This window comes from Bradyrhizobium sp. AZCC 1719 (genome assembly GCF_036924525.1).
Lineage (GTDB): Bacteria > Pseudomonadota > Alphaproteobacteria > Rhizobiales > Xanthobacteraceae > Bradyrhizobium.
Genome location: NZ_JAZHRU010000001.1, coordinates 566,330 through 679,220 on the forward strand (window position 1 = coordinate 566,330; position 112,891 = coordinate 679,220).

The 112,891-nt window shown below is 63.1% G+C and carries 112 protein-coding genes and 1 pseudogene (2 of these 113 cut by a window edge); 49 read left to right on the forward strand and 64 right to left on the reverse strand.

From position 1 onward, the window contains the following. The 6 genes from lpxK to V1292_RS02820 form a co-directional block, all read right to left on the reverse strand. A protein-coding gene (gene lpxK, locus V1292_RS02795; RefSeq protein ID WP_334370214.1) for a tetraacyldisaccharide 4'-kinase crosses the window boundary here: on the reverse strand, positions 1-479 show its 5' end (the start). Its footprint begins 520 nt before the window's first position; only the first 479 of its 999 coding nucleotides appear in the window; the start codon lies at positions 477-479; the stop codon falls past the left edge of the window. Beyond that, positions 472-1,758, reverse strand: coding sequence for a 3-deoxy-D-manno-octulosonic acid transferase (locus V1292_RS02800; protein ID WP_334376917.1), 1,287 nt, complete (start codon positions 1,756-1,758; stop codon positions 472-474). Before V1292_RS02800 ends, lpxK begins: the two co-directional genes overlap by 8 nt. 10 nt (positions 1,759-1,768) lie before the next feature. Further along, the gene (locus V1292_RS02805; RefSeq protein ID WP_334370215.1) at positions 1,769-2,482 is read right to left on the reverse strand and encodes a lysophospholipid acyltransferase family protein; all 714 of its coding nucleotides are present in this window, start codon (positions 2,480-2,482) and stop codon (positions 1,769-1,771) included. After that, positions 2,479-2,727: a DUF4170 domain-containing protein gene (locus V1292_RS02810; RefSeq protein ID WP_334370216.1), complete on the reverse strand. Its 249-nt coding sequence runs from the start codon at positions 2,725-2,727 to the stop codon at positions 2,479-2,481. The genes V1292_RS02805 and V1292_RS02810 overlap by 4 nt, the downstream gene beginning before the upstream one ends. A gap of 93 nt (positions 2,728-2,820) precedes the next feature. Then, entirely contained in the window at positions 2,821-3,630 is an 810-nt protein-coding gene (locus tag V1292_RS02815; protein WP_334370217.1) for an inositol monophosphatase family protein, read from the reverse strand. Beyond that, complete coding sequence (locus tag V1292_RS02820) at positions 3,617-5,017, reverse strand: TldD/PmbA family protein (RefSeq protein ID WP_334370218.1); 1,401 nt, start codon at positions 5,015-5,017, stop codon at positions 3,617-3,619. The genes V1292_RS02815 and V1292_RS02820 overlap by 14 nt, the downstream gene beginning before the upstream one ends. A gap of 273 nt (positions 5,018-5,290) precedes the next feature. On the opposite strand from V1292_RS02820, the gene V1292_RS02825 reads away from it, so the two are divergent. Continuing rightward, positions 5,291-5,815, forward strand: a complete 525-nt coding sequence (locus V1292_RS02825; RefSeq protein ID WP_334376918.1) for a DUF6101 family protein — start codon at positions 5,291-5,293, stop codon at positions 5,813-5,815. A gap of 159 nt (positions 5,816-5,974) precedes the next feature. On the opposite strand, the gene ubiA is transcribed toward V1292_RS02825, so the two are convergent. The 3 genes from ubiA to V1292_RS02840 form a co-directional block, all read right to left on the reverse strand. Further along, positions 5,975-6,910: a 4-hydroxybenzoate octaprenyltransferase gene (ubiA, locus tag V1292_RS02830; protein WP_334370219.1), complete on the reverse strand. Its 936-nt coding sequence runs from the start codon at positions 6,908-6,910 to the stop codon at positions 5,975-5,977. A gap of 10 nt (positions 6,911-6,920) precedes the next feature. After that, positions 6,921-7,574, reverse strand: a complete 654-nt coding sequence (locus V1292_RS02835) for a hypothetical protein (RefSeq protein ID WP_334370220.1) — start codon at positions 7,572-7,574, stop codon at positions 6,921-6,923. A gap of 255 nt (positions 7,575-7,829) precedes the next feature. After that, positions 7,830-8,399, reverse strand: a complete 570-nt coding sequence (locus V1292_RS02840; protein WP_334370221.1) for a hypothetical protein — start codon at positions 8,397-8,399, stop codon at positions 7,830-7,832. A 192-nt stretch (positions 8,400-8,591) separates the two neighbouring features. Here V1292_RS02840 and V1292_RS02845 point away from each other — a divergent pair, with 192 nt between their 5' ends. Beyond that, positions 8,592-9,338, forward strand: coding sequence for a 16S rRNA (uracil(1498)-N(3))-methyltransferase (locus V1292_RS02845; RefSeq protein WP_334370222.1), 747 nt, complete (start codon positions 8,592-8,594; stop codon positions 9,336-9,338). A gap of 18 nt (positions 9,339-9,356) precedes the next feature. Here the strand turns inward: V1292_RS02845 and V1292_RS02850 are convergent, their stop codons facing one another. After that, positions 9,357-9,650: a type II toxin-antitoxin system RelE/ParE family toxin gene (locus tag V1292_RS02850; protein WP_334370223.1), complete on the reverse strand. Its 294-nt coding sequence runs from the start codon at positions 9,648-9,650 to the stop codon at positions 9,357-9,359. Position 9,651: 1 nt separating this feature from the next. Next, positions 9,652-9,903, reverse strand: coding sequence for a type II toxin-antitoxin system ParD family antitoxin (locus V1292_RS02855; RefSeq protein WP_334370224.1), 252 nt, complete (start codon positions 9,901-9,903; stop codon positions 9,652-9,654). Between the two features lie 245 nt (positions 9,904-10,148). Between V1292_RS02855 and V1292_RS02860 the strand changes: the two genes are divergently transcribed. From V1292_RS02860 to V1292_RS02880, 5 genes are all read left to right on the forward strand, one after another. Continuing rightward, positions 10,149-11,315 carry an ATP phosphoribosyltransferase regulatory subunit gene (locus tag V1292_RS02860; protein ID WP_334370225.1) on the forward strand — a complete coding sequence of 389 codons (1,167 nt, stop codon included), beginning with the start codon at positions 10,149-10,151 and terminating at the stop codon, positions 11,313-11,315. After that, complete coding sequence (hisG, locus tag V1292_RS02865) at positions 11,312-12,289, forward strand: ATP phosphoribosyltransferase (protein WP_334370226.1); 978 nt, start codon at positions 11,312-11,314, stop codon at positions 12,287-12,289. Before V1292_RS02860 ends, hisG begins: the two co-directional genes overlap by 4 nt. Before the next feature lie 75 nt (positions 12,290-12,364). After that, on the forward strand, positions 12,365-13,411 hold the full coding sequence (locus tag V1292_RS02870) for a glycosyltransferase family 2 protein (RefSeq protein WP_334370227.1): 1,047 nt from the start codon (positions 12,365-12,367) through the stop codon (positions 13,409-13,411). After that, positions 13,408-14,253: a ChbG/HpnK family deacetylase gene (locus V1292_RS02875; protein WP_334370228.1), complete on the forward strand. Its 846-nt coding sequence runs from the start codon at positions 13,408-13,410 to the stop codon at positions 14,251-14,253. Before V1292_RS02870 ends, V1292_RS02875 begins: the two co-directional genes overlap by 4 nt. Positions 14,254-14,385: 132 nt before the next feature. Next, positions 14,386-15,195 (forward strand): DUF2076 domain-containing protein, encoded by an 810-nt coding sequence (locus V1292_RS02880; protein ID WP_334370229.1) that lies wholly within the window; start codon positions 14,386-14,388, stop codon positions 15,193-15,195. A 250-nt stretch (positions 15,196-15,445) separates the two neighbouring features. Here the strand turns inward: V1292_RS02880 and V1292_RS02885 are convergent, their stop codons facing one another. After that, positions 15,446-16,240: a L,D-transpeptidase gene (locus tag V1292_RS02885; RefSeq protein WP_334370230.1), complete on the reverse strand. Its 795-nt coding sequence runs from the start codon at positions 16,238-16,240 to the stop codon at positions 15,446-15,448. A 312-nt stretch (positions 16,241-16,552) separates the two neighbouring features. Here V1292_RS02885 and V1292_RS02890 point away from each other — a divergent pair, with 312 nt between their 5' ends. Further along, complete coding sequence (locus V1292_RS02890; RefSeq protein WP_334370231.1) at positions 16,553-17,329, forward strand: protein phosphatase CheZ; 777 nt, start codon at positions 16,553-16,555, stop codon at positions 17,327-17,329. A gap of 190 nt (positions 17,330-17,519) precedes the next feature. Here V1292_RS02890 and V1292_RS02895 read toward each other — a convergent pair whose 3' ends face one another. Next, positions 17,520-18,029 (reverse strand): hypothetical protein, encoded by a 510-nt coding sequence (locus V1292_RS02895; protein WP_334370232.1) that lies wholly within the window; start codon positions 18,027-18,029, stop codon positions 17,520-17,522. Positions 18,030-18,370: 341 nt separating this feature from the next. On the opposite strand from V1292_RS02895, the gene V1292_RS02900 reads away from it, so the two are divergent. From V1292_RS02900 to V1292_RS02910, 3 genes are all read left to right on the forward strand, one after another. Further along, the gene (locus V1292_RS02900) at positions 18,371-18,667 is read left to right on the forward strand and encodes a co-chaperone GroES (protein ID WP_057842295.1); all 297 of its coding nucleotides are present in this window, start codon (positions 18,371-18,373) and stop codon (positions 18,665-18,667) included. 130 nt (positions 18,668-18,797) lie between these two features. After that, entirely contained in the window at positions 18,798-20,444 is a 1,647-nt protein-coding gene (gene groL / locus V1292_RS02905) for a chaperonin GroEL (protein ID WP_028351510.1), read from the forward strand. Positions 20,445-20,961: 517 nt separating this feature from the next. Next, complete coding sequence (locus V1292_RS02910) at positions 20,962-22,161, forward strand: hypothetical protein (protein ID WP_334370233.1); 1,200 nt, start codon at positions 20,962-20,964, stop codon at positions 22,159-22,161. 113 nt (positions 22,162-22,274) lie between these two features. Here the strand turns inward: V1292_RS02910 and V1292_RS02915 are convergent, their stop codons facing one another. Continuing rightward, entirely contained in the window at positions 22,275-22,745 is a 471-nt protein-coding gene (locus V1292_RS02915) for an SgcJ/EcaC family oxidoreductase (RefSeq protein WP_334370234.1), read from the reverse strand. Positions 22,746-22,813: 68 nt separating this feature from the next. Next, positions 22,814-23,272: a cupin domain-containing protein gene (locus V1292_RS02920; protein WP_334370235.1), complete on the reverse strand. Its 459-nt coding sequence runs from the start codon at positions 23,270-23,272 to the stop codon at positions 22,814-22,816. Between the two features lie 342 nt (positions 23,273-23,614). Between V1292_RS02920 and V1292_RS02925 the strand changes: the two genes are divergently transcribed. Then, positions 23,615-24,304: a hypothetical protein gene (locus V1292_RS02925; RefSeq protein ID WP_334370236.1), complete on the forward strand. Its 690-nt coding sequence runs from the start codon at positions 23,615-23,617 to the stop codon at positions 24,302-24,304. A gap of 13 nt (positions 24,305-24,317) precedes the next feature. Here the strand turns inward: V1292_RS02925 and V1292_RS02930 are convergent, their stop codons facing one another. Continuing rightward, complete coding sequence (locus tag V1292_RS02930) at positions 24,318-24,734, reverse strand: META domain-containing protein (RefSeq protein WP_334370237.1); 417 nt, start codon at positions 24,732-24,734, stop codon at positions 24,318-24,320. 490 nt (positions 24,735-25,224) lie between these two features. Here V1292_RS02930 and V1292_RS02935 point away from each other — a divergent pair, with 490 nt between their 5' ends. Then, a complete protein-coding gene (locus V1292_RS02935; protein ID WP_334370238.1) occupies positions 25,225-26,967 on the forward strand; it encodes an ABC transporter ATP-binding protein/permease in 1,743 nt (580 codons plus the stop codon). Between the two features lie 16 nt (positions 26,968-26,983). Here V1292_RS02935 and V1292_RS02940 read toward each other — a convergent pair whose 3' ends face one another. The 6 genes from V1292_RS02940 to V1292_RS02965 all read right to left on the reverse strand — a co-directional run bounded on the left by V1292_RS02940 (position 26,984) and on the right by V1292_RS02965 (position 33,941). Next, positions 26,984-27,496, reverse strand: coding sequence for an HPP family protein (locus tag V1292_RS02940; RefSeq protein ID WP_334370239.1), 513 nt, complete (start codon positions 27,494-27,496; stop codon positions 26,984-26,986). A gap of 67 nt (positions 27,497-27,563) precedes the next feature. Then, positions 27,564-28,553, reverse strand: a complete 990-nt coding sequence (locus V1292_RS02945) for a TorF family putative porin (RefSeq protein WP_334370240.1) — start codon at positions 28,551-28,553, stop codon at positions 27,564-27,566. A gap of 400 nt (positions 28,554-28,953) precedes the next feature. Then, complete coding sequence (locus tag V1292_RS02950; protein WP_057841639.1) at positions 28,954-29,313, reverse strand: hypothetical protein; 360 nt, start codon at positions 29,311-29,313, stop codon at positions 28,954-28,956. 218 nt (positions 29,314-29,531) lie between these two features. Then, entirely contained in the window at positions 29,532-30,842 is a 1,311-nt protein-coding gene (gene glcF / locus V1292_RS02955) for a glycolate oxidase subunit GlcF (protein ID WP_334370241.1), read from the reverse strand. Continuing rightward, on the reverse strand, positions 30,839-32,077 hold the full coding sequence (locus V1292_RS02960; RefSeq protein ID WP_334370242.1) for an FAD-binding protein: 1,239 nt from the start codon (positions 32,075-32,077) through the stop codon (positions 30,839-30,841). The genes glcF and V1292_RS02960 overlap by 4 nt, the downstream gene beginning before the upstream one ends. A gap of 370 nt (positions 32,078-32,447) precedes the next feature. Next, positions 32,448-33,941 (reverse strand): FAD-linked oxidase C-terminal domain-containing protein, encoded by a 1,494-nt coding sequence (locus tag V1292_RS02965; protein ID WP_334370243.1) that lies wholly within the window; start codon positions 33,939-33,941, stop codon positions 32,448-32,450. A gap of 225 nt (positions 33,942-34,166) precedes the next feature. On the opposite strand from V1292_RS02965, the gene cycA reads away from it, so the two are divergent. Beyond that, positions 34,167-34,559: a cytochrome c-550 CycA gene (cycA, locus tag V1292_RS02970; RefSeq protein WP_334370244.1), complete on the forward strand. Its 393-nt coding sequence runs from the start codon at positions 34,167-34,169 to the stop codon at positions 34,557-34,559. A 214-nt stretch (positions 34,560-34,773) separates the two neighbouring features. Here cycA and V1292_RS02975 read toward each other — a convergent pair whose 3' ends face one another. Together V1292_RS02975 and V1292_RS02980 are read right to left on the reverse strand one after the other, a co-directional pair. Beyond that, complete coding sequence (locus tag V1292_RS02975; protein WP_057841446.1) at positions 34,774-35,067, reverse strand: antibiotic biosynthesis monooxygenase; 294 nt, start codon at positions 35,065-35,067, stop codon at positions 34,774-34,776. A gap of 127 nt (positions 35,068-35,194) precedes the next feature. After that, a complete protein-coding gene (locus V1292_RS02980; protein WP_334370245.1) occupies positions 35,195-36,160 on the reverse strand; it encodes an alpha/beta fold hydrolase in 966 nt (321 codons plus the stop codon). Between the two features lie 263 nt (positions 36,161-36,423). Here V1292_RS02980 and V1292_RS02985 point away from each other — a divergent pair, with 263 nt between their 5' ends. Then, on the forward strand, positions 36,424-36,603 hold the full coding sequence (locus V1292_RS02985; protein WP_028351545.1) for a hypothetical protein: 180 nt from the start codon (positions 36,424-36,426) through the stop codon (positions 36,601-36,603). 221 nt (positions 36,604-36,824) lie between these two features. On the opposite strand, the gene V1292_RS02990 is transcribed toward V1292_RS02985, so the two are convergent. From V1292_RS02990 to V1292_RS03005, 4 genes are all read right to left on the reverse strand, one after another. Beyond that, complete coding sequence (locus V1292_RS02990; RefSeq protein WP_442895594.1) at positions 36,825-37,424, reverse strand: tetratricopeptide repeat protein; 600 nt, start codon at positions 37,422-37,424, stop codon at positions 36,825-36,827. A 162-nt stretch (positions 37,425-37,586) separates the two neighbouring features. Beyond that, positions 37,587-37,712, reverse strand: a complete 126-nt coding sequence (gene ykgO, locus V1292_RS02995; protein ID WP_002718645.1) for a type B 50S ribosomal protein L36 — start codon at positions 37,710-37,712, stop codon at positions 37,587-37,589. A 255-nt stretch (positions 37,713-37,967) separates the two neighbouring features. Then, positions 37,968-38,417: a MaoC family dehydratase gene (locus V1292_RS03000; protein ID WP_334370247.1), complete on the reverse strand. Its 450-nt coding sequence runs from the start codon at positions 38,415-38,417 to the stop codon at positions 37,968-37,970. A gap of 14 nt (positions 38,418-38,431) precedes the next feature. After that, positions 38,432-38,908 carry a MaoC family dehydratase gene (locus V1292_RS03005; protein ID WP_334370248.1) on the reverse strand — a complete coding sequence of 159 codons (477 nt, stop codon included), beginning with the start codon at positions 38,906-38,908 and terminating at the stop codon, positions 38,432-38,434. 106 nt (positions 38,909-39,014) lie between these two features. Here V1292_RS03005 and V1292_RS03010 point away from each other — a divergent pair, with 106 nt between their 5' ends. Genes V1292_RS03010 through V1292_RS03025 form a run of 4 tightly spaced genes read left to right on the forward strand, consistent with a single transcriptional unit; the run spans position 39,015 to position 42,005 of the window. Next, on the forward strand, positions 39,015-39,899 hold the full coding sequence (locus V1292_RS03010) for an amidohydrolase family protein (RefSeq protein ID WP_057838072.1): 885 nt from the start codon (positions 39,015-39,017) through the stop codon (positions 39,897-39,899). Between the two features lie 35 nt (positions 39,900-39,934). Then, a complete protein-coding gene (locus V1292_RS03015; protein ID WP_334370249.1) occupies positions 39,935-40,771 on the forward strand; it encodes a dienelactone hydrolase family protein in 837 nt (278 codons plus the stop codon). Beyond that, on the forward strand, positions 40,768-41,514 hold the full coding sequence (locus V1292_RS03020) for a haloacid dehalogenase type II (protein ID WP_334370250.1): 747 nt from the start codon (positions 40,768-40,770) through the stop codon (positions 41,512-41,514). The genes V1292_RS03015 and V1292_RS03020 overlap by 4 nt, the downstream gene beginning before the upstream one ends. A gap of 5 nt (positions 41,515-41,519) precedes the next feature. Further along, positions 41,520-42,005: a YbaK/EbsC family protein gene (locus V1292_RS03025; RefSeq protein WP_334370251.1), complete on the forward strand. Its 486-nt coding sequence runs from the start codon at positions 41,520-41,522 to the stop codon at positions 42,003-42,005. On the opposite strand, the gene V1292_RS03030 is transcribed toward V1292_RS03025, so the two are convergent. From V1292_RS03030 to V1292_RS03045, 4 genes and pseudogenes are all read right to left on the reverse strand, one after another. Then, a complete protein-coding gene (locus tag V1292_RS03030; protein WP_334370252.1) occupies positions 42,002-42,373 on the reverse strand; it encodes a hypothetical protein in 372 nt (123 codons plus the stop codon). The two genes, V1292_RS03025 and V1292_RS03030, sit on opposite strands and share 4 nt — an antisense overlap. 122 nt (positions 42,374-42,495) lie before the next feature. Continuing rightward, entirely contained in the window at positions 42,496-43,485 is a 990-nt protein-coding gene (locus tag V1292_RS03035; RefSeq protein ID WP_334370253.1) for a tripartite tricarboxylate transporter substrate binding protein, read from the reverse strand. A 252-nt stretch (positions 43,486-43,737) separates the two neighbouring features. Continuing rightward, positions 43,738-44,853, reverse strand: a pseudogene (locus V1292_RS03040) (IS481 family transposase); the annotation flags it as partial. Positions 44,854-45,131: 278 nt separating this feature from the next. Then, the gene (locus tag V1292_RS03045) at positions 45,132-46,049 is read right to left on the reverse strand and encodes a LysR family transcriptional regulator (RefSeq protein ID WP_334370254.1); all 918 of its coding nucleotides are present in this window, start codon (positions 46,047-46,049) and stop codon (positions 45,132-45,134) included. A 119-nt stretch (positions 46,050-46,168) separates the two neighbouring features. Between V1292_RS03045 and V1292_RS03050 the strand changes: the two genes are divergently transcribed. The 3 genes from V1292_RS03050 (at position 46,169) to V1292_RS03060 (ending at position 48,777) form a co-directional block, all read left to right on the forward strand. After that, positions 46,169-46,867, forward strand: a complete 699-nt coding sequence (locus V1292_RS03050) for a pirin family protein (RefSeq protein ID WP_334370255.1) — start codon at positions 46,169-46,171, stop codon at positions 46,865-46,867. Between the two features lie 215 nt (positions 46,868-47,082). Next, positions 47,083-47,682, forward strand: a complete 600-nt coding sequence (gene wrbA, locus V1292_RS03055; RefSeq protein ID WP_334370256.1) for an NAD(P)H:quinone oxidoreductase — start codon at positions 47,083-47,085, stop codon at positions 47,680-47,682. 147 nt (positions 47,683-47,829) lie between these two features. Then, positions 47,830-48,777 (forward strand): DUF5996 family protein, encoded by a 948-nt coding sequence (locus tag V1292_RS03060; RefSeq protein ID WP_334370257.1) that lies wholly within the window; start codon positions 47,830-47,832, stop codon positions 48,775-48,777. Positions 48,778-48,942: 165 nt separating this feature from the next. Here the strand turns inward: V1292_RS03060 and V1292_RS03065 are convergent, their stop codons facing one another. From V1292_RS03065 to V1292_RS03075, 3 genes are all read right to left on the reverse strand, one after another. After that, on the reverse strand, positions 48,943-49,134 hold the full coding sequence (locus tag V1292_RS03065) for a hypothetical protein (RefSeq protein ID WP_334370258.1): 192 nt from the start codon (positions 49,132-49,134) through the stop codon (positions 48,943-48,945). A 169-nt stretch (positions 49,135-49,303) separates the two neighbouring features. Then, complete coding sequence (locus tag V1292_RS03070) at positions 49,304-50,491, reverse strand: GNAT family N-acetyltransferase (protein ID WP_334370259.1); 1,188 nt, start codon at positions 50,489-50,491, stop codon at positions 49,304-49,306. A gap of 12 nt (positions 50,492-50,503) precedes the next feature. Beyond that, positions 50,504-51,436: a cupin-like domain-containing protein gene (locus V1292_RS03075; protein ID WP_334370260.1), complete on the reverse strand. Its 933-nt coding sequence runs from the start codon at positions 51,434-51,436 to the stop codon at positions 50,504-50,506. A gap of 230 nt (positions 51,437-51,666) precedes the next feature. Here V1292_RS03075 and V1292_RS03080 point away from each other — a divergent pair, with 230 nt between their 5' ends. Next, positions 51,667-52,758, forward strand: coding sequence for a glycosyltransferase (locus tag V1292_RS03080; protein ID WP_334370261.1), 1,092 nt, complete (start codon positions 51,667-51,669; stop codon positions 52,756-52,758). A 23-nt stretch (positions 52,759-52,781) separates the two neighbouring features. On the opposite strand, the gene V1292_RS03085 is transcribed toward V1292_RS03080, so the two are convergent. The 4 genes from V1292_RS03085 to V1292_RS03100 form a co-directional block, all read right to left on the reverse strand. Further along, on the reverse strand, positions 52,782-54,095 hold the full coding sequence (locus V1292_RS03085; protein ID WP_334370262.1) for an O-antigen ligase family protein: 1,314 nt from the start codon (positions 54,093-54,095) through the stop codon (positions 52,782-52,784). Beyond that, entirely contained in the window at positions 54,092-55,093 is a 1,002-nt protein-coding gene (locus tag V1292_RS03090) for a glycosyltransferase family 2 protein (RefSeq protein WP_334376919.1), read from the reverse strand. Before V1292_RS03090 ends, V1292_RS03085 begins: the two co-directional genes overlap by 4 nt. 261 nt (positions 55,094-55,354) lie before the next feature. After that, positions 55,355-56,341: a glycoside hydrolase family 26 protein gene (locus tag V1292_RS03095; protein WP_334370263.1), complete on the reverse strand. Its 987-nt coding sequence runs from the start codon at positions 56,339-56,341 to the stop codon at positions 55,355-55,357. Positions 56,342-56,385: 44 nt separating this feature from the next. Beyond that, complete coding sequence (locus tag V1292_RS03100) at positions 56,386-56,709, reverse strand: hypothetical protein (RefSeq protein WP_334370264.1); 324 nt, start codon at positions 56,707-56,709, stop codon at positions 56,386-56,388. A 200-nt stretch (positions 56,710-56,909) separates the two neighbouring features. Between V1292_RS03100 and V1292_RS03105 the strand changes: the two genes are divergently transcribed. The 7 genes from V1292_RS03105 (at position 56,910) to galE (ending at position 65,489) form a co-directional block, all read left to right on the forward strand. Further along, positions 56,910-58,424, forward strand: coding sequence for a lipopolysaccharide biosynthesis protein (locus V1292_RS03105; RefSeq protein WP_334370265.1), 1,515 nt, complete (start codon positions 56,910-56,912; stop codon positions 58,422-58,424). Continuing rightward, positions 58,421-59,632 (forward strand): hypothetical protein, encoded by a 1,212-nt coding sequence (locus V1292_RS03110; protein ID WP_334370266.1) that lies wholly within the window; start codon positions 58,421-58,423, stop codon positions 59,630-59,632. The genes V1292_RS03105 and V1292_RS03110 overlap by 4 nt, the downstream gene beginning before the upstream one ends. 40 nt (positions 59,633-59,672) lie before the next feature. Further along, entirely contained in the window at positions 59,673-60,470 is a 798-nt protein-coding gene (locus tag V1292_RS03115; RefSeq protein WP_442895595.1) for a class I SAM-dependent methyltransferase, read from the forward strand. Between the two features lie 3 nt (positions 60,471-60,473). Next, complete coding sequence (locus V1292_RS03120; RefSeq protein ID WP_334370268.1) at positions 60,474-61,226, forward strand: polysaccharide deacetylase family protein; 753 nt, start codon at positions 60,474-60,476, stop codon at positions 61,224-61,226. A gap of 147 nt (positions 61,227-61,373) precedes the next feature. Continuing rightward, the gene (locus V1292_RS03125) at positions 61,374-63,665 is read left to right on the forward strand and encodes an exopolysaccharide transport family protein (protein ID WP_334370269.1); all 2,292 of its coding nucleotides are present in this window, start codon (positions 61,374-61,376) and stop codon (positions 63,663-63,665) included. Beyond that, positions 63,658-64,482, forward strand: coding sequence for a WecB/TagA/CpsF family glycosyltransferase (locus tag V1292_RS03130; protein ID WP_334370270.1), 825 nt, complete (start codon positions 63,658-63,660; stop codon positions 64,480-64,482). The genes V1292_RS03125 and V1292_RS03130 overlap by 8 nt, the downstream gene beginning before the upstream one ends. Beyond that, positions 64,479-65,489, forward strand: coding sequence for a UDP-glucose 4-epimerase GalE (gene galE / locus V1292_RS03135; protein WP_334370271.1), 1,011 nt, complete (start codon positions 64,479-64,481; stop codon positions 65,487-65,489). Before V1292_RS03130 ends, galE begins: the two co-directional genes overlap by 4 nt. Positions 65,490-65,675: 186 nt before the next feature. On the opposite strand, the gene V1292_RS03140 is transcribed toward galE, so the two are convergent. Further along, positions 65,676-66,278: a 3-keto-disaccharide hydrolase gene (locus tag V1292_RS03140; RefSeq protein WP_334370272.1), complete on the reverse strand. Its 603-nt coding sequence runs from the start codon at positions 66,276-66,278 to the stop codon at positions 65,676-65,678. A 217-nt stretch (positions 66,279-66,495) separates the two neighbouring features. On the opposite strand from V1292_RS03140, the gene V1292_RS03145 reads away from it, so the two are divergent. From V1292_RS03145 to V1292_RS03155, 3 genes are all read left to right on the forward strand, one after another. Continuing rightward, positions 66,496-66,963, forward strand: coding sequence for a cupin domain-containing protein (locus V1292_RS03145; protein WP_334370273.1), 468 nt, complete (start codon positions 66,496-66,498; stop codon positions 66,961-66,963). 86 nt (positions 66,964-67,049) lie between these two features. After that, positions 67,050-67,289: a DUF2171 domain-containing protein gene (locus V1292_RS03150; protein ID WP_057841461.1), complete on the forward strand. Its 240-nt coding sequence runs from the start codon at positions 67,050-67,052 to the stop codon at positions 67,287-67,289. A gap of 60 nt (positions 67,290-67,349) precedes the next feature. Continuing rightward, a complete protein-coding gene (locus tag V1292_RS03155; protein WP_334376920.1) occupies positions 67,350-67,703 on the forward strand; it encodes a hypothetical protein in 354 nt (117 codons plus the stop codon). On the opposite strand, the gene V1292_RS03160 is transcribed toward V1292_RS03155, so the two are convergent. Then, positions 67,677-71,765, reverse strand: coding sequence for a bifunctional diguanylate cyclase/phosphodiesterase (locus tag V1292_RS03160; protein ID WP_334370274.1), 4,089 nt, complete (start codon positions 71,763-71,765; stop codon positions 67,677-67,679). The two genes, V1292_RS03155 and V1292_RS03160, sit on opposite strands and share 27 nt — an antisense overlap. A 379-nt stretch (positions 71,766-72,144) precedes the next feature. Here V1292_RS03160 and V1292_RS03165 point away from each other — a divergent pair, with 379 nt between their 5' ends. The 4 genes from V1292_RS03165 (at position 72,145) to iaaH (ending at position 77,077) form a co-directional block, all read left to right on the forward strand. Then, positions 72,145-73,197, forward strand: coding sequence for an Ldh family oxidoreductase (locus V1292_RS03165; protein ID WP_334370275.1), 1,053 nt, complete (start codon positions 72,145-72,147; stop codon positions 73,195-73,197). 31 nt (positions 73,198-73,228) lie between these two features. Further along, positions 73,229-74,596 carry an LLM class flavin-dependent oxidoreductase gene (locus tag V1292_RS03170; protein ID WP_334370276.1) on the forward strand — a complete coding sequence of 456 codons (1,368 nt, stop codon included), beginning with the start codon at positions 73,229-73,231 and terminating at the stop codon, positions 74,594-74,596. A 14-nt stretch (positions 74,597-74,610) separates the two neighbouring features. Further along, positions 74,611-75,396, forward strand: coding sequence for a fumarylacetoacetate hydrolase family protein (locus V1292_RS03175; protein ID WP_334370277.1), 786 nt, complete (start codon positions 74,611-74,613; stop codon positions 75,394-75,396). 253 nt (positions 75,397-75,649) lie between these two features. Next, entirely contained in the window at positions 75,650-77,077 is a 1,428-nt protein-coding gene (gene iaaH / locus V1292_RS03180; RefSeq protein ID WP_334376921.1) for an indoleacetamide hydrolase, read from the forward strand. 13 nt (positions 77,078-77,090) lie between these two features. Here the strand turns inward: iaaH and V1292_RS03185 are convergent, their stop codons facing one another. The 8 genes from V1292_RS03185 to V1292_RS03220 all read right to left on the reverse strand — a co-directional run bounded on the left by V1292_RS03185 (position 77,091) and on the right by V1292_RS03220 (position 84,308). Next, positions 77,091-77,825 carry a helix-turn-helix transcriptional regulator gene (locus V1292_RS03185; protein WP_334370278.1) on the reverse strand — a complete coding sequence of 245 codons (735 nt, stop codon included), beginning with the start codon at positions 77,823-77,825 and terminating at the stop codon, positions 77,091-77,093. 58 nt (positions 77,826-77,883) lie between these two features. Further along, positions 77,884-78,864: a tripartite tricarboxylate transporter substrate binding protein gene (locus V1292_RS03190; RefSeq protein ID WP_334370279.1), complete on the reverse strand. Its 981-nt coding sequence runs from the start codon at positions 78,862-78,864 to the stop codon at positions 77,884-77,886. A gap of 115 nt (positions 78,865-78,979) precedes the next feature. Continuing rightward, positions 78,980-79,837, reverse strand: a complete 858-nt coding sequence (locus V1292_RS03195) for a D-amino-acid transaminase (protein ID WP_334370280.1) — start codon at positions 79,835-79,837, stop codon at positions 78,980-78,982. 207 nt (positions 79,838-80,044) lie between these two features. After that, a complete protein-coding gene (locus V1292_RS03200; RefSeq protein WP_334370281.1) occupies positions 80,045-80,776 on the reverse strand; it encodes an amino acid ABC transporter ATP-binding protein in 732 nt (243 codons plus the stop codon). Between the two features lie 6 nt (positions 80,777-80,782). Further along, on the reverse strand, positions 80,783-81,475 hold the full coding sequence (locus V1292_RS03205) for an amino acid ABC transporter permease (RefSeq protein ID WP_065743678.1): 693 nt from the start codon (positions 81,473-81,475) through the stop codon (positions 80,783-80,785). Between the two features lie 2 nt (positions 81,476-81,477). After that, complete coding sequence (locus V1292_RS03210; protein ID WP_057841470.1) at positions 81,478-82,209, reverse strand: amino acid ABC transporter permease; 732 nt, start codon at positions 82,207-82,209, stop codon at positions 81,478-81,480. 163 nt (positions 82,210-82,372) lie between these two features. Beyond that, on the reverse strand, positions 82,373-83,284 hold the full coding sequence (locus V1292_RS03215; protein ID WP_442895487.1) for an amino acid ABC transporter substrate-binding protein: 912 nt from the start codon (positions 83,282-83,284) through the stop codon (positions 82,373-82,375). Between the two features lie 34 nt (positions 83,285-83,318). After that, positions 83,319-84,308, reverse strand: coding sequence for a LysR family transcriptional regulator (locus V1292_RS03220; RefSeq protein WP_334370282.1), 990 nt, complete (start codon positions 84,306-84,308; stop codon positions 83,319-83,321). A 419-nt stretch (positions 84,309-84,727) separates the two neighbouring features. On the opposite strand from V1292_RS03220, the gene V1292_RS03225 reads away from it, so the two are divergent. The 4 genes from V1292_RS03225 to V1292_RS03240 all read left to right on the forward strand — a co-directional run bounded on the left by V1292_RS03225 (position 84,728) and on the right by V1292_RS03240 (position 90,017). Beyond that, complete coding sequence (locus V1292_RS03225; RefSeq protein WP_334370283.1) at positions 84,728-85,987, forward strand: FAD-dependent oxidoreductase; 1,260 nt, start codon at positions 84,728-84,730, stop codon at positions 85,985-85,987. Positions 85,988-86,927: 940 nt separating this feature from the next. Beyond that, positions 86,928-87,854 (forward strand): tripartite tricarboxylate transporter substrate binding protein, encoded by a 927-nt coding sequence (locus V1292_RS03230; RefSeq protein ID WP_442895596.1) that lies wholly within the window; start codon positions 86,928-86,930, stop codon positions 87,852-87,854. A 161-nt stretch (positions 87,855-88,015) separates the two neighbouring features. Further along, positions 88,016-88,501, forward strand: coding sequence for a tripartite tricarboxylate transporter TctB family protein (locus tag V1292_RS03235; protein WP_334370285.1), 486 nt, complete (start codon positions 88,016-88,018; stop codon positions 88,499-88,501). A 7-nt stretch (positions 88,502-88,508) separates the two neighbouring features. Further along, positions 88,509-90,017: a tripartite tricarboxylate transporter permease gene (locus tag V1292_RS03240; RefSeq protein ID WP_334370286.1), complete on the forward strand. Its 1,509-nt coding sequence runs from the start codon at positions 88,509-88,511 to the stop codon at positions 90,015-90,017. Between the two features lie 36 nt (positions 90,018-90,053). Here the strand turns inward: V1292_RS03240 and V1292_RS03245 are convergent, their stop codons facing one another. Both V1292_RS03245 and V1292_RS03250 read right to left on the reverse strand, forming a co-directional pair. Continuing rightward, positions 90,054-90,917: a protein-L-isoaspartate O-methyltransferase family protein gene (locus V1292_RS03245; protein ID WP_334370287.1), complete on the reverse strand. Its 864-nt coding sequence runs from the start codon at positions 90,915-90,917 to the stop codon at positions 90,054-90,056. A gap of 215 nt (positions 90,918-91,132) precedes the next feature. Beyond that, entirely contained in the window at positions 91,133-92,518 is a 1,386-nt protein-coding gene (locus tag V1292_RS03250) for a M20 family metallopeptidase (protein ID WP_334370288.1), read from the reverse strand. Positions 92,519-92,702: 184 nt separating this feature from the next. Here V1292_RS03250 and V1292_RS03255 point away from each other — a divergent pair, with 184 nt between their 5' ends. After that, entirely contained in the window at positions 92,703-94,076 is a 1,374-nt protein-coding gene (locus V1292_RS03255) for an LLM class flavin-dependent oxidoreductase (protein ID WP_334370289.1), read from the forward strand. 105 nt (positions 94,077-94,181) lie between these two features. Here the strand turns inward: V1292_RS03255 and V1292_RS03260 are convergent, their stop codons facing one another. Next, positions 94,182-95,846 carry a thiamine pyrophosphate-binding protein gene (locus V1292_RS03260; protein ID WP_334370290.1) on the reverse strand — a complete coding sequence of 555 codons (1,665 nt, stop codon included), beginning with the start codon at positions 95,844-95,846 and terminating at the stop codon, positions 94,182-94,184. 461 nt (positions 95,847-96,307) lie between these two features. Between V1292_RS03260 and V1292_RS03265 the strand changes: the two genes are divergently transcribed. The 4 genes from V1292_RS03265 (at position 96,308) to V1292_RS03280 (ending at position 99,292) form a co-directional block, all read left to right on the forward strand. Next, positions 96,308-96,787: a hypothetical protein gene (locus V1292_RS03265; RefSeq protein WP_334370291.1), complete on the forward strand. Its 480-nt coding sequence runs from the start codon at positions 96,308-96,310 to the stop codon at positions 96,785-96,787. Positions 96,788-96,898: 111 nt separating this feature from the next. Then, positions 96,899-97,618, forward strand: coding sequence for a hypothetical protein (locus V1292_RS03270; protein WP_334370292.1), 720 nt, complete (start codon positions 96,899-96,901; stop codon positions 97,616-97,618). A gap of 341 nt (positions 97,619-97,959) precedes the next feature. Beyond that, the gene (locus V1292_RS03275; RefSeq protein WP_334370293.1) at positions 97,960-98,439 is read left to right on the forward strand and encodes a DUF5680 domain-containing protein; all 480 of its coding nucleotides are present in this window, start codon (positions 97,960-97,962) and stop codon (positions 98,437-98,439) included. 208 nt (positions 98,440-98,647) lie between these two features. Beyond that, entirely contained in the window at positions 98,648-99,292 is a 645-nt protein-coding gene (locus V1292_RS03280) for a LysE family translocator (protein WP_334370294.1), read from the forward strand. Positions 99,293-99,552: 260 nt separating this feature from the next. On the opposite strand, the gene V1292_RS03285 is transcribed toward V1292_RS03280, so the two are convergent. The 3 genes from V1292_RS03285 to V1292_RS03295 form a co-directional block, all read right to left on the reverse strand. Beyond that, positions 99,553-100,065, reverse strand: a complete 513-nt coding sequence (locus V1292_RS03285; RefSeq protein WP_334370295.1) for a GFA family protein — start codon at positions 100,063-100,065, stop codon at positions 99,553-99,555. A gap of 142 nt (positions 100,066-100,207) precedes the next feature. Beyond that, complete coding sequence (locus V1292_RS03290; RefSeq protein ID WP_334370296.1) at positions 100,208-101,332, reverse strand: alkene reductase; 1,125 nt, start codon at positions 101,330-101,332, stop codon at positions 100,208-100,210. 411 nt (positions 101,333-101,743) lie between these two features. Further along, entirely contained in the window at positions 101,744-103,240 is a 1,497-nt protein-coding gene (locus V1292_RS03295) for an aldehyde dehydrogenase family protein (protein ID WP_334370297.1), read from the reverse strand. 191 nt (positions 103,241-103,431) lie between these two features. On the opposite strand from V1292_RS03295, the gene V1292_RS03300 reads away from it, so the two are divergent. After that, positions 103,432-104,283: an SDR family NAD(P)-dependent oxidoreductase gene (locus tag V1292_RS03300; RefSeq protein ID WP_334370298.1), complete on the forward strand. Its 852-nt coding sequence runs from the start codon at positions 103,432-103,434 to the stop codon at positions 104,281-104,283. Between the two features lie 274 nt (positions 104,284-104,557). On the opposite strand, the gene V1292_RS03305 is transcribed toward V1292_RS03300, so the two are convergent. The 6 genes from V1292_RS03305 to V1292_RS03330 form a co-directional block, all read right to left on the reverse strand. After that, a complete protein-coding gene (locus tag V1292_RS03305) occupies positions 104,558-104,764 on the reverse strand; it encodes a hypothetical protein (RefSeq protein ID WP_334370299.1) in 207 nt (68 codons plus the stop codon). A 94-nt stretch (positions 104,765-104,858) separates the two neighbouring features. Continuing rightward, positions 104,859-106,058 (reverse strand): hypothetical protein, encoded by a 1,200-nt coding sequence (locus V1292_RS03310; RefSeq protein ID WP_334376923.1) that lies wholly within the window; start codon positions 106,056-106,058, stop codon positions 104,859-104,861. Positions 106,059-106,069: 11 nt separating this feature from the next. Continuing rightward, positions 106,070-107,110: a hypothetical protein gene (locus V1292_RS03315; protein WP_442895488.1), complete on the reverse strand. Its 1,041-nt coding sequence runs from the start codon at positions 107,108-107,110 to the stop codon at positions 106,070-106,072. 345 nt (positions 107,111-107,455) lie between these two features. Beyond that, positions 107,456-107,818, reverse strand: coding sequence for a hypothetical protein (locus tag V1292_RS03320; protein ID WP_334370300.1), 363 nt, complete (start codon positions 107,816-107,818; stop codon positions 107,456-107,458). A gap of 189 nt (positions 107,819-108,007) precedes the next feature. Then, the gene (locus tag V1292_RS03325; RefSeq protein WP_057841492.1) at positions 108,008-108,283 is read right to left on the reverse strand and encodes a YiaA/YiaB family inner membrane protein; all 276 of its coding nucleotides are present in this window, start codon (positions 108,281-108,283) and stop codon (positions 108,008-108,010) included. Between the two features lie 44 nt (positions 108,284-108,327). Further along, on the reverse strand, positions 108,328-109,023 hold the full coding sequence (locus tag V1292_RS03330) for a PspA/IM30 family protein (protein WP_334370301.1): 696 nt from the start codon (positions 109,021-109,023) through the stop codon (positions 108,328-108,330). 101 nt (positions 109,024-109,124) lie between these two features. Between V1292_RS03330 and V1292_RS03335 the strand changes: the two genes are divergently transcribed. Further along, positions 109,125-109,724, forward strand: coding sequence for a TetR/AcrR family transcriptional regulator (locus V1292_RS03335; protein WP_334370302.1), 600 nt, complete (start codon positions 109,125-109,127; stop codon positions 109,722-109,724). A 168-nt stretch (positions 109,725-109,892) separates the two neighbouring features. On the opposite strand, the gene V1292_RS03340 is transcribed toward V1292_RS03335, so the two are convergent. The 3 genes from V1292_RS03340 to V1292_RS03350 form a co-directional block, all read right to left on the reverse strand. After that, the gene (locus V1292_RS03340; protein WP_334370303.1) at positions 109,893-110,306 is read right to left on the reverse strand and encodes a Rieske (2Fe-2S) protein; all 414 of its coding nucleotides are present in this window, start codon (positions 110,304-110,306) and stop codon (positions 109,893-109,895) included. 16 nt (positions 110,307-110,322) lie between these two features. Further along, on the reverse strand, positions 110,323-111,435 hold the full coding sequence (locus V1292_RS03345) for an amidohydrolase family protein (protein ID WP_334370304.1): 1,113 nt from the start codon (positions 111,433-111,435) through the stop codon (positions 110,323-110,325). 81 nt (positions 111,436-111,516) lie between these two features. Next, positions 111,517-112,578 (reverse strand): amidohydrolase family protein, encoded by a 1,062-nt coding sequence (locus tag V1292_RS03350; RefSeq protein ID WP_334370305.1) that lies wholly within the window; start codon positions 112,576-112,578, stop codon positions 111,517-111,519. A gap of 229 nt (positions 112,579-112,807) precedes the next feature. On the opposite strand from V1292_RS03350, the gene V1292_RS03355 reads away from it, so the two are divergent. Continuing rightward, positions 112,808-112,891, forward strand: the 5' portion of a protein-coding gene (locus V1292_RS03355; protein ID WP_334370306.1) for an FAD-dependent oxidoreductase. It continues 1,641 nt past the right edge of the window; only the first 84 of its 1,725 coding nucleotides appear in the window; it begins with the start codon at positions 112,808-112,810; its stop codon lies off the right edge, out of view.

Genomic DNA, 112,891 nt, shown 5'->3' on the forward strand with positions numbered 1-112,891 from the left:
CGTTCGCTGTCGATCACGATCAGGCATGCGTCCTTGATGATCGACGGATTCTGGAAACCGTCGTCCATCAGGATCACGGTCGCGCCTTGCGAGCGCGCCAACGGCACGCCCTCGGCGCGTTTGCGCGATACCACGACCGGCAAATGGCCTGCCAGCATCAGCGGTTCGTCGCCGACATCGGCCGCCGCGTGCCGCTCAGGATCGACGCGGACCGGCCCGCGCAATTCGCCGCCGTACCCGCGGCTCAGCACGACCGGCGTCTCGCCGAGGTCGCGCATGAGCTTCGCCAGCGCCAGCACGGTCGGCGTCTTGCCGGCGCCGCCGACGTGGTAATTGCCGACGCAGAGCACCGGGATGCCAGCATTCAATCCCTTGCGCCGCAGGCGCTGTGCGGCGATGGCGCCATAGAGCGCGCCGAGCGGTTTCAACAGATGCGAGTTGAGCGAGGACGGGCCGTGCCAGAAGCCCGGCTCACGCATTGCCGGTTCCCATCTCGATCCGCAACTGCAGCAGATACGGCTCGAGGGCAGAGAGCGTTCGCTCCAGGGCGCCGCCGAGCTGACCGACCACGCGCTCGGATGCGGTGAGCACGGCTTCGCGCGCCTTGGAATCGGCGAGCATCTGCCCGAACTGCTTGACCAGCGCTTCCTGCGTATCGGCCCGCCGCGCGCCGCCCGCTGAATCGAGGGCTTCGTAGACGTCGGTGAAGTTGAAGACGTGAGGGCCGTGGACGATCGAGGCGCCGAGCTTGATCGCCTCGATCGGATTCTGCCCGCCATGCTCGACCAGCGATCCGCCCATGAATACGATCGGCGCCAGCCTGTAGAACAGTCCCAGCTCGCCCATGGTGTCGGCGACATAGATGTCGGTCGTGGCGGTGGGCAAGTCCTCGTGCGAGCGCAGGGTCGGATTGAGGCCGGAAGCTGCGATCATGCGCGCGATGGCCTCGCCGCGATCGGGGTGCCGGGGCACAATCACCGTCAGCAGCCCCGGGAAGAATCCGGCGAGCGTCCGGTGGGTGGCCGTCACGATTTCTTCTTCGCCCGGGTGCGTGGAGGCCGCGACCACCACGGGGCGGCCGCGTGTCATCGACATCAGCATGTCCAGCTTGTTGGCGTCGGCCGGCGGAGCGGGAACGTCGAGCTTGAGATTTCCCGTGACCATGACGTTGCGGCTGCCCAGCGCGGCAAAGCGATCCGCATCGGTCTGCGACTGCGCCAGGCAGATGTCGAACTTGTCGAGCAGCGCCGAAATGGTGCCGGCGACACGGCGCCAGCGCGGAAACGAGCGCTGCGACATCCGTCCATTGATCAGCACCATCGGCAGCCGCCGCGCAGCGCTCGACAGGATCAGGTTCGGCCAAAGATCGGACTCGATGAAGAGCGCCAGCGACGGACGCCAATGATCGAGGAATCGCGCGACGTAGCGCGGCGAGTCGTAGGGGACATATTGATGGATGACGTCCGGGGGGAACCGCTTGGCGACGATCGCAGCCGAGGTCACCGTGCCCGACGTCAGGAGGATGCGCAGGTCCAGGGCCCGCAGCCGCTCGATCAGCGCAGCCGCCGCCAGTACTTCGCCGACGCTGGCGCCGTGAATCCACACCAGCGGCCCTGCGGGGCGAACATCAGCGCTCATGCCGCGGCGCTCGCCGACCCGCGCCGGGTCCTCCTTGCCCAGCCTCAACCGCCGGCTGATCAACGCAGGCGACAATGGCACCACGGCAGACGAAAGACTCCGGTAGACACGCAACGTCATCGGCAGCGAATTAGCCAAGAGCGGCCTCCGGACGCCCGACCGCCTTGTAGGCGCGACGGGTCGCTTCGTTCAGATAAGATTCTACCTGAAGACGCAGCTTTTCCATAGTCTCGGCATCGGCATCCGGCGGTACGTGCACCGGCTCGATGCCGACCACCGCACCGCGCCCGAATGGCAAATTGATGGTGGTGGAGTCCCAGTTTTTCAACCGGATGAACCGGCTGGTCACCATCGCAAACGGCATGATCGGCCGGCCGGACTCCCGCGCCAGCATGATGACGCCGAGCCCGCTCACGCGGGCGCGCTTGGGCACATCGGCGGTGGTCGCGACGTTCCAGCCATCTTCCAGCGCCTGCAGCATCTCGCGGAAGGCGCCGACGCCGCCCTTGCGGTGAAAGGCGCCGCCATGATCGCCGGAACCCCTGATGGTTCCGATGCCGAGCCGCTCGGCGGCGATGGCGTTGAATTCGCCGTCGCGGTGCCGCGAGATCAGGACCTTGGCGCGGTGGCTCTCCTTGGTCTTGATGAACGGCGTCATGAAATGCTGGCCGTGCCAGAACGCGAAGATCGCCGGCTGTTCCGGCTCGACGATGTCGTAGACGTTGGCGGGGTCGTAGCTGAAGCGGTTGGTCAGCCAGACCAGCCGCAAATATTCGGCCGCGAGCACTCCCAGCGCGCGCTGAACCCAGGTGCTGCGCAGCAAATCGCGAAGGAGGCGTTTCAAGTGGAGGACTTCGTGTCTTGACCTGGATCGAGCAGCCGGTGGAGGTGAACCACGAAGTAGCGCATGTGGGCATTATCGACGGTCTGCTGCGCCTTCGCCTTCCAGGCCGCGTAAGCGGATGCGTAATTGGGGTAGACGCCGACGATATCGACCTGGTCGAGGTCCTTGAACGTGACGTGTTCGAGATCGGTCAACTCGCCGCCGATGACGAGATGCAGCAATTGCTGCGGGGCACTATCTGGCATGATGGTCTTTCCTAACGAGGTGCCCGGCGAGCAAGATCGATAATGTGAATCGCGGTATGAACGGGATGATTTGTGGCACGGATTTCGACCGATTCAGGGCAACCGACGATCCCGGAAATGCTCGACAATGCGCGCATGCCGATCGTGTCCCGCTGCCACCAGCATCCCGTGCACCACCTCCCGGCGATTATACTCAATCGCATCCCCCGAGAGCGCAGTCATTCTACCATTCGCTTCCTGCACGATCAAATTCGCCGCGGCAAGATCCCAATCGCGGCTTTGGCCGCCGGCAAAAGCGGCATCGAGACTGCCGTCCGCAACCCGGCACAGCCGCAGCGCCAGCGATCCGATTCGCGGATGCAGCGTGATGTCGTCCGGTGACGAACTCAGCCGCTGCACCAGCGGTTTTGGGCCGGCCATACGGGAAAAATCGAGCTCTGTTCCTGCGGATGCACGGACCCGCTTCTCGTTCAGCATGGTGCCCTTGCCGCGCATCGCGAAGAAGAATTCGTCGCTGGCGGGCGCGAACACCGCCGCCAGTACCGGCGTTGAACCCGAAACCAGCGCCACGCTCACGCACCAGTCTTCACGATGCGCGAGGTAGGCGCGGGTGCCGTCGATCGGATCGACGATCCAGACCAGTTCCTTGCCGAGCCGTGTGTCGTCATCGACGCTTTCCTCGGACAGCCAGCCATAATCCGGCGTCGCCGCGCGTAGCCGCCGTTCGACGAGGTCGTTGACGGCGATGTCGGCCTCGGAGACCGGCGAGGAAACGCCCTTGGTCCAGTTCTTCAATTCGGTGCGAAACAGCGACAGCGCCAGCGCGCCGGCTTCGCGCACGGTGTCCTTCAGCAGCGCGGCATCGCGCGCCCAGATCCGCTCGGCGGTATCAGCGTCCGCCAAGCGTCAAGCCCTCGATGCGCAGCGTCGGCGCGTTGACGCCGTAGCGGAATTCCAGGTCGTTGGCGGGAACGAGCGACTTGAACATCGCCAGCAGATGGCCCGCGATCGTCACCTCGCTGACGGGGTAAGTGAGCTCGCCGTTCTCGATCCAGAAACCCGAGGCGCCGCGGCTGTAATCGCCGGTCACGCCGTTGACGCCGGAGCCGATCAGGTCGGTGACGTAAAAGCCCTGCTTGATGTCGGAGATCAGTTCCTTCGGCGTCATCGCGCCGGGTTCGAGATGCAGATTGTACGACCCCGGCGACGGCGACGACGAGACGCCGCGATGGGCATGTCCGGTCGTGACCATCCCGAGCTCGCGCGCGGTCGCACAGTCCAGCAGCCACGTGGTCAGCACGCCCTCGTCGATGAGCGCGAGCTTCTTCACTCTGACGCCCTCGGCGTCAAAAGTCTGCGAGCGCAGGCCGCGCACGCGTAAGGGGTCATCGATGATGCGGATGTCCTTTGAAAACAACTGCTCGCCGAGCTTGTCCTTGAGGAAACTGGTCTTGCGCGCAATCGAAGCGCCGTTGATGGCGCCGACGAGATGGCCGACCAGCGACCCCGAGGCCCGGGGATCGTAGACCACCGGCACCTTGCAGGTCTCGACCTTGCGCGGATTGGCGCGCGCCACCGTACGCTCGCCTGCCCGACGGCCGACGCTTTCGGGAGCATCGAGGTCGGACGCATGCGGGGCCGAGGTGAAGTCGTAATCACGCTCCATGCTGGTGCCTTCGCCCGAGATCGCGGTCATCGAGATGCCGTGGCTGGAGCGCAAATATGAGCCATGGAAGCCGGTCGAAGTCACCAGCACCATGCCGCCGATGCCGCTCGAGGCGGACGCGCCGCTCGATTTGGTCACGCCCTTGACCGCAAGGCCCGCGGCTTCCGCCTCGCAGGCACGCCGCTCCAGTTCGCTCGTGGTCGGAATAATGCGGTCGAGCAGATCGAGCTCGGCGAACTCGCGCGCGAGCAGCGAGGGATCGGCGAGGCCGACATATTTGTCGTCGGGCGCGACGCGGGCCATTGCGACCGCCCGTTCGGCGAGCTTCGCAACGCCGTCGCCGGAAATATCGTTGGTCGAGACCACCGCCTGGCGCTGGCCGACCAGCACGCGCAATCCGACGTCGTCGCCTTCGGAGCGCTCGGATTCCTCGACCCGGCCATCGCGCACCTCGACGCCCTGCGAAACCCCGCGCACCGCGACGGCATCCGCGGCGTCCGCCCCGGCACGCTTGGCCGCCTCCACCAGCCGCTGCGCCAGCATCGAGAGCGCCGATTGATCGAACAGGTCGGAAGTTGCGGGGGCCTTCGAAAGCGGCGAAGCCGTGGATGGTGAAGAGTTCACAAACAAAATCCCTGACATTGAAGGGTTCGGACGCCGGCCGGCAAGGCCCTGAGATGTGCCTGATTCACAGGGATTTCAAGCATCTTGCGACGCCAAATGCCAAACATTTTCGGCATCGCCGCAAGGTCTCGTCAATCATGTGAGCCAAGGTCTTGTCAATCATGCTGGCGGGTGACTTTGGGTTAACCAGGCTTTTTAAGGCGAAACGGAAATCGCTCGGCTAAGGTCTCGCGTATCGACCGGGAACATAATCCCGGCGGGGAGATGAGAGCCGTGAGGCGTCAAACAGCAATAAGCGGGATCAATCCCGCCGGGTCGAGCCGTTCACTGCGGCTCGACCCTCTTTCTCTGCCGCTCAGCTTCCATGCGCACGACACCCGTGCGGACGGCGGCGTGCGCAGGATCGAACTTCACCGCGAGCGCGTCGTGCTGCACCGTGCCGTCAAGGGCATGCGGATGGCGATCAACGTCCGCGTCAGCGATTTTCTCGGCGTTGCACTGCGTGGTCTCGACGACGCACAGATGCTGGTGCTGGCGCATCGCGACCCGTCCTTGAACATTCCCTTGTGTGTGAGTTCCGACCACGAGGAGATCGCCTCCGCCTGGCAGATGTGGAGCGACATCTTCGCGCTGCCGCTGTTGACCGAGGACGATGATCGCGAACCGGCCGCCCGCCGCCGCCGCCACAACGCCATCCGCGCCCGCCGCCCGAAATTTTTGATGCGCCGCCGGGGCGGCAACCTCATCAATACCGAGACGGTTCATCGGGACGAACGCGAGATCATCGCGCGGGATTGAGTTTGCTTTAGCAGAACTCTCGCCAAGCAACCGTGGCGTACGCGGCAAATCAGTTCGCGGACACGTATGTACAGGGTAGGCAAAGCGAAAGCGTGCCTACCATCTCGAAGTGTGCTCGATGATAGATGGTGGGCACGTCGCTACGCGCCTTCGCCCACCCTACGAGACCGAACGCATCACCGCGTCAATCAGCAGTCCCGCAAACAGCAACAGACCTGCATCGCGGTTCGACTTGAAGAGGCGCAGGCAGAGCGCGGGATCGCTGATGTTCAATCGCCCAATCTGCCAGGCCAGATGCGCGGCAAACGCCACGAGCCCGACCCACGCCGGCCAGCGCGCGCCGCCCAGCGCCAGCGCGACGCCGATCAGAACCACCGCGAGCGAATAAAGCACCGCGAGCGCCCGATGGGTGCGCGCGCCGAACAGGCGCGCCGTCGATTTGATGCCGATCAACGCATCGTCCTCGGCGTCCTGATGGGCGTAGATCGTGTCGTAGCCGATCACCCAGGCGATCGAGCCGGCATAGAGCACGAGCGCGGTGAGATCGATGCGGCCGAGCGTGACCGCAAATCCCATCAGCGCGCCCCAGGAGAACGCCAGCCCCAGCACGACCTGCGGCCACCAGGTGATGCGCTTCATAAAGGGATAGACCGCGACGATGACGAGCGAGGCGACGCCGGTCAGGATTGCAAAGCGGTTGAACTGCAAGAGCACCGCGAGCCCAATCAGCGCCTGCAGGACCAGGAACGCGAACGCCTGCGTCACGCTGATCTGGCCAGCGGGCAGCGGCCGCGAGCGCGTGCGCTCGACGCTGGCGTCGAGGTCGCGGTCGGTGATGTCGTTCCAGGCGCAGCCAGCACCGCGCATGACGAAGGCGCCGATGAAGAACAGCACGATCACGAGCGGCAATTGCGAGATGTCACGCGCGATTCCGGCGGCCAGCGCCGCCGACCACCAGCACGGCATCAGCAACAGCCACGAGCCGATCGGACGATCGTAACGGGAAAGCCGCAAATAGGGCCGCGACCAGGACGGCGCGCGCGTATCGACCCAGTTGCCGGTCGCATCGGCAACGCGGGTAGTCGCGTCGCTCATCGGGTCGGGGTCATCGCGCGAGAACGTTGCCGTTCAGCGTATCGAAGGTGCTGCCACCCTTCCTGACCGTCTGCGCCTCAGGGAGCGCCGCCGACGAGCCGAGCACCTCGCTGAGACTGGGGCCAGCCGGCCTGGCAGCCGCCGCCTGCTGCGCGACGGCACAGACCTGATTCTGCATCTTCTCGGTGTTCTTGTGGCCGTTCCTGAGCTGGTCGGCTATCTGCGACGGAATTCCGCACTTTGCCGAGTTGGTCTCGACATATTTGATCATCTTCATTTCGGCCTGGCCGAAATTCTTGATCAGCTTGCAGGCCTCATCCGGCGGCGCCTTGCGATCGCTCGCGGCCTTGATCAGCTTGCCGCGCTTCTCGGCTTCCTCGCGCAACGGAACGAAGCCCTGCATGCAGGCGTCCGCCGAACCGCTGGCTTGCGGCGGCGGGCCACTGAATCCCCTGGAAACCGGGGCAGCGCCCTGCGAGGGGAACGGCGACGGAGCGCCGACCGAGGCCGATGGCGCCGCGCCATTCACCGGCGGAAACGGCGAATTCGCAGGCGCGGCGCTCTGGTTCGGCAACGGCGCCGGGAACGCGCCCTGCGCGAAGGCTTGGCCCGCGTGAACGGTCACGACGGCAGCGGTCAGCGGCACAATCAGGCGGCGGATCATCAAGGCTGTATCTCCGGCTAGGTCCAGGCAACCCCAGCGTCTTCGAAAACGAAGCGAATTTGCGGTGGGCACTTTTTACGATTCCTGCCGACGCTTAACAACCCGTTGATTGGGGCAGCAGCGCGGCGCAGGGGCGTCCCGGAAGTTAAAATAGCGTCCGGATTCTAGCGCTTTGGGCCAAAAGCGGCGCCGAAACGGAATATTACGGATGCCCGAACCCGATTTCCGCGACGCACTTCAACCAAGTCTCAGGAGTCAACGGACGGTCCAGAAGTCGCCGACCGGTCCGGATGGGGGCCAGAAGTCGCCGACCGGTCCCGCTGGTCCTCTCTTCCGCTCCTGCTGCGCGACGGCACAGACCTGCCGCTGCATCTTCTCGGTGTTCTTATGGGCGTTCTTGAGTTGGTCGGCGATCTGCGGCGCAACTCCGCACCTTGCTGCATTGACCTCGACAAATTTGATCATCTTCAATTCGGCCTGGCTGAAATTACCGATCAGTCCGCACGCCTCGAGCGCAGACGCCTTGCGCTCACTCGCGGCCTTGATCAACTTGCCGTGTTTCTCCGCCTCTTCGCGCAACTGGGCATATCGGTTCATACAAACCCCCGCTGCAGTCGGAGGCGTCGCCCAATTGCTTGGACCAAGGCCGCCGAGCGAGGCCGCCGGTGCCGCGCCGTTCGTTGACGAAAACGGCGAAGCATTGCCGGCAGGTGTGCCGCTCTCACTGGACAAGGACGCCGGAAATGAGCCCTGAGCAAAGATGTCATCTGCTTGAAAGCTTATGATGGCAGCTATCAGCGGCACAATCAGGCGGCGGATGACCAACGGTGTTCTCCTGCAAACCGCAAGCGGCTCAAATCTTCGGTCGAAGCGCAAATAGCGTTGGTAACTTTCTACAATTCCTGGGTGTCGGCGGCAACCGGTTGGACTTGAGCAGCATCGCCGCGCCGAAGGCAAAAACCGCGTCCGGATTCTAGCGCTTTAGGCTAAAAGCGGCGCGGAAACGGAATATTACGGATGCCTGATCTCGATTTTCGCGCCCCGCGCCTGTTCGTCGACGCCCCCTTGCGGGAGGGCGAAAGAATCGCGCTGGAGCGCAACCAGAGCAATTATCTGGGCAACGTGCTGCGGCTCTCGGCCGGCGAAACCATTTTGGTGTTCAACGGCCGCGACGGCGAATGGCAGGCGGCAATCGAGGGCCGCAAGCGGCCCGACGGCTTGAGCATCGTCGCGCAGACGCGGCCGCAGGACCGCCTGCCCGACATTGCCTATGTCTTTGCGCCGCTGAAACACGCTCGCCTCGACTACATGGTGCAGAAGGCGGTCGAGATGGGTGCCTCAAGCCTGCAGCCGGTGCTGACGCGGCACACCCAGGTCTCGCGGGTGAACGGCGAGCGGATGCGCGCCAACGTCATCGAGGCCGCCGAGCAATGCGGAATCCTGAGCCTTGCGCAGGTCGCCGAGCCGATCGCGCTGGACCGATTTCTCGACAAGCGCCAAGCCAGCCGCCTGCTGGTGTTCTGCGACGAGGCGAGCGACGTCGGCGGTCCCGTGCAAGCGCTGCAGGCGGCGCAGGCCGCGAGCTCCGGCATCGACGTATTGATCGGGCCGGAGGGCGGCTTTGCCGGAGAGGAGCGTGAGCTTCTGTTGCGGCAGCCGAGCATCCTCAGGCTGTCGTTGGGCCCACGGATTCTGCGGGCCGATACGGCAGCCGTGGCCGCACTGGCGCTGGTGCAGGCGGCTCTGGGTGATTGGCGGAACTGAAGGCTGGCTCAGTGCCGGTCAGTCGCCGGACAAATCCAGTTCTCCCAGATTGCGCGCGGCATCAACGATGCGCACACCGCCTTTCGTGATCTCGTAAAGCGCCAGCCAGCGCACAATGACTAGCATCCGGGCACCCGCGGCGATGTCGGGACGAGGCGGCCCGGACTCGGGAAATTCCGCGAGCTGACGGCACCGCGCTTCAATACGATCAATCCAATGGTCAGCGGTCGCCAAGCCTTTGTCGGCCGCAATGTGAATCCAGATTTCGAGAAGATCACGCTCCGCGAGCTGAGAAAGGCGAACCTCTCCCAAGTTATCTGCCCGCCGCCTTCAACAGCGCCCGGCCTTGCGCCTTGATATCAGCGAAATCGGCGGGGCCAGCGTCGCCGCTTGCCTGGCCTGCCGCCCACGCATTGCGCAGGAAAGCCAACCGGGCTTCCTCCGTCTGCTCCATGATCCGCAGCGCCTCGCGCACGACCTCGCTTGCCGAGGTGTAACGGCCACTTGAAACCTTGGCTTTGACAAATTCGCTCAGTTCGTCGGTCAGCGAAACATTCATATTCATGGCGGGACCTCTCCTCCACTCATTATGGGCGTGAGCACAGACTTTAGCAATCTTTGTCATCAGCTATGCGGTTCGTTGTCCTGACCCGCCTGGCCAGCCCAAGCCACCCCCATTAATTCAGTTGGCCAATCCCTGTCGAAACGCCGCCCCGGGCATGCTAAGGCCTGCGCCAATGAGCCGCCCGGACACCGGGGGAGGCCTCAAACGAACCTGGAACCCGGTTTTTCCGGATATTTGGACGCAGAATGACCGCGACCGCTGCCGTCAGAGGTGCTGCCGGGTCCGCCGCCTGGGCGGACGCGCTGCTATTGTCGTTTGCACAAGGCGGCTACATCCAGGCTCACCCTGATATCCTGCAGCCGGCGGAGCCGTTTCTTGACCTCTCCGGCGAGGACATCCGCAAGAGCCTTTATCTCACGACCGACGCCTCCGGCGAGGAACTCTGCCTGCGCCCTGACCTCACCATTCCGGTGGCGCGCGATTACCTCGCCTCGGAACGCGCCGGCCAGCCGGCGGGCTTCAGCTATCTCGGGCCGGTGTTCCGCTATCGCGGCGGCCGTCCCAGCGAATTTTTGCAGGCCGGCATCGAGTCCTTCGGCCGGCAGGACCGCGCCGCGGCGGATGCGGAAATGCTGGCGCTGGCGCTGGGAGCGACCTCCGCCTTCGGATTGAAGGATGTCGAAATCCGCACCGGCGACGTTGCGCTGTTCACTGCGCTGATCGATGCGCTCGATCTCTATCCGGTGTGGCGGCGGCGGCTGATCAAGGATTTCAACCGCAAGGTCAGCCTCGCCGAGGACATCGAGCGGCTGACGCTTGCGACTGCGCCCGGCCGCAACGAATATGAGGGCGTGCTGGCGGCGCTCGCCGGCTCCGACCGCAAGGCGGCGCTGGCGCTGGTCACCGACCTGATGTCGATCGCCGGCACCACCAATGTCGGCGGACGCACGGTCGACGAAATCGCCGATCGCTTCCTCGAACAATCGACGCTGAAGGGCGGTGCACTGCCGCGCGACGCCCTCGATACCATCAAGCGCTTCCTGGCGATTGCGGGCGATCTCGATGAATCGGTCAAGCAACTGCGTGAGCTGGCATCCGATGCCAAGCTCGATCTGACCGCGGCGATCGACCAGCTCGAAAGCCGCGTCGGCTTCATGGCCGCGCGCGGCATCGACACCAAGCTGGCGCGCTTCTCCACCTCGTTCGGGCGCGGCCTCGACTATTACACCGGCTTCGAATTCGAACTGCACGCCAAGGGCGACGGCGTCGAGCCGCTGGTGGGAGGCGGGCGCTACGATGGCCTGATGACGCAACTCGGCTCGGCCTCGCCGATCCCGGCGGTCGGATTCTCGGTGTGGATCGAGGCGCTGACGCAGCTCGGCCAGTCCAACGCGCAAGGGAGCGTCGCATGACTGCCCCCTTCGTCCTCGCCGTTCCCTCCAAGGGCCGCCTGCAGGAAAACACTGAGGCGTTTTTCACGCGCGCGGGGCTTGCGCTGGCAAAGCCGCGCGGCGCGCGCGACTATCGCGGCACCATTACAGGCCTCGACAATGTCGAGATCGCCTATCTCTCGGCGAGCGAAATCGCTTCCCAACTTGCGCGCGGCATGGTGCATCTTGGCGTCACCGGCGAAGATCTGCTGCGCGAAAGCATCCCCGATGCCGACAAGCGCGTGCTCTTGATCGACAGCCTCGGCTTCGGCAGCGCCAATGTCGTGGTCGCGGTGCCGCAGGCCTGGATCGACGTCCGTACCATGGCCGATCTCGACGATGTCACGACAGGCTTCCGCGCCCAGCATAACCGGCGAATGCGGGTCGCGACCAAGTACATCAACCTGACGCGCAACTTCTTCGCCGCCCACGGCGTGGTCGACTATCGCATCGTCGAAAGCGCCGGCGCCACCGAAGGCGCGCCCGCCGTCGGCACCGCCGAGATGATTGTCGATATCACGACGACAGGCGCGACGCTCGCCGCCAACGGGCTGAAGGTGCTCGACGACGGCGTGATCCTGCGCAGCCAGGCCAACCTCGTCGCCTCCCGCGATGCCGACTGGTCGACTGAAGCCCGCGAGACCGCGCGCATCATCCTCGATCACATCGCAGCTCGAGCCCGGGCCAGCAAATATCGCGAGGTGCGCACACGTTTCGCCGGCTGCAACGAGGCGTTGCTTAACGAGGCGCATAACCGCTTTGGCGTGGTGGCGCCGTTCGGCGGGCCGACCTCGTCCGGCATGCTCACGCTGCACTGCCCGCCGATGCATCTTTACGCGCTCGGCAGCTTCCTGCGCGAGCATGGCGCCGACACGGTCTCGATTGCCTCGCTCGACTATGTGCTCGACCGCGAAAACCCGTTATTTGCCAGGCTCGAGACGTTCCTGCGGCAATAAGGCTGCCGTTTCGTTCATCGTTGCGACAGCATCTCGCGGGTAACATATGTGGTTGGATAATCTGGGACCTGATTGATGACGCTCGGCTCTGACGTTTCCCGCCTGACGACGACCGCAGCCAGCGCGGCGGCGAAAGGCTTGTCGATTGTCGTGCCGCTGTACAACGAGGCGGCAGGGCTCGCTTTGCTGCACGAGCGATTGATCGGGCTCGCCAAGACGCTGAAGGCGCGCCACGGCCTCACCTGCGAAGTGGTCTATGTCGACGACGGCAGCGCCGACAACACGCTGGCGATCGCGCGTTCGCTGGCCGCCGATGCGCTCGACGTGCAGGTCGTCTCGCTGTCGCGCAATTTCGGCAAGGAGGCAGCGCTGATGGCGGGGCTCGATCATGCCCGCCGCGGCGCTATCCTGTTCATGGACGGCGACGGCCAGCATCCGCCGAGTCTGGTCGAAAAGCTCGTCGCGCACTGGATCGATGACGGCTACGACGTCGTCTATACGGCGAAGGCGCATCGCGACAATGAATCGTTCCTGCGCCGCCAGGCCGTGCACAGCTTCTACGCGCTGATCAATTGGGGCGCGCGGCAGAAGATCCCCGAGGACGCCGGCGATTTCCGCCTGCTGTCGCCACGCGCGGCGGCCGCGCTGCGGCAGCTTCCCGAACGCAACCGCTTCTTCAAGGGCCTGTCGAACTGGATCGGCTTCCGCCAGATCCGCGTCGACTACGAGCCGGCGCCTCGCGCGCACGGCGTCACCACGTTCAGCCCGGGCCGGCTGATCGGCCTGTCGATCGAGGGATTGACCTCGTTCTCGGTGGCGCCGCTGCGCTTTGCCAGCCTGCTCGGCGTGCTGCTCGCCATCAGCGCCTTCCTGTTCGGCCTCACCATTCTCTGGGAAGTCTGGACCACCGGCAAGCAGGTCCCCGGCTATCCCTCGCTGATGATCGGCATGATGACGATCGGCGGCGTGCAGCTCATCATGATCGGCATTGTTGGCGAATATATCGGCAAGATCCTCTCCGAGCTGAAGGCGCGTCCGATCTATTTCGTCGCCGAGCACAACGAGAAGCGCGCCGATGGCGAGGCGACGGCCAGCGCCAGCGAACGGGCCGCCGCCGAATGAACGATGCCGCGCCGCCGCGCCGGATCTGGCTATGCGCCGACGATTACGGGCTGGCCGAAGGCGTCAACCGCGCCATCCGCGATTTGATCGGCCGCAGCCGTCTCAATGCCACCTCGGTGATGGTGGTCGGCGCCGCGATCGGGCGCGCCGAAGTCGCCGCGCTGCAGGAAGTTGCGGCGGCGAGCCCACGCTGCGCGATCGGACTGCATGCGACGCTGACTGCGCCGTTTCGTCCGCTGACGATGCACTTCAGGCCGGTCGACGGCGGCTTGTTCCTGCCGTTTCCGAAGCTGCTGCGCGCGGGCCTGCTGCGGCGGCTCGATTCCGAAATGATCGAAGACGAACTCGCAGCCCAGCTTGCAGTCTTCAAAGATCTGTTCGGCCGCGCGCCCGATTTCGTCGACGGTCATCAGCACGCGCAACTCTTCCCTGGGGTGCGCGACGCTTTTCTGCGCGCGGTCAAGGAGGCGGCCCCCAGCGCCTGGGTTCGCCAGGGCGGACGCCTCAAACCGTTGGGCCAACTGCTCAGCGAGCCGAAGGCTTTGGTGCTCGACGTTCTCAGCGCGCAATTTCGCAAGCGCGCCGTCCATGCGAAAATCCCGTTCAACCCCGTCTTCGCCGGCGCCTATGATTTTTCGAAAGAGCCCGATTTCGGCGTGCTGATGCGACAGTTCCTCGAAGGGCTGCCGGAAGGCGGGCTGGTGATGTGCCACCCCGGCTTTGTCGACGAAACGCTCGAGGGCCTCGATCCCCTGACCACCCAGCGCGAGGCGGAACACGCATTTCTGGCCAGCGATCGATTCCCGACATTGCTGGCGGCGAATAAAGTCACATTGAGTTGACAGATATCTGCGAAAGCCGCTTGGCGTTTTGTCGCATACCAAAATTTAATTCGGCCGCCCACTACTTGCGACACAAAGCCCTTCTTACATCCTTGGGCGCGTCGATCACGATTCGACGCGAGGGAGAGGGCCATGACACCGCAAGAACGCCAACTGATTGACGATCTTTTCGACCGGCTCGCCAAGCTGGAGAGCGCCAAGCGCGATCCAGAGGCCATGTCCGCAATCATGGAGGGCCTGCGCAACGCGCCCAACGCGGTCTATGCGCTGGTGCAAACCGCGCTTGTGCAGGACGAGGCACTGAAGCGCGCCGACATGCGCATCCAGGAATTGGAAGCGGCGGCGGGCCAGCAAACCCAATCCGGCGGCTTCCTCGATTCGATGCGCGACGCGATCTTCGGACAGAATCAGCAGCACGGCCAAAACCAGGGCTCCGTGCCCAACGTTCGCGCGCCCGACATGGGCGGCCGCCCGACGTGGAACAGCGGCCAGGTGCTGCAGCAGACGCCGCCGCCCGGGCAATATAACCAGCCGGCCTACGGCCAGCCCTATGGCGCGCAGCAGCCGCAGCCCGGCGGCGGTGGCGGCTCATTCCTCGGCACGGCGGCGGCAGCCGCAGCCGGCGTGGTCGGCGGATCGCTGCTGCTCAACAGCATTCGAGGGATGATGGGCGGCGGCAATCATCAAGCGTTCGGCGACACGGCGAACCACAGCGGCGGCGTCGAAGACCGCAGGCCGTGGGGCGATCAGTCCGGCGGCGATCTCGCGCGCGATGCCGGAGTCAACGACATCGGGTCGTCGAGCCGACGCGCCGACAACAATGACGACAGCGGTTCGCGGCAGGGATTCTTTGATCAAGCCTCGCACGACGAGGACAACGACATGGATCATGATGCCGACGGTTTTGACGGCGACGACGGCGGCGATGGCGATTACGCCTGACGCGCGTCGGCGATGAAAACGCAAACGGCCGCCCCGATGGGCGGCCGTTTTGATTCTCTCTGCCGTCGTCCCTGACAAGCCAACGGGTCGCGCGAATGCGCGCCCGATGACAGGCTCCGCGCGATCAGGGACCCATAACCACAGGCGGGTGTTGTGGCAGAGACTCGAGCTGCTATCTCGCTCTACAACGAGCAGTGGTGGTTATGGGTCCCTGCGTTCGCAGGGACGACATTGTTTTTGCGGCTCGAAACTAGATCACCACCACTTTCGCGCCGACGCCGACGCGGCCGTAGAGATCGATCACGTCCTCATTGCGCATGCGGATGCAGCCGGACGAGACATTGGTGCCGATGGTCCATGGCTCGTTGGAGCCGTGGATGCGATAGAGCGACGACCCCAGATACATCGCGCGCGCGCCGAGCGGATTTTGCGGGCCGCCTTCCATGTACCGCGGCAGATCGGGGCGGCGCGCCAGCATTTCCGGTGGCGGCGTCCAGGCCGGCCATTCCTTCTTCGCCGAGATCGTCTTGACGCCCGACCAGGTGAAGCCGGGACGGCCGACGCCAACGCCGTAGCGCAGCGCCTTGCCGTCGCCCTGCACCAGGAACAGGAACTTGTTCGGGGTGTCGATCACGATGGTGCCCGGGCTTTCCTTGCCGTGATACTCGACCACCTGCTTTTCATATTTCGGATCGAGCCGGTGCTGCGCGGGGTCGAATGCTTCCTCCTCCTCGCGCCGCATCGACTGGTACGGATCCATCGGCGGCAGCAGCGCGCGCCGCCCGCCATAGCCGTAATCCGGCTGCTGCTGATAGGCCGGCGCTTGTTGATAGCGCCCGCCCTGCGGCGCATCGCCGAACAGGAATTCGATGAAGCCGCCGCCCATGTTGGAGCGTTCGGCAGAAGCCATGCGCACCGGCGCCGGTTGGCGGGCGTAGATCACGGTGGGCTCAGTTGATGATGAGGCATCGATCGCTGCAGCCTCGCTGGCGAAGCAAAGGCAAGACACGCTCGCGAAGAGCGCAACAAGGATTTTTCCGGACATCGACGTACTCTGTACTGTTCGTCACTGCGGGGGGCGGCTAGCGCAACGGCGCGACAAACGCCGCTGCGCGCGATCAATACAAATCAAAACCTAATCGGTTTGGTAAACAGCAGCCGCGTTTCGATTCACCACGTCGGCAAGCGCGCGCGGATTTGTCCGGTAGCGTTTATTTTGCGTGAACGCGGGCCCCTCATGGTTAATCGGTGGTGTGCGCCCGCATGCAAAGCGCCGACACGCGATATTGCGCCGTGAACCTGACGTTAAATCGCCATGGTTTAAAACACCCGGGCAATGAAGGGGTGGGAAAAACTCATGTCGGTAAGTCGCAAACGTTTTCGTATCGAACAAGCCATTCTGGGCGATGCGCCAATTGTCATGCCTGCCGTTGAAGGCGGCGAGATCGGCCCGATGCATCGCGAGATCATGGCCGAGTTGCGCTCGATCCGCGCACAGATGGCGGCCTTCGGCCACACTCGCCCCGCAGCGGTCGAGGCCACAGACGTTGCGCGCGGGGTTGCCGAGAACCATGCGCTGCTGGAAACCTATCGCGCCCAGATCGAGCAGTGCGAGAAGCTGAAGGTCGAGCTCGACCTCATTCACGACGCCATCAGCCGCACCAAGCGCGAAATCGCCGTGCTGCACGGCAACAGCTTCAACGGCGAAGAAATGGCCAAGGTCAATGGCGAACTCGGCGCCGTCGTCGGCGGCACCGAACAGGCCACCCAGCAAATTCTCGAAGCCACCGAAGCGATCGACCAGGCGGCGACCGCGCTTTCCAAGAACATTTCTCCGGACCAGCAGAAGCTGCTCAGCGAGGAGATCCAGGAACGCGTCGTCTCGATCTTCGAGGCCTGCAATTTCCAGGACCTCACCGGCCAGCGCATCAGCAAGGTGATGAACACAATGAGGTTCATCGAACAGCACATCGTCGAGATGATGGAAATCTGGGGTGGCGTCGATGCCATCAAGGCGCACGCACCCCCGATCGTCGACACCCGCGAAGGCGATGCCAAGCTGCTGAACGGTCCGAAGCTGGACGGCGACGACGGTCACGCCTCCCAGAACGACATCGACGCCCTGTTCGATTGATCGGGCTGGTTAACGCGGACTAAACAAAACGCCGGCAGCGATGCCGGCGTTTTTTGTTATTTCTCACACCGTCATTCCGGGATGGTGCGCTAGCACCAGACCCGGAATCTCGAGATTCTCAGGTGCGCAATTGCGCACCATAGTTCGATGCTTTGCATCGCCCCGGAATGACGGCGTCTCATTATTCACCTCACGCCCGCGGCGCGCAGCGGACATAGACCATGTTGCCGTAACGGACCGCGGCATCCTTTTCGATGAAGCGGGTGACCATGATGCGACCGTCGAACGAGACGATCTCGCGGTCCTGGTCGCCGCCGGCCGGGCCGGGCGGGCCGATATAGTTCTTGCCGCTCGGACTGCCTTTGAGGCGCAGTTCCTGCGGCGTCGCCTGATCGGCCAGATGCATGACCACGCCACCATTGGCGCCGGCGCCGATCACGTAGGGCTGCTTGCACTGCCCGCGCGCCGCAGCCTCGGTGCGGGCACGGTCATTGGGATTCTGGAACGAGGCAAGGCCCCAGCGGCCGACGATCTCGTCGGCGCGGACGGTTGCCGGCATTTCCGGCGCGACTTCGGGCTCGGGCGGCGGACTGGATGACATCGACGGCAGGCTCATGCTGCTGCACGCCGCCAGCAAGATCGAAAGCGCCGACGCGATCGCCAGATTGGCAACCGTACGCGCATTACGTGAGCTGATCATCGCATTCCCCCGAGCAATCACTTGGCCGCTCCCGTCAGCAGCCAACCGCAAAAAGCCTGCCGGAGCAATGACGTCGGTTGAAATTACGCCGCTGCACCGATTTGGTTTCCGAAGCACCATCCTATATTGGCCTCACCAAGGCTTTAATCTCCTTGTTTGCTTGACAGGATCGGCGCCAAGCCATATTCCCCGGCTCCACGTTTAGCACTCAAATACAACGATTGCTAAGGGTTGTGCTACCCCGCCCGGGGCGGCGTCGAATACCCGGCATTCCCAGCCATTTTCGAGTGGTACAGACCCGAAACCCCAGGCCTCCCAGAGGAACTTCAAGAGGAGACGTCATGGCCAAAACCAAATTCCGTCCACTGCACGACCGCGTCGTGGTCAAGCGCATCGATGCCGAGGAGAAGACCAAGGGCGGCATCATCATTCCCGACAGCGCCAAGGAAAAGCCGTCGCAGGGCGAAATCACCGCCGTGGGCCCGGGCGGCCGCGACGAGGCCGGCAAGCTGATTCCGATCGACGTCAAGGTCGGCGACCGCGTGCTGTTCGGCAAATGGTCGGGCACCGAGGTCAAGCTCGATGGCGAGGAACTCCTGATCATGAAGGAGTCCGACATCATGGGCGTGCTGACGTAAGGCACCCTGCCTCACCCTGAGGAGGCAGCAAAGCTGCCGTCTCGAAGGGCCCGCTTTTCACAAATCATCCTTCGAGACGCGGGCGATGCCCGCTCCTCAGGATGAGGTCCATTTTCCAGGAGCAATTCAAATGGCTGCCAAAGACGTTAAATTTTCCGGCGACGCCCGCGACCGCATGCTGCGCGGCGTCGACGTTCTCGCCAACGCGGTGAAGGTGACGCTCGGTCCGAAGGGCCGCAACGTCGTGATCGAGAAGAGCTTCGGCGCTCCCCGCATCACCAAGGACGGTGTCACCGTCGCCAAGGAAATCGAGCTCGAGGACAAGTTCGAGAACATGGGCGCGCAGATGCTGCGCGAAGTCGCCTCCAAGACCAACGACACCGCGGGCGACGGCACCACCACCGCCACCGTGCTGGCGCAGGCGATCGTGCGCGAGGGCGGCAAGGCGGTCGCCGCCGGCATGAACCCGATGGACCTCAAGCGCGGCATCGATATCGCGGTTCACGCCGTGGTCAAGGACCTCGAGAAGCGCTCCAAGCCGGTCGCCGCCTCCTCCGAGGTCGCCCAGATCGGCACTATCTCGGCCAATGGCGACACCGCGATCGGCAAGATGATCGCGCAGGCGATGCAGAAGGTCGGCAATGAAGGCGTGATCACGGTCGAGGAAAACAAGTCGCTCGAGACCGAAGTGGACATCGTCGAGGGCATGAAGTTCGACCGCGGCTACCTGTCGCCCTACTTCATCACCAACGCCGAGAAGATGACCGCCGAGCTGGAAGACGTCTACGTGCTCTTGCACGAGAAGAAGCTGTCCGGCCTGCAGTCGATGCTGCCGGTGCTGGAGGCCGTGGTGCAGTCCGGTCGTCCGCTGCTGATCATCGCCGAGGACGTCGAGGGCGAGGCGCTGGCGACGCTGGTGGTCAACCGCCTGCGCGGCGGACTGAAGGTCGCCGCCGTCAAGGCGCCGGGTTTTGGCGATCGCCGCAAGGCGATGCTGGAAGACATCGCGATCCTGACCGGCGGTCAGCTTATCTCCGATGAACTCGGCATGAAGCTCGAAAGCGTCACCATCAACATGCTCGGCCGCGCCGGCAAGGTGGTGATCGACAAGGAAAACACCACGATCGTCAAGGGCGCCGGCAAGAAGAAGGACATCGAGGCCCGCGTCACCCAGATCAAGGCGCAGATCGAGGAGACCACCTCGGACTACGACCGCGAGAAGCTGCAGGAGCGCCTTGCAAAGCTCGCCGGCGGCGTCGCGGTGATCAAGGTCGGCGGCGCGACCGAGGTCGAGGTCAAGGAGAAGAAGGATCGCGTCGAGGACGCCCTCAACGCGACGCGCGCGGCTGTGCAGGAAGGCATCGTGCCGGGCGGCGGCGTGGCGCTGCTCCGCGCCAAGAAGGCGGTCGGCCGCATCAACAACGACAATTCCGACGTTCAGGCCGGTATCAACATCGTGCTGAAGGCGCTGGAAGCTCCGGTTCGCCAGATCTCGGAAAACGCCGGCGTCGAAGGCTCGATCGTGGTCGGCAAGATCCTGGAGAACAAGTCGGAGACCTTCGGCTTCGACGCCCAGACTGAGGAATATGTCGACATGGTCGACAAGGGCATCATCGATCCGGCCAAGGTGGTGCGCACGGCGCTGCAGGACGCTTCGTCGGTGGCCGGCCTTTTGGTGACCACCGAAGCCATGGTCGCCGAGCTGCCGAAGGAGCCCGCCCCGGCGATGCCCGGCGGTGGCGGCGGCATGGGCGGAATGGGCGGCATGGGCTTCTGAGCCCCGCCCCTTCCCACGCCAACCAATCGAAGGCCGCCTCCGGGCGGCTTTCTTTTTTTGCTGCAGCAAAGCCTGCGAACACCACAGGCCGGAAGCATCGGCGTTCAAGGGAAACTGTGATCGCATGTAAGGCGAGCAAGCTGGCAGGGCTCCCTCCCCCCTTGCGGGGGAGGGTTGGGGAGAGGGGTAAGCCGCGCACTCGAATGAAGAGATCGGGCTGACCTGTGCCAACCATTGCATGCGAAACAAGCTGAGAGCTTTGTGTCGCGCTATGTCTCACAGCGGAGCAAGCGGCACCCCTCTCCCTAGCCCTCCCCCGCAAGGGGGGAGGGAACCCTTCCGCCGGTGCGTCCCTCACTAATCAGCCGTTACGCGGGAGGTGAGCACACGCGTCAACCTCCCTCCCCTTGCCGGATACAAGGCGCGCAAGCCTCCTCACGGCCTTCTTTTTGGCCGAAGCTACTGAGGTTTGCTACCTAGGGCGTCTTTCCGATTCTGTGGTCTCAGGGAATTTCACATGCGCGTGCTCCCCCTTCTCCTGCTCGGTCTGGTGATGGCCTCCCCGAATTTCGCCATCGCTCAGATGAAACTGCAGCCCAAGACGGCGCCCGGCGCGACCGAGACGCGCTATTTCACCGCGATCGACGGGTTGATGGACGGCAATGCCGATGTCATTCTGAAGGAAACCCGCCAGGGCAAGAACGTCACCGCTGCTACCCTCGACGTCTGCTACCCCGCCGCGAAGGGCGCCGACCGCAAGGACCGCTTCGTCGCCAACCTCGCCGTCAGCGGCCAGAACCTGACCGGCAGCACGCAGAGCCTCGGTGACAAGCTGCCGGTTACCGTCAAGCTGGTGCGCAAGCCGGTCGGCGATACCTTCGAATTCCGCGGCCAGATCAGCATCGGCCAGACCGTGACCGAAGTGACCTCGACCGACAATTCCGATCTCAGCGAGAAGGAATTTTTGGACAATCAGACCAGCGACGACGGCATCACACCGGCGCCAAAGGATTTTACCGACGTCTCGCCGGAAGCGATCGGGGTGCGGGTCAAGCTCGACGCCGCGCTGGATTTCCTCAAGAGCCTGAAGGGCGAGGCCGTCGAGGTCGGGCTTTCCAGCCTTTCGATCTCCTGCGATGCGCTGCGTGCCGGCGAGCAGACCATCAACCTCACGGCCGATCCGGAGCGCGCCACAGCGCTGATCGCGAAGGCCAAGGCGGCACCAGGCGTGGTCGCCGCGGGATGGACCAGCGGCAGCATCGAAATGGACCGCACCATCCGCTTTGCCGCGGCCGAGTGGCGCGACGGCGACAAGATCAACAGGGACAAGATCGCCTCGGCCGTTTCAGGCGTGCTCGCGAAAACGCTTGCCGCCAAGGCCGCAGGCGCCGAGTGGGACGCCAACACCGGAAAACTGACGCTGAGCTTCAAGCGGCCGAGCCCGATCTATCCCGCGCTCGCGCTGACTGAAACTGTCGAGATCACCGCGCTGGTCTCGCCGGATAAACCGGGCGCCACCGATCGGCTGATGCTGTGGATCTCAAGCCCGGTGATCACGACCGCCGATGAAGGCGCCGGCCCAAAATTGCTTTTGTCGGAAGAATCCACCGGCGACGAGGAAGGCGGTGAGCCGAAGGACGACAACGGCTCGCTCGAAGCGCTGGCGAAAGAGTTCAAGGGCCAGCGCTGGGACGCCGACAAGTCGGTGTGGAAGTAGGGCGTGCCGCGTATCGGAAGTGCGTGACAGTATTAGCCGCTTCACGCCCCAGTAACGATGATTTCACACCGAAGCTGAGCCCCTACGGGCGTCACCGCTCGAAATCTAGCCAGCTACCTCGTGGTTGATGGCATGGCCGAGGAATGGTGGTCGACGATCAGCCAACGCTGGCCGTTCTTGACATAGGTGAAGCTGTAGCGCGCGGGCAAGGTCTTCGTCTCGCCATCCTTCACGTAAGAAAACGTGTAGTAGCCGGTATTGACCGCTGCATTCCCGTACACGCGGATGAGTTGATCGCCGAAGGTTACCTTGAGGCTGGGCAGAACCTTGAAGGCGCCCACGAAATAGTCTCGTAGCGCCGCCCGGTCGGAGCGCACGGTCGGCGACAGTGTGCCCCAGAGCACGGCATCTTCCGAATAGAGCGGCAACACCTTTTCGGGATCGCCTTCGCCAAGAGCCTGCCCCCATCCCGAAGTCGCCGCCGCCACTTCCGCTTTCGGCTCGGCCAAGGCGCTGGAGCCAAACGACAACACCACCATGCACAGGGCAAATGCTGCGCTCGCCAATTTTGGAGAAGATTGCATGACATCCTCCCTTGCGAATACCGTGCAGACGAGTGTCCGCTTGAGACGGCCTCTTGCAATGCAAGCGGCTACTGTTTGCGCGGATCGTCAGCCGGATTGATGTAATCGATGCCACCAGGGCCGATAAATTGGACTTGAAGTACCCCTTCCTCGTTTCCGGTCCAGGCGTAGTGCGGGTGTCTTGCGGGGTACACCCATAGCGAGCCTGGCTTCAGGAGATCACCCTTCTTTTCGAATTTTTCACCATGGCTGCTGCCGACGTCACCGCTTATGACTGTAACAACTTCGGAATAGGGATGCGTATGCGGAGGCATCTGGAAGTTAGCTGGAAACTTGATGCGCAAGACGACAACCTCGCCCGCTTTCGTCGGATCACCGACCAGGGTCGCAATCTGAACGCCCTTCGGAAAGGCTGGATTATCCTTCCAGGTGAGCGTATCGGGCATCACCCGGACCTCGGTATTTTGGGCTATTGCCGGAATGGAGAGCGCAATCAAACCGGTCGCCGTTAGCAGCAACTTTTTCATGCGAGTTCCTCCCAAGCTGTATGCAGCAAGAGACGCAAATCGCAATGGGCGGTCAGTTATGGGGACTGGAGTGAAGCCTCGCGCCACAATGTTGCGTGCGTCACGCGAGAAAAACTACATCATCAGCGAAGAGCGAACCACAAGTCAGAGATGCTGACTTAATAGGTTGCCAAAGAGGTCGGTGTCCGCTTTGGGTCCTTCGCATCGTACGGTTCGACGCCAATGACCCAGACGAACATCTTTCCTGTCAACCGGGCTCGCTGCAGCTCTTCGTTCGCCAGGTTGTTAAGACTCGATTCAGCTTAAAGGAACATCATCGGCTAGCTGAACCTGGGTCACACCATGCAAGACCGCGAGCCGAGTACCTTTGAGAGCATCTGGTCGGGGAATGTGGTTGACGGCCGAGGGCCGGAGCAGCCGACGAGTTCGTGGGATTTTCTCGGGCCCGATCGCGAGGACATACTGGTGGTGCGGGAGTCATTTCGCGACCGGGCGCGCAACGCGTTGCTGGTCACCGTCGCCGTGGCGGCAAGCTTTGGGCTCGGATGGGCTGGCGGCCTGAGTTGGCCCGAGTTGGCAGGCACGCTTGGCCTTGAAGCCGTTGCGCAGAAGGAAGCACCCGCGCCGCGCATTGCTGAAGCACGGTCGAGCGGCAAGATTGAAGGCACCCGGAAGACCGCATCCACCTCGGACTCGCCCGCCATTGTCGGAAGCATTCCCAAGCCGTCCGCCGTGTTGTCGGCCAGCGCACGCCCGTCTGCGGGCCTGGCCTCCCAGGCAAATGCGAGCCCATCGGCGATTGCGATGCGGCCGCAGCCTTTGGTGGCGGCGCCGGAAACGAAGCCGACCACCATTTCCGGCTGGACGGTTGTCGATGTTCGGGATGGGACCGCCGTCCTCGAAGGTCCCGACGGTATCAGGATGGCCGCTCGCGGCGACACCATTCCCGGAATCGGACGCGTCGAATCGATCGTGCGCTGGGGCGGCCGCTGGGTCGTTGCCACCGCCAGCGGCCTGATTGCGACGCCCTGACTGAGTTCCCGACCTAGTTCGTGTTGATGCGGAAGCGCAGCGTTTTCGCGCCGACGAACGACACGAAATCGCCCTGCCGCTTCCAGGTGCCGGCCTCGGCGAGCGCTGCGATCAATTCGTCATCCTGCTGCGCGCGATCCGGCGGACAGGGCCGGTTCTCCATCGCGCCGGGAACGAAGATCACGGTGTTGCCGGCGACCGAAAACTGGCCCTTGCCGCCCTTGCACCAGAGTTCCAGCACCACCTCACCCTTGTCGCCGATCTCCAGGTTGGGGATTCGCTTCGAACCGCGCTGACGGTCCACGTCGAGTGTCATTTCGGACCCGAACGGAAAGCCGTTGTCGGCGAGCGCCGGGCTGAAGTGCAGTGTGGTGGCCATCAGCAAGAGCGAAGCGGCGCCTGCACGGGCCGTACGTACGAATGAAATCATGTCCCCTCTCGAAAATACCCGACCTACCGCGCCGCGCGCCGTTCTATTGAACGGCGAGGTGATTGGCTAGGGCGGGATGTCACCGCCAGACACATCGAAAGCCGGCCCATCCTGCGACAGGTCGGTGTTCTTAACTGGTCGTGCCGCAACGTGACGCGATCCGTGGGACAAGTGAGGTCAGCACGCTGGTAAGGCTCCCTCCCCGTCGGCACGTCCCTGACAAATCGTGCGGCCGATGGGTTGACCAGTTAGCGGGAACAACCTTGGAAAAGAGGGGTTGGGCAGCCTTGGCACTGGGCAGCCTTGGCACCGCCAACGCTCACAACCTCGCGAAGTTCGATGGCCGCCGCCCCTCGCCCTCACAGCCATGCTAGGGTCTAGCCGAGGTGCGACAAGCCGCCGCAGGCAGGCGAAATCCATAACCTAGTAGTAGGCCTGGTTCCTCCATCCTTTCAGTGCGTTAGACCCCATTTTCCGGAGACGGTGATCTGTGAACAATATCCGCTCGACGCTCGCCACCGTGTGGCGCATCTCCGCCCCCTATTTCCGCTCCGAAGACAAATGGGCCGGCCGTGGCCTGCTGGCCGCGGTGATCGCGATCGAGCTTGCGATCGTCGGCATCAACGTTCTGATCAATCAATGGAATGCCCGCTTCTACAACGCGCTGCAGGATCGCAACTGGGACTCCTTCGTCAGCGAGATCATCTATTTCTGCGTCGTTGTCAGCATCTTTGTCGTGCTGGCGGTCTATCAGCTCTATCTCAATCAATGGCTGCAGATCCGCTGGCGGCGCTGGATGACCGCGCAGTATCTCGGTGACTGGCTGCATCAGGCCAATCATTATCGGATGCAGCTTCAGGGCGACGCGGCCGACAACCCCGACCAGCGCATGACCGACGACGTCAAGCTGTTCGTCGATCGCACGCTCAACATTGGCCTGGGATTGCTGAACTCGATCGTTACGCTGGCATCCTTCGTCGGCATACTCTGGGTACTTTCGAACGCCGCGCCGCTGCATCTGTTTGGTCAGGACTTTGCGATCCCAGGCTACCTGGTCTGGGGCGCATTGATCTATTCGGTGCTCGGCACCATCCTGACGCATCTGATCGGCTGGCCGCTGGTGGGCCTCGATTTCCGGCAGCAGCAATATGAAGCGGATTTTCGGTTCAACCTGGTGCGCGTGCGCGAGAATTCCGAGCAGATCGCGCTGCTGCACGGCGAGCAGGCCGAGCGTGAGCGCCTGCTCGTTCGCTTCAGACGCGTGGTGGAGAACTGGCTCGCCATCATGAGCCGGACCAAGAAGATAACGGCGTTCACGGCGAGCTACAATCAGGCTTCAGTGGTCTTTCCCTATGTGCTGGTGGCACCGGCCTATTTCGCGGAGAAGATTCAGCTCGGCGGCATGATGCAAACCGCATCGGCGTTTTCGAACGTGCAGGGCGCACTGTCGTTCTTCATCACCATCTATCGCCAGTTGGCGGAGTGGCAGGCCGTGGTCAACCGCCTCGACGGGTTCGAGGCTGGCATCGTGGCGGCGGGCGAACTGGCAACCCGCGATGACCGGATTCACGTCACCAAGGCGGGCGAAGGCGCCATCGACCTCAGGGGCCTGACGCTACGTCTGCCGAACGGAACACCGCTGGTGAACGCAGATGGATTCAGCCTTCGCAGGGGCGAGCGCACGCTGGTGACCGGCCCGTCCGGCTCCGGCAAATCCACGCTGTTCCGCGCCATCGCCGGCATCTGGCCTTTCGGCTCCGGCTCGATCGCCGTGCCTGCCGGGGCGACATTGATGATGCTGCCGCAGCGGCCGTATTTCCCGACCGGAACGCTACGGGCCGCGGTCGAATATCCGGCCAAGGAAGGGGCGTTCACGAGCGGCCAGATCAGCCAGACGCTCGAATTGGTCGGGTTGCCGAAGCTAGCGTCGCAACTCGATGAACACGGCCATTGGAATCGGACGCTGTCGCTCGGCGAGCAGCAGCGACTTGGATTGGCGCGGGCGCTGTTGCATGTGCCGCAATACCTGTTCCTCGACGAGGCGACGGCGTCACTCGACGAACCTTCGGAAGCGGCGCTGTATCGCCTGCTCGAGGCGAAATTGCCGGCGACCACCATCATCTCGATCGGCCATCGTTCGACGCTCGATGTCTTCCATGATCGCAATGTCGTGCTTGCCCGAGCGGGAGACGGATTCGCGCTTCAGGACAGCAAGCGCGCCGCTGTGTCGTAGCCATGTAGCCCGTTTCCTACAGCCAGCGCCGCGGCCATGGCTGGCGGCGCACCCAGCGGTGCCAAACCCAGGAGAAGGCGGTCAACAGCAGCGCGCCGGCCAGCACCGGCGCGAGCAGGAACGTCCAGGGCAGATTGCCTGAGACCACCAGCAGCGGGTTGATGCCTGCCGGCGGGTGAAAGGTCCCGGTGACGTACATCGCCAGGATCGAAAGGCCGACGGCGGCGGCCGCTGCCCAGGCCTGCGGTCCCGTCAGCTTCAGCACGGCGAGGCCGACCAGGGCCGACACCACATGACCGCCGATCAGGGCGCGCGGCTGCGCCGGCGCCACGTCAGGCGATCCGATCACCAGCACGATCGAGGTGGCGAACGGAATCACCGCAAGCGGATAATGCGCGGCGAACGAAAACCACTCCATGACGCCGATCGCAATCGCGCCGCCGAGGCCCGCGACCGCGCCGGCCAGAATGTTGCGGTGATCGTTGCGGGAGATCGCCCGATACGCCGCGCGCCGCCAATCCCGTTTCATCTGCACCACCCAAAAGAAAAGGGGCGGCAGATCGCTCTGCCGCCCCCTCGTCTTCGACAGGAAGATCTTACTTCAGGTTGGTCATCGCGGTCAGGTCAGCCGAGAGCTTGACGATGCCGGCCGCACCGCACCACTTGGAGCCGACGCCAGACGGATTGATTGGCGTGAAGCTGCCGTTGAACGCCGCGGTATGGTCGCTCGTGAAGGCGTTACAATCACCCTGCGACAGGTTGGTGTCGGAGTAGCGGAAGTCCAGCGTGAAGACCTTGTAGGTGAAGCCGATGCCGATGTTCCAAGTGTTGTAATCGGCATAGTCGATGCCATTCGGAAACGCGGCCACACCGTAGAAGGAGTCGGAGGTACCGAGCCACTGACGACCGAATTCACCGGACACATACATGCCGATGCCGCTGGCGCCGAACCAGGCGCTCGGCGCGATCGCCTTGCCGACGATCGAGGCATAGGTGCCTTCGGCGCCGGTGTTCAGGAAGCTCGGCGTATAATAGACGTTACCGCCGAGCGAGAAGTTGTCGTTGAAGGTGTAGTTCACCTTGCCATAGACCTCGAAGAAGCTGAGGTCCTTCTTGATGACGTTGGTGTTGAGCAGGGCATTGACCTGGCATTCGTTGCTGAGCGGCACGCCCGCAGTGTCAGTTGCCGCACCGTAGTGGCAGGTGCCACCCGGATAGATGTAGCCCCAGGCACCGACGTCGAAGGCGAAGGCACCCAACGTCGCGCGGACACCGCCGTAAGCGTCAACTTCAGCCGCGGCACGGTTGGGGAAGGAGATGCTCGCAGCGCCGAGGCCAACATAGAGCTGGACGTCCTTGGTGACGTTGAAGCGCGGCTCGAAATAGGCGTTGACCGACGGCTTGTGGTTGGACTGGGTGATGCCGCGGAAAATGTAGTCGTTGGTGATCCCGGCGCCGAAGGCGATATCCCAGGGATCGAACGCGACCGGCGGCGGCGCCTTGACGGCCTTCACCCGCAGATCCGCGGCGAGAGCCGAACCGGACACCATTGCCAGCGCCGTTGCTAACAAAGCCACTTTCTTCATATCGATCCCCATCACCCTTCTTGACAGTCCGGTTCCGGCGCCCCCCGGGCAAGCGATAACCAACTGCGGCCAAATGTCTTAACGTGGTCACAGAGTGGGCCGCGCCGTCATGGTCGTGAAGCAAAAAAGTCAAGCACGTGCCGCCTTTTTAGGCGTTTAGGCCATTTCCAGAAATGTTCTCGGCGTGTGTTGCATTCTCACAACAATTTTACGGGTTTCCTGATTACCCAGCGGGGTACGGAGCCGGGCAAACGCGGCACCGGTGACACACCAGAGAGCAGCTCTCACGAATCAACCTCCCCGTGAAAATACCGCTTCGGTCGCTTCTCCAGTCCCAACGAAAAGGCCGCAGCGGGTGGGACGCTGCGGCCTCTGGAAATATCCGGTCTCGGCGAGCGAGCTAGTGCTGATCGCCGCCGTTGGAGGAGCCCGATCCCCATGACGGGTTGGACGGCTCCGGAGAAGCCCAGCTCGGCGCAGGCGCCGGTTCGGGCTCTGTCATCGCCGGCTGCGGCTGCGGAGCGGCGGGCTTGGCAGCCGCCTTCCTTTTCTTGGCCGGGCTCTTCTTTGCAGCCTTTTTCGGTGCGGCCTTTGACTTCTTGGCCGCCTTCTTGGCGGATTTCTTCGCCGACTTCTTGGCGCCCTTCTTCGCTGATTTCTTGGCAGCCTTCTTCGCCGACTTCTTGGCGGACTTCTTCTTCGCCGCTACGGCCTTCTTGGCCTTTTTAGCCTTCTTCGCCTTCTTACTCTTCTTCGCCATCGTGGTCCTCCTGTTGCGCTTGTCCATGCTGTCGAGCGCTTCGATAATCCGCAGGCTAGACCGGGGCGACACTTCTTCGAAGTGCCCTCCCGCTCCATCCTTGTCTGGGCATGATCTCCGGGCGCGACGCTTAAGCGCCTGTCCCGAGGAAAACCGGATGCCGATCCGCTGTCGAGACGCGGAGCAGGCTTACCGGATCATGCCCTAGGGCCGATCGATCAATTCAATCCTGGCCTGGGACCTCCCGTCGCCCAATCGAGAAGCTCAATCGTGTGCACCACAGGAACTGACGTACCGCCGGCAATTTGCACCATGCACCCAATATTGCCCGCAGCGATCATGTCCGGTTTGACTGTCGCAATGTTGGCGACCTTTCGATCACGCAACCTGCTCGCAATGTCGGGCTGGAGAATGTTGTAGGTCCCCGCCGAACCGCAACACAAATGGCTCTCAGGTACATCTTTCACCACGAATCCATTCTTGGAAAGCAATTCTTTCGGAAGGGCTGTGATTTTCTGTCCATGCTGCAGCGAACAGGCCGAGTGATAGGCCACCGTCACGTCGCCTTTCTGGCTCGATGGCGTGAGCGCGATGCCGGCGAGATACTCGGTGATATCCTTTGCCAGCGCAGAGATTTGCGCTGCAGGGCTAGCGAAATCGCGATCCTCGCGCAGCATGAAACCATAGTCCTTGATGACCGTGCCGCAGCCCGAGGCCGTGATCAGGATGGCGTCGAGGCCGCCTTGTTCCGCTTCCTTTTTCCACACCTTGATGTTGGCCCGCGCCCGCGCCAGCGCGTCGCCGTCCTGCCCGAGGTGGTGGGTGAGCGCGCCGCAGCATTGCTCGTCCCTGACCAGGACGACCTCGATGCCGTGGCGCGTCAGGAGATTGATGGCGGCCTGGTTGATGCGCGGCGCCAGCACCTGCTGGGCACAGCCCTGCAATAGGGCGACCCGCCCGCGCTTCGCGCCCTGGGCCGGAAACACGCTGCCGCCCGAGGGGCCCGGCGACGGAAGGCGTGTTGGCGCAAGCGCCAGCATCGCCTTGATTCGCCGCATCAGGCCGGGGGTCGCGGCCGGCTTCGCCGGCAGCAGGGCCGCGAACGGACGGGCGAGCCGCGCCATGATCATGCTGGCGCGAAACAGCTCCGGCCGCGGCAACACGAGCGCCAGCACCGCGCGCAAGGCCCGCTCGGTCAACGGCCGCGAATAGTCGCGCTCGATCCGGACCCGCGCCTGATCGACCAGGTGCATGTAGTGCACGCCGGACGGACACGTCGTCATGCAGGCGAGGCAGGAAAGGCAGCGGTCGATATGCTTGACCACCTCCGCCGTCGGCGGGCGGTCCTTTTCAAGCATCTCCTTGATCAGGTAGATGCGCCCGCGCGGGCTATCGAGCTCGTCGCCGAGCAGCACATAGGTTGGACAGGTCGCGGTGCAGAAGCCGCAATGCACGCAGGCGCGCAGGATCTTGTCGGCTTCGGCGATATCGGGATCGGCCAGTTGCGTAAGTGAGAATTCGGTTTTCATGACGCTGATACCCTCACCATCCGGCCGCGGTTGAGGATGATCTTCGGATCGAAGCTGTGGCGCACGCGCTCGCTCAGCGCGGCGATGCCGCCGGATTGCGGATGGAAGACGTCGACAGTTCGCCTGGTCTCTTCGGACGCGCGGATCAGCGACGCGTGGCCGCCGGCCGCCCCGACCCGCTGACGCACCATCGCGGCCAGCGCGTCCGGCCTGGGCGGCAAGGCCGCCCAGATCAGGCCGCCGCCCCAATCATAGATCACGTCGCCCCCGGTCTCGCGCGCCAGCGCCTGTCCGAGCGCGCCGCCGGATGCCGGCGGACAGACGATCCGCCACACCGGCCAGGCGCCGAGCGCGCCGTTTGCGGCGAAAGGTTCGACGTCGCGGATCGCACTCCAGAGCGTTGCCGAGGCAGCGTCCTCAAGCATTTCCACCGACCCGAACGGCGCAAGCGTTTTGCCCAGCGAAGTGGCGCGGTCCGCGACCGAAGCCGCGATGCCTTCGAGCCGCAATAACGTGACCGCCCGCCCCTGAGAATCAAAATCCGCAAGCGCGCCGGTCGCAGGGCGGAACGCCGAATTCGGCAGGTGCGCCGCGCCCGAGACGTCAAACGGCGAGCCGAGTGCTGTGGTCATCGCCCGGTTCGCGGCCACATCGTCGAGGCCTGCGAGCACCAGCGTGCGCTCGCTCTCAGGCTTCGGCATCACCTTCAGCGTGACTTCGGTCATCACCGCCAGCGTGCCCCAGGACCCCGTCAGGAGCTTGCAGAGATCGTAGCCGGTGACGTTCTTCACCACCCGTCCGCCAGTCTTGAAGCTGTCGCCGAAGCCGGACACCGCATGCGCGCCCAGCAGGTGATCGCGGGCGCCACCGGCCTTGATGCGGCGCGGACCGGCGAGACCTGAGCCGATCATACCGCCGATGGTGCCGTTGCCGGATACGCCTGTCAGTGCCGACGTATCGATCGGCTCGAAGGCGAACTGCTGGTTCTTGGAATCGATCAGCGACTGCACGTCGGCGAGCGGGGCGCCGGCCTGCACCGTGATGATCAGCTCGTTCGGCTCGTAGGCGCTGACGGCATTCAGCGCCGACACATCGAGCACGGCATTGGTCGTCATCGGCTGGCCGATGCCACGCTTGGTGCCATGGCCGACGACCTCAAGCGGCTGCTCGCCGGCGATCGCCGCCCGCACGACCTCCTCGACGTCCTTGGCGTCACGAACTCTTAGCGTGTCCACGGCGCACCTGAACTGCACATTGCATGCATGGCGTGACCGCGACCGATCGTCGCCCGCGGTTTGCTGATACAGAGTCGCTGCCTCTCTCCGGTCAACGCCCGGGGCTTACCCCTCTCCCCAACCTCGAGAGCGAGCTTTGCTCGCCTCGGACCCCGCAAGGGGGGAGGGAGCCCATCCGCCCGTGCGTCCCTGACGAGTCGCGATACTCCTGCTCGCTCACAGGACGCTCGCGCTGTGAGGCAAAGTGAGGTGAGCACGCTCATCAGGCTCCCTCCCCCCTTGCGGGGGAGGGTTGGGGAGAGGGGTAAGCGGCACGGGTGGTGCTCATGAGAGCCCCCATCACGTCTGCAACCATCTTTGAAGTTCATCACTAAAATCTCGGCAAATCCGGAAACGCCAGTCTGCCGGCGTGCACATGCATACGGCCGAGTTCGGCGCAGCGATGCAGCGTCGGGAATACCTTTCCGGGGTTGAGCAGGCCCTGCGCGTCGAAAGCGCATTTCAGGCGCTGCTGCTGGTTGAGGTCTACTTCCGAAAACATCTCGCCCATCAAATCGCGCTTCTCGATGCCGACGCCATGCTCGCCGGTGAGCACGCCGCCGAATTCGACGCAGGCCCGCAGGATGTCGGCGCCGAAGGCTTCCGCCCGCTCGATCTCGCCAGGCTTGTTGGCGTCGTAAAGGATCAAGGGGTGCAGATTGCCGTCGCCGGCGTGAAACACATTGGCGACGCGCAGATCGTATTTCGCCGAGAGGTCACGGATGCGCGCGAGCGCCTTCGGCAGCGCGCCGCGCGGAATCGTGCCGTCCATGCAGAGATAGTCGGGCGATATCCGCCCCACCGCCGGAAACGCCGCCTTGCGGCCGGCCCAGAACAGATTGCGCTCGGCCTCCGACGTCGAAATCTGGCAGCTCGTCGAGCCGCAGCCTTGCGCGATCGCCTCGACCCGCTTGATCAATTCGTCGACCTCGACGCTCGGACCGTCGAGCTCGATGATCAGAAGCGCCTCGACATCGAGCGGATAGCCGGCGTGGACAAAAGCTTCGGCGGCGTGGATCGCCGGCTTGTCCATCATTTCCATGCCGCCGGGAATGATGCCCGCGCCGATGATGCGTGCCACGCATTCGCCGGCGGCCTCGACCTCGGCGAAGCCGACCATCAGGGCGCGGGCCGTCTCCGGCTTCTGCAGGATTCGCACCGTGATCTCGGTGATGACGCCGAGCAGACCCTCCGAGCCGGTGATGATGCCCATCAAATCGTAGCCGGAATTTTCGGCGGCCTTGCCGCCGATGCGCAGGATCTCGCCGGACATCAGTACGATCTCGCAAGCGAGCACGTTGTTGGTGGTCATGCCGTATTTCAGGCAATGCACACCACCCGAATTCTCCGCGACATTGCCGCCGATCGAGCAGGCGATCTGCGAGGAGGGATCGGGCGCGTAGTAGAAACCGGCATGCGCCACCGCCTGGCTGATGGCGAGGTTGGTGACGCCGGGTTCGGTGACCACCACGCGGTTGTCGAAATCGATCTCGCGGATGCGCTTGAACTTGCCCAAGCCCAGTAGCACGCCGTCCACGAGCGGCAGCGCGCCGCCTGACAGTGACGTGCCGGAGCCGCGCGGCACCACCTTGATGCCCTGTTCGAAGCAGTATTTGAGAACTCTGGATACCTGCTCCGTGGTATCGGGCAGCACCACGACCATCGGCGGCTGCCGGTAGGCGGTGAGACCATCGGACTCATAGGCCAGCATCTCGGCCGCACTGTCGATCACGCCCTCGCCCGGCACGATCGTGCGAAGAGCGGCGACGATGGCATCCCGGCGTTCCAGAACCGCCTGATCGGAAGCCGGCATCATGATGGCCATGCGAATCCTCCCGGCCCGGCGAATAACGATTTGTGGTGGTAAATCAAGCACGTCTGCCAAGGTTTGGGTAGGCTATCCGAAGGTCGGATTGCCACGCTTCAAACGATCAGTTCTCTCTGGGACAAGTCGGCAATGGTGAAACCTGTCAAGGTTTCGTGGCTTGTCCAATCCAAGCGGGCCTGCCACAAGAAATCCGCCTCTCTGGGAAGAAACGAAGAGCACCACATGAAAATATCGACTTTGAGCGCGCTGGTCGTCGTTACCTCATTGGCCGCGTCATCAGGCGCGCTGGCGCAGGACGTCGCCGCGGGCAAGACCTCGTTCAACAAGTGCCTGGCCTGCCATGCCATCGGCGAGGGCGCCAAGAACAAGGTCGGCCCGGTACTGAACGGGCTCGATGGCCGCAAGTCCGGCACCATCGAAGGTTATGCCTATTCGGAAGCCAACAAGAATTCCGGCATCACCTGGGGTAAGGATGTGTTCCTCGAATACATCAAGGACCCGAAGGCGAAGATTCCCGGCACCAAGATGATCTTTGCCGGCATCAAGAACGAGAAAGAAGCCGGCGACCTCTGGGCCTATGTCTCCTCGTTCGACAAGGACGGCAAGCAGAAGTGAAGGCTGGGCCTCTTTGCTAGCGATTTGAGTCCAGCGTCTCGCGCCGTCTCACCCTCCCCTGGAGGGGGAGGGTCGACTCACATGGAGCGCAGCGGAATGTGAGACGGGGTGGGGTGATCTCTCCACACGGGCACTGTTGGATGTGGAAGGACCGTCACCCCGCCCCGCCGCTACGCGGCGACCCTCCCCCTCCAGGGGAGGGTGAAGGAAAACATCAAGCCAGCGTGTGCACGATCACCGGTCCGGCCGTCGCGGTGGCCGGTCCGGTCAACAGCGGCGCCAGATCGTGTTCGATCCACGCCAGCGCGCGCTTGTTGGATTCCTCGGCGGCCGCAAAGTTGTTGAACAGGCTGATCGCGATCACCGTATCGTCGGGCGCATAGACCACATAGTAGCCCATGAAGCCCTCGACGCCGCTGATGACGGGAATCGCGCCTTCCTTGATTCTGCGTGTCAGCTCTTCGGCCTTGCCGGCCTTGGCTTTGCCCTGACGAATGGCGGCGTACATGGGGCCCTCCCTCGAAGGTAAGCTGCCCGATATCGCGACTCTCAAGCTTCATCCCTCGCGGGACGAGCAGCGGAATCCCGCGCGCGTTGATCGTATCTCATCCAACGCCGTCAGGCCACGCGCACGCTCAAGGCGCCGCTGCGGTCGCCACACTCGGCGGCAATGCGCCGATCATCGCCTCGATTTCGGCAATGACGAGATCGGGAACCGCATTCTGAATCATGTGACCGACGCCCGGCAGCACGATCAATTTCACGTTTGGCGCAGCCGCCGCGAACGGCCGTGAGTGGATGTTGGTCGACACCGTCTTGTCGGCGTCGCCGGTGATGATGGTGACGGGCGCCTTGATCTCGCCGTAGCGCGGCGCCTGCTCGGCCACCGCCGCTTTCAGCGTTACCAGATCGCGCGCATTGGCAATGAATTCGCGCGGCCGCAGCAACAGCGGCGTGGCGGTGTTTTTGACAAAACCGTCCGGCATGGTCTGCGGCAGGAACACGCCCCGCGCGCCCGAATCCGCCAGCAGCATTCCGAGCGGCAGCGTGATGGTGTAGGCGAACAGCGGGCCGACCACCGGCGTGGCGATCAGTTTGTTGTAGCGCCCGACGCCGCCGGGCCAGGGATAGGCCACCGGCGCCAGCATCACCAGACCGGCCACAGCCTGCGGGTAGTCCAGCGCGATACGCGCCCCCAACGCGCCGGCCCAGGAATGCACCACGAAGATCGCCTGGCCGACGCCGAGCTTGGCCAGTGCCTCCTCGATCATGCGGGCCTGAATTTCGGGCGTGGAGTCCTGAAGGCGCGCGCGGGTGCTCCAGCCATGCCCGGGACGGTCGATCAGGATCACGCGGTGCTTTCTGGCAAGCCGCTCCCCGACCGGCTGCCGCATCACTTCCAGATTGGAACTGGCGCCGTGCAGCATCACGACCGGCGGCCCCGCCGCATCGCGCGGACCGATATCGAGGATATGCAGGGCTCCGCCCGCCACCTCGACCATCCGGCCCTGGGCCGGATGGGCCCGTTCGCTGAGAAGAACGCCGGCTTGCGTGACCAGCGCCAGCACCGCCAGCGCCGCCACTAAAATCACCACCAACATCGAGAATTTCCGGCTGATTTTCTGCACCAGCGAGCTACGGCCCGGATCGGCGCGGGTTTCGGAGATTGTCCACAGAGGGCCGAACCTGTGGATAGCGGGGTCATACTGACGTCATCAGCAAGTTTGTACAGTGACGTTGCCACTTTTGCCATGTGTGCGCGTGCCTGATTGGGGGGTAGCCAGGCGCCTGCACTGTACCCAACATCCACAGGAACAGGGACGCTCACTACAAATTGTTCCAGCGTATCATCGGAGGACTACCCATGATTTCCGACGCAAGCGAAGCCGCCATCGATCAGATCGTAGCGAGTTGCAATGGCGACATCCGCGGCGCACTCAAGGCCCTGCTGCGGGTCAACGAGCAGCTTGAGACGGAGTTGGCGCAAATCTACGCGGCGGTAGGCCTCGACGGTCTGGCCCGCGGCAGCAACGCCGTACACTAGGTCTTGTGAGAGGTCCTGTGAGCCGACGCGTTTTCCAAGACGCAAAACGGCTCAAGAGCACTCTGATGAGTGCTCGTTTTCCGGCGTCTCTGCGGGCGGCTCGTCCACCGCCGGCTAGCAGCAGTTGGCTCGCTCTGTCACGCAGTCAGCCGACAATAGCGCGCACGCGGCGCGGCGTTCCTGCCTGCTGCAGCGGGAGATCAGGGCTAAACTGCGAAAGTTCAGATGTCGCGGCCTTCGACCTTTTCGGTCAGCGACTTGACCAGTTCCGGCACCTTCTCGAGATGCGGATTGACGGCCAGCGCCTTGCGGAAGGCTTCCAGCGCGCGCTTTTCGTCGCCGATCTCCTGCATGATCATGCCGAGCCCGGCCAGCGCGCCGAAATGGCGCGGCTCGCGGATCAGCACCTGGCGGATGTCCTCGAGCGAACGGGTGTAGTCGTTCTTCAGGTAATACAGCGTGGCGCGACGATTCCATGCCTCGACGTAATCGGGGCGCAGCTTGACGAGGGAATCCAAGAGCTTCAGCGCGACGTCGATCTTCTGTGCATCCATCGCGGCCTTGGCGCGCAACATCAACAGCGCGGCCGTGTCGCTCGGCGTCTGCATCCACTGCGCCCAGATCCGCGCTTCGACGTGTTTGGCGCTGGCTTCATCGGGGGCAGCTTTCAGGGCACCGAACAGGAAATCCAGCCCGCGGGTGCGATCCGCACCAACCTTCGGAAGCTTGCTCGGCGCTTCCGGCAACTTCTTCTCGGATTTCGGCGGGGGAATGACCCTGGGGTCGTTCTGCGCAAACGCAGCGGCCGGCACGGCTGTCATGACAGCAGCGAGGACCACGATCCGGCAGTTACGGGTGCCCGGGAATCTCAAAACCATGGGGCAAGTCTAGACGCACAAAATCGCGCCGCAAAGCAGCAGATCGTCAAAGACCTGTGAAGCGAAGAAGAAAGCCGGCGGAGCCGCCAGGATTAACCTTGGCGCTTAACCTTGGCGGGCCTTGAAGCGGCGCTGCACCTTGTTGATCACATAGACCCGGCCCTTGCGGCGGACCAGGCGGTTGTTGCGGTGGCGACCGCGCAGCGATTTCAAGGAGTTACGGACCTTCATGGGACAATCCTGATGCTTTGAAAGGCCGTGTTGGAGGCCCGAACCTGAGCTACCCGAAAGTGGCAAAATGGGATTAAACCCGAAAAGCGGCCAACCGCCCGGGACGGGCCGGTTTCTAAGCAGCGCGGGCCCGGATGTCAATGCAGATGGGCCGTTTTCGGGTCCATCTGTCCCGTTCCGGACCTAACGCAGGGCAGATGCCCGGCATTCCGACCGGTACCGAATCGCTTGGCCTCCCGAAGAACTCTCCGGAAATTACTGGCAGAACAGGTCGCGCGGGAACTCGACCAGGGCCTCGCCGGTCGCGACCTTTTCGCCCGTCTGGTTCTTCACCACCACGTCGATCATCACCCAACGGGATTTTTCGGTCACCTGTTTGGCTTTGATGATTCCAGTAGGCTGGATGGTGTCGCCCGGCCGGACCGGCTTGACCCATCGCGTCTCCAGCCGGCGATGGATCGCACCGGCCGGATAAGCCCAGTCGGTGATCATGCGCGAGATCAGACCAAAGTTGTTCATGCCGTGCATGATGATGCCGCCGAAATTGGTCTTGCCGAAACTGCCCTTCATGTACTCGTCGTCGAGATGCAGCGGGTTGTAGTCGAGCGAGGCGTCGCAAAACAGGCGGATGGATTCGCGGCTGACCGCGAAGGGGGGACCGTCGATGGCATCGCCGGCTCTGAGCTTTTCGAACGTCGTGGTCATCGCAACCTCCCCGCTCACATCGGCCGAATCGTCCAGCCACGGCCGGAACAGATTACGTCGCCCTTCTGATTAAGGAACACGTTGTCGTGCACCACGAACAGCCGCTCGCGCTTGATGAACTTGTCGAGCGCGCGGGCCTGCAAGGTGATGACGTCGTTGGGGCGCGCCGGAATGTTGTAGCTCCAGGATTGCCCGGCATTGACGGTGCCCGGCGAGCGCATCCAGTCATCCGCCGGGGTGCATGAGAACATCAGGAGGATGTGGATCGAGGGCGGCGCGATCAACCCGCCATAGCGCGTGGTCTTCGCATAGGCCTCGTCGAAATAGATCGGATGAGTTTCGCCGACCGATTTGCAGTACAGCTCGATCGCCTCTCTGGTCAGCGTGTAGGGGATGGTCTTGCGCGGCTCGCCGGGAACGATGTCGTCCCAGACCTTTCTCAAGTTGGCGTCTTTCCAGAAATCGGTCTCGAAGGCCTGCGTTTGGGCCATGCCGTGCTCCCTTATTTTCCGTCTTTTGTTTCTGCCGTCTTGCGGAATTCGTTATATAGTATAATCAATTTTCCAGATCCAAAAATCAAGCCGGCGGGAAACTCAAATGCCCAAGCTCAAGCTGCCCGATATCGAGAAAGTCGTCGCGATCGACATCCACACCCATGCGGAAGAACCCTGCGGCCTGCATGGCGACGACGGCTATGACGATTTTCAGGAGCGCATGGCCGAATATTTCAAATCGCCGCACAAGCATCCGCCGACCGTGCCGGAGACCGCGGCCTATTACCGCTCGAAAAATATTGCGGCGGTGATCTTTCCGGTTGATGCCGAGCGCGAGACCGGCTTTCGCCGCTACAACAATTACGAGATGCTGGAGGTCGCCTCCGACCATCTCGACGTTTTGATCCCGTTCGTCAGTATCGATCCGCACAAGGGCAAGCTAGGCGTGCGCGAGGCGCGCAAGCTGATCGAGGAATACGGCGTCCGCGGCTTCAAATTCCATCCGACCATGCAAGGCTTCTACGCCAACGACCGCATGGCCTATCCGCTCTATGAAGCGATCAACGACGGCGGCGCGATCGCATTGTTTCACACCGGGCAGACTGGCGTAGGTTCCGGCATGCCGGGCGGCATGGGGATGCGCCTAAAATATTCCAACCCGATGTACATGGACGATGTCGCGGCTGATTTCCCCGACCTCAAGATCATCCTCGCGCACCCCTCGTTCCCCTGGCAGGAAGAGGCGCTGTCGGTCGCGACCCACAAGCCCAACGTCTATATCGACCTCTCCGGCTGGTCGCCGAAATATTTCCCCCCGATTCTGGTGCGCTACATCAACTCGATTCTGCAGGACAAGATGCTGTTCGGCTCGGACTGGCCGGTGATCACGCCAGACCGCTGGCTGGCCGATTTCGCCAAGCTCGAGATCCGCGAGGAGATCAGGCCGAAGGTAATGAAGGCCAACGCGAGGAAGATTTTGGGTATCTAAAGGAGTATCATCGGCGGCACATTTGCGAGGTGGTCATGCCGAACTTCGCCAGAATTGTCGCCTTCCTTGCCACGCTCCTGTTCGGGACCGTGGCTGCTGCGCTCGCGGCCGACAGGCCGCCACTTCTGATCGAATTCGAAAGCCCGCTGGCGGGGCCGCAGGCATTGCAGGGCTACCTGCGATTGCCCGACGCTCCCGGCCCCTCGCCCGCGGTCGTGTTGCTCCATGGCTGCGGCGGCGCTTGGCGGGGCATCGACGCGCGGTGGGGCAAGCGGCTCGCGGAGTGGGGCTATGTCACGCTGACCATCGACCGCTTCGGCACGCGCGGCATCGCCCACGCTTGCACGGCCTGGCCGCCGCCATCGACCCTATACGATGCCTATCGTGCGCTGAAATTCCTCGTCGGACAGCCGTCGGTTGACCCTGGGCGCGTGGCCGTGGTGGGGTTTTCGCAAGGCGCGATGCTCGCGCTGCTTGCGGTCGAGCGCAGCGAGATCGAACGCAGCTCGGAGGAAAAATTCCGCGCAGCCGTCGCCTTCTATCCGCCGTGCCGCGGCCTCAAGGGCGAGATGACGGTGCCCAGCCTGATCCTGATCGGCGAACTCGACGACTGGACGCCGGCGAGCGAGTGCCGCAACCTCGCCGAAGGCCGCGACGATTGGGGAATCTCGCGCGAGAAAGGCAAGGGGGTTCCGATCGAGATTATCGTCTATCCCGGCGCCCATCACGATTTCGACGTGCCGAACTTCGCAACGCCTGTGAAGATGTTCGGCCATCACCTCGAGTTCAACGGGGCGGCGCGGGATCAATCCGTTGAGGCACTTCGGAAATTCCTGTATGCGACCATAGGCGGAAAAGAGAAACAACCGTGACCATCAAAGCCGTTGTCTTCGATGCCTATGGCACGCTTTACGACGTCCAGTCGGTGGCCGACGTCACCGAGGACGCGTTTCCGGGCTATGGCGGAATCATCACCCAGGTCTGGCGCATCAAGCAGCTTGAATACACCTGGCTGCGTTCGCTGATGGGACGCTACCAGGATTTCTCGGTCGCCACGCGCGACTCGCTGGCCTACACGCTGCGCAGCCTCGGGCTTCAATATGACGACGATGCTTTCGCGCGCATCATCGAGAAGTATCTGCATCTCGATCTCTATCCGGATGCGCTTGCGGCGCTGTCGGCGATGAAGGATTGCAAGCTCGCGATCCTGTCCAACGGCAGCCCCGGCATGCTCAACGCGCTCGTGCACAACAGCGGGCTCGAGCGCGTGCTCGATGCCACCATCAGCGTCGACGCGAAGAAGATCTTCAAGCCCAGCCCCGAGGTCTATGCGCTGATCGAGGAGGTGCTGCACGTGCCGCCTGCCGAGGTGCTGTTCATCTCCTCCAATCCCTGGGACGCCTGCGCCGCCAAGGCGTTCGGGCTCAACGTCGCCTGGATCGAGCGGGTGACGCCGGAAGCGATGGCGCTGGCCTGCCTCGAAAGCGAGACGCTGCCGCCCTTGACGATGTTCAAGATATTGCGCACCCAGATGGATGAGCTGGGATTTGAGCCCGATCATCGCATCCACAGCCTCTCCGAACTTCCCGCACTGGTGTCTGCCCAAAGGTCCTGAACAAGATGAGTCTAGAGTCCGTGCGCGCCTTCTTTGCAGAAAAGGCGCCCGAAATTTCCGTGATCGAATCCGAGATGAGTTCTGCAACCGTCGCGCTGGCGGCGGAGGCTTACGGCGTCGAGCCGGCGCGGATTGCGAAGACGCTGAGTTTGAGAATCGGCGAGCGGGTGATTCTGATCGTGGCGGCAGGCACCTCACGAATGGACAACAAGAAGGTGAAGGCGCTGTTCGGGGGAAAGCCGAAAATGCTCGGCCTCGAGGAGGTCGCCGAGATTACCGGGCACGAGGTCGGCGGCGTCTGCCCGTTCGGACTGAAGACGCCGCTGCCGGTCTATTGCGACGTCTCGCTGAGGGCGTTCGACATCGTGGTGCCCGCCGCGGGCTCAACCCACAGCGCGGTGAAGATCACGCCGGCGCGGATGGCCGAACTGACGTCGGCCGAATGGGTCGACGTCTGCGAATTCAGGCCTGCGTCGGAAGCCGCGGCCTAATCGTATTCCTCATAATAGGGCGGAGGCTGTATCGGCCGCGGCCGTACCGCCGACGGCGGTCCTGGCTGCGGGGCGCGGGCACGTGGCGCGTTTTGCTGCAGCCCGCGTGGCGGCGGCTGCTGCGCGTCGGCCTGCGATTGGAATACCGCACGGCAACCGGTGGAGAGCTGCGGCGTGTTCTGCCGCAAGCATGCTACGATCCGGTTGACGTCCGGGATCTGGTCGCCGCAGAGCCGCCAGACGTCGGGCGTGCAGGCCATCTGCTGTTCCCAGGTTCCGCGATATTCCTGCGAGAAAGCGGGAACGGCTGCGCCAGTTCCGCCGCCGATCGCGAGGGCGAGTGCAAGGACGATCCGCTGCGTTTGCATGGACAGGTCCCCTTCTTTTGATTTCACGGGCGCGGAAGCTCCGCGCGGCGACGGCACTAAGCCTGTCGAATGAATGCGGCCACGCGACGTTAGTGCGAACAAAAGAATGTGAAGCGGGTTCCTTACTCCACTTTGCCGATCTTCTTCACCGCCGCGACCAGCCGTGCGCTGTCTTCTGCGACGAATTTTGCAAATTCCGGCGCGTCCAGGTAGGCGACGGGGCTGCCGGCGGTCTCATAGGTCTTGATCACCTCGGGCGCCTTCACGGCTTCCGCCATCGCTTCGCGCAGCCTCGTCATGATCGGCGCCGGCAATGCGCGTTGCGCAAACAGTCCCGCCCAGATGTAGAACTCGACATCCTTGTAACCGAGTTCCTTGAAGGTAGGCAGATCGGGGAAACTCTTGATGCGCTCGGCGCCCCAATTGGCGAGCACGCGCATTTTGCCGTCATCGACCTGCTGCTTCAGCGTGCCCGGTGCCGACGCCACCGCCTGCACAGTGCCGCCCAAGAGTGCGGTCAGCGCCGGCCCCGCGCCGCGGAACGGCACGTGCAGCAATTTGATGCCGGCGCTCGCGGCAAACATCTCCATCGCCACATGCAGCGTGCCGTAGGGACCGGACGAGCCGTAGGGAATTTGCCCGGGACGCTTTTTGGCGTCGTCGACGAACTCCTGCAGCGTCTTCCACGGAGCGGATGCCGGCACCGCGAGCAGCGTCGGATCGGCGAGCACGCGCGCTACGGCTGCGAATTGCGATACTTCATACGCCACCGGACGATCGAACAACCGGTCGGCTTCCGGCAGCACCGCGAGCGAGGACAGCGTCATCAATAGCGTGTGGCCGTCAGGCTCGGCACGCGCCGCCGCCGCGTTGCCGACCGATCCGCCACCGCCGCCAGCGCGGTTATCGACGATGACAGGCTTGCCGAGGATCCGCTCCAGCGCCTGCGCGACCGGCCGCGCTGCGAGATCGGCCTGCCCGCCGGGCGGAAACGGCACGATCATGGTGATGTTGCGCGAGGGGTATGGGCCTTGCGCCAAAGCCGTGTTGGAGAGCGCGGTGTGCGCCAGCGGCAATGCGGCGGCGGCTTTGAGAAGTTCGCGGCGGTTCATGGGTAGTTTTTCCCTGGTGCTTTTGTTTTGGTTATTAGGCGAGCCTAGCCTGAAGCCGGTCACGTTGCGATAGCCCTGCCCTGAGCAACCGACAACATCGGTGACAGTTCAAACCGGCGACATCGATGACACAATTCTCGTTTCGTTCAGGTCTGTTGTTGTTGGCTGTGGACCCTGTGGGCAACGCGCAGCGTTGTCCACAAGTCCACAGCCTTTGCGTTTGGGTTTGCGTAGCCGGTCGCCGCGATAGGCGATGGTGCCAAGGACCACCGGTCCATAGCAGACGCTCCAGCCATCCTCGGTTTCGGCAAGAGCAACCGGTTCGCCGACCAAGGCTTCGCTGATGTAGATCATGTTGCCGTCCAGCTTGATCTCCCCGTTGTGACGGACCCGACGCACTTCCTGGTCATCGTCGTAGTTCGGCTCGCGCAGGATGCCGTCGAAGCGGCGCGCGGAGATCTGGTAGCGGTCGGCCGGCGTCGCATTGTCGAGCGCCTGGTGCGGGCGCTCTTCGTTGTAAAAATGCTGGAACTTGCGCAAGCGCTTGAGCTGTTCCCGCATGCTGTCTGCCGGCGGGTCGGCGACCTCCTGCAACAGGGTGAGATGCATGCGCTCATGGCGGCCGTTCTGCTGCGGCTTGCCAGGCGCGATGCGTTCCGGCGTCACGCCCGCCTTGATCAGCTTCACAGACAGCCTTGATAGACCACCGGCGCCGCGCGAGGCAAAGGGCGAGCCATTGTCCGAGCGCATGTAGCGCGGCAGGCCGAACTCGCGGAACGCCGCATCGAGCACCGGCCAGACATGCTCGGTATCCGTGCGCGGCAGGGCCTGGCAGCGCAGCAGATAGCGGCTGTGGGCATCGGTGATCGTCAGCGGTTCGCACCGCTTGCCGTCCCCGGTCAAAAACCAGCCCTTGAAGTCGATGCACCAGACGTCGTTGGCGGCCTCGCAATGGGCAAAGGGGGCGCTCGATGGCGGGCTGCGCCGGCGCAGCTTGCGCTTGACCGTCAGCCCTTCGCGGTCGAACAGCGCACCGATCGTGCTCGCCGCCGGCCACTCGGTCGCAGGTGCGCGGCGCTCCAGATAGGCCCGTACCTTCAACGGACCCCAGGTCGGATGCGCCCGCCGCACCGCAAGGCAGCGTTCGGCAATGTCCTCCGCAATCGCTTGCGGATGATGCAGCGGAGCTCGCGAGTGCTCCTGCAGACCTTCCAAACCTGCCTCCCGGTACCGGGCAAGCCATTTGTAGCCGTTCTGCCGGCTCACCCCGAACCGTCGGCAGATGGCCGCAAACGAATCTTCTCCCTTCTCCGCCGCAAATACAAAACGCATCCGTTCTTCCACCGCACAGGTCTCCTTCCACCCCATCAGCAAGGTCCTCCCTTGCTGACCAGTTGACCTGTCATCGATGTCGTCGGTCTACTCTGTCACCGATGTAGCCGGTTAGGACCGCCCTTCACCCTCCCCTGGAGGGGGAGGGTCGGCTCGCGTTGAGCGCAGCGAAACGCGAGGCGGGGTGGGGTGATCCCTCAACACGGGCACTGTCGGATCTGGAGAGACCGTCACCCCACCCCGCCGCTACGCGGCGACCCACGAGCGAGCTTCGCTCGTCTCGGACCCCTCCAGGGGAGGGTGAAGAATCTCGCCTAGCCGCCCTTCCGCTTCTTTCCCTTTGCAAAATGCTTGGCCAAAAACTCCGCCAGCACCTCGACGCGCGCGGGCCTTGGGCCGCCGGGCGGCGTCACCAGGTGCACCGCGCCTTCGGGCTGGTGCCAGCCTTTCAGGATCACTTCGACCTCGCCGGATGCGATGGCGTCACCGACGATGAAGTCCGGCAAATCGGCAATGCCGAGTCCGGCGATGACGGACGGCAACAGCGCCTCGCCATTGTTGACGCGGAGCTGGCCTGCGGGCCGCACGCTGGCCTGCTCGCCTGATGCGTTGGTGTAGTGCCAGACGCCGGCTGTCGAGAGATAGGCGTAGCCGAAGCATTTATGCTCCGCCAGATGCATCGGATGCGTCGGCCTGCCATGACGCTTCAGGTATGAAGGCGCCGCGACCGTGTAGCGCGGCATCGCGCAGAGCCGCCGCGCGATCAGCGACGAGTCCGGCAGGCGCGCGATGCGCAGGCCGGCATCGAACCCTTCGCCGATCAGATCAACCGTCGCGTCGCTCAGGTGAAGATCGATCGAGACTTCCGGGAAGGCTGTGAGAAATTCCGGCAAGATCGGCGCAACGGCTTTCACGCCGAACGTCATCGGCACCGCGAGCCGCACCAATCCGCGCGGCGCCATCGATTGCGACAAGGCTTCATTCTCGGCGTCTTCGCCGTCCGCGAGCAGGCGCGCGGCGCGCTCGGCGAGCCTTTGCCCGGCATCGGTCAGCGCCAGCCGCCGCGAGGTACGGTTGAACAGCCGCGCGCCGAGCCGCTGCTCGAGCCGACTGACAGCCTTGGACACCGTGGCCTTGGACAGCGCCAGCTCGGTCGCGGCGGCCGCAAATGACCGCAATTCCACGACTTTTGCAAAAATCGCGAACGCCTCGAAATCCGGGAGTCTGGACATCGGCTCGGCCCTCGGGTCAATTTTGGAAACAATGAGTTTCCATAGTTTCTATTTCTATATCAAGGTGCAGAGCATATCCAAGCGGCATCAAACTTCGAACCAATGAAGGACCACTTCTCATGATCGAACTCAGGCCATTTGCAAAACTCGGCAGCGCCGATCACGGCTGGCTGAAGGCAAAACACCACTTCTCGTTCGGCAGCCATTACGACCCCGACAATATGGGCCACGGCGCGTTGCGGGTGTGGAACGATGACGAGATTGCGCCGAATACCGGCTTTCCCGCCCATCCGCACGCCAACATGGAAATCATCACCTATGTCCGCGAAGGCGCGATCACGCACCAGGACTCGCTCGGCAACAAGGGCCGGACTGAAGCCGGCGACGTGCAGGTGATGAGCGCCGGAAGCGGCATTCGTCACTCCGAGTACAATCTGGAATCTTCGAAGACCAAGATATTCCAGATCTGGATCGAGCCGACGACAAGGGGCGGCCAGCCGACCTGGGGCGCCAAACCGTTTCCGAAGTCGGATCGCTCTGGCAAGCTCGTCACCATCGCCAGCGGCATTGCCGGCGACGAGGATGCGCTGCCAATCCGCGCCGATGCGCGGGTGCTCGCCACCACGCTGAAGGCGGGCGAGAGCGCGGCGTACGAGGCGGCGAAGACGCGTCACCTCTATCTCGTGCCGGCGGCCGGCAGCGTCGAAGTCAACGGCGTGCGCGTCAATGCCCGCGACGGTGCTGCGATCCGCAACGAGGCGAAGCTGACGATTACCGCGCTGGAAGATTCCGAACTGGTGCTAGTCGACGCGGCTTAAGCCACTCACCGATCGTCATGCCCGGGCTTGACCCGGGCATCCATCCTTCTTCGCGAGACTCCTTGCGAAGGCGATGGATTGCCGGGTCCCGGCTACGCCCCGAGGCTTCGCCGGGCACCACACAGCACTAGACCGGCGAAGCCTAGCGAAGACGGCAAGCCCGGCAATGACACCCAAAAATCAACAACACACATACGAACCCAAAGGACACCACCATGGCCAAAGTACTCGTGCTCTATTATTCCGCCTATGGTCACATCGAAGCGATGGCGAATGCCGTAGCCGAAGGCGCTCGCAAGGCCGGCGCTACCGTCGACATCAAGCGCGTGCCGGAGCTGGTGCCTGAAGCGGTCGCCAAGGCCTCGCATTACAAGCTCGATCAAGTCGCGCCGATCGCAACGATCGAAGACCTCGCCAATTACGACGCGATCGTCATCGGCACCGGCACCCGCTTCGGCCGGATGGCGTCGCAGATGGCGAACTTCCTCGATCAGGCCGGTGGACTCTGGGCCAAGGGCGCGCTGCACGGCAAGGTCGGCGGTGCCTTCACCGCGACGGCGACCCAGCATGGCGGGCAGGAAACCACGCTGTTTTCGATCATCACCAATCTCTTGCACTTCGGCATGACGGTCGTCGGCCTGAACTACAGCTTCGCCGGCCAGATGAAGCTCGACGAAATCACCGGCGGCGCGCCCTATGGCGCCACTACGATCACCGGCGGCGACGGCAGCCGCCAGCCGAGCGAAAACGAACTCGCCGGCGCGCGCTATCAGGGGCGGGTGATCGCGGAGACCGCCAGCAAGCTGCATGGCTGAATGCGATATGGGCGGCGTTCTGTCTTACGAATGCCGCCCTATCTAGTCCTTCGGGGGCGATGCACGAAATCGTGAGGCATAGTTTCTAAACGCCTTATGAATTCATGATAGGCCTTCGGCCTCCCGTCTGCACGCAAGGGTTCTAGCATGAGCAACAATTCGCAAGTCCGGTGGCCGGAATTGCCGACCGCGGCGTGGCGTGACACCTATGCGACGCTCCATCTTTGGACCCAGATCGTCGGCAAGATCCGCCTCGCCAAATCGCCATGGCTCAATCATTCCTGGCACGTGGCGCTTTATGTCACGTCGCGCGGATTGACGACATCGCCAGTGCCCGACGGCGCACGAACGTTCCAGATCGACTTCGATTTCATTGACCACACGCTGCGCATCTCGACCAGCGACGGCTCGCTGGAGCAATTTGCACTAGCAGGACACTCGGTCGCCAGCTTCTATGCCGCCACGATGGCAGCGCTTGCCGAGCTCGGCATTGCCGTTGCCATCGACGAGATGCCGAACGAACTGCCCGATCCGATGAAATTCTCCGAGGACACCGTGCACGCCGCCTACGATCCAGATGCTGTCGGGTGCTTCCTGCAAATTCTCGTCAACTGCGACCGCATCTTCAAGCAATTCCGAACCGGCTTCCTCGGCAAGGCCAGCCCGGTGCACTTCTTCTGGGGCAGTTTCGATCTCGCGGTGACGCGCTTCTCGGGACGCCGCGCGCCACGCCATCCCGGCGGCGTGCCACATTTGCCCGACGCGGTTGCACATGAAGCCTATTCACACGAAGTCAGCAGCGCCGGGTTTTGGCCGGGCGGTGGCGCTATCGATTATCCCGCATTCTATTCCTATGCCTATCCCGAGCCGCCGGGCTTTCGCGCGGCGAAGGTGCAGCCGGATGCGGCGTTCTTCAGCGAAGCGCTCGGCGAATTCATTCTGCCATACGACGCTGCCCGGACGGCTGCCGATCCCGACAAGGCGCTGCTCGATTTCCTGCACAGCACCTATGAGGCCGCGGCAATCGCGGCAAATTGGGATCGCGACGCGTTGGAATGCGATTCCGGGCAGCCCGGCGTGGTGAGGCAAGTTTGAAGCTGCTGTGTAGGATGGGCAAAGCCAACGGGTCGCGCGAACACGCGCCCAGCGACGAGCGCAAGGGCGCTCGCGGAGTGATGACAGGCGCCGCGTGCCCACCGGCGCGTGCAATGTCGAAAATGGTGGGCACGCCTGCGGCTTTGCCCACCCTGCGAACCGCCACTAATGCCGCAGTTGCGGCTTCATAATAGTCTGCCGGACTTCGGCGCCGCAATCGGCGCATTCATAGGTGAAGTCAATCTTTGCCTGGCTCCAATGCGGTTCGACGTCCCGCACGAACATCGGAACCCCGACACAGCACGGACAAATGACGAAACCCGGCTCAATGCCATCATGATGAATAAAGGCTGGCATGTTGGCTCTCCCCACGGCAGCAATTCACGAGTAGCCCTTCACCCGCAGCGCAGCATACGCGCGTGCGGCTAAGCCGATCATCAACTCTCGCGAACACACGAAGAACGGCTGCACTATCCTGGCATGTGTTGCAGATTTGCACGGGCTGTTCCCGTGCGGCAACAATGTGTCAGCTCTTTTCGCACGACAATGGCTTGCCGAGCAGGCGCTTCACATGGAAGTCGAGCCGCGGATAATTGCGCAATTCGCGCACCGCGCGATCGCGCAAGGCGTAGGGCCATCCGCGCCAGCTCAGGGCTGCGCTAACGTCGATCAGCGGCACGCGCGTGACGCCGAAGCGGCGCTTGTAGCCGTAATTGCCGACAGAGAAGTCGAACTCGCGCACGCCGTCTTTGTGCAGGGCTGCCATGGTGCGCTCGATGATCAGCCGGCCCGGCGAACAGCTCGACCATTTCTCGCCGGCATTGCTGATGCGGATCATCACATAACGTGAGCCGGTCCTGATGCCGAGCAGCGTCGCCACGATCTCGTCGCCGGCTGCGAGCGAGGAGACCAGCGCATAGCCGTTGCCGACGCCCTCGCGCACCAGGTTGCGATAGAACGCTGCGCAGGTTTCGTCATCGAGGATGTAGTTCAGTCCGAGGCTTCGCATCCGTGTGCCCTGCTGAACCTCGGTGATCGAGAGAATCCGCAGCGCCTCGTCGGTATCGGTGACGATCGCAAAGGACGCAGCCGGATCGCGCGTGAACACGCGCCAACTCCGTTCCAGCTCCTTGCGCACGGTTCTTCCCAGCGAGTAGCGCCAGGCGTCGTAATCCTCGCCTGTCGTGACGAGATTGCCGTTGAGCGAGCACGGTCCGGCAGCGTCGAGCAATGCAATAGGATTGGGCCCACCGTCGAGGTCGACAGGCACTTTGCGAAGGCGGATGAGATCGGCCGCGTCGGGCATCCGGTGCAGCGCCGACAACAGGCTGCGCCACAGCGCGCGCGCTGCCCCGACATCGCGGGGCGCCGCGCTACCCAGGATCGGCGCGTTGTAATCGGTCAAGTCGAGATCGGCGAATTCAACAATCGCGATCTTGCCTTGCTGCCGGCGGATCAGCGGCAGCAGTACCACCGGCTCGCCGGTCGATGCATCCGTCACGATCGCGATCAACGGCGCCACGCCTTCGGCCGCGGCGAAGGCGGCGTACCAAGCCGCGTACCATTGCGGGTGCTGGAACGGCGTCGAGGGGCTGATGTCGTGCCAGCGCGCAACGGCCTGCTGCCAGTCGCGCACCAGTTCGACGCAGAATCCGGCCGCTTGGCTTGTTGCGTGCGCCGCCAATTGCCCCGCACTGGTCGTCAGCACCGTCATCGGCGTTGCGATCTATGCCGCCTTCGGCAGATCGACGATCTTGCCGGGTTCGTTCGCATCGAGGCGGAAATCGATCGCGCGGCGGGCGCTCCGCTCGCGCTTGACCCACCTGCTGTCGCGCACCAGCTTCTGCAGCACCTTCTTGGCGAAGAAGGACGGTCCGCGCAGATCGCGACTCTTCGGCGTGTAGCCGAAGCGATGGCGCAGCAGGCCGTTGGCGAGATGAATGATCTGGGCGCGACGGATGTCGTCGTTACCGTAGGACACCGTCATGGAGATGTTGACGGTGCCGAGATTCTCGACGCGGTGCGGCGCGTTCAGCGGCCAGTTCAGCATCTGTCCGGGCTCGAGGTCGAACACCTGCGCATGCGCGTCGTACCAGGGCGCGTAGGGCAGATCGACTTCGACATCGAACAGCGCGATGTCCTCGAGGTGCTCCGGCTTGAGGAACGGCGGCGTGTTCGGATAGACATAGACCCGCTTGCGGCCGGCGATCTGGATCAGACCTTGCCCCGGCAAATCGGCATGATAATAGACCTGCGCGTCCGGCGAAGAGACCAGAATGCCGGCCTGGTGGTTCGGCACCACGAATCCCGGAACCTTGGCCGCGATCTCCTCGAACATCCGGTCGATCAGCTTGCGGTAACGGCTATCGACCGCGCCGACATCGCGCATGTTGAGCCAGAGCCCGCCGCGAGAAATCGCTTCGATGACCTGGCGGCCGGAGAGGTTACCGATATCACCCTCGCGCCACACCCGGCTGGATCCCTTGGCTCCAGTCTTCACCAGGCTGTAGTGCTCGCGCGGATAGCTCTCGATCAGTTGCGCGAGTTCGTCCATCGAGAACGCGGGCGATTTGTGCATCTCGTGTTCGAGCCGGATCGGCTGATGGCTCCAAAGCTCGGAATGCGTCTCATCCCATGTGCTGAAGATCTTGCCCGTCATCGCCGCTCCTGCTGACTTCCTGTTGCCTGGCGCACCGCCTATTCCGACCGTCCCGAAATCGCGGCTTGGCGCCATTGCGCGACCGCCCGGTGTCCCGTTATGAGACGGCCGGACGACCTTTACGGTCAGAATGGCAAGAACGATGCCGGGCGGACGCTGCCGCTTACCGGAAGCTAATGTCTGGCAGCTATGGCTAACGCCGACAGTACCTGGAACCCCGCCGCCGCACGATGACTGGAGAAACCCGATATCGGGCGCTGTTTCTCGGCGCCGGACCGCAGATGCATTGCGGCATCGGCCAGTTCACCCGGCTGTTGCAGGAGGCGATCGAAAAGCTCGAGCCCGGAGCTGGCGCGACGTTAACCCTGACGCGCAGCGAGGGTTCGCTCGCCGATATCTGGCGCGCGGTCGGCCCGGCACAAAGCGTGGTCTGCAACTTCCCGATCGTGGCCTGGAAACGTGTGATCTTCGCGCCGCTCGCGGCGCTGGCGATCGGCTGGCTACGCCGGCGCAAAATTGTCCTGATTCAACATGAATGGGGCGGGCTGCATTGGCTGCGCCGCATCACCTACATTCCGGCGCTGCTGCTGGCTGATACCATCGTCATGTTCTCGCCGCTGGTCCGGCGCGAGCTGGCCGACGATCGCCTGCTCGGCTGGACCGCGAGAAAAAGCGTGCTGGCACCGCTGCCACCAAACATCGAAGCGCCGGCAGGCATCGAGGACTCGAAATTGCGCCATCGCCTCATCGCCGCCAAGGGCGACGGGCGGCTCTTGATCGGTTATTTCGGATCGATCTATCCGAGCAAGCAACCTAATGCGCTGCTCGAGATCGGCGCCATCCTGAAGCAACGCGGCGTCAAGCCGCTGCTCGTCTATATCGGCTCCTTCATTCGCGGCGTCGACAAGGTCGAGGACGAGTTTCATGCGCGCGCGCGCGAACTCGGCATTGCCGAGGACGTAATGGTCTCCGGCTTCGTTGCCTCCGATCACGAGGTGTTCGGCCTGTTCAGCGAGATCGACGTATTCTGCTATCCACTTGACGAAGGGATCACTGCGCGGCGCTCCAGCATTCTCACCTGCGTGCAATCCGGCCGTCCGCTGATCGTCGCCGGCCCCGCGCTTCCGGAAGAGTTCGACCATCATCCGCGGTTCAAGGAATTGATCAGCCGCGGTGCCATCGTGCTGGTCGCGCGCGGCTCGGACAACGAGGCTTATGCCGACCGTATTGCCGCGGTGGTGAAGCGGCCGCCGGTGCCGTTGCCGTTCGATTTCGACGGCTGGTGGAAGGACGTCGCCGAATCGGTGCGGGCGCAATTGTGAGACGCGTTCCCCGGACGCCATCGTCAGGCTCTTGCCCGGAACCGCGCCAGATAGTGCAGGCCGAATACCGCCATCAGGAACGTGAACCACAGCGGATCGGCACGGTCCAGGAAGAAGCTTTCCATCGCCGACAGGTAGAGCCCGAACAGCCACATCCGCAGCAGCATCATGGCGAGCGGACCGTTGTTGCCGCCCTCGTCAGCCCGTTGAAAATTCCTCAACGGCAGGATCACCAACACCAGGATCAGCAAGAGAAGCCCGGGAACGCCCATGCCCAGCGCCGTATCGAGATAGCCATTGTGGCTGTGGGAGGCGAAGCTGGCCCACTCCTTGCCTTCGGGAAGATTCTGAATGGCGCTGCTGCCCCAGAAGGACGCAAAGCCGTAGCCGGTGAGCAATCGTGCCTGTAGCGACTGCAACGCGAACGCCCAGATGTCGGTGCGGCCGGTGAATGTCGAATCGAACGGCAGCAGCTTGGAAATCCCGGCGAGACTCTCTGACATCACCGAGCCGATGCTCAACAGGTTCAGCAACAGCAAGGGCGTCAGCCATATTACCGCGCGAAGCCGGAACGAGCGGATGAAGGAGGTGACCGACGTCAACAATAACACGGCAAAGCACAGCGTCAGCGAGCTCTTTCCGGCCGAATACACCAGGAACAGCGAGGTGAGCGCGATGGTCGCAGCCCCCGATAGCCATAGGCCGGAGCGGACGATGTAGATGCCGAGAAACAGCACCATCACCATGATGCCGGCGGCCTGGTTCTTGTGACCGAAGGCGCCGCGCCAGTTGCCGGCAAGTCCCGGCTCCTGCGGGTCGGTCGCCAAGTGAATCGAAAGATCCGGGGCGAGCAATAGTCCGAGATAGCAGACCGCCAACAATGTGAGCGCCGCGATCGTGAACCAATGCGTCAATTCCTGCTGCGACCTCGGCAGCAGCATCAGTGCGGCAGTCACCGCGACAACGCAGATCGTCAGCGAAAGACGCCTGATCGACGTTGCCGGATCGAACGACAACACGACGCTCACCAGCACCCAGGCGCCGAACAGGACAAACGCCGGCGACAACAATGTCGCCAATCCCCGCGCGTCATTTCGCATCGCGAGCGCGACCGTCAGCACGCTGAGCGCACCGAACATCGCATAGGTGGCCAGCTCGTTTCCGGTGCCGACGTCGCCGATCTGCATGTCGCCGAGGCTGACGAACGGATGCAGCGAGATCCAGCCAAGCAGCAGCGTGCCGACAAAGGTCGCGCCGCGAACGATATCCATCACCTGCTGGCGCTCTATCCCGGCGGCGACGTTGCGGATTTCGGATGCGTCGATGAGCTGGCTCATGAGACGATCTTCGACGCCTTGTAGGGCTGCGGCTCGAGGCCGAACGCGGCCAGCACGCTGCCAATCGCCACCGTGACGGGATGCATGGCAATGGTCCACTCACGCTCGGTGAGGACCGCGTGCACGGCATGGCCGAGTGAAAGCGGCAAGGCAGCCAGCAGTTTGGCGGTGAGCTTCGCCCGTAACCGGAATGTCGGCGTCGCCTTGCGCTGGACGTGATAATTGATCGCCCCGATCCGCAGGCCTCGCATCGCCAGCCATTTCAGGCTGGTCCGGCTTTGCGGCACGGTCTCGCTGATCGCGGCTTCGGCCGCCCAATGAAACCGCAAGCCGAGCCTTTTACAGCGGTAGAAGAAATCGGTGTCTCCGCCGCCGAGAAAATTGAAACGGAGGTCGAACGCCGGCATGCCCAACCGATCAAACACCGCGCGCCGGATCAGGCAATTGCCGCAGCCATAGATCACCGGCACTGGACCTGAGGCGTCGTAGGCCGGTGCAAACGCGGGATGGCGCCGTAGCCCACGCTTCCGTTCGTCATCGAATTCAGGAATTACCGGACCGCCGACGATGTCGGCGCCGGTCGCCTCCGCAGTCCCGACCATCTGCTCCAGCCAATCCGGCGAAGCGATTTCGTCATCGTCGATCATCAGGAAGCTGGTAGCCAGCGGGAACATCTGCAGTGCCGTCTCGAAGGCGGCATTGATCGCATAGCAATTTCCCTGCCGCGGCTCGATCACGCAGAGCCCCGGGAATTTCCCCGACGCGAGGTATTCGACGGCAACCGGCACGCTCTCGCTCCTCGATGCATCGTTCTCCACCATCACGACGGCGAAGCGGCGGCTGGTGCGCTGAACGGCAAGCGACTGCAACGTCCGGCGCAGGTACTTGGGGCGGCGAAAACAGGGGATGCACACGACCGTTTCGATTCCTGGATCGAGCGCCGGTGAAGCAGCCACCAGCGCGCGCAGAGCCCTAGCCGCCGGATCAGGCCGGTCCATCCTGATATCGCCGATCGAGCTCTCTGCCATGAAAGTCTGGTCGTTCACGAATATGTCTCATCGTCCCGAAACGGGATTGCCGGATTAATTCCGGGACACTTCCGTCTCGATAAAGCCGCTCGCTCGGGGATTATCCCGTCCTTGCGGACGTAACGCGCACGGTGGTGCAAAAACCGATCCGGCAGAGAAACGTGAGGCACTGAATTCTGGCGACGGTTAATGGATGGGGTTAATCCGCGCTGAACGAACGTCGAGTGCAGATCAGCGGCTGAACAGTTTTCGGAACAGTCTTTGCGAGTTCGGAAACTGGCCGTTGTCGATCTGGGTGGGCCACGCCCCGTTGACGTCGAAATAAGCGGCGTAGGCAATCCTGTCTTCGTTCTTCATGAACCAGTGGTGCATCTGCTGAATGAAGAACGGATTGTCGCCGAAATTGCCCACGCCCCATTCGGGATAGCTCATGCGCTTGCCGTGCAGACGCGCAAACTCTCGGTGCCATTCGAGTCCGAATGGCGCCTTAATGTAAAAATTAGTCCAGCGCTCCTCGGCGGAGCCCTCCTGCCTGAAGTCGTAGACGTCGAGACCGATGTAGTCGACGACATCGTCACCGGGATAGCTCGCATCCGCCGGCATGTCCTGCGGCCCCCATCCCGGACACCAATCGAACTTGAAGCCAGTGGAATGGCGGCGGAATATCTCCACGACGCGGCGGAACGCCTTGATGTAATCGGCTTCATGCCCCTTCGCGAACCACGCCATTTCCGCCAGGTTCATTTCCCAGCCGAGCCGGATGATCGCCTTGGGATGCGCCTCTGAAATCGCCCGGGCCGCCGCTTCGAATTCAGCATCGTGCAGCCCATTGGCAACGTCGGCGAGAGGCGTCCCTTTCATGGTCAGCGGGATCGACCAGATCACATTGCGCGCAGGGTTGAGCTTCTTCCAGACGCCGGGAACCCAACTCACTTTGGAGAAGTCCTCCCAGGTCGTCTGTCCATAGAAATCGACGCCGAGCACCGAGGACGGCTTCTGCTTCAGCCATTTTTCCCACGCCTGCAGCGTATGCTCGCGTCCCACGGGCCCCCAATTAACGAAGGCGCCTGCGAACTTCGATGGAGTGGACGTGGCGCGCGAGGCGGCATTGCTGTCGACGTGCGCCAACAGCAGCACGGTCAGCACGAAGGCCGCCAGAAACAGCACCAGCCGCTTCAGGCCGTGTTTCTTGCGCCGCCTGGGCTCAGTTCGAAACATCGCCTGCCCTCGTGTGCTTTCTGGCAAAGACGGCCGTGACAGCGTTAACGCACCGCAGGAAGCGGTTGCGATGATGAACTCTCGCCGTCGCAAAAGGATACAAACCGAACAAGGCGGCTGTCCCAAAAAGAACAGGAGCCTCGCAGGGCCCACTTCGCGGAAAGAGATTTTGTCGAAAAAAATATAACCAAACGCTCATCGGCAATCCATTCGCCGAAAAGGCCGGCGATCTCGGTGACGGGCTTTGCAATATCCAGTCCACCTGCGGGCGCATGCACGACCGACGCGTCCGAAATGGTTACTGCGCAGCGAGATCCGCAGCGGCGTGTCGCAAATGCGGACAGCGCGGACAGGTCGGATGTGCTCAAAATTCCCAGCCTCGTCGTTTATCCGCAAGAGACGCCGGAAACCACCGGGTTAACCACGCTGATGCGCCGCAAGACATGCAGCGCCGGTACGGCACCGATCTTGCTCCAATGGGCACTGCGGGAGGTTTGCGCCGGTTGGCGGCGAGCCTCCGGCAGATGAACTGTGCCGTGTCGTTAACCCTGAACCCATTGCCGAAGTAATGCTCAGCCAAACGTTCCATTATTCGGTTGCGAGCGTCGTATCGGCCGCTGTCGGCTTGCTGAGCGCGGTCGTATTCACGCGCCTGCTCTCTCCGGACGAATATGGCGTCTATGTCGTCGGCCTGAGCACCGCCGGCATCGTCTCGGCACTGCTGTTCACGTGGGTTCGCGTCGCCGCGCTGCGCTTTCAGTCGGAGGGCGGTGCGGTCGACGTCAGGAAGACCGTTTTTCTCGCCTACCTCATCTCCGCCCTCGCCGCGCCGATCGCACTCCTGGTTGCCACGCTGACGACGTCGGTCTCGCTGGATCGAAATATCGCCGCCATCTTCTTTGCGCTGGGGCTCGGCCTGTTTGAACTCGGGCAGGAACTGCTCAAGGCACGGCTGCAATCGCTTGCGTTCATGACGGCGTCGATCATCCGCGCCTGCCTGGCTTTCACGCTGTGTCTGGCCGCGGCGCTTCTAGGCGGCGGCGGACTGTGCCAACTCGCGATGGTAGCCATCACCTATTTCGTCACGACGACACTGTTTGCGAGTACGATCCTGCGGTCGCCCGTTGCGGAACCAAAAATTTCCGATCTACGGACGTTTGCGGCCTTCGGCATTCCGATCACGCTATCCGGCATCGTCTTTGCGATTCATGCCGCGCTCGACCGGATGCTGGTGTTTCATTTCATGGGCGACCATGCGGCAGGCCAGTACGGCGCTTCCGCCGACCTCGTCCGACAGATCATTCTTATTCCTGCGGTCAGCATCGCGTCGGCGACGATCCCGCTGGCGGTGCGCGCCTACGTCAACGGCGGCGCCCGCGAGGCGCGGCCGCATCTGGAGTTCAGCCTCGAAATCCTCTTGGCCGCCGTCCTGCCTGCAGTCGTAGGCGTGGCTTTGACGAGCAGCCATATCGCCGGCGTGATCCTCGGCAGCGAGTTCAGGGAAACTGCAGCGCAGATCATGCCGATCCTGGCGTTCGCCTGGCTGTTCCAGTCATTCTCCCAGTCCTACATTCACGCGAGCTTTCATCTTGCCAAGACGCCGTTCATGATGACGATGCAAAGCATCGCGATGCTGATCGCGAACTTGCTGGTCATGCCGGTTCTGCTTGCCAGATTTGGCCTGATTGGCGCGGCGGCGAGCCTTGTCATCGTCGAAGCATTCGGCGCGGGTTTCGGCTGGTATCTCACCCGAAGGGCGTTTCCGCTTCCCTTCAACGCATTCCAGGTCATGCGCATCGTCTCGGCGACGGCAATCATGGCGCTGGTTCTGGCGTTCCTCAAGCCGTCGCTTCCGATCGGCGTGGTCTCGTTTGGCGTGCTAGCCGCCACCGGCTGCCTCGTGTACGTCGTGGCCGCTTTCGCGTTCGACATCGCGGGCTTGCGGAAGGCCGTCATGGCCTACGGCGCGCATCGCAAGCTCTGGCCGGCCAGCAAATCGACGCGTGAAGGACACGCCCTTCCGGTCTCGCCGATCACCGCCCCGTCCACGGGACTCCCCAGCATGTCGATCAGAAAGCCATGATGCGGCTCGCCAGCAAAAGCCCGGTCGCTGCAACCGACAATCGACATGTCGTCTGCCGGACCAATCCGGTGTCGCTGTCGGACTTTACCGACAAGCGGCGCGAGGCAACACGACCGGTCGCGTTCCGGGGCGCGAATTTCGACCGGGACTTCGACAGCAATACGCTGTTCTACGATGCGGTGCAGGTCAGCAAATCAAAGATTGCGCTGTTTGCACCGCCCTTCTTCAACCTCGCGCGCGACGTCGCGACGACAACCTTTATCAGCGGCGCCGGGACCTCCAAGGCGCGGACAAGGCGCCTCGACCGTCACGCCCAGTTGTGGCTGGACATTCCCGAGAACGTCGGCCCGGTCCAGGCGTTGGGCGAACTGGGCAGCTTCGCGTTCTCGGTATCGCCCAACGAGTCGGAGATGTTCCGCGATTGCCGCGTCATCTTCACGATGTCGAAGGACAATCCGATCGAATGGATCCTCGATTGGGTGAGGTTCAACCGCGACATTCACGGCGCGGATGCCGTCCTCATCTACGATAACGGCTCCAGCGCCTACGACAGCGCCACCTTGAGCGCGGCGCTTCGATCGATCACGGGCATCCGCTGCTCGGTCGTGATGGAGTGGCCCTTCAAATACGGCCCGCAGGGCGCCAATAGCTGGGATCACTGGGATTCCGATTTCTGCCAATTGGGGGCCTGGGAGCACGCAAGATGGCGGTTCCTACGACATGCCCGAAGCGCCATGAACTCCGACATCGACGAGCTGGTACTCTCGAAGACCGGCAGGTCGGTGTTCGAAGCCGCCGAACAATCGTGGACCGGCCTTGTTCGCTATCGGGGACGATGGATCATCGGCATCGACCACGGTCTTCGCGACGACACGCGCGTTCCGCATCGCCACGCCGACTTCTCGATCTTCATGCCGCCGAAATACGAAGTCTCACGGCTGGTGATGCGACGAGACGCCAACGCGTGCCTGCCGAAATGGACGGTGGTTCCCGGCCGGTGTCCGACGCATGCGCAATGGCACGTCCATTCGATCTTCTCCTGGTGGGCCTCGTATTTCTGCACCAAGGATTTTTCGTTCCGGCATTTTCGCGAGATCGGCAGCAACTGGAAATATCAACGCACCAACCGCGTGCCGTTCGATCCGTCGATTCACAAGGCGGACCAAGCGTTGTTGCAAGCGTTTCAGCGGGTGGATTGGGAAAACTAGAATGAACAGGGCACCGCCCACGTCGGAATGGATGAAGTCGATGAACGAGGCAGTCACGATCGGCCACGCGCCAGCGACAGCAAATTCTCCGCAAGCCGTGCACCATCCGCAGGCGCTTCTCGAACTGGTGCATGGCGAGGCGCGGCAGAGCCTGCTCACGGTTCACGCCATCCTCGAAGCGACGCTGCCTGAACGCGAACTCTCGATTTACGAAGCCGGCGGCGGCTCGACCAGCTTCCTGCCGCTCAAGGTGCTGCATCGCGCCCACGTCACCGTGGTCGATATCGACGAGGACCAGATCCGGAACAACGACTACGCCCAGCGGGCGATCCTCGGCGACATCCAGACCCATCGCTTCCGGCCCAACAGCTTCGACCTGGTGATCTGCTACAATGTGATCGAGCACGTGCCCGATGTCGAAGCCGCATTGCTGCGCTTCTACGAAGCGCTGAAGCCGAACGGACTGATCCTGATCGGCGCGCCCAATCCGCGTTCGCTGTCTGGCTTCGTCACCAAATACTCGCCGCACTGGTTCCATGTCTGGTTCTACCGCCATGTCCGCGGCGACAAGAAAGCCGGCCTGCCCGGCCACGCACCGTTCCCAACGCTGTTCCATCCGCTGGTCACGCTTTCCAACCTGGAAGCATTCGCCGAACAGCACGGCCTGCAGATGATCTATCGCAAGCAGTATGAGAGCCCGCGCTATCCGGAGATGCGGCTGCGCATGCCCGCGTTCGCTGCGCTGGTCGATGCCGCCGCGCGCGCGATGAACTTTCTCCTGCCCGGCCGCACCGACGTGCGGCACGGCGACTACCACGTGATCCTGCGAAAGCGCTGAACCATGAACGCGGTTTGGTCAGAGGCAAGGGCAAAGGTCGGCCACCGGCTGGCGATGCATTTGCACGTCGATCGGTTCCGGCTGCGTAACAGCACGCCGATGGTCAGTTTCACCTTCGACGATCTGCCAAAGAGCGCGGTGACGACCGGCGCTGCGATGCTCGAAGCGCATGGCGCGCGGGGAACGTTCTATGTCTCGGGCAGCCTGGTCGGCGCCGCCGCGCCGGACTGGGTCGCGGGCGATGGCGAGGATGTGGTCTCGCTTCACCGCACGGGTCACGAGATCGGCTGCCACACGTTTTCGCATCAACGCGCCTGCGACCTCGACGAGGCCGCGATGCGGCAAGAAATCATGCGCAACCGCGCTTACCTTCGCGCGCTCGATCCTTCGATACGGATCGATAGTTTTGCCTATCCGTTCGGATATGGCTCCTACGCCCGAAAAGCTCAGCTCAGGACGGAGTTCCAGACCTGCCGCAGCATCGTCCAGGGCGTCAATAGCGGCAGCGTCGATCTGCAGTTCCTGCGCGCGATGCCGCTGATCGATCGCGAGATGGATCGCGACGGGATAGACCGCGCGCTCGAGGACGCGCAAACCAATAATGGATGGTTAATTTTCTACGGCCACGACGTCATCGACCGTCCGAGCCCCTATGGCTGCTCGCCTGCCCTGCTCGAGCATGCGCTCGCCGCGGCATCGCGGCGGAAAATTCCGATCCTCACCGTGGCGGAGGCGATGCGATGCGCCCGCGGTTAAACGCTTTGTTTGCCATTTCGGTGAATAGTCCCTCGGTGAGTATGGTTAATTTTCCTTGTTGCGTTTTTTCAGCGCTTTTTTCCGGCGTGACCCGAAGAGTAACCCCTCAGCCGATGCGTGCGGCAGTTCGAATGGATGCTGGGGTCGATGCTTATCTATGACCAGCCGATACGGCCTGACGCCAGGCCCGCCGCGGTGACCGCGCCGGCCGGCTTCAGCGTGCTCGATCTGGCCCAGCTCCTGTGGCAACGGAAGGCCGCGATCGCATCAGCGGCGCTGATCTCCGCCTGCATCGCCGTTGCGGTCGGAAAGAGCCTGACGCCGAAATACACCGCCTCCACCCAGCTCTACGTCGATCCCCGCGAATTGCAGTTGGTCGATCGCGAATTGACGCCCCGCGCCCAGGATATTTCCGGCCTCGCGATGGTCGTGGAGAGCCAGGCGCGCGTCATCACCTCGAACAACGTGCTGCTGCAGGTGATCCGCGACACCAATCTGGAAGAGGACCCGGAGTTCGGCGGCGGCGCCGCCAAGGGCCTTCTCGGATCGCTGCTCGGCCTGTTCGGGATCGAGCTGCGCCCGACCGCCGAGCAGCAGAAGCAAGTCCAGATGAGCGCGCTGGAAGCGCTCAATCGCCACATCAACGTCAAGAAGACCGACCGCACCTTCATCGTCGATATCGACGTCTGGTCGTACGAGCCCGCCAAGGCGGCGATGCTCGCCAACGCGATCTCGAAAGCCTATTTGGCCGAATCCAAGCAGTCGCAGGCGGCCGCGGCGCGGCGCGCGACCAGCGACCTTTCCGGCCGGCTGAAGGAACTGCAGGAACGGCTTCGCAATGCCGAGAACACGCTCGCGGTCTACAAGGCGCAGAATAATTTCGTCGGCACCCAGGACACGCTGATCAGCGACCAGCAGCTCTCCGCCAGTAACCAGCGGCTCGCGGCGGCGCGCGCGCTGACGCTCGACGCGCAGGCCAAATTCGCTCAGATCGAGGCCAGCCGCAAGGTGTCGGCCGACGCCGGCGCCATTCCCGAGGCGCTGCAGTCGGCGACCATCGCCAATCTGCGCGCGCAATATGCCGAGGCGCGAAAGCGCCAGGCGGAATTGCAGGGTGAGCTGGGACCGCGTCACCCAGCGCTGCGCCAGATGGCGCAGCAGGTGCAGGACCTGCGCCGCGCCATCAATGAAGAGGTCGAGCGCTTCGCGCAGGCCGCGAGGAACGACCTGATCCGGGCCCGTGACTACGAAGCCTCGCTCAACAAGGCGCTGGAAGCCCAGAAGCGCCAGAGCGTCGAGATGAGCCAGGCCTCGGTGCGCCTGCGCGAACTCGAACGCGAGGTCGAGGCGAGCCGCGACGTCTATCAGTCGTTCCTGAAGCGATCGCGCGAGACCGAGGAGCAGGAGAGCCTGAACACCTCGAACGCGCGCATCATCGGCGAGGCCACCGTGCCGCAGCGGCGCACCTTCCCGCCGGCCATGAGCCTGCTCGCGATGATCGGCTTTGTGCTTGGCGGGCTCGCAGCCGCCGGCTGGATCGTCGCGGCCAACCAGTTGATGCCGGGCACGAGTCCGTTTCAGCCCCGGGACAAGGCGCCGTCGGAAGCTACCAAAGAGCCCGCCGCGCCTGAGGCTGCGAGGGACCCGCCTGCCGCCGAACTCCGAGCGCAACCCGCAGTCAGCCTGATCGAAAAGCCGCTGATCGCACGGCTGCAGGAAGCCGACGTGATGCGCACGCTCAGTGGCATCCTTGCGACTGATGGCACCGCCGACGTCACGCGCTTCGGTTGGCCGACGCTGCGCGCCGGCTTTCCGTTGATGACCGTCCTCAACGCCATGCGCGAGATGCGCGCAGCGCTGGCCAGGCGCGCCGAGCAAACGCCGCCCGTGATGGCCGTGATCGGCGCGGGTGCGGATCAGGACCGCAGCATCGCCGCGCTGAACATCGCGCTCGCTGCGGCGCGCGACGGCGCCAAGGTGCTGTTGATCGATGCCGACCTCACGCAGCGCGCGCTGTCGGACAAGGTGAGCCACTTGGCCAAGAGCGAGCCCAACCGTTTCGGCTGGCTCAACATCGGCGCCAAGACACCCCGCGCGATCCAGACCGCCAACGGAATTTCGATCCTGCCGGCCATCAAGGCTACGGACGCGAAGGCCGGCGACGCCATTCGAAAGGCGATTGCGCAGGCCCGTTCCACCGATGGCCATGACCTTGTGATTCTCGACGGGCCGGCGATGCCGTGGAGCCCAACCGACCGCAAACTGCTGGATATGGCCGAGGGACTGGTTGCGATCCTGCCGGTGCACCTCGACATCAACGACAGCATGGAAGACATCATCGCAGCCCTCGGCGGAGCCGAGCGCAAGCTGGTCGGTGTCGTCCTCAGCGAAGTCAACCCGACAGCGGCCGGCGAGCAGCGGGACAAGCAATATGCGTGAGCGCCGCGCAAATCCCGTCGGGCGAGCCGCCACGGCCAGCATACCGCGCATCACGCTCGGCGGGCTGCGGCTCGCTGTGCTGGATCTCGAGCAGACCGCGGACTTCATGGTCGACATGGTATTCCCGCAACGCCGCATCAATCGTCCGCTCTATCTGACCTCGGCCAATGGCGAGGTGCTGGCGCGTTGCTCGACCGAGCCGATGACCGACCGGCTGTTCCGGGCCGCCGATCTGATCAATGCCGACGGCCAACCGCTGGTGACGTTGTCGCGGCTGAAATCAAGGACGCCGCTGCCCGAGCGTGTCGCGACCACTGACTTGTTCCACGTCGTCGCCCGCAAGGCACAGGCGGCCGGCCTGACCTTCTACCTGTTCGGCGCGGACGAGACTGAGAATGCCGCCGCGGTCGCCAGCGTTCGCAGGCAATATCCCGATCTCAAGATCGTCGGCCATTGCCACGGCTATCTCCGGGGCGAGACGCTGCGCGCCAAGGTCGCCGAAATCAACGCGCTGGCGCCGGACTATCTCTGGGTCGCGCTCGGCGTTCCCTATGAACAGGCTTTCGTCGAGGAATTCGCGCCCGCGCTCTCCAATGTCGGCGTCATCAAGACGGCCGGTGGACTGTTCAATTTCCTGTCAGGCAGCCGCACCCGCGCGCCGCTGTGGATGCAGCATGCGGGCCTCGAATGGGCTTGGCGCATCTGGCTGGAGCCGCGCCGCCTGTTCTGGCGCTATTTGACCACCAATCCGCGCGCGCTTTATCTGTTACTGAACAGGAGCCGATCGAGAAACATCGGCGGGACACAAAACCGATGAGCAGCCGTCCAGCCATTCTCGTCACCGGCGGTGCGGGCTATATCGGCTCGCATTGCTGCCGGGCGTTGGATAACGCGGGCTACCAGCCCATTGTCTACGACAATCTTTCGACCGGCCATCACAGCTTCGCCGCGGGCACGCTGGTGGTCGGCGACATCGCCGACAGGACGACGCTGGCGCGGACCTTTGCCGAGCATGACATTGTGGCGGTTATGCACTTCGCGGCGTCGAGCCTGGTCGGCGAATCCGTTGCCGATCCGCAGAAATACTACGTCAACAATCTGGCCGGCACGCTGTCGCTGCTCGAGACTATGCGCGCGGCCGGCTGCACCCGCCTGGTGTTTTCATCGACCGGCGCGGTCTATGGCAACGCCGACAGCAAGGCGCTGCGCGAGGACTATCCCTGCGCGCCGATCAACCCCTACGGCGCCTCGAAATGGATGATCGAGCGCGTGCTGTGGGATTATCGCATAGCCTATGGCTTCGGCTCGTTCGCACTGCGCTACTTCAACGCCGCTGGCGCCGACCCTGCCGGCGGCATCGGCGAATTGCGCGAGGTGGAAACCCACCTCATCCCCCGCGCCATGATGGCGCTGCAGGGACATGTGCCTGATTTCGCCGTGTTCGGCGACGACTACGACACGCCCGACGGAACGGCGATCCGCGACTACATCCACGTGACCGATCTGGCGGCTGCCCACGTACTTGCGCTCGAGCTTCTGCTGCAGGGGCACACCGGCGGCGCCTTCAATCTCGGCACCGGCAACGGCTTTTCGGTGCGCGAAATCCTCGCGGCGATCGCCGCCGAGACCGGCCGCGAAGTCCCGCATGTCGTCAAGCCCCGCCGACCAGGCGATCCGACCTATCTGGTCGCCGATCCCTCCGCCGCACGCGCGACATTGAACTTCCGTCCCGCCCATTCGGATCTGGCCACGATCATCCGTACCGCCTGGGCGTGGCACAGGAAGGCTCACCCGCTGAAGACGGGTGCGCCTGGTCGCGATTGAGGCGGGATTTACTCCGAGGGCGCTTGAACCTCGGCGATCCCGATGCGGCGGCACCCCCACCCGTAGCTGATGCTCCGCATCAGCATCATCTTGAAGAACGGCTGCCGGAGGCCGCCTATGCCTCCCCCGCAAGCGACCGCAAGCGGGAGAGGGAGTCCGACGCGCCGTGCGGCAATCGCTCAACTACTACAGCGGCTTGATCTGCACTTTGCGGAATTTAACGACTCCGGAACCGTACTGCAGCGCGAACGGGCCGCTGGCGTGTTTTGAGTCCTGAACATCAACGGTCTTCTGGCCGTTCAGCACGACGACGAGCTGCGGCCCCTTGGCTGTGATTTCGTAGGTGTTCCACTTGCCGCCAGCCTTCGGCATCGGGTCGACCCGGGCCACATCGACAATCGCGCCGGTGCCGTAGGTCGGATCGGGCCGTTTGTCGAAGATGTTGATCTCATAGCAAATCTTGGCATCGATTTTTGCCGACTGGTCGCAGCGAATGAAAATTCCGCTGTTGGCGTCATCGTCGGCCCAGAACTCGACCTTCATCTCGAAATCCTTGTAGGAGGCCTTGCTGACGAGATACGAGGGATCCTTGCCCTCAGTGATCTTGTCCGCGACCAGCGCGCCGTCCTTCATCGCCCAATTGGCTTTGCCGACCTCGGTCCAGTCGCCCATCTTGGTGCCGTCGACAAGCGTCACCCAGCCATCGCTCTGGCCGGACGCCACGCTGGAAAATTGAACGGCGGCCGCGCCCATCAACAGGCCGGCCGCAAGTCTCGACAAATGCTTCATGAACATAGCCTCCCATGCTGCTCTTGGTTGGGCAGCAACCTAGCATCACAAGGCCGGGCGGAAATCCCTTTTTCATGCTGCAGTTGCGTCATACGCATCGTGCGTATCGCAGCCGGTCACACATGCATGTGCGCGCCTTGTCCCACGAGAACGGGAGCGGCTAGCGTGGATGGACCACAGACATGAGCCTCGGCTCACGAGCCAATCGGAGGAATCCATGAAGCTGACAAGCAGGTCTTGGCGATGCCTCGTGATACTGCTGCCGTTCATTGCAATGACGGGTATGACCGTTGCGACCGAACTCAATCCGGCCGCGGTCGCTTACAAACTGCCGGACCAGATTCCCTGGGGCCCAGTCAATACGGCCGGCGCACAAAGCGCCGTCGTGGTCGGCGATCCCGCAAAACCCGGCTTCTACATGGTCTACAACAAGTGGACCAAGGGCAATCATTTCAGCCGTCCGCACTTCCATCCCAACGATCGCTACATCGTCGTGCTGCAGGGCACGTGGTGGGTCGGCACAGGGCCGAAATTCGATCCGGCCAACACGACACCGATGCCGGCCGGCAGTTTCGTCACGCATTTCGGCAAGCAGGTGCATTGGGACGGCGCCAAGGACGAAGACGCCGTGCTGCTGATCATGGGCGAAGGTCCGGCGACCTCAACGGCGGCAGAAGAGAAATAACTCCGGTCTCGCCGGTCTATTCCCGCCGGCAACTATTTTGGGTGAGGCGCGTTTTTATGTTCTCAACCAGCTTAGGGATGTAGAACATGGCTGTTACCGCGCAGATCAAGGAACACATGGACGTCATCTCGTCGGACAGGAAGACGGTCGGAAAAGTCGATCATCTCGAAGGACCCGACAAGATCAAGCTGACCAAGCAGAGTTCGCCTGATGGTGAGCATCACCACTTCATTCCGGTGTCATGGGTCGATCACGTCGATCAGCACGTGCATCTCAATAAATCGGGCGCGGATGTGACCGCGCACTGGCAGCACGGCCGGCAGTGACCGGCTGACACGCATTGCGCCGCGTGCGGATGTGGATATCATCTGATGACAGGAGATGGGATGCATCCGGCGGCGCGATTGCAGTTCGAACGCTTGATCGGCGAGTATGCACGCTGGCGGGCTGTTCCCGAAACCGAACGATCGCCCGCCCCGGCATGGTGGTGGGGACCGGCGATGGAGTTGCGTAGCGCGCCGCAATCCCTTCCAGCGGAATGGTGTGCCGAGCTTGGCCTGCCCAACCAGGCGACATATGCCGCCGCGGCAGAACTCCTCCTCAAAGCCATCGCGGGACAGACGACCCTGCCCTGGCCGGACGACTTTCCTCGCAAGGCTTCGGACACCAAGGCTTCGGACACCAAGCTCGCGCGTGAGCTGCACCCGCAGCCGTCAGACGACAGTGCGTTCCAACCCTGACCCGGCTTCCGGCTGCAGCGGCGGCGAGGCGAGCCGCGGTTCGGCCCGAAGCAAATCGGCCATCTGGATTGCAGGTAGCGGTTTCGAGAACAGGAAGCCTTGCATCTCGTCGCAGGCGTGATTGCGCAGGAACGCCTCCTGCTCAACGGTCTCGACGCCCTCCGCAATGACGGTCATGCCAAGCGCCTTGCCCATGCTGATGATCGCCTGCGCAATGGCCTGGTCTTCGGAATCGACAGGCAGGTCGCGAATGAAAGAGCGATCGATCTTGATGGTATCGATCGGGAACTGCTTCATCAGCGACATCGACGAATAGCCGGTTCCGAAATCGTCGATCGCAAGGCGAATGCCGCGGCTCTGGATCGCGTCGAGCACCTTGATCGCGCGCGAGACATTCCGCATCACCATGCTTTCGGTGACTTCAAGCTGCAGCAGCACCGGCGACATGCCGCTTGCCAACAACGCCTCGTCGACATCGTGCAACAGATGCGGATCGGCGAATTGCCGCGGCGACAGGTTGACCGCCATCGTCACCGGCCGCAGGCCACGGCGCTGCCAGGCCATGTTCTGCGCGCAGGCTTCCTTGAGCACCCAGCAGCCGATCGGAACGATCAGGCCGGTTTCTTCGGCGAGCGGAATGAATTGTCCCGGGGATACGGTGCCGAGCTCGGGGTGCACCCAGCGCAGTAGCGCCTCGACGCCGGTGATCTGGCCGCTCGCCATGTCGATCTTCGGCTGATAATGCAGCGAGAACTGGTCGCGCTCCAGAGCGCGGCGAAGCGCGCTCTCCAGCGTCAGCCGCTCGATCGATTGCGTCTTGATCTCCTTGGTAAAGAAGCGGAAGCCGTTCTTGCCGTCTTCCTTGGCGAGATACATCGCCATATCGGCGTTCTTGGTCAGCGTCTGCATGTCGGTGCCATCCGACGGATACATCGCAATTCCGATCGAGGCGGTGGTGTGGCATTCGTGACCGCTGAGCTGCAGCGGCTGGCCGAGTACGGAGAGAAGCTCGCCGGCGATGCGCTCTACCTCGTGACGCTCGGCCGCCTGCTCCAGAATGACCACGAACTCGTCGCCGCCGAGCCGCGCCACGACATCGCTCGAGCGCAGCGCGCGGCGCAGCCTGTCGCCGATTTCCACCAGCAGCATGTCGCCGGCGTCGTGCCCCAGCGAATCGTTGATGACCTTGAACCTGTCGAGGTCGATGAACAGCAGCGCAAACTGCCGCTGGTCGCGCGCAGCGGCATTGATCGCGCGGCGCAGCATGCCGTTGAACATTTCCCGGTTCGGCAGGTTGGTCAGGCTGTCGTGCGACGCCAGGTACTCGATCCGCTCGTCCGCGCGGGTCTTCTCATCCGCGCGGTCGAAATTCTCCAGCGCAAAGGACACATTGTCGACGAGCCGTTGCAACAACTCGGCAAATTCGGGCGTGAACGTATCCTTCTCGCGCGACATGAACGACATCACGCCGACGGCTTTCCCATGCACCAGCAGGGGAAACGAAGCGCCGGAATTCGTGCCATCAAGACGCGCTCTGTGGTGAAACGCCTCGGCATTGGGATCCGCGAGGTAGTCGTTGATGATGCAGGCCCGCTGCGAACGGATCGCCTGACCGCACAGTCCACGTCCCTCCGGGTGCGCCTCACTGGCCGATAGCTTTGCCAGACGTGCGCTGAGGGCGGTCGGACCGGCAGCAGCGACAACGTCGAGATAATCGCTGTCGGGCTTCGTCAACACGATAGAGGTCAAGGTGAACTTGCCGCCGTCGGCCGCGGCCTCGCACACCAGGTCGAACAGTTCAGCCCGCGACGTCGCGCGAATGATCGCCTCATTGGTCGCGCTCAGCGCCGCCAGCATGCGCGTCAGGCGCTCCTTCTGGATTTCGGTCCTCGCCTTGTCGTCGGCACGGTCGAAATTCTCCAGCGCGAAAGATACGTTGTCGGCCAATCGCTGCAGCAGTTCGACGAATTCGGGAGTGAAGGTGTCCTTATCCAAGGACATGTAAATCATGACGCCAACTGGCTCGTCATGCACCAAGAGGGGAAAGGCGGCGCCCGACTGAGCGCCATAGCTACCTACGACGGCTTGGAAGGCGGCAACGCGCTGGTCGCCAACATAATCATTGGTGATGCATGGACGCCTGGTTCGGAACGCCGTTCCGCTGAGCCCACGTCCCTCGGGACGGCTTTCATCCGTCGACAACCTGACGTGCCGCGTCGCCTCGGCTGCCGGGCCGGAGGCGGCCACGATCCTGAGAAGGTCGCTGGCCGGAGTAGCCAGTGCAATGGTGGCCGACGTGAACCTGCCGCCATTTGCCGCCGCTTCGCACACGAGATCAAAGAGCTCCGTGCGGGATTTGGCCCGCATGATGGCTTCGTTGGTCCTGCTCAAAGCAGCGAACATCCGCGTCAGGCGCTCTTTCTGACTTTCGGTCCTAGCCTTCTCGTCCGCACGGTCGAAATTTTCCAGCGCGAACGACACATTCTCCGTGAGCCGCTGCAGCAGTTCGGCAAATTCGGGCGTGAACGTGTCTTTCTCGGACGAGATGAAGAACATCACACCGACGGGCTGACCGGAAACGAGCAGCGGAAATGCAGCGCCCGACATAGCGCCGTCGCTGTGAATGAACTGACGAAATGCCGATCCTCGCGGATCGGCCCGAAAGTCGTTTGCGATGCAAGCTCGCCTGGAGCGGAACGCATTACCGCAGAGACCGCGCCCTTCAGGCAGATCCGCGTTGGTCGAGACCTTGACCCGCCGCATGTTGTTTGCCGTCGGCCCTGCCACGGCCACCAGATCGATGTCGTAGCTGTCGGGGCGGGCCAACAGGATACTGGTCGAGTTGAACCGCCCACCGTTCGCGGCAGCTTCGCACACCAGTTCGAACAGCTCTGCCCGCGACGTCGCACGGACGATCGCTTCGTTGGTGGCGCTGAGCGCAGCCAGCATGCGCGCCAGACGTTGCTTCTGGGCGTCGGCCCGCGCCTTCTCGCTGGCGCGCTCGAAGTTTTCGAGCGCGAAGGAGACGTTTTCCGCAATCCGCGCCATCAGCGCGACGATCTCTTCATCCTCCGCCCACAGCTTTCCGACGAAGAACAGCAGCACGCCGATACTCTCGTCCGCCCTGATCAGGGGAGTGGCGACGCAGGCGGTAACGCCCGTCTCGCGGGCGGCCTGATGCCAGGGCTGCCCCTGTGTCGAATTGAGGATGTCGTTGTTGACGGCCGGCCGTTGTGTTCGGAATGCCTTGCCGCAGACGCCCGTTCCGTACGGGTTGCCCGCGTCGATCGAGAACGGCGCTCGCATGATCTGTTCGACGATTGCGCCTGTGCCGGCGGCCGGCTTCAGCCAGATCGAGTCCGGCTCTGCAAGCAGGACCACTGTGGCCGCGGATTTGCCGCTGTATACCGCGGCGTCGCAAACGCGCTGATAGAGATCCTGTTCGGTCTTGGCGCGAAGAATGGCTTCGTTGGTCGCGCTGATGGCGCCGAACATCCGGTTCAACCGCCGCATCGCACGCTCGCCGTTCTTGCGCGCGGCTTCATGGTCGAAATTGTCGAGCGCAAACGAAATGTTTGCCGACACACGCTCCAGCATCGATACGAGCTGTCCGTCGATCGAGTGCACCTCGCGGTGCGAAACCAATAGCACTCCGACGCTTCGGCCATTGCAGATCAACGGCAGCGCCGCCGCGGCGCGCACCTGGTTGGCCTTGGCGCCCTCGCGCCAAGCCAGCGAGCGCGGATCGTTCAGGAAATCATTGCTGACGCATGCCCGCCGGTCGCGAAACGCTTGTCCGGCAACCCCGGACCCCTCTGGCGTACCGGCCACGATCGAAATGTCGATGCTGCGAAGGCGGGGCACGTCATCGCCGCAGCCGGCGGCGAAGCGCAGGAGATTGGTTTCCCTCTCCAGCAGGAAGACCGAGACAGCCAGGAAGTCGCCGACCGAGAACGCGGCTTCGCAAACCTTCGCATACAGTTCTTCGGGCGATTTGGCGTACAGAATCGCCTCGTTGGTCGCATTCAACGCCGCGAGCGTGCGCGCGATGTCGGTCTTCACCGTCCCCAAGCTCCCTGCCGGCAGCGCCGGGCTGCCCCTTGCGGATTTTATGCGTGCAACAGGCCTAAATGCTCGTTATTGGCGGCCGTGAGTTGCGATTCAGAGTAAATGTCGGACCAACGGTGAACGACGCCGCTCCGGAGAACTACGGCCCATTCACGATTTGTCAGCCATACGGCTGGCGCGCGCCGGCCGCGATGCGGACCCGCCACAAGCAATTTTCGAATTTTGCAGGATGAAGTCCCGCTACGTGAGGGCCGTGCTGACGGCATGGCTAACAGGATATTTCCACGCTTGCCCTGCCGCGGGCGCTTTGAGAGCATGCCGGTACCAAACACGACCCGCGGTTCGCGCGGGCGCTCAAGGCGAGGAAACTCCCATGCCGATGGTCCAGGCCGACCGTCTCACGCGAATTGGCGCGGCCCTGCTTAGGGCTGCCGGCGCAACTGAAGAGGAAGCCCGCGCGGTCGCCGTCGGCTGCGTCAACGCCAACCTCGCCGGCCACGATTCGCACGGGGTGATCGCGATCCCGACCTATATCGACCGCATCAAGGCCGGCCATATCGTGCCCGGCGCCAAATGGACCATCGTCCAGGAATCGCCGACCACGACCGTGATCGACGGCCATTGGGGGTTCGGCTTTCACGTCAACGCCAAGGCGATGGCGCTGACGATCGAGAAGGCGAAAACCGCCAATGTCGCCGCCTGCACAGTGTTCCGGCAAAGCCATGTCGGGCGTCTCGCCGCCTATCCGCTGATGGCGATGCGGGCCGGCATGATCGGGATTGCAGCTGCCGATTCCGGCCGCTCGCCGAAGCATGTCGCGCCGTTCGGCGGCCGCGAGGCAAGGCTCGGCACCAACCCGATCTCGATCGCGGTGCCGTCGGATCTTGAGGCACCGTTCTATCTTGACATGGCGACCTCGGCGGTAGCGGCCGGCAAGATCGCACTGTCGGTCGCGCGCGGCGAACAGATTCCGCAAGGCTGGATCATCGACGCCGAGGGACGGCACACCACCGACCCCACCCAGTATCGCAAGGGCGGCGCGCTGCTGCCGCTCGGCGGCAGCGAGGGCTACAAGGGAAGTGGGCTGGCAGCGATGGTGGAAGTGCTCTGCGGCCTGCTCACCGGCCTCGGTTTTGGCGTCGAGCCGACCGGCCGGCACAACGACGGATGTTTCATGGCGGTGTTCAATGTCGCAGCCTTCCGTCCCCTGAAGGATTTCGAGAAGGAGGTCGGCGAGTTCGCGCGTTATCTCAAATCGACGCCGCCGTCGGAAGGCTCGCCCGGCGTGTTCTATCCCGGCGAGATCGAACATATCCGCGAGCAGCAGCGCAGGCGCGACGGTATTGAGGTCGAGGACGCCACCTGGGAAAAATTGAAGGCACTCGCTACCGACTACAAGCTCATCGCTGAGCTCGACCTGAAATGAAATCCGTATCAGTCCGCACAAGGAGAACCGCATGACACGGCAAATGGCGCTGGTGGGATTTTTGCAGGCGCAGAACTGCACCAACCTGCCGAGTTCATGGCGGCACCCGGAATCGCGCGACGATTCGATGTCGGCCGACTACTACCAGGAGATCGCCCGGATCCTCGAAGCCGGCAAATTCCACATGGCGTTCTTCGACGACCGCCTGGCGATGCCCGACCGCTACGGCAACGATCATGCCCACACCGTCGAATACGGTATCCGCTGCGTGAAGATGGACCCGCTGATCGTGCTGACCACGATGGGTATGGTCACGACGAAGCTCGGTCTGGGGTCGACCTGTTCGACCACCTATTACGAGCCGTTCGATGTCGCCCGCCGCTTCGCTACCCTCGACCTGATGTCGGGCGGTCGCGCGGGCTGGAACGTCGTCACCTCGCTCAATGACGGCGAGGCCCACAATATGGGCAAGGACGCCCATCTCGAGCATGATTTCCGCTACGATCGCGCCGACGAGTTCATGGAAGTCGTGCTCGGCCATTGGGACACTTGGGAAGACGGCTCCTTGATCATGGACAAGAAGAGCGGTCGCTTCGCCGATCCGGCCAAGGTGAAGCGGCTCGACCACAAGGGACAATTCTTCAAGTCGCGCGGGCCGTTCACCGTGCCCCGCTCGCCGCAGGGCCATCCCGTCATCATCCAGGCCGGCGCGTCCGGTCGCGGCCAGCGCTTTGCCGGGCGATGGGGCGAGGTGATTTTTACCGCGGCGCGCAACGTGGCCGCCGCCAAGGAAGGCTACGCGGCGGTCCGCAACGAAGCGGCGAAGGCCGGCCGCGATCCCGAGCAGATGTTTCTCTGCAACCTCACCACCCCCGTCTGTGGCGCAACCAGGGCCGAGGCCGAGGACAAGATGGCTGTGATCAACAAACTGCCGCTGGAGATCGATGCGCTGTCGCTGCTGGCAGAAGCGCTGAACTTCGACTTCGCCGCCAAGCCGCTCGATGAGCCGCTGACCACGGAAGAGCTCAAGAGCATGCAGGGCATCCTCGGCATTCGCGACGGCGTGCTGAAGGCATCGGGCAAGACCAACCCCAGCGCGCGGGACTTCGTCACCTTCTCCGGTCGCGGCCAGGTGCAGGACGCGATCGTCGGTGGCCCGAACGAGATCGCGGACAAACTCGAAGAGATGTTCGTCGAGTGCGGCTGCGACGGCTTTGTCATCGCCGCCACTATCGTGCCGGGCTCCTATGCCGATTTCGTCAAGCATGTGGTGCCGGAATTGCAGCGCCGCGGCCTGTTTCACAAGGACTATGCCGGCAAGACCCTGCGCGACAATCTCGGCCTGAAGCGGCCTGCCGCCGGCGCCTGGAAAACCCGGCCGCAGGCCGCCGCCGAATAACACGAGGGCACTTCATGCGTTGGCTCAAATTCACCGCCGCCGGCAAGACAGCCTGGGGCATTGTCGAGGGCGAGCGCGTGATCGCGGTCGATGGCGATCCGTTCGGCGAATGGCAGCGCGGAACGCAGTCGCATGCGCTGAAGGACGTCAAGATCGAGCTGCCGCTGATCCCGCGCACCTTCTATTGCGTCGGGCTGAATTATCTCAAACACCTCAAGGAGGCCGCCGACAAGGCCGGCACGGTGCCGAACGTGCCCGACCGGCCCGAGATCGGCTATCGCGCGCAGAACGCGCTGATCGCCCATAATGAGGATGTGGTGATCCCGGCGAGCGCGACCGAGAAGATTCATTACGAGGGCGAGCTGGTGGTCGTCATCGGCAAGAAGGCAAAACACCTCACCGAAGCCAACGCGATGGACTGCGTGTTCGGCTACACGATCGGCAACGACGTCAGCGAGCGCACCTGGCAGAAGGCCGACCGCAGCCTGTGGCGCTCCAAGAATGCCGACACCTTCAAGCCGATGGGCCCGTGGATCGAAACCGACGTCGACCTCGACAGGATGGAAACGGTGATCCGCGTGAACGACAAGGAGACCGGCCGCTTCCGCACCAACGACATGATCTTCGGCATCGTGCCGTTCCTCGTCGAACTCTCCAAATATTTCACTCTGTCGCCGGGCGACGTGATCTGGATGGGCACCGACGGCGCCTCGCCTGATTTGAAAGCCGGCGATGTGGTCGAGATCGACATCACGGGGATTGGAACGTTGCGGAACAGGTTTGTGAGGGAGAAGGGGTGAGGCGCGTCGCCACTGTTGGACCCTCATCCTGAGAGGGTGAGGGTCAAGGGAGCGCGCCGCTGCACTCGACTTGCGCTCCTTCGGCCGGCGTCCTCAGAAATGAGGACAGGCGCCGGAACCGGCATTGGGTAAGGTTCGTCCCAACGGGTATCCAATCCTGCGGAGAATCATCATGGCTCGCAGCTCCATCCTGCTCGGCTCGGCATTTACGAGCCTTGTCCTCGCATCGTCTCCAGCGACAGCCCAACCGGCGATCGATCTGGATCAGCTCACAGCAACGCAAGCCGCCGCCGATCTCTGCGCCGGAAAAATCACCAGCAAGGCGCTGACCGCGGCGGCGCTGGCGCGCGCCAAGACGAAGCCTGAGCTCAACGCCTTCATCACGCTGGACGAGGCCGGCGCCATCAAGGCCGCCGAAGCGTTTGACGCCGGCCGCAAGAAGGGCGCGTGCAAGCCGCTCGGCGGCGTGCCCATTGTCATCAAGGACAACATCGAGGTAGCCGGCCTTCCCAGCTCGGCTGGAACGCCGGCGCTGAAAAACTTCGTGCCGAAGAAGGATGCGCCGGTGGCGGCAAAACTGCGCGCGGCGGGCGCCATCATCATCGGCAAGACCAATATGCATGAGCTTGCCTTCGGCATCTCCGGTTACAACGGTGCGTTCAAGACCGGCCCGGAGCCCGGTGTGCGCAACGCCTATGATGCGACGAAGATTGCCGGCGGCTCGTCCTCCGGAACGGGGGCCGCGATCGGTGCGCGCATCGTCACCGCAGGCCTCGGCACCGATACCGGCGGCTCCGTCAGGGTGCCCTGCGCGCTGAACGGCTGTGCCTCGCTGCGCCCGACCGTCGGCCGCTATCCGCAGGCGGGGATCGCGCCTATTTCACACACGCGCGACACCGCCGGCCCGATGGCTTCCACTGTCGGCGACGTGGCGATCCTCGATCGTGTGATCGCCGGCGGCGGCGCGATTGCGTCCGCCGAACTGAAGCGGGTCCGCATCGGCGTCGACAAAGCCATGCTGGCCAACCTGGATGGCGACACCGAAGCCGCATTCAAGACCGCGCTGGACAAGCTCAAGGCGAGCGGCGTGACGATCGTCGATGTCGAAATGCCAAAGCTCGCCGAGCTCAACGGCCAGGTCGGATTTCCGCTCGCGCTTTACGAGGCCTATGACGACATGGCCGCCTATCTCAAGAAGACAGGTAGCGGCGTCGGCATCGAGAATCTCGCCAAGGAGATCGCAAGCCCCGACGTAAAGGGCACCTATGACGGGCTGGTGATTCCGCGCAAACTGCCGGGACCGAACAATACAGTCGCCGATGCCCAGCCGGCCTATGACGCCGCGATGAAAACCGCCCGGCCGGCGTTGCGGGCGCTCTATCGCGATACGTTCGCAAAGAACAAGCTCGATGCCATCGCCTTCCCGACCGTGCCGAAGGTCGCGATCGCATCCAACCCCGATTCCTCGAGCCTCGCCAATTTCCTGCTGTTCATCCAGAACACCGATCCCGGCAGCAACGCCGGCATCCCAGGGCTTCAGCTTCCGATCGCGCTCGGCGCGTCGACGAAGCTGCCTGTCGGCCTCGAGCTCGATGGTCCCGCGGGAAGCGACCGCAAGTTACTTGCGGTTGGCATGGCGATGGAGAAGCTATTCGGCAGGCTTCCGCCGCCGTCGCGCTAGGTGGCGCTCACGGCTAATGCCTTGCAAACAGGCTGGCGACGCCGCTGCGGCGGCGGACGCCGAGCTTGGCGAAAATGCGCTCGATGTGGGTGCGGACGGTGGAGACCTCGACCTGCAGCCGGTGCGCGATCTCCTTGTCGCTGAGATCGTCCGATATCATCCGCGCGATCTCGAATTCGCGCACCGAGAGCTTCAGGATCGGTGAGCCGGCAGCCGCAACGGCCGCCACCCCGCCGGCCGCGCGCACCAGCGCGCCGGTGAAGGCAGGCTCAATCAGCCGCAACAATTCCAGCGTATGGCCATCGAAATTCTCGCGCCGCCGGCCGCGCCAGATCCTGATGTCGCCGATGTTGCGACCGCCGGCGAAGCTATAGGCGTTGACGCCCCAATGCAGTCCGTCGCGGGCGAGAAAATCGTTGAAGAATTCGGTCCGCATCAAGTCGCGTTGCGGCATCACCTGCGTGACCAGCGTCGCCTCGCGGCGGGCCTGGAGCTTCAAGGTAATGGGATCGCGCTGCTGATAGTAGCAGTCGTAAGCCGCGATGTTGTCCGGGTCCATGTTCAGGTAGACGGCCTTTTCGAAACGACCGGTCGCCTCCTGCCAGACGAACGAGGCGTAATGATCGGCCTCCAGCAATTCGAGCAGATGATGGCCGATCGCCTCGCGAACGTCGCGCTCGCTGAGGTCTTCGGACAACAGCCCGAAGATGCGCGCCAGCACCCGGCTCTCGGAAGCGCTCACATACATGAGGCCATCCTAGCGGGGAACCGCGATCAGGGGAACCGGCTTCGCATGAGCCTGCCGCCTACTCGACATTGATGCCGGCGTCTTCGACGACTTTGCGCCAGCGCTCCACCTCGCTGCGATAGTATCGGCCGAATTCTTGGGGAGGTGCCGTAATCAGGACGAGGCCCTCGTTAACGCTCAGTTTTTTAAAGGCGTCGGCCTGCACGGCTTTCGCCGCCGATTTGTTGAGGCGGTCGATGATGTCAGGCGGCGTCTTCGCCGGCGCAAACAGGCCGTACCAGGTTTCCGCTTCAAAGCCGGGAAAACCGGTCTCGGCGACCGTCGGCAATTGCGGAAAGGCAGGCGAGCGCTCCGCTGATGTCACTGCCAGCGCGCGTAACTGACCGCCCTCGATCAACGATGCTGCGCTTGCCACCGTCGTGAACATCACCTGGGTCTGCCCGCCGATCAGATCGGTGATGGCGGGCGCGGAACCCTTGTAGGGGACCATTGTCATATGGACGCCGGCCATGCGCTTGAACAGTTCGCCGGCGAGGTGCGCCGAGGTGCCGGTGCCGAATGTTCCGTAGGAGATCTTGTCGGGCTCGGCCTTCGCCGCCGCGATCAGATCGGCGATCGAGCGAAACGACGATTTCGGATTGACGACGACGATATTGGGAGAACGCGCGATCAGCGCGACGGGCGCAAAGTCCTTGTTCGAGTCGAACGGCAATTTGGCATTCAGGCTCGGATTGACGGCATGGGCAAACGTTCCCATCAGCAGCGTGTAGCCGTCAGGCTCGGCGGTCGCGACCGCCTGCGCGCCGATAATGGTGCTGGCACCCGGCTTGTTCTCGACGATGATACTGGCGCCAAGATCCTTTGCCATCTCCTGCGCCAAGACGCGGGCGATGGAGTCCGTGCCGCCGCCTGGCGCAAAGGGGACGATGATCTTGATGATGCGGTCCGGATAGGCGCCCAGAGCCTGATAGGCTGAAAGCGACAACAAGCCCGGAGCGAGCGCGAGCAGCAAGGCGATGCGGCGTCGATCGAACAGCATGGCGCCCAGATCCTCCTAGCTCTGCGTTGTCATGCCCCGCCGCCGGGTCTCGCCTTCGGCGGCCCCGATGGGCTCCGGCGGGGCATCCAGTACGGGGCGACGACATCTTGGGATGCTACACCGCCGTCGCCTTGGCGAACTCCACATAAATCTCGCGCAGGCGGTTGGTCATCGGGCCGGGCTTGCCGTCGGCGACTTTCTTGCCGTCGATCGACACCACGGCCTGTACGAACAGACTGGCGCTGGTAACGAAGGCCTCCTTGGCGGCGAGCGCCTCCTCGATCGAAAACGCCCGCTCCTCGACGCGGAGCTGGCGTTCTTCGGCCAGCGCGACGACGGCCTTGCGGGTGCAGCCGGGCAGGATCTCGCTGCCGTTCTGCCGCGTCACGATCACATCATCCTGGGTCAGGATGAAGCACGATGACGAGCCGCCCTCGGTCACCTTGCCGTCCTCGATCATCCAGGCCTCGCCGGCGCCGGCCGCCGCCGCAGCCTGCTTGGCCAACACCTGCGCCAACAGTGCGACGCTCTTGATATCGCGGCGGGCCCAGCGCAGGTCCGGCACCGTGATCACGTTGATGCCGGTCTTGGCCGACGGCGCGTTGATGATGTCCTTGGTTGAGGTGAACATGATCAACGTCGGCTTTACGTTCTTCGGAAACGCAAAATCGCGCCCGGTGTCGGCGCCGCGCGTTACTTCCAGATAAACCATGCCGTTGGCGAGATTGTTGCGCTTAACCAGTTCCTTCTGGATCTCCTGGATGCGCGCCGTCGTCTCCGGCAGCGCCAGCTCGATCTCGCCGACCGAGCGCTCCAGCCGCGCCAGATGCGAGGCGTTGTCGATCAATTTTCCGTCCAGCACGGCAGCGACTTCATAGATGCCGTCGGCAAACAGGAATCCGCGATCGAGGATCGAGACCTTCGCCTCGGAAAGCGGGACGAACGAGCCGTTGACGTAAGCGATCTGTTCCAAAGTAGAGTCTCCTGGAGGTAGTAAAGCTGTTGCGTGGACCTTATCGGCAATCTGCCAACGGCGAGAACCTCTCACCGCGACCCGGATGATTTCGACGGCCACCACCGTCATTGCGAGGAGCGCAAGCGACGAAGCAATCCACCTATCCGTTACGCCGCGCTATGGATTGCTTCGCTTCGCTCGCAATGACGGCGGCGGTCGCAGCGACTAATGCGACAAAATCTTCGACAGGAACTTCTGCGCGCGTTCGCTGCGCGGGCTGCCGAAGAAATCCGTCTTCAACGCGTCCTCGACGATCTCGCCCTTGTCCATGAAGATCACGCGGTGCGCGACCTTGCTGGCAAAGCCCATTTCGTGGGTGACGACCATCATGGTCATGCCCTCATGGGCGAGATCGACCATCACGTCGAGCACCTCGCTGATCATCTCGGGGTCGAGCGCCGAGGTCGGCTCGTCGAACAGCATCGCGATCGGGTCCATGGCAAGCGCCCGCGCGATCGCGACGCGCTGCTGCTGGCCGCCGGACAATTCGGCCGGATATTTCTTCGCATGCACGGTCAACCCAACGCGCTCGAGCAGTTTCTCGCCCTTGGCCATCGCCTCGTCATGCGAGCGGCCCAGCACCTTCTCCTGCGCCAGGCACAGATTCTCGATGATGCGCAAATGCGGAAACAGCTCGAAATGCTGGAACACCATGCCGACGCGGGCGCGCAGTTTCGGCAAATCGGTTTTGGGATCGTTGACCTTGATGCCGTCGAGAATGATCTGGCCCTCCTGAAACGGCTCCAGCGCGTTGACGCATTTGATCAGCGTCGACTTTCCCGATCCCGACGGGCCGCACACCACCACCACCTCGCCCTTGGCGACGCTGGTGGTGCAGTCCTTCAGCACCTGGAAACTCGGCCCGTACCATTTATTGACGTGGCTGATTTCGATCATGGCCTCTCACCGAACAATAGCAATGCGCGCCTGCAGGCGCCGGACGCCATAGGACGCGACACAGGAAATCACGAAATAGACCGCGGCCGCGAACAGATACATCTCGACCAGCCGGCCGTCGCGCTGCGCCACCTTGCTGGCGGCGCCGAGAAAATCCGGGATCGACAGCACATAAACCAGCGAAGTGTCCTGGAACAGTACGATGGTTTGCGTGAGCAGTACCGGCAGCATGTTGCGGAACGCCTGCGGCAACACGATGTAGCGCATGGACTGGCTGTAGGTCAGGCCGAGCGCGCTTGCGGCCGCCGGCTGCCCTTTGGAGATCGACTGGATGCCGGCGCGCATGATTTCGGAGAAATACGCCGCCTCGAACATGATGAAGGTGACGAGAGACGAGGTGAACGCGCCGACGCGAATGGGCCGCGACGCCCCCGTCAACCACTGTCCGATATAGGGCACCAGGAAATAGAACCAGAAGATCACCAGCACCAGCGGCAGCGATCGCATGAAGTCGACATAGAGCCCGGCGACGCGGCCGAGCAGCTTGTAGCCGGACAATCGCATCAGCGCGATCAGCGTGCCGAAGATCAGGCCGCCCAGCGCCGACAACCCGGTCAGCATCAGCGTAAAACTCATGCCGTCGAGGAACAGGTAAGGCAGCGAGCGGCGAATGACATCGAAATCGAGATTGTCGAACATCGCTATTTCCCCGTGATATAGCCGGGGATCGCCAGGCTGCGTTCAAGGAAGCGCATGCCGGTGACGACGACGATGTTGATCGCGAGATACATCACGGTCGCGGCGGTGAAGGCCTCGAACACCTGGAACGAGAATTCCTGCATCGCCCGCGCCTGGCCGGTCAGTTCAATCAGGCCGATGGTGATCGCGACGGACGTATTCTTGATGGTGTTGAGGAATTCGGAAGTGAGGGGCGGCAGGATGATGCGGAACGCGATCGGCAGCAGCACGTAGCGGTAGCCCTGCGCCGTGGTTAGACCCAGCGCGGTCGCGGCATTCTTCTGTCCACGCGGCAGCGAGGCGATGCCTGCGGCCAATTGCACGGCGACACGCGCCGACATGAACAACCCGACCCCGATCGCCGCCGTCCAGAATGGCGCATTCGGAATCTGCTTCAGCCACAGCCCCGCGCCGCGCGGCAGTAGTTCCGGCAGCACGAAGAACCAGAGGAATAGCTGCACCAGCAGCGGCATGTTGCGGAAGAATTCGACATAGCCAAAGCCGATCCAGGACGCGGTTCTCGACGGCAGCGAGCGCAGGATACCGATGATCGTGCCGAAAATCAGCGCGATGACCCAGGCCAGCAGCGCCGTCTTGATGGTCAGCAGCAGTCCCGCCACCAGCATGTCGAGATAGGTCCCCGCCCCTGTCGGGTTCGGCTCGAAAAAGATGTGCCAGTTCCAGTTATAGTTCACGCTGCACCTTGTCCCCGAAAGTGCCGGTAAAGCTCTTGATCGCTAACGCTTATGCAAATGTCCGGCCATTTTCATTGCAAAAATGGCCGGACTATCTTGCTAGAAGTTCCTCATCCTGAGGAGCCCCGCACTGCGGGGCGTCTCGAAGGATGAGGGTCTACTTTTACTTATACGAATCCGGATCCGGCGAGTCCGACGGTTTGGCGAATTCGTTCTTCAGCTCGGCGCTGATCGGCGTGTTGAGGTTCAGCCCCTTGGGCGGGATCTTCTGCGTGAACCACTTGTCGTAGATCTTCTGGCCCTCGCCGCCGGTATAGAGCGCCGCCGTCGCCGCATCGACCACCTTCTTGAAGGCCGGATCGTCCTTGCGCAGCATGATGCCGTAGGGCTCGGGCTTGGAGAAAGCATCCTTGGAGATGAGGTAATCGCCCGGCGCCTTCGAGCCGGCAACCAGGCTCGCGAGCAGGATGTCGTCCATCACGAAGGCCACGGCGCGATCGGTCTCGACCATCAGGAATGCCTCGGCGTGGTCCTTGGCCGGGATGATGTTGATGTTGAGGCTGCGCGCCGCGTTGGCTTCGGTGAGCTGCTTGATATTGGTGGTGCCCGCGGTCGAGACCACCGGCTTGCCCTTCAGATCGTCGATCGAATTGATCTTGCTCGCCTTCTTGGTGACGTAGCGGCTGGCGGTCAGGAAGTGGGTGTTGGTGTAGGAAATCTGCTTCTGGCGCTCGACATTGTTCGTGGTCGAGCCGCATTCGAGATCGATCGTGCCGTTGGCGAGCAGCGGGATACGGGTCGACGACGTCACCGGGTTGAGCTTGACCTCGAGCTTGTCGAGCTTGAGCTCTTTCTTCACGGCATCGACGATCTTGTAGCAGATGTCCATAGCGTAGCCGATCGGCTTCTGGTTGTCGTCGAGATAGGAGAACGGAATCGACGAGTCGCGGTAGCCGAGCGTGATGGCGCCGGTATCCTTGATGTTCTTCAGCGTCCCGGTGAGCTCCTGGGCCGTTGCCGGTCCGGCGCACAACGCACCCGCGACCAGACAGCCGATAATATGATGGTGTTTCACGTAACTTCTCCCTCCAAAGGTTTCAGATGATTGCTCATCCACCCTGACTCAGCAACTTGCCGGGCCGTTTGGCCGACGGTCTCGAGCCTTTCTTGGCAAGACCCTTGGCAAGACCGCCTCCGGCGTGCCCGGCACTATGCCTGCACAATTCGGACCAAAACAGATTTAGCGCCCGTTGGCCATCATGCATTCGGCCCCTGAATGCGACTAAAGACAAAGGCAACGCCCATTTGTCGCCGCCGATCGGGACCAGCCGCTTCCGGCCGGAAGCCGCCACAGTCCCCTCCGTTAACCAAGCCACACCGCGTCCGCTGAACGCCATCCCGCACAGCACGTCGGACATGTCGCTTTCAATGACCCGCACGCCGAAAATGGGGGCGGTCTCCAGGATGAGATCGACCAGCCGGGCGAAATAGACGCCGGGCGAATACATCAAAAGGGGGACCGGATGCGACGCCCGGCCGGGCAGCGACGCGCCGCCCTTCGCCACCAGCGCTTCGCTGGCGTAGGGCCGCAAGAATTCGGTGCCGAGGGTGACGCGTTCGTAGCGATCCGGATCGAGATGGATCGGCTGCTGGGCGTGGTGGTAGCAGATCATCAGATCCACGTTGTCGGAGACCAGCGAGGTGACGAGATCGTGGATGTTGCCGACGACCACCGAGCAGCTCAACCGCCGCTCCTGTGACCAGGCCTGCCACCAATGCGGCAGCCGCGCGGTGGCCATCGCGAACGGCAGGGCGATGCGGATATGTTCGTTGCGGCGAAGCGGCTTGCCGCCAAGCTCGACGCGGGTGTCGAGCATCTGCCGCAGCAACTCGCCGGCATGCTCGCGAAAGCGCTCGCCTTGCGGCGTGAGCTGCGTCGGGTACACGCTGCGGTCGATCAGGTCGAAACCGAGCCAGGCTTCGAGCGATTTGATCCGTCGGCTGAACGCGGCCTGCGACGTGTTTCGTTTTTCGGCGGCGCGGGTGAAATTTCCGGTCTCGGCCACCATCAGGAAATCCTGAAGCCAGCGAAGCTCCATCAAGCCCCCCGCATTGCAAGCGATCGCGGCGTCGCCGCCACGATAGCCGCTCTGGGGCAACGCGTGGCTGCGGACGCCAACCGGCGCCGGTTCTCGATAGCAAATGTGAAGCTCCATGCCGGTAAACGTAGCGGGTCGCCGCCCGGGATGACCAATGCAAGCTTTGCATCGCCTCGGCTCGCCTTCGCTTCTGCGGCAGTCCCCGTCAAATCTCGCCCGTTCATGTCAGCCGTTCGACATTCGCCCATGATCGCATCTTCCTTAGCCTGCCACGCCTCCGGCAGGTTATGCAAATTTTGCATCATGCAGACTTGGCATCAAGGGCGCCGTTCGGTGGCCTTAAAACCTGGTGAGCAACACCCCTTCGTCCGATCGATTCTCACGCCTCGATCGGATGATCACCAGGATGAGACCTCGAAATGAAAATCTGCGTACTGGGCGCCGGTGTCATTGGACTGACGACCGCATGGTGCCTTGCCGAGGCCGGGCACGACGTCATCATCGTCGACCGGCATGCCTCCACCGCGAAAGGCGCCAGTGCAGCCAATGGCGGCCAGCTCTCTTACGCGTTCGTGGCGCCGCTGGCGTCTCCGGCAACACTCAGGAAGCTGCCGTCGCTACTGCTGTCGTCGACTTCGCCGATGCGCATCCGCGCTGGCCTCGATCCGGCCTTGATTTCCTGGGGCGCGCGCTTCCTGCTCGCTTGCCGGCCGGCAGCCGTGCGCGAGACCATTGCAGCGCAACTTGCGCTCGCCGCCTTGAGCCGGAGCGAGCTGGCGCGGCTGACGCAAAGCCTGATGCTCTCATTCGGGTTGCGAACCGCCGGCAAGCTCGTGGTGTTCCGAAGCCGGAACGAATTCGATATGGCGCGACGCGCGATCACCGCGAAAGCCGGCGAGTACGGCCAGCAGGTGTTGACGCCGGCGGAATGCCTGGCGCTGGAGCCTGCGCTCAGGCTTGACGCGCACGAACTCGCGGGCGGCATCTTCACGGCCTCCGAGCAGGTCGGAGATTGCGCGGCGTTTTGCGCAGGACTGACGTCTCGACTGCTGCGGCAACGCAACGTCGAATGGGTGCTCGGTACCGAAGTTGCCGGGCCGGTCCGTTCGGGCGGCCGGCTGGTCGCCGTCGACACCGGCAAGCGACATGTGCAGGCGGACCATTTCGTTTTGTGCATGGGGGCGGCATCGGGCGCTTTTGCGAAAGCGTGCGGATTCTATCTGCCGATCTATCCGCTCAAAGGCTACAGCATCACGCTTTCACCGGCGCCGGAGGCGCGCCTTCTTCGGCACAGCGTCACGGATATGGAACGCAAGCTGGTATTTGCGCCGCGCGCGCGCGACGGGCGCACGGCCATAAGGGTTGCCGGCATCGCCGATCTCGAAAGCGACACCACGATCGATGCAGGACGCGTCGAAGTCCTGCGCCGCGCCTCCGCCGAGTTGCTTGGGATCGACGCCGCCGGCGACATCGAGCCCTGGTGCGGGCTTCGTCCCATGACGCCCGACAGCCGGCCGATCATCGGCTGGTCGCCGCTTGACGGCCTCTTCATCAATTCAGGACACGGTATGCTCGGCTGGACGCTGGCGTGCGGCAGCGCGCGGCTGACGGCGGACTTGATCGGTTGCAAGCCATCGGTCGCGGCGGCCGGGGCATTTGCCCTGCGCCGCGCCGCCTAACGAACGGTGACGTTGCGAACCAGTGGGCCGACAATCCAGGCTGGCTGCCCGAATTCGCATGGTGCGGCGGCAGCCAAATTCCGTACTCCGGGATGCCGCGGCAGGCCGATTGTCGCTGGCGTCATTTCCAGCTTGTTGCGACGCGGACGGCGCGAGCCCCCAGCCGCCAACACGCTTTTCTTCCTCGGCGATTTCAGGGATGATCGAGCCCGGGAAGAAACAAGCGGCTCTCGTGTCAAGAGAAGCTGCAGGGGAGTGTTGCATATGTTCAGACGTAGCCATTTGGCGACCGCCATTGCTGCCTTCATGGGCGGCTTTCTCGTTAGATGCTGGTAGATCGAGATTCGGCCATTGGAGAGGGTGGTCTTTTCGCAACGACCGTCTTCGGCTGCAGTGGAGCCGCAGCATGGTCGGGCGTTGACTTTAGCTCAACCCACCGACCCAAGAAGTCGTTTGCGGGTGACCGTGTCAAGCCATAGGCGTGCTGTCGGCTAGGATTGCCCGGCCCAAAAAATGCGAATTCGGAGAGGAAGCCCATGAGCATTCAGGTTGCTTTAAGGCCGCGAAGCGGCGACGCGGCACTCTTCTTTGGTGCCCATCTTTCGCGGACTGACTTACTATTGTGGCAGCGCGCGGCTGACGGCGGACCTGATCGATCGCAAGCCCGCTGTGGTCGAGGCGGGAGCTTTCGCCCTGCGCCGCGCAGCCCGACCGAAGCCGCGCGGAAAATCGGCATGAGCTCGCAGGTTTGCTTTCGTATACGCCGCTCGTGCCGCCTCTGTCGGCCAGTCTATCAGTCAACGCACTCTTCTCATTCGATTTTAGCAATATCGCCGGCGGCTAACAAAAGAGAAACGGGTTTGGCCTCGACCGGACAGCAAGGGAGCGAGATTTGATGTTTCAACGCAGCCATTTGAGAATCGCGCTTGCGGCCGCCGCTATGCTGGTGTCGGCCCATGCCGGCGCGCAAGACTATCCCACCAAGCCGATTACGCTGATCGTCCCGTGGCCGGCGGGCGGTTCGACCGACATCTCGATGCGCGCGATCGCCGAAAGCGCTTCCAAGGTGCTGGGACAGCCGATCGCCATCGACAACAAGGCTGGCGGTAGCGGCACCGTCGGCCCGGCCACCATGGCGGCCGGCGCCAAGCCAGACGGCTACACCATCGCGCAGATTCCGATAACCGTGTTCCGCCTGCCCCTGATGCAGGAAGTCTCGTGGAATCCGGACAAGGACTTCACCTATATCGTCCACCTCACCGGCTACACGTTCGGCGTTACCACCAGCGCCGAGTCGCCCTTCAAGACGTGGAAGGACGTTGTCGACTACGCCAAGCAGAATCCCGGCAAGGTGACCTATGCGACGCCGGGCGCCGGCACATCGCTGCATATCGGCATGGAGCAGATCGCGTCCATGGCCGGCATCAAGCTCACCCAGGTGCCTTTCAAGGGCGGCGCGGAAACCAACGCCGCGGTGCTGGGACAGCACACCATGCTGCAGGCGGATTCAACGGGTTGGCGGCCGCTGGTCGACGCCGGCAAGCTGCGGCTTCTGATGGTGTGGACCTCGGCGCGTTCGCCGAATTATCCCGACGTGCCGACGCTGAAGGAGCTCGGCTATCCCATGGTCTATGACTCGCCATTCGGCATCGCCGGACCGAAAGGCATGGACCCGAAGATCGTCGCCAAGCTGCACGACGCCTTCAAGAAGGCGCTGGACGATCCGGCCGTGATCGCGACGCTGGCGAAATTCGACATGGTGCCCAGTTACAAGAGCACCGAGGACTACAAGAAGTTCGTCGTCGAGGTTACCGAGTCAGAGCGCAAGGTGGTCGACAAGCTCGGTCTGGCGAAGAAGACGAACTAATTGCTGCCTGGCACGTGTCCCGGACGCCGTGCAGCACGTTTGCGTTGCTCCGCGGAGCCGGGACCCACTGCGCCCGCAAACGCCCGCAAACATATGGGCTCCGGCTCTGCGGCGCACCACTTCGTGCTGCGCCGCGTCCGGGGAACGGCTGAAAGAGACAGATGAACGACAACGCCAACGTCAAATTCCGCCTCAACAATTCCGAACTGTGGGGCGGGCTGATCGGGCTCGCGCTCGGCGGCTTCGTGATCTGGTCCGGGCTCAAGCTCAAGCTCGGCACCATCAACGATCCCGGGTCGGGCTACGTCCTGTTCTATACCGGCATCCTGATGTGCCTGTTCGCCGCGGCGATCATCGTCGCGGCGCTCACCGAGGGTGGGCCGACCTTCGGTTCGCGTTGGCAGAATGCGCGCTGGACAAAGCCGGTGATCGTCATCGCCTGCCTCGCCGCGTTCGCCTTTGCGCTCAATCCGCTTGGCTTCCTGCTGTCGTCGATCCCGCTGATGGTGCTGCTGTTGCGGCTGGTCGATCCGGTGCGCTGGCAATTGACCATTCCAATCGCGCTGTTGGTGCCGCTCGGCATGTGGTGGATCCTTAAGCGCCTGCTGCTGATCCAATTGCCCTCGGGCATCTTCGAAATCGGCTGATCGCACCATGGACACGCTCATCAACGTCGCGCATGGCTTCGGCGTCGCCCTTCAGCCAATCAATCTGGTCTATTGTTTCATCGGCGTCTTTATCGGAACGCTGGTCGGCGTGCTGCCCGGCATCGGCCCGATCTCGGCGATGTCGCTCTTACTGCCGATCACGCTGTCGGGAACGCCAGAGTCCGGCATCATCATGATGGCCGGCATCTATTACGGCTCGATGTATGGCGGCTCGACCACCTCGATCCTGGTCAACATTCCCGGCGAAGCCGCTTCCGTCGTCACCTGTATCGACGGGCACCAGATGGCGAAACAAGGCCGCGCCGGTCCAGCGCTCGGCATCGCCGCGTTCGGCTCGTTCATCGCCGGCACCTTTGCGCTGGTCGCGCTGATGCTGGTGGCGCCGAAGCTTGCCAGCGTCGCGATCGCTTTCGGGCCGGCCGAATATTTCAGCCTGATGGTGCTCGGCGTCGTGGTGCTCACTTTCCTGACGCAGGGCTCGATGGCGAAGGCGCTGCTGATGGCTTGCACCGGCGTTGTGCTCGGCCTGATCGGTCTCGACAGCATCACCGCGCAGCCGCGCCTGACCTTCGGCCGGATCGAGCTAATCGACGGCATTGGCCTCGTCCCGGTTGTCATGGGCCTGTTCGGCGTCGCGGAGGTGCTGCTCAACACTGAACAAATCATCAAGCGCGACATCATCAACACGAAGATCGCGCACCTGCTGCCAAGCAAAGCAGACTGGAAGGCCAGCGCGGGCCCGATGTCGCGCGGAACGATTATGGGATTCCTTCTCGGCATCCTGCCGGGCGGCGGCGCGGTGATCTCTTCCTTTGCGTCCTATGCTCTGGAAAAGCGGCTGTCCAAGACACCGGAGCGCTTTGGCAACGGCGCGATCGAGGGCGTGGCGGGACCCGAAGCCGCCAATAACGCGGCCGCCGGAGGCGCCTTCATTCCGCTGATGACGCTCGGCATTCCGCCGAATGTGGTGATGGCGCTGTTGCTCGGCGCCTTCGTCATTCACGGCCTGCAGCCCGGTCCCTTGATGATCACGCAGAACCCGGGCCTGTTCTGGGGCATCGTCGCCAGCATGTATATCGGCAATTTGATGCTGCTGGTGCTAAACCTGCCGATGATCGGCATGTGGGTCCAGCTCCTCAAACTGCCCTACAACATTCTGTTCCCGCTGATCATCCTGTTCACCATCATCGGCGTCTATTGCTCAAGCAACAACGTGTTCGACGTCTATGTGATGATCGCGTTCGGCATTATCGGCTATTTCATGCGCAAGCTCGGCTACGAGCCGGCGCCATTGGTGCTGGCCTTCGTGCTGGGACCGATGCTGGAGAACAATCTGCGCAAGTCGCTGATCCTCTCCCAGGGCAATCTGATGACGTTCGTCGAGCGGCCGATCTCGGCCGCCTGCCTTCTGTTTGCAGTCGTGCTGCTGGTCGCGCCGTTGCTGCCGTCACTACGGAAGAAGCGAGAGCTGGTCGCGCTGGATGAAGAGGTGTGAGGGGCCGGAGCAGTGCCGCGCCCCGTGTCCCTGCTGCTAGTCGCCCGCTTGTTCCGCCGCTTCGCGGCATGATAGGCACCAACCATCCTCGTGTAGCCAGCAATTCTCCTCTTGTTCATGAGGGTCGCTGCGCAGCGACTTGACGCCGGCGCCGCGATCACGCGACAACGCTTCAGCGAGCCGCTTACTCACCTCAGCATCGCGTGCACCCGCGAATTCATAGAATAGAACCTGACACAAGAACCGCGCGCTGAACTTGTCAGCGCGGAGGCGCGTGACCAGCAACATGCCGCCGAAACCTTCAGCTGGTGTCATGGGAAACAATAGGCGTCCGCCGGGCTTCAATGCGTCCAGCCAGGCCGGAAGCGGATGCGTCGCTCCAGCACTGGCGACGATCACGTCCGCGGGCGTGAGAGGATGACCGGTGCCGTCGCCATTCGCGACCATGACCTGCGGCCATGGTGCGAGGGCCGCACGCGCCAGCTCCGCAAGTCGCGGCTCGATTTCGATCGCCTCCACGGCGCCATCACGACCGACCAGCTCGGCCAGGATGGCAGTGTAATAGCCCGTGCCGCAACCGAGATGCACCACATGTTCGTTGGCCGCGACATCAAGCTTGTCGAACACGAAAGCCCAAAGGCTGGGCTGGCCGTTGTTGAGCCTGCGGCTTTCGTCGAGCGCGATCAGCACATCATGATAGACGTGACATGGATCGTCATCGGGTGTGGTTCGATAGTCCGCCATGTTCCAGAAGCTTTTGATCCGCCAAGGCCCGGGGCCGACGAACCCCTCACGCGGCACGGCCGCAAAGGCCGCCTTCACCGCGGCTGAGCGCATATCGGCGACAAACCAGAGGTCTTCTGCATAGTGTCGGCGCTGGACTTCTACGGAATCGGACACATCAGGGCCTCAACCATGGGATGAGCGGCCAGCGTAGCACATCAAGGATGCACGCTGTAGCCTCATCACACTCCCGCTCGCCCGGATTGAGCTGTGGCCTATCTGTTCGTGATGCACCCGGGCTTGTCCCGGGCGTCCACGTTCTTTGTCATCCCGCGCAAGGGCGTGGATGGCCGGGACGAGCCCGGCCATGACGCCAGGTGAGGCATTTTCGTTCAAGCCTTGCGCTTCATCTCGCCAAGGTCCCAGAACAGGCCGGCCATGATGGCGAGCGCCTCTTCGGTCACCGGCAGCAGGATGTGCTCGTCCGGCGCATGCTGCGAGCAGCCAGGGTAGGAATGCGGCACCCAGATCGTCGGCAGGCCAAGTCCCTCGGCGAACACGTCATTCGGCAGCGAGCCGCCAAAGTTCGGCAGGATCGCCGGCGACTTGCCGGTGGTCTCCCTGATCGAGTTCGCGGTCCAGTTCACCCAGGGGCTGTCGACATCGGTGCGTGAGGCGGCGAAACGTTGCGTGCCGCTGACTTCCACCATCGGAAAGCCGTTGGCGTGCAGGTGCGCGCGCACGGCGTCGATGACCTCTTCGTATTTGGTGCCGACGACGAAACGAAGCTGCAGCACGGCATTGGCGCGTCCGGGAATGGCGTTGGCCGGCTTCTCGATACTGCCCGACGACATCGCCAGCACCTCCAGCGTATTCCAGGCAAACAGCCGCTCAGCAGGCGATAGCCCCTCCTCGCCCCAGTCGGGCGCCAGCGCCGGTTCGTCCGCGGTCGGCTCGATCTTCACGTCTGCAAGCGCCGCGCGGACGGCATTCGATATCCGCGGCGGCTTGAGCGCGTCGAGCTTCATCCGCCCCTTGCCGTCGACGAGGCTCGCAATGGCGTTGCAAAGGATCGTCGCGGGATTGGCGAGCACGCCGCCCCAATTGCCCGAATGGTGGCCGCCTTCGCGCAAATTGACATCGAGATGGATGCGATTGCCGCCGCGACAGCCGAGGAAGATCGTGGGCCGATCGGCCGAGAGCCGCGGCCCGTCGGACGCCAGGAACAGATCGGCTTTCAGCGCCTCGCTATGGGCTTCGCATACCTGCCGCAGATCGGGCGAGCCGATCTCCTCGCCGGTCTCGATAATGAATTTGGCATTGAAGCCAAGCTTGCCGCCGCGGGTTTCGCGTACGGCGCGCAATGCCGCGAGGTTGATACTGTGCTGGCCTTTGTTGTCGGCGGTGCCGCGGCCATAGACGCGCTCGCCCTTGGTCGTGACCTGCCACGGATCGAGATTGTCGCGCCATTCGCCTTCCATGCCGTCGACGACGTCGCCATGGCCATAAGTAAGCACGGTCGGCAGCGAGGGATCCTCACGATAATCCGCCAGCAGATACGGCCCCTTGCCGGTCGGCGATTCGATCAGGCGGGTGGAAAAGTCGAGCGCGGCAAAGGCCGGCTGGAGGTCGTCGACGAGATAGGCGCGCAACGCCTCGCCGCTGCCGGGATTCTGGCTTTCGGTCCGATATCCAACCCTGCGGCCGAGCTCGGCGAGAAACGCGCCGGAATGAAGATGCTCGCGTACCCGCGCAACCGCGTCGGCTCTATCAGCCATATTTCTTTCCTTTGTTCGCAAACGTGTTGGGCCGCAACCTATCGGGATAAGCCGCCCGCTGGAAGAGGCAGGGCCTGTCGAATGGGCCTTGCTAAACGCAGCGAGGATGCAACAATTTCAAGCAACAGCCCGGCGTTTAACCGGGCAAATGCGCGAGGGAACTGCGCGCTGCGAGGTCCGCGTCATGACAAAACAAATCCGGCTCAACGCCTTCGCCATGAACTGCGTGGCGCATCAATCGCCGGGGCTCTGGACCCATCCGCGCGACCGCACGCTGGACTACAACCGCCTGGCCTATTGGCTCGATCTGGCAAAGACGCTGGAGCGCGGCCGGTTCGACGGACTTTTCCTCGCCGACGTGCTTGGCGTCTACGACGTCTTCGGCAACAGCCCGGACGCGGCGCTGCGCAATGCCGCGCAGACGCCGGCCAACGAGCCGCTGATGCTGATCCCGGCGATGGCGGCGGTGACGCAGAATCTCGGCTTCGGCGTCACCAGCAATCTCTCTTTCGAGCCGCCCTACCCGTTTGCGCGGAGAATGTCGACGCTCGATCATCTCACGGAGGGACGCGTCGGCTGGAACGTGGTGACCGGCTATCTCGATAGCGCTGCCCGCAGCGCCGGCAAGGACAAGCAGACCGCGCATGACGACCGCTACGAGATCGCGGATGAATATATGGAGCTGGTGTACAAGCTCTGGGAAGGAAGCTGGGAGGACGAGGCCGTGCTGCGCGACCGCGCGCGCGGGATTTTTGCCGATCCTGCCAAAGTGCATCGCATCCAGCACGAGGGCCGTAACTACCGGCTCAACGCCATCCATCTTAGCGAGCCGTCACCGCAGCGGACGCCGGTGCTGTACCAGGCCGGCACCTCGCCGCGTGGACGGCAGTTCGCCGCGCAACACGCCGAATGCGTATTCATGTCGGGCCCATCGGCCAAGATCATCGGGCCGCGGGTGGCCGCGATCCGCGCGCTGGCGCAGGAGATCGGACGCAATCCGGCTGAAATCCTGATGTTCTCCATGATGACCATCATTCTCGGCCGCACCGAGGCCGAGGCAAAGGCGAAGTACGCGGACTATCGGGCGCACATCGCGACTGAGGGCGCGCTGGCCTTGATGTCGGGCTGGATGGGCGTCGATTTCTCGAGCTACGACCTCGACCAGGAAGTGCGCCACGTCCAGAACGACGCCGGCCGCACCGCGCTCGACAACGTCACGCGCGCCGATCCCGACCGGGTCTGGACCGTGCGCGAAGTTGTCGAGCATGTCGGCATCGGCGGCGCCGGACCGGTCGTGGTCGGCACGCCAGAAAAGGTTGCCGACGATATCGAGGCGTGGTTCGAGCAGACCGATGTCGACGGCCTCAACATAGCGTTCGCCACTTCGCCCGGCGATTTCGAGGATATCGCCGACATGCTGGCGCCTGAATTGACAAGGCGAGGACGGTACAAGAACGAATACGCGAAGGGGACGCTGCGAGAGAAGCTGTTCGGTGCGGGGCGCGCGCGGCTGACGGAGCAGCATCCGGCGGCGAGATTTCGCCCGCATGTGCAGTGAAGGCGGCGGAGTAGCGCTCCGTCGTTCCGGGATGGTCCGAAGGACCAGACCCGGAACCTCGAGATTCCGGGTTCGATGCTTTGCATCGCCCCGGAATGACCGCATCTAATTCACCGCGTTACTCACCACCACCTCGATCAGCTTCGCGCCGGGGCGGCTGAAGGCCGACGACAATACCGACTTCAACTGGCCGGGATCGGTCACCTTCGTCGCCTCCAGACCAAGCGATTTCGCCACGCCGGCAAAATCCACCGGGGGATCCACAAAATCCATGCCGACGTAATGATCGTCGCCGTGGAAGGCGAGCAGCCGTTGCTTGATGATGCGGTAGCCGCCATTGTTGACGATGACGAACGTCAGCGGCAGCTTGTGGTTTGCGGCCGTCCACAGCGACTGGATCGAGTACATCGAGCTGCCGTCGCCGGAATAACAGACCACTGGCCGCTGCGGATGGGCGAGGCTGACGCCGACAGACGCGGGCAGTCCCCAGCCGATGCCGCCGGAGGCGAGCGCGTGATAGCCGTAGCGGTCGCGGTGCGGACGCAGCGCGATGATCTGCCGCGACGACGTCAATCCCTCGTCGACCAGAATGGCGTTATCAGGCATCGCTTCGACCACCTGCAGCGCCAGCCAGTCCGGATCTATTGGTAAAGTCTTGGCATGTTTCGCAATCTGTTCGACCAGCGGCTTGCGCCGCGCCGTCCAGTTCTTCGAGGCGAGTGCGTCCAATCCTTGGCTCGCGCGCGCCTGGAGCGCGCTGCCGCCGGCGGCCTTGAGCGCCGGCACCAGGGCGCGCAAGGTTTCCCGCACATCGGCCTTGAGCGCGATTTCCGCCCCATAGTTCCTGGCGAGATCGTTATCGACCAGGCCGATCTGCACGATCGACAGCCCGTCCGGCAACGGATCGACTTCGCTGTAGACCGACATCCGCAAGGGATCGCCGCCGAGCGCGATGATGAGATCGTATGGCGACAGCGCGTCACGGGCGATCTTCTGGATGCGCGCCAGCGCGCCCATGAAGCACGGGCTTTCCGACAGGAAATGGGCGCCATAGGGCGTCGGCGACTGGTAGGCTGGGCAACCCAGCGTTTCCGCGAGTTGAGCGGCCTCCTGCAACGCATCGCTTTTCACGATCTCGTCGCCGACAATGATCACCGGCCGCTCTGCCTTGAGAATCCGCGCGGTCAGCGCCTGCAACGATTCCTCCGACGGTTTGACGCGCGTATCGACGCGGGTCGAGCGGCCAAGCTCGATGCCGGCCTCGGAATTGAGGATGTCGCCCGGCAGCGAGATGAACACCGGCCCGGTAGGTGGCGTGGTCGCGATCTTGGCGGCGCGGCGCACGATGCGCGGCAGGTCCTCCAACCGCGTCGCCTCCACCGCCCACTTGACCAAGGGCGCAGCCATCTGCACCAGCGGACCATAAAGCACCGGCTCCGTCAGGCCGTGGCCCTGCTCCTGCTGGCCGGCCGTCAGGATCAGCGGCGTGCCGGTAAAGCTGGCGTTGTAGAGCGAGCCCATCGCGTTGCCGAGGCCGGGCGCGACATGGACGTTGCAGGCGACGAGCTTGCCGGAGGCGCGGCTGAAGCCGTCGGCCATGGCGACGACCAGGCTTTCCTGCATCGCCATCACATAGGTGAGGTCGGGATGGTCCTTCAGCGCGTGCATGATCGGCAGTTCGGTGGTGCCGGGATTGCCGAACAGATGCGTAACGCCCTCGTCCTTCAGCAGTGCAAGAAATGCCGAACGGCCGGTGATCTTGTTTTTCATTTTTCCTCCCGCCCGCCGCTTCGAAGAAGTGCGGGGTGGAAACAGATGACCAAACTTGACGCGTGTAAGCAATGGAGCGCGGTCATGGCTGCTCTGCACAGGCATTTTCCGTATCCCGGACGCCGTGCAGCGCGGCAGCGGTACACTGCGGGACCCCAACACAAAAACGCGAAAACAACCCCATGCAAAGTAGAATGGGATCCGGGTCGCAGCACTCAGACCGCCTGCCTCCGAAGCACGAGATGGTCCGTCGTCACGGCCTCATCCTGCTCCAGGTCGAGTACTCACTAAGCGACTGACTGATGTCCGCTCAACCCTCAACAGCGGCGGAATAGCGGACATAGCCCGATGTCGCAGAAGGGCCAGAGGCGACATCGAGCCTTCAATTTTACGTTTGGCATCGTATTTTCCTTAACACAACTTCGCCAATGTCTCAGGATCAAGCTGGAAAGGCGGTACCTATGGCCCTTGGCGCCGGTCTCGGCATCCTAGTGTTAGCGTTGGTCCCATGCCTTCATACTCACTGGATCGCCACCAAAGTCTGTGCAGCCGCGGGCGCCGTTCTTACGCTGCTAGTTCTCACGGCGCCGGTCCTGGCTTGCCGCGGCCCCCAATCCCACGAAACGATCCTGCTCGACGCGATCCCGCCGGCAGCGGAAGGGAGCGAGGTCATCGCCAAGGTCGAAATCCTCGAGGTGCACATCCGCGAATTACCGGGACTGCGCCCCTTTCATGCGGCTCGTGCACGCGTCCTGCAATCAGTCCGAGGCACTGCGGACGGACAGATCGTCGAAATCTTCGCCGAGCCCACCTCATGCGGCGGTGGACTCTATCAGAGTGCGGTTGGACGCAAGGGTTTCATCGCCGGGCGCTTCAAGCAGATCGCCGATGAAACCTTCTTTCACGGCCGTTGGACCTGGGGCCAGATCGGCAAGTTCTGAGAAGCTCGTGGGCCCCGTGACGCTGTGATGCACTGATGTCCGCCTTGGATCTCAATAGCGGAAGAAGTTTCGCTGGTAGCAGCGCATGGGATAGGCCATCATCGGCTCTGCATGACCCGGCTCATTTGTAACATCTGGCCCAGAATTGTGATCGTCGAAGGGATCATGGGGTCCGGCAAGTCGACGACCGTGCTGCGAATTGCTGATCGATTGAAGACATCCGGTGTCTCCGTCCTCGGCATTACCGAGGGCATTAGCCCACATCCGATCCGTTTCGATTGGGACCTGCCGTGGGCGGACATGCCGGCAACGCAACTGGCGAAGTCGGCCGCAGCCCGTTGGGGTGCCTACGCCACTTCTGCCTCGATGTCAGAGAGCATCACGGTTGTCGATGGACAACTTTTCCATGGGAATCTAACGGCACTGTTCCTGCTTGATGCCGACATAGCCCTGATTCGCGGCTACGTTCATGATGTGGTAGCTGCCATCAAGCCGCTACGCCCCTTGCTGATCTACTTTCACCAAGATGACGTTGACCGAGCTATTAGAACGATTGCTACTGAGCGGGGCGATGCATGGGTGACATATCAGGTCAATTGGAAACTGGCATCGCCGTATGCCGTTAGGCATGGCTTGGCTGGTCTTGAAGGGCTTATCGAGCTCTATCGCGATTATCGTCAGCTCACTGACCGGCTCTACACGGATCTGGATATCCCGAAGATCAGCATCGAGAACTCAGGAAAGGAATGGGCGAAGTATGAAGAGACCATCGATTCCATCTTGATGAACCCAAATGGGACTGCCGAGGCTGCGAATTTATTGCCCCCATGAGCAAGATAAGGTTTGCAGCCAGAGATCAGGAGTCGATCGAGGGGGCAGCGGTCGTCTGGTGGTAGGATCACAGGCCACAACATGTTTGCCCGTGCAAAAGATCAGCGATTGAAGCGATCCGAAATTGAAGTCCAGGCGAATGCCCGCCGCAGTCAACGCTGCTTAGCATTGGGCAGCTTTGGGTCGTGAGCGGCGGTCGGGGCCAAGCAGTGTTGCGTCCAGTCCACCCCCGACAGCCGACGTGGCAACCGCTTACGGGTTGGTCGGCTCGGGGCCAGTAAGGGACATTGAGAAATTCGGCGCTCCTAGTTAACAATGGGCCCAAACTACTGGGGCGGAGCATGTCGAGTGAGTTGGACGACCTTGCTGCATTTCTGTTGGAGGCTAAACGGCGCACATACGCCGGTTTGGATGACGACGCGAGTGTGACAGCACCATTGCTCAATGGGTCTAAGCAGCTAGAACACCAAGCAAGTCCGTATGCATATCGAGACATTTATTTCGGTATAGGGTTCTTCGTTGGACAAGAGACGGTGTCGAAGGATGGCAAAGTCGTTTGGTCAATGTGTTACAGTGGCGGCGTCGATCCGGATATCGGGGATCGAGATACTCTTCTAGTGATCTACAATTTCCTTCGTCGAGCCTTGCTCGCGGGACGCATTGATATGCCATATCGCGGCCCCGCTTCATTCGAGGTCGATGACATGAGCTATCGCAATAGCGTCGATGGAACCTTGGCGCGCTTTCATGGTGTAGAAGAAATCTCGCAGCGCGGCGAGACGCTGTACGAGTTGCGCTACAGCGGCGGACTACTGCTGTAGGCGCGTCCGCGGAGAGCCCGAAATGGGTCAAGATCGGCGGTCTAGGTCTTTTGCAAGGCGCTCCCAATCTAGACCCGACAGCGACCTTGGACGATCGTCAAGTCTCGGAGATGCGGGCTACGCGGGGTCGATATATCAGCGCACGAGTGGTCGCAGAACCAGAAATGTGCAGTATCAAGGTTTCGCATATCCCTCTCAGGTTGCTGGCATGATTGACACGGAAGTTCTCTGGCGGTTCTTTGTTCTTTGGCTTGTGACGGTGCCTACTCCGGGCGCTAATTCACTGATGGTAACGCACCTGTCACTGACGCGTCCCGCGAAACATGTTGGTTTCGCGCTCATCGGCCACATTGTTGCAGTGATGCTGCTCGCTCTTTGTGCACTGCTTGGCTGGGCTGCACTGCTCGAGCTGTTCCCGAGCTTACGCACCATAGTGGGTGTGCTCGGAGGCGCTTACCTGATCTATTGTGGCTGGCTACTGTCGAGGCGGGCTCGTTCAGCCAATATCGCGCCTTCCCTAGCGCGCGATGACACCGACAACAACGGGACGGAGCCTTCCAAAGCTTTTTTTGTCGGCTTCGCCACGGCGCTTTCGAACGCCCAAGCGATTTTGTTTATCACGAGTATCTTTGCCGTCACGGGAGTGCTCACCGCAAACCTGCCGACAGCGGGTTCGGTGCTCGGCATCATCATCGCGTGCAATTTGAGCTATCTCAGTTTCCTCGGGTGGATATTTCGCCGTCCAACCATTCGAGCCGGGTACCAACGTTTTCGGCATTGCATCGAGGGAGTAGTTGGGGCGTTGTTCGTGGTTTTCGGTCTACGGTTAATCATACGGGAAGTGTGGCGCTGAAACGCTCGCATTGATCCGTGCGGGTTCTCTTGTGTTGCCCGAGATCACTGGCGGCGACCAACAAAACGTCTGGTCCGGGTCCAAGAACGACAAAGCTCAGGGTGAGCATAATAGGTCCGCTTTCGGGTGCATAGCGTCCGACCCGCTCCTTGGCGGGCCACATTGAGCCGGACTGTCTTGCCGTGATTCAAGCCCCTTATCGCCTTCGTCCAGCTCGCATCCATCCGGCTATGGCTGGCTGCGCGTAGTGGGTCCCCGCTCTAGAACATCCCTTCACGATCGGCACGCTTCTTCTTTTTCGAGCGCTGCCAGACCACGCCGGGATATCCCTTCAGCGGCACCAGCGGTTCACCGGTGTAGGCCCATTCCTGCAATTCCTCGATCGCGATATGATAGAGCGGCTGGCGGCCGGTGCGGCCGGAGAACAGCGCGCGGGGGATGTTGACCATGTGCGGCGAGCGCGGACGCTCATAGACAACAGGCGTGCCGCAATTGGAGCAAAAGCTGCGTATCGTCTTGGTGGCCTCGTCTTCATACCGCGTGAGGCTGTCCTCGCCCCTCGTGATCCGAAACCGCTTTTTCCAGCTTCCGACATAGGTCGCGTAAGCCGCGCCATGCGCGCGGCGACTGGCCGGCGAATGATCGTGCCAGGCCCAGCGCGCCGGCACGTCGATCTCGAAGGCGACCTTGCCGCACAGGCATTGGCCCGCGGCGGGTTTGCCGAGTGAGACGGCCTTGGTTTTTTTCTGTTCTAATTCCTCTTCTGGAAACATTCTGTGCTGCCTTTGCCGTCATTGCGAAGAGCGAAGCAACAACGAAGACGCTGTCATTCCGGGATGGTGCGTTAGCACCAGACCCGGAATCTCGAGATTCCGGGTTCGATGCTTTCGCATCGCCCCGGAATGACGGTGGGGCTCACGCCTGCTCCAGCTCGTTGTGCTCCGGATAATCCGTATAGCCTGTCACATCGCCGCCGTAGAACGTCGCGCGGTTATAGGGCGTCAGCGGGAAGCCGCGCTGCAGCCTGCGCGGCAGGTCCGGATTCGAAATGAAGATGCGGCCGAAAGCGACCGCGTCGGCATGGCCATCCCTGATCGCGGCGTCCGCGGCCTCGCCGGTGAAGCCGCCGGCCGTGATCAGCACGCCCTTCCAGATCGGGCGAAACAGCACCATCGCCGACGGCACGTTCTGGTGATTGACCTCGGCGCGGCCGGCGCCGGAGGAGCGCGGCTCGATGAAATGCAGGTAGGCGAGGCCAAGCGGATTGAGCTGTTCAACAGCATAAGTGTAAAGCGGCATCGGGTCCGGCTCGCCGCTGCCGTTGGCGACACCATAGGGCGACAGCCGCACGCCGACGCGGTCGGCTCCCCATACCTCGACCACGGCCCTGGTCACCTCCATCAGGAAGCGCACGCGGTTCGGGATCGAGCCGCCATACTGATCGGTGCGCAGGTTGGTGTGCGACTGCAGGAACTGCTCGATCAGATAGCCATTGGCGCCGTGCACCTCGACGCCGTCGAAGCCGGCGGCAAGCGCGTTCTTCGCGGCCTGACGATAGGCATCGATCACGCCGGGAATTTCCGAGGTCTCAAGCGCGCGCGGCGTCTCGTAGGGCACCGCCTTGCCGTCTGCCGTGCCCGTCTTCAGGTCGGCGATCGGCACCGCCGATGGCGCGACCGGCAACACGCCGCCCGGCTGAAAGGAGGAATGCGAGACGCGCCCGACATGCCAGAGCTGCAGGAAAATGATTCCGCCCTTGGCATGAACCGCATCGACCACCTCGCGCCAGCCTTCGATCTGCGCTTCCGTATAGATGCCGGGAACGCCGGGGCTGCCAAAGCCTGTCGCCATCACGGGCGAGGCTTCGGCGATGAGCAATCCGCCCGGCGTCGCGCGCTGCGCATAATATTCCGCATTCAGCGGCCGCGGCGCGAGGCTCGGCTTCGCCGCCCGCATCCGCGTCAACGGCGCCAACGCGAGACGATGATTGAGCCGATAGGGGCCGACCTTGAGCGGCGAAAACAACGATGGATAATTCATGTCTCTTCCAGAACCCCGGGTTGATACCGATATGTAACCGCTTCAGCTTGTTCGTAAAAGGTTTCGGACGCAACGTGTAGCCTCGACGCGAGCGAGCACATCTTCCATGCAAAAACCGAACGGCAAGCCGCTTCCTTCGCTCAGCGAGCCCCGGAGAGCGGCCAGCCGACAAGAAAAGAAAGTGATGGTTTGAAGTCGCCGCGGACTCTCTTCACCTCTCCTGCTTGCGGGGGAGGTCGGATCGCATTGAACAATGCGATCCGGGTGGGGGCTCTCTCCACATTATGACTTGCGGAGAGAGCCCCCACCCATAGCCGATGCTCCGCATCGGCGTCCTACTAAAGAACGGCGGCCATGGGCCGCCTATGCCTCCCCCGCAAGCGGGGGAGGGAGCGCAATCCCTACGCGGCGCTAGGCCGTCTTGATCCAGACCGCCTTGACGTTGAGATATTCCTCGACGTGCTGCTTGCCGGACTCGCGGCCATAGCCGCTCATCTTGTAGCCGCCGAACGGCACGGCCGGATCCATCGCCTGATAGCAGTTCACCCAGACCGAGCCGGCGCGCAGCGCCTTCGCGACCTGATGCGCCTTGCTGACATTGGTGGTCCAGACGCCTGAGCCCAGGCCGAAGGTGGTGGCATTGGCGCGCTTGACCAGTTCGTCGGTATCCTTGAAGGAAATCGCCGAGATCACCGGGCCGAAGATTTCCTCCTGCGCGATCCGCATATTGTCCTGCACATTGGCGAACACGGTCGGCTGCACGAAGAACCCCTTCGAGAGTGCGCCTTCGGTCAGTCGGCCGCCGCCGGCCACTGCTTTGGCGCCTTCCTTCTGGCCGATGTCGAGGTAACCAGCGACGCGGTCCATCTGCTGCTGTGAGACCAACGGCCCGATCTGCGTGCCCGGATCGAGGCCGTTGCCGACCTGCAGCTTCTTGCCAAATTCGGCGACGCGGCCGACGAATTCGTCATAGACTTTCTCTTCGACGAACAGCCGCGTACCCGCGCTGCAGATCTGCCCGGAATTGGCGAACACGGCCATTGCGGCGCCCGGCACCGCCGCGTCGAGGTCGGCATCGGCGAACACGATATCGGGCGACTTGCCACCGAGCTCGAGCGACACGCGCTTGAGGTTGCCGGCGGAGGCGCGGATGATCGACTGTCCCGTGACGTGCGAGCCGGTGAAGGCGACCTTGTCGACATCGGGGTGCGAAGCGAGCGCCGCGCCGGCGGTCTCGCCGTAGCCGGGCACGACGTTGACGACGCCAGGCGGGACGCCGGCTTCCATGCAGAGCTCGGCGAGCCGCAGCGAGGTCAGCGGCGCTTCCTCGGCGGGCTTCAACACGACGGTGCAGCCGGTTGCGATCGCGGGACCGATCTTCCAGACGGTCGCAGCGAGCGGACCGTTCCAGGGAATGATCGCCCCGACCACCCCGACCGGCTCCTTCAACGTGTAAGAGAAGATATCGCCGGGCAACGAGTTCTCGATGGTCTCGCCGTGCAGCGCCGTGGCCTGCCCGGCGTAATAGCGGAGCATGCCGAGCACGCGCAGCTTGTTGCCGCGGGTGCGGCTGATCGGCGCGCCCATGTCCATCGTATCGAGCTGCGACAGCTCCTCGAAATTCTTCTCGACGAGATCGGCGAGCTTCAGCAACAGGCCTTGCCGCTCATACGGCCTGACCTTGCTCCACGGTCCTTCGAAGGCGCGGCGGGCCGCCGCCACGGCGCGGTTGATGTCCTCCGCGTCACCTTCGGCGACGGTCGCGAGCAATTCGCCGGTCGCCGGATTGTGGGTCTCGAACTGCTTGCCGGAGGCGGCGTCGACCCACTGGCCGTCGATCAGCATCCTCTTGTAGGAACCATCCGCGTAAGGATGGCGCGTGATCGGAATTGCCTGCGTGACAGCCATGTTTACACTCCCTTGAGTCGATTGGAATCCTATGCCGCTATGTTTGCGGATCTATAGCGGTGGCATGAAACCGTAATGCGGCCGGAGGATTGCGGAAAGCGGCCGATGCGAAGACCTCCCATGCCCGTTCGTCCATGGTAGTCTAAGGCGCCTGCCTGCGATTACATCCCTCATCCGTCCGGAGAATGACGATGCCCCATCCTGCGATGTCGCCAAATCATGTTGCCGTGATCACGGGAGGCGCCTCCGGCATCGGGCTCGCCGCCGCGATGCGTTTCGCCGGCTTCGGCATGAAGGTGTGCATCGCCGACATCGGCGCCGAGCGCCTCGCCGAGGCCGCGGCCAGACTGGCAGCCATCGCCAAAGGCGGCGCGGCCGACATCATGACGGCATCGGTCGACGTCAGCCGCTTCGATGAGGTTGCGGGCCTGGAAGCCGCGGTGCAAAAACGGTTCGGCGGTACCGACATCCTGATGAACAATGCCGGCATTGGCCCCGACAGCAACAGTTTTGGTCCGCTGGAGAACTGGCAGCGTATTCTCGCGGTGAACCTGTGGGGCATCATTCACGGCACGCAAGTTTTCGTACCTCCCATGGTCGAACGCGGACGGCCCGGCCTCGTGATCCACACCGGCTCCAAGCAAGGCATCACGACGCCGCCCGGCAATCCCGCCTACAACGTCTCGAAGGCCGGCATCAAAGCACAGACAGAAGCGCTGCAGCACGAATTGCGGAACCTGCCGGGCTGCAAAATCAGCGCGCATCTGATGATCCCCGGCCACGTCTTCACTCCCCTGACCGCGCGCGGCCGCACCGAGAAGCCGCCCGGCGCCTGGACGCCGGAGCAAACGATCGATTTCATGATCGAACGCGTCGACGCCGGCGACTTCTACATCCTCTGTCCGGACAACGACGTGCCACGGCCGCTCGACGAGCGGCGCATGCTGTGGGCGGTCGGCGACATCGTAGAGAACCGCCCCGCGCTGTCGCGCTGGCATCCGGATTATGCGGAGGCGTTCGCGAAGTTTGTGAAGGGGGAATGAGTACCCTCTCCCCTTGTGGGAGAGGGTGGATCGAATGAGCGAAGCTCATTCGAGACGGGTGAGGGGTTCTCTCCGCGAATCGCGCACGCGGAGAGAACCCCTCATCCGGCGCCATAGCCGATGCGAAGCATCGGCGTTCTAAGAGGCGGCATAGGCCGCCTATGCCACCTTCTCCCACAAGGGGAGAAGGAAGAAGCGTGCCCACCATCGCGAGCGCGGCACTAAAATGGTGGGCACGTCGCTATGCTCCTTTGCCCACCCTACAGACCGAGCGCTACAGCGTCACCTGCTTGTCGCCGCATTGCTTGCAGGCGTATTTGACGCGGGTCGCGCCCTTCTCGGCCAGGACGCGGTTCGGCGCGCCGCATTTGCCGCAGACCGCCTCGATCCTGGTCTGTCCTTGCTTGACGACGATGGTTTTCCTTTCCATCGTCTCGCGGATCAGGCGTTCGGCCTCCTCACGCATCGCTTGCTTCGACATTGGCCTGCCCCGTCATGAACTCGCTACGGCGGCGGTCTTATCACAGTCACAACGCGTTTCGTAAGTCGGGCGTGAAAAATCTCGTGACTGAATATCACGTCGCCTCCGGCGTCAGCGCCAGCAGGCGCCGGAGCAGGGCCAGCGCGGTTTCGGTGGCCGGATCGGCTGAAATCACGGGAACCGCTAGCGTGATGACGTCGACCGGATCGTGCGATAGCACGATGAGGTGCGTTGCGCTGTTGGCCGCCAGCAGCGACACCACGCGTTCGACGGCCGGATCGGACGATGTCAGGCCCCACGGCGCATCGGGCCGGCGCAGTACCCGCCGGGTCGAGAGAAAATCGCGCAGCAGTTGCGGATCGTAGGTCGCAAGATCGCTCTCCCGATAACGCCGTGCACTCTCGAAGATCGGATGACGCGCGAGTTCCGCGATCAGCGCGTCGCGCGTTCTGGCTGGCGAGGCCGCGACGGAGTTGAGAACACCGGGCACCTGGGATTCGAAATGGGCGCGCAGCGCGTCCACCATCAGGGCGATGGTGAGAACGCCCGCGATCGCAATCGCGCAAAATCGCATGACCTGCGCCGCATCGGCGTCCGGCGCGACAAACGCTGCGGCAATACCGAGAAGCGCCGAACTCGACAGCCGCAATGCCGTCATCATCAACGCCTGACGCTGCGTCTCGGCGCCGCGTTCCGCGATCAATATCGCGGTAACGACGAGCAACGCTCCCAATGCCCCGAGCCTGACCGGGATATCCGGAAACAGCACCCTGAAATCGGTGACGATGAAGGGAATGACCAGGATCGCGCCGACGGCAAGACGGCTAACGATGCGATTCTCCGATACCAACAGCGTGGCGCGGTCGCGCGTCGCCAGCAACCAGGCGCAGATGGCGAAGCCGCCAAGCTGAAACAACGCGAGCAGGATGGCGGCGGGCATCGCGAGGGTCTCCAACCCGGCAGCGCCGGCGAGACCGAGCGCGATACCGCCGCTCAGAAGCGCGATCTTGGCCGGGCGCGGGGCATGACGCCGCAGGATACCTTCGGTGACGATCAATGCGCCGAGCGGGATCAGCGCGGCCGGAATTGCCGACAGGTTGTTGAGCACCGCGCTGCCGACCCACCACGCCATGCCGCGCACCAGGAACAATAACGCGATAATGCCAAGCGCGACCAGAAGACGCCGCGTCAGCGGGCCCGTCGGATCGCGCCGGTGCAGCGTGATCATGGCGACGCCAAGCCCGATCGCGCCGCAGAGATTGACGATGGAATCGGCGATCATGCCAGATGTCATTTCACCTGGTGTCATCGGCCGTTCCCTCGCCACGGCCGCAAGCTGCCGAACGGACGCGTGTCGTCGAGCCAGTAAACCGCCGGCAATATCAGCCGCTGCAACGCCAGCACGGCGGAGGCTGCGAGCAGCGCCGGCAGTGAACCGGCCGGCACATCCCGCTGGATGTAGCGGCGGGCGCCGGCGAGATCGATGCGGCCGAGCTGAAGAACGTCGTCGCCCCTGGCGTAATCGAGCTCGCGCGCGCACCAGGCGTTATATTGTTCATCGCGATGCTTGGGCGCCGCTTCGAACGTCTTCTTCAGCGCGTCCGATCCGCCGGTATAGGCATCGGTGATGACAAAGCGCGATTCGTCGAAGCCGGCTTCCTCGCCCACGCCGAACACGGCGCGGTGACGGGACATGATGCCGCGCGCCAGTTGCAGATGCGCAAAGCTCTGGCGCGAGTCCGGATGGGGCGACGGAAAGACATCCGAAAAGGTCTGGCTGACCATGCCGACGACCGATGGCACCTGGGTGACGTTCGAGATCCATTTCGGGCGCAGGCCGTCACGGGCAAACAGAACGAGCGCCGTCAGGCCGTACAGCACCCAGGAGAGCCCTTGCCCCCGCTCATCGGGATCGACCATGACCAGGCCGAGATGCGTGACCTCCACCGGCTCGCCGTCGAGCTCGACCTTCATGACCGACAGCGCGTTGAAGGCAATCGGCCGGCCCGTTGCTTCCTCCGAGATCAGCGTGACGATGGCGCGCGACAGCCGTTCGCGCTCGCCGGAGAAGATGCCGTAGGTGAGGCTCTCCTTCGGCAGTGTCTTGGCCGCCACGACCCGCAGTTGCGAGACCAGCTCGTCGAGTTCGATTTCGGAAAGCGACAGGCCGGGAGCTTCGACGATTCGCGTGATCAGCCCGGTATGGGTGCGCAGGGTGAGATCGATGGTCGGCTGGCGCAGCGCCTTCAGCCAAAAGGCGGCATAACCGCGCAGCCGGCCGGCGGTGGACCCGACCTGCACCAGAACGCGACGTGTCGCCGAATTATCGCTCCAGAAAGACGCCATGCGATCCGCCTGCACCGGGGCCGGACTTGTGCGCCCTGCCCGTTAAGGAGCCATGATTGCGGCGAGTTGCGGCTGCAGCAAGGTAAACGATGTGTTGAACGCCTCGAACGCCCAACATGATATGCAAACGGCGGATACCGGAGCATCCGCCGCCTGCCTTCGCCAGTACCACGCCACAGGGGACGATGCCTGAATTCCATTTGCGCGACTTCGCCCGCTTGGGATTTCTGCGCTCGCGCCAGTTAATGACCTATGAGCTATGCAGTCTTAGGTTGCTGCAGGGTAAACGATGCATTTAGCGGCCGCATTAAATGATTCATGACGGGGAACGGCCGACGTTGCGGGTCAGGTCGTCCGGCTGCGACGGTGCGCGAGCAACGAGCACGCACCTGTATTGAGCGCCCCGATGACTGCGATCGGAATCAGCGTGTGCAGCGGCAGCGTCATGCCTCCCAGGAGGGCTCCCAAGAAAAGGACGAGACCGACGGCAACGGCGGCCCCGACGATCGCGGTCAAAGGCGCCCTCACGGAAATAGGCACGACCCAAGCCAGAACTGCATCAACGGGGCCGGTGATCGCACATACAACCAGACTGAACAAAAACGCTATCGGGACGCCGTAAAGGTCGGCCGCGTATCCGCGGATCGCAATGGCCACCACTGAAAAGGCTATGAGCACCCCGAGGACGGGACCCAGCAACACGAACACGAGCGCTCTTCGCAGCGAAGTCGGATGCCCACGGCCATCATCATTTTCAGGAGGATCCTCAGGAGACACGGAGATTCCCTTTCAATTTTGCTTTGCCTGGTAGCGAGTTGCTGTGAGGGCAAAGGCGGACAAGCGGACGGCGGATGCCGAAACATCCGCCGCCCACCTTCGCCAGCACCGCGTCACAGGTTACGCGGCTTTGGAAACTTCCATCAGCAGCCGCTCGGCCTTGGCGTCCTCGATGCGGTTCACCAGCTTGCCGCTCTCGTGCATGTCGCGCACGGTCTTGGTCAAGGTGACGCAGGACTGCACCAGCATGACGATGCCCATCGCGAGATAGCCCTTGATCCAGAGATCGAGCGGCAGGAAGAACACGCCGACGGCGACCATGAAGGCCGAGGCGGCAAACGAAACGTAGGTGAAGGTAACCCAGGCACCGCTGTGGGGTTGGACGTTCTGGTTCATGATAATCTCCTGTTGATATGGGTTTTAATCGATCGGGTTCAGTTTCAGGCAGCTTGCGTGCGTTTGGCGTTCAACCGCGCGAGCACGTCGTCCGCGGTTGATTTCAGGCGTGGCCCAAAGCCCAGTTCGGCGAGCTTTTCGGCGGTCGCCAGCGGGCCGCTGGCGGCATCGAGTTCGATAAGTGCGTCGGCGGCGGCCTGGGCCTCGATCTGCCGTTCGCGCAGACGCTTCAGCGTGTTCTCCGCTTCCGGCAGCGTGGATTCGTAAGGCCGCGCGGCTTCGATACCACCCCGGCGCAGCGCGCGAACCGCCTCCGACGCGCGAGCGATGCGACGGCCGCGATCGAGCTCGGTAATCCGCGCCTCGGCGTTGGCGACCTGGCGCTTCATGCGCGTGATTTCAGACGCGAACAGCGTCCGCGCGGTCATCGCGGCATCGCGGTCGGCCTCGAGATTGGCGATCGCCTGCGCCGCTTCGCGGGCGAGGTCTTCCCTTCCGCCATCGAGCGCGGCAGTGGCGCGGACTTCTAGATCGGCGATGCGAGCGTTGGTGGCGTCGAGACGGCGACCCTCCTGCTGGTCGCCCGCAATCGCCAGCGCCAGCGAGCGCTTGGAACGTTCGACAGCCGCGGCGGCGTCGCGCATCTGCTGATCGAGGATGAGAAGCGCCGAGCGGTCTTCCAGCTCTTCTCCCGCGGCAGCCACGCTGCCCCGGAAAAGCGTCAAAACAGTTTTGAACATTGGTAGCTCCCTGTGTTATGAGCATTGCTCATGAAATAGTTGTAGCACGCTTTGAGCGTTGCTCAAGAATTATTTTGAGCGACGCTCAAGATCGGAAAGCGATGTCTAAAGCATTGGAAAGACGAGCTAAACTCCGGGAATCCCTGATCGAAGCGGCGGAGCGACGGATTGCCGCAGGGGGGCTGGCGGGTCTGAAGACACGCGATCTGGCGCGGGACATCAGCATCGCCAACGGCGCGGTCTACAACCTCGTCGAAGACGTGGACGAACTGATCCTGCGGGTGGGGTCGCGCACGCTGGCGCGGTTGGACGCCACGCTCACGGCTGCCGAAGACGATGGACCGTCCTCGCCTCGCGAGACGCTGGTCCGCATCGCGGTCGCCTATTGCGATTTCGCCGCCGAAAATCTCGAACTGTGGCGTGCGCTGTTCGAACACCGCATGGCACCGGGCAAGCCGGTGCCGGATTGGGCGATCAGCGAACAGATGAATCTGTTCCGCCATATCTATCAGCCGCTTGCCGAACTCTTTCCGAAGCGCACGCCGGACGAACTCGGCGTGACCGCACGCAGCCTGTTCTCCGCCGTGCACGGCATGGTGCTGCTCGGGCTCGAGCAGAAGCTGATCGCGGTGCCGGTCGAAGCATTGCGCAAGGAGATCGCGGCGATCGTCCGCGCGATGGTCGACGGGCTGACTGCTTAAGCCTCTCAGGCTGACAGATCACGCCGCGCGTCGAGAATCGTAGGGTGGGCAAAGCCGCCGGGTCGCGCGAATGCGCGCCCGATGACAGGCTCCGCGTGCCCACCATCACGAGCGGAATATTCGATGGTGGGCACGGCGCAAGTGCGCCTTTGCCCACCCTACAGACCATCACGTCTCGATGATGACGTAACTGTCCTCGACATGCACCGGAAACGTCTCGGCCACGTAAGGCCCCTTCTGCAGCTCCCCGCCGCTCTCGACCGCGACCGGATAGGAGCGCACCTTGACCCGCTGCGGATCGAACCAGGACTGGCCGTTACGCATGTCGAATTCCCAGCCGTGCCACGGGCAGCGCAACAGCTCGCCGACGCGGGAGCGCTGGTAGACGCCGGGCTCCGGCGAGGTCAGGCGCGCGACGCAGGCGGCCTTTGCCAACGGCGCGCCCTCGTGCGGGCAGCGGTTGAGCAACGCGAAGAACTCGCCATTGACGTGAAACACAACGATGTCGCGGCCCTCGACGCCGAACACCTTGTTGCCGCCGGGCGGGATATCGGACGTGCGGGCGACGATGTGGCGGGCCATGTGATCCTGTCGTTACTCAGAGCTTGTAGAGCGCACGTGCGTTGCCGTTGAAGATTTTCCGGCGCTCGGTTTCGGTCAGCGGTGTCTTGAACGCATAGCGTGGATCGTCGAAATCCCAGTGCGGATAGTCCGACGAGAACAGCAGGCGATCGACGCCGACCCATTCGATCAGGGAGCGCAGATGTTTTGCTTCGTCCGGCTCGTCGATCGGCTGCGTCGTAAACCAGAAATGCTCCTTCACATATTCCGACGGACGTCGCTTGAGGTGCGGCACCTCGCTGCGGAACGCCTCAAAGTGCCGGTCCATGCGCCAGGTGGCAGATGGAATCCAGCCGAAGCCGCCTTCGATGAAGACGATCTTCAAGTTAGGGAAGCGCTCTGGCACGCCTTCGAGCACGAGGCTTTTGAGCTGCGCGGCCATGGTGTGCGCGTTCGACTGGTGCTCCTCGACGTAATAGGACGGCCAGCCGCTTCCGGTCGGCGCATGCCCGCCATAGCCGCCGACATGAATGCCGAGCGGCAGCCCGAGCTCCTGCGCGCGGGCATAGATCGGCCAATAGCGGCGGCGGCCGAGCGGCTCGTTGGCGCGCGGGCAGACGTTGATCTGCACATAACGGCCGATTTTTGCGCAGCGCTCGATCTCGGCGATCGCGAACTCCGTGTCGTCCTGGCCGGCGAGGATCGAGGCCTTCAGCCGCGGCTCGCGGTCGGACCAGAACGCGAGTTGCCAGTCGTTGATGGCGCGCTGGATCGCGGCGCCGAATTCCAGATTCTGCTGCGAGAAGATGAAGAGATCGAGCACCTGCAAGATGCCGTACTCGATATCGAGCGGATCGAGATGCTGCTTGCGCATGAAATCGAGATCGGAGCCAGGCGGCCCGCCGGTCGGCGGCCAGGCGTCGCGGCGCGCGATCAGCGGCGAGGAGCGTGGATAGGGCGTGGTGCCGATATAGGGCGTGCGCAGATGGCTGCCGTAGGTGCGTAAGTGCTCCTGCCAGCCCTTCGGCATGAACTGTTCGATATCGGCATGCGCATGAATGCTCGGATGCACGTCGCAATCGATGATGCGCAGCCGGCTTTGGGCGGCGACTTGCTCGCCGAGGATGGGACGGTCGATGACGTCACTCATGCGATCCTCCGTGCGTAGACTCTTTGTTTGAGCATGATCTTTTCGGAAAACCGGTGCCCACTTTTCCGGATCATGCTGTATTCACGCGGCGAGCTTCAGCCGCGGAAAGGTCTCCAGCGGGTTGTCGGCACACATACGCGAGACAATGCTATCAGGCAGATGCGGCGGCATCGGATCGTCACCGTCGAACTGCCAGTGCGGATAATCGGATGCGAACAGGAACATCTTGTCGGAGCCGATCTGCTCGATGACATCGGCAACGCCGGCCGCATCGGGCGGGCCATCGAACGGCTGCATGGTGACGCGGATATGGTCGCGGATGATTGAGGCCGGCTCGCGCTCGACCCAGGGCACCTCGACGCGGACGCCGCGCCAGGTCTTGTTGGCGCGCCACATGAAGGCCGGCAGCCAGCTCACGCCTGACTCCATCAGCACCACCTTCAGATCGGGAAACTTGCCGAACACGCCCTCATAGATCAGGCTGAGCACCTGGGCCTGGAATGCCTGCGCTTCGGCCAGATAATATTCGTAGCGATAGGACGGCCAGCCGATCGAACTCGGCGCGGTGCGATAGGCGCTGCCGGCGTGGATCGCGACTGGAAGCTTGTGTTTTGCGGCGGCCTGCCACACCGGCCAGTAGTGCCGACGTCCGAGCAGCGTTTCGCCCTGCGCCAGCACCAGCACGGAGACGAAGCGATTGTCGCTGGCTCTGCGCTCGATTTCTTCCACCGCCAGATCCGGCGCCTGCAAGGGCAATACGATCGAGGCGCTCAGCCTTGAATCCTTCGAAAGCCATTCGGCCGCGATCCAGTCGTTGATCGCCTTGCAGAAACCGGCCGCCATGTAGGAATCGAACACCGCCTGTGCGCCATAGACCACGTTGCAGATCGCGTGGCTCGAACCAAGCTGGTCGAACGCGCCGCGCTGCACCATCTTGAGATCGCTGCCCGGCTTGCCATTGGCCGGCCGCCAGTCGGCACGGCCGGAGAACGGCATGTTGGGGGGATAGGAGTTGAGATCGAGGCCGTCGATGGCGCGGCTGACGACCTGCTCTTTCCAGTGATCGTCGAGATAGGGCAAGAGCGTGGTGCGGGTGCCGCCCACCGCGGGATGGATGTCACAGTCGATCCGCGTGGCCGCCATCAGGGTTCCTCGGATACTGGTTCTTGACGAATTCTTGGCGATCTTGATGTCGCACCGACAAATGTGCCGCCGATGCAGGGGCCGCGCAAGCGCTTTACCGAAAGGCCGCCCTGCTCTGGATGCACGCCGTGTTTCCCTTCTCCCCTTGTGGGAGAAGGGAAGAGCCCGCCGATTGACAGGCCAGTCGATCCCCATCCAAATATCTGCCCATTCAATGAGGACGGATCGCGTGGCCAGCAACGAACAAGAGAATTACGAATGCGACGCGCTGGTGGTGGGCTCCGGCTGTGCCGGGATGTCGGCGGCGGTCACC

Coding starts and splice junctions, on each gene's coding strand:
- V1292_RS02800 (WP_334376917.1), bottom strand. CDS start 1,758: ATGACGTTGCGTGTCTACCGGAGTCTTTCGTCTGCCGTGGTGCCATTG.
- V1292_RS02810 (WP_334370216.1), bottom strand. CDS start 2,727: ATGCCAGATAGTGCCCCGCAGCAATTGCTGCATCTCGTCATCGGCGGC.
- ubiA (WP_334370219.1), bottom strand. CDS start 6,910: ATGAGCGACGCGACTACCCGCGTTGCCGATGCGACCGGCAACTGGGTC.
- V1292_RS02835 (WP_334370220.1), bottom strand. CDS start 7,574: ATGATCCGCCGCCTGATTGTGCCGCTGACCGCTGCCGTCGTGACCGTT.
- V1292_RS02845 (WP_334370222.1), top strand. CDS start 8,592: ATGCCTGATCTCGATTTTCGCGCCCCGCGCCTGTTCGTCGACGCCCCC.
- V1292_RS02855 (WP_334370224.1), bottom strand. CDS start 9,903: ATGAATATGAATGTTTCGCTGACCGACGAACTGAGCGAATTTGTCAAA.
- V1292_RS02860 (WP_334370225.1), top strand. CDS start 10,149: ATGACCGCGACCGCTGCCGTCAGAGGTGCTGCCGGGTCCGCCGCCTGG.
- hisG (WP_334370226.1), top strand. CDS start 11,312: ATGACTGCCCCCTTCGTCCTCGCCGTTCCCTCCAAGGGCCGCCTGCAG.
- V1292_RS02870 (WP_334370227.1), top strand. CDS start 12,365: ATGACGCTCGGCTCTGACGTTTCCCGCCTGACGACGACCGCAGCCAGC.
- V1292_RS02875 (WP_334370228.1), top strand. CDS start 13,408: ATGAACGATGCCGCGCCGCCGCGCCGGATCTGGCTATGCGCCGACGAT.
- V1292_RS02880 (WP_334370229.1), top strand. CDS start 14,386: ATGACACCGCAAGAACGCCAACTGATTGACGATCTTTTCGACCGGCTC.
- V1292_RS02885 (WP_334370230.1), bottom strand. CDS start 16,240: ATGTCCGGAAAAATCCTTGTTGCGCTCTTCGCGAGCGTGTCTTGCCTT.
- V1292_RS02890 (WP_334370231.1), top strand. CDS start 16,553: ATGTCGGTAAGTCGCAAACGTTTTCGTATCGAACAAGCCATTCTGGGC.
- V1292_RS02895 (WP_334370232.1), bottom strand. CDS start 18,029: ATGATCAGCTCACGTAATGCGCGTACGGTTGCCAATCTGGCGATCGCG.
- V1292_RS02900 (WP_057842295.1), top strand. CDS start 18,371: ATGGCCAAAACCAAATTCCGTCCACTGCACGACCGCGTCGTGGTCAAG.
- groL (WP_028351510.1), top strand. CDS start 18,798: ATGGCTGCCAAAGACGTTAAATTTTCCGGCGACGCCCGCGACCGCATG.
- V1292_RS02910 (WP_334370233.1), top strand. CDS start 20,962: ATGCGCGTGCTCCCCCTTCTCCTGCTCGGTCTGGTGATGGCCTCCCCG.
- V1292_RS02915 (WP_334370234.1), bottom strand. CDS start 22,745: ATGCAATCTTCTCCAAAATTGGCGAGCGCAGCATTTGCCCTGTGCATG.
- V1292_RS02920 (WP_334370235.1), bottom strand. CDS start 23,272: ATGAAAAAGTTGCTGCTAACGGCGACCGGTTTGATTGCGCTCTCCATT.
- V1292_RS02925 (WP_334370236.1), top strand. CDS start 23,615: ATGCAAGACCGCGAGCCGAGTACCTTTGAGAGCATCTGGTCGGGGAAT.
- V1292_RS02930 (WP_334370237.1), bottom strand. CDS start 24,734: ATGATTTCATTCGTACGTACGGCCCGTGCAGGCGCCGCTTCGCTCTTG.
- V1292_RS02940 (WP_334370239.1), bottom strand. CDS start 27,496: ATGAAACGGGATTGGCGGCGCGCGGCGTATCGGGCGATCTCCCGCAAC.
- V1292_RS02945 (WP_334370240.1), bottom strand. CDS start 28,553: ATGAAGAAAGTGGCTTTGTTAGCAACGGCGCTGGCAATGGTGTCCGGT.
- V1292_RS02950 (WP_057841639.1), bottom strand. CDS start 29,313: ATGGCGAAGAAGAGTAAGAAGGCGAAGAAGGCTAAAAAGGCCAAGAAG.
- glcF (WP_334370241.1), bottom strand. CDS start 30,842: ATGAAAACCGAATTCTCACTTACGCAACTGGCCGATCCCGATATCGCC.
- V1292_RS02965 (WP_334370243.1), bottom strand. CDS start 33,941: ATGGCCATCATGATGCCGGCTTCCGATCAGGCGGTTCTGGAACGCCGG.
- cycA (WP_334370244.1), top strand. CDS start 34,167: ATGAAAATATCGACTTTGAGCGCGCTGGTCGTCGTTACCTCATTGGCC.
- V1292_RS02975 (WP_057841446.1), bottom strand. CDS start 35,067: ATGTACGCCGCCATTCGTCAGGGCAAAGCCAAGGCCGGCAAGGCCGAA.
- V1292_RS02980 (WP_334370245.1), bottom strand. CDS start 36,160: ATGTTGGTGGTGATTTTAGTGGCGGCGCTGGCGGTGCTGGCGCTGGTC.
- V1292_RS02985 (WP_028351545.1), top strand. CDS start 36,424: ATGATTTCCGACGCAAGCGAAGCCGCCATCGATCAGATCGTAGCGAGT.
- V1292_RS02990 (WP_442895594.1), bottom strand. CDS start 37,424: ATGACAGCCGTGCCGGCCGCTGCGTTTGCGCAGAACGACCCCAGGGTC.
- ykgO (WP_002718645.1), bottom strand. CDS start 37,712: ATGAAGGTCCGTAACTCCTTGAAATCGCTGCGCGGTCGCCACCGCAAC.
- V1292_RS03000 (WP_334370247.1), bottom strand. CDS start 38,417: ATGACCACGACGTTCGAAAAGCTCAGAGCCGGCGATGCCATCGACGGT.
- V1292_RS03005 (WP_334370248.1), bottom strand. CDS start 38,908: ATGGCCCAAACGCAGGCCTTCGAGACCGATTTCTGGAAAGACGCCAAC.
- V1292_RS03010 (WP_057838072.1), top strand. CDS start 39,015: ATGCCCAAGCTCAAGCTGCCCGATATCGAGAAAGTCGTCGCGATCGAC.
- V1292_RS03015 (WP_334370249.1), top strand. CDS start 39,935: ATGCCGAACTTCGCCAGAATTGTCGCCTTCCTTGCCACGCTCCTGTTC.
- V1292_RS03025 (WP_334370251.1), top strand. CDS start 41,520: ATGAGTCTAGAGTCCGTGCGCGCCTTCTTTGCAGAAAAGGCGCCCGAA.
- V1292_RS03030 (WP_334370252.1), bottom strand. CDS start 42,373: ATGCAAACGCAGCGGATCGTCCTTGCACTCGCCCTCGCGATCGGCGGC.
- V1292_RS03035 (WP_334370253.1), bottom strand. CDS start 43,485: ATGAACCGCCGCGAACTTCTCAAAGCCGCCGCCGCATTGCCGCTGGCG.
- V1292_RS03045 (WP_334370254.1), bottom strand. CDS start 46,049: ATGTCCAGACTCCCGGATTTCGAGGCGTTCGCGATTTTTGCAAAAGTC.
- V1292_RS03050 (WP_334370255.1), top strand. CDS start 46,169: ATGATCGAACTCAGGCCATTTGCAAAACTCGGCAGCGCCGATCACGGC.
- wrbA (WP_334370256.1), top strand. CDS start 47,083: ATGGCCAAAGTACTCGTGCTCTATTATTCCGCCTATGGTCACATCGAA.
- V1292_RS03060 (WP_334370257.1), top strand. CDS start 47,830: ATGAGCAACAATTCGCAAGTCCGGTGGCCGGAATTGCCGACCGCGGCG.
- V1292_RS03065 (WP_334370258.1), bottom strand. CDS start 49,134: ATGCCAGCCTTTATTCATCATGATGGCATTGAGCCGGGTTTCGTCATT.
- V1292_RS03070 (WP_334370259.1), bottom strand. CDS start 50,491: ATGACGGTGCTGACGACCAGTGCGGGGCAATTGGCGGCGCACGCAACA.
- V1292_RS03075 (WP_334370260.1), bottom strand. CDS start 51,436: ATGACGGGCAAGATCTTCAGCACATGGGATGAGACGCATTCCGAGCTT.
- V1292_RS03080 (WP_334370261.1), top strand. CDS start 51,667: ATGACTGGAGAAACCCGATATCGGGCGCTGTTTCTCGGCGCCGGACCG.
- V1292_RS03085 (WP_334370262.1), bottom strand. CDS start 54,095: ATGAGCCAGCTCATCGACGCATCCGAAATCCGCAACGTCGCCGCCGGG.
- V1292_RS03090 (WP_334376919.1), bottom strand. CDS start 55,093: ATGGACCGGCCTGATCCGGCGGCTAGGGCTCTGCGCGCGCTGGTGGCT.
- V1292_RS03095 (WP_334370263.1), bottom strand. CDS start 56,341: ATGTTTCGAACTGAGCCCAGGCGGCGCAAGAAACACGGCCTGAAGCGG.
- V1292_RS03105 (WP_334370265.1), top strand. CDS start 56,910: ATGCTCAGCCAAACGTTCCATTATTCGGTTGCGAGCGTCGTATCGGCC.
- V1292_RS03110 (WP_334370266.1), top strand. CDS start 58,421: ATGATGCGGCTCGCCAGCAAAAGCCCGGTCGCTGCAACCGACAATCGA.
- V1292_RS03115 (WP_442895595.1), top strand. CDS start 59,673: ATGAACGAGGCAGTCACGATCGGCCACGCGCCAGCGACAGCAAATTCT.
- V1292_RS03120 (WP_334370268.1), top strand. CDS start 60,474: ATGAACGCGGTTTGGTCAGAGGCAAGGGCAAAGGTCGGCCACCGGCTG.
- V1292_RS03125 (WP_334370269.1), top strand. CDS start 61,374: ATGCTTATCTATGACCAGCCGATACGGCCTGACGCCAGGCCCGCCGCG.
- V1292_RS03130 (WP_334370270.1), top strand. CDS start 63,658: ATGCGTGAGCGCCGCGCAAATCCCGTCGGGCGAGCCGCCACGGCCAGC.
- galE (WP_334370271.1), top strand. CDS start 64,479: ATGAGCAGCCGTCCAGCCATTCTCGTCACCGGCGGTGCGGGCTATATC.
- V1292_RS03140 (WP_334370272.1), bottom strand. CDS start 66,278: ATGAAGCATTTGTCGAGACTTGCGGCCGGCCTGTTGATGGGCGCGGCC.
- V1292_RS03145 (WP_334370273.1), top strand. CDS start 66,496: ATGAAGCTGACAAGCAGGTCTTGGCGATGCCTCGTGATACTGCTGCCG.
- V1292_RS03150 (WP_057841461.1), top strand. CDS start 67,050: ATGGCTGTTACCGCGCAGATCAAGGAACACATGGACGTCATCTCGTCG.
- V1292_RS03155 (WP_334376920.1), top strand. CDS start 67,350: ATGCATCCGGCGGCGCGATTGCAGTTCGAACGCTTGATCGGCGAGTAT.
- V1292_RS03165 (WP_334370275.1), top strand. CDS start 72,145: ATGCCGATGGTCCAGGCCGACCGTCTCACGCGAATTGGCGCGGCCCTG.
- V1292_RS03170 (WP_334370276.1), top strand. CDS start 73,229: ATGACACGGCAAATGGCGCTGGTGGGATTTTTGCAGGCGCAGAACTGC.
- V1292_RS03175 (WP_334370277.1), top strand. CDS start 74,611: ATGCGTTGGCTCAAATTCACCGCCGCCGGCAAGACAGCCTGGGGCATT.
- V1292_RS03185 (WP_334370278.1), bottom strand. CDS start 77,825: ATGTATGTGAGCGCTTCCGAGAGCCGGGTGCTGGCGCGCATCTTCGGG.
- V1292_RS03190 (WP_334370279.1), bottom strand. CDS start 78,864: ATGCTGTTCGATCGACGCCGCATCGCCTTGCTGCTCGCGCTCGCTCCG.
- V1292_RS03200 (WP_334370281.1), bottom strand. CDS start 80,776: ATGATCGAAATCAGCCACGTCAATAAATGGTACGGGCCGAGTTTCCAG.
- V1292_RS03205 (WP_065743678.1), bottom strand. CDS start 81,475: ATGTTCGACAATCTCGATTTCGATGTCATTCGCCGCTCGCTGCCTTAC.
- V1292_RS03220 (WP_334370282.1), bottom strand. CDS start 84,308: ATGGAGCTTCGCTGGCTTCAGGATTTCCTGATGGTGGCCGAGACCGGA.
- V1292_RS03225 (WP_334370283.1), top strand. CDS start 84,728: ATGAAAATCTGCGTACTGGGCGCCGGTGTCATTGGACTGACGACCGCA.
- V1292_RS03230 (WP_442895596.1), top strand. CDS start 86,928: ATGCTGGTGTCGGCCCATGCCGGCGCGCAAGACTATCCCACCAAGCCG.
- V1292_RS03235 (WP_334370285.1), top strand. CDS start 88,016: ATGAACGACAACGCCAACGTCAAATTCCGCCTCAACAATTCCGAACTG.
- V1292_RS03240 (WP_334370286.1), top strand. CDS start 88,509: ATGGACACGCTCATCAACGTCGCGCATGGCTTCGGCGTCGCCCTTCAG.
- V1292_RS03250 (WP_334370288.1), bottom strand. CDS start 92,518: ATGGCTGATAGAGCCGACGCGGTTGCGCGGGTACGCGAGCATCTTCAT.
- V1292_RS03255 (WP_334370289.1), top strand. CDS start 92,703: ATGACAAAACAAATCCGGCTCAACGCCTTCGCCATGAACTGCGTGGCG.
- V1292_RS03260 (WP_334370290.1), bottom strand. CDS start 95,846: ATGAAAAACAAGATCACCGGCCGTTCGGCATTTCTTGCACTGCTGAAG.
- V1292_RS03265 (WP_334370291.1), top strand. CDS start 96,308: ATGGCCCTTGGCGCCGGTCTCGGCATCCTAGTGTTAGCGTTGGTCCCA.
- V1292_RS03270 (WP_334370292.1), top strand. CDS start 96,899: ATGACCCGGCTCATTTGTAACATCTGGCCCAGAATTGTGATCGTCGAA.
- V1292_RS03275 (WP_334370293.1), top strand. CDS start 97,960: ATGTCGAGTGAGTTGGACGACCTTGCTGCATTTCTGTTGGAGGCTAAA.
- V1292_RS03280 (WP_334370294.1), top strand. CDS start 98,648: ATGATTGACACGGAAGTTCTCTGGCGGTTCTTTGTTCTTTGGCTTGTG.
- V1292_RS03285 (WP_334370295.1), bottom strand. CDS start 100,065: ATGTTTCCAGAAGAGGAATTAGAACAGAAAAAAACCAAGGCCGTCTCA.
- V1292_RS03290 (WP_334370296.1), bottom strand. CDS start 101,332: ATGAATTATCCATCGTTGTTTTCGCCGCTCAAGGTCGGCCCCTATCGG.
- V1292_RS03295 (WP_334370297.1), bottom strand. CDS start 103,240: ATGGCTGTCACGCAGGCAATTCCGATCACGCGCCATCCTTACGCGGAT.
- V1292_RS03300 (WP_334370298.1), top strand. CDS start 103,432: ATGCCCCATCCTGCGATGTCGCCAAATCATGTTGCCGTGATCACGGGA.
- V1292_RS03305 (WP_334370299.1), bottom strand. CDS start 104,764: ATGTCGAAGCAAGCGATGCGTGAGGAGGCCGAACGCCTGATCCGCGAG.
- V1292_RS03310 (WP_334376923.1), bottom strand. CDS start 106,058: ATGACATCTGGCATGATCGCCGATTCCATCGTCAATCTCTGCGGCGCG.
- V1292_RS03315 (WP_442895488.1), bottom strand. CDS start 107,110: ATGGCGTCTTTCTGGAGCGATAATTCGGCGACACGTCGCGTTCTGGTG.
- V1292_RS03325 (WP_057841492.1), bottom strand. CDS start 108,283: ATGAACCAGAACGTCCAACCCCACAGCGGTGCCTGGGTTACCTTCACC.
- V1292_RS03330 (WP_334370301.1), bottom strand. CDS start 109,023: ATGTTCAAAACTGTTTTGACGCTTTTCCGGGGCAGCGTGGCTGCCGCG.
- V1292_RS03335 (WP_334370302.1), top strand. CDS start 109,125: ATGTCTAAAGCATTGGAAAGACGAGCTAAACTCCGGGAATCCCTGATC.
- V1292_RS03340 (WP_334370303.1), bottom strand. CDS start 110,306: ATGGCCCGCCACATCGTCGCCCGCACGTCCGATATCCCGCCCGGCGGC.
- V1292_RS03345 (WP_334370304.1), bottom strand. CDS start 111,435: ATGAGTGACGTCATCGACCGTCCCATCCTCGGCGAGCAAGTCGCCGCC.
- V1292_RS03350 (WP_334370305.1), bottom strand. CDS start 112,578: ATGGCGGCCACGCGGATCGACTGTGACATCCATCCCGCGGTGGGCGGC.